Source organism: Bacillus sp. LJBS17 (genome assembly GCF_019334685.1).
GTDB lineage: Bacteria > Bacillota > Bacilli > Bacillales > Bacillaceae > Bacillus > Bacillus subtilis.
This window is the reverse complement of the sequence record NZ_CP079759.1, coordinates 516,885-632,227: the sequence shown is the minus strand read 5'-3', so window position 1 is coordinate 632,227 and position 115,343 is coordinate 516,885. Positions and strand designations below refer to the sequence as shown.

Annotated in this window: 109 protein-coding genes, 11 tRNA genes, 3 rRNA genes, 6 pseudogenes and 1 riboswitch (2 of these 130 cut by a window edge); of the genes and pseudogenes, 49 read left to right on the top strand and 80 right to left on the bottom strand. The window is 40.8% G+C overall.

The annotated features are described in order from the left end of the window. Together KXZ66_RS03285 and gutB are read right to left on the bottom strand one after the other, a co-directional pair. On the bottom strand, nt 1-1,337 hold the 5' portion of the coding sequence (locus tag KXZ66_RS03285; protein ID WP_029726587.1) for an MFS transporter. The gene continues 55 nt to the left of window position 1, outside the view; 1,337 of the gene's 1,392 nt are visible here — the first part of the coding sequence; it begins with the start codon at nt 1,335-1,337; its stop codon lies off the left edge, out of view. A gap of 73 nt (nt 1,338-1,410) precedes the next feature. Further along, nucleotides 1,411-2,472, bottom strand: a complete 1,062-nt coding sequence (gene gutB / locus KXZ66_RS03280) for a sorbitol dehydrogenase (RefSeq protein ID WP_032726758.1) — start codon at nt 2,470-2,472, stop codon at nt 1,411-1,413. 200 nt (nt 2,473-2,672) lie between these two features. Here gutB and gutR point away from each other — a divergent pair, with 200 nt between their 5' ends. Beyond that, nucleotides 2,673-5,162 (top strand): glucitol operon transcriptional regulator GutR, encoded by a 2,490-nt coding sequence (gene gutR / locus KXZ66_RS03275; protein ID WP_120363280.1) that lies wholly within the window; start codon nt 2,673-2,675, stop codon nt 5,160-5,162. Nucleotides 5,163-5,245: 83 nt separating this feature from the next. Here the strand turns inward: gutR and KXZ66_RS22795 are convergent, their stop codons facing one another. From KXZ66_RS22795 to groES, 3 genes are all read right to left on the bottom strand, one after another. Then, nucleotides 5,246-6,232, bottom strand: a complete 987-nt coding sequence (locus KXZ66_RS22795) for an alpha/beta hydrolase (protein ID WP_219144801.1) — start codon at nt 6,230-6,232, stop codon at nt 5,246-5,248. A gap of 659 nt (nt 6,233-6,891) precedes the next feature. Next, the gene (gene groL / locus KXZ66_RS03265) at nt 6,892-8,523 is read right to left on the bottom strand and encodes a chaperonin GroEL (RefSeq protein WP_003234067.1); all 1,632 of its coding nucleotides are present in this window, start codon (nt 8,521-8,523) and stop codon (nt 6,892-6,894) included. Nucleotides 8,524-8,569: 46 nt separating this feature from the next. Next, a complete protein-coding gene (gene groES, locus KXZ66_RS03260; RefSeq protein ID WP_003155970.1) occupies nt 8,570-8,854 on the bottom strand; it encodes a co-chaperone GroES in 285 nt (94 codons plus the stop codon). Between the two features lie 240 nt (nt 8,855-9,094). Between groES and KXZ66_RS03255 the strand changes: the two genes are divergently transcribed. Then, nucleotides 9,095-9,829, top strand: coding sequence for a CPBP family intramembrane glutamic endopeptidase (locus tag KXZ66_RS03255; RefSeq protein ID WP_003234069.1), 735 nt, complete (start codon nt 9,095-9,097; stop codon nt 9,827-9,829). Then, nucleotides 9,826-10,017: a YdiK family protein gene (locus KXZ66_RS03250; protein WP_003225680.1), complete on the top strand. Its 192-nt coding sequence runs from the start codon at nt 9,826-9,828 to the stop codon at nt 10,015-10,017. The genes KXZ66_RS03255 and KXZ66_RS03250 overlap by 4 nt, the downstream gene beginning before the upstream one ends. 231 nt (nt 10,018-10,248) lie before the next feature. Here the strand turns inward: KXZ66_RS03250 and tatC are convergent, their stop codons facing one another. The 4 genes from tatC to moaC are packed head-to-tail and all read right to left on the bottom strand — an operon-like array spanning nt 10,249 to nt 12,371. Beyond that, nucleotides 10,249-11,013, bottom strand: coding sequence for a twin-arginine translocase subunit TatC (tatC, locus tag KXZ66_RS03245; protein ID WP_015252680.1), 765 nt, complete (start codon nt 11,011-11,013; stop codon nt 10,249-10,251). Between the two features lie 6 nt (nt 11,014-11,019). Next, on the bottom strand, nt 11,020-11,193 hold the full coding sequence (tatAY, locus tag KXZ66_RS03240) for a sec-independent protein translocase protein TatAY (protein WP_003234072.1): 174 nt from the start codon (nt 11,191-11,193) through the stop codon (nt 11,020-11,022). Nucleotides 11,194-11,214: 21 nt separating this feature from the next. Next, nucleotides 11,215-11,862, bottom strand: a complete 648-nt coding sequence (locus KXZ66_RS03235; protein ID WP_003234073.1) for a redox-sensing transcriptional repressor Rex — start codon at nt 11,860-11,862, stop codon at nt 11,215-11,217. Next, nucleotides 11,859-12,371: a cyclic pyranopterin monophosphate synthase MoaC gene (moaC, locus tag KXZ66_RS03230; protein ID WP_003243499.1), complete on the bottom strand. Its 513-nt coding sequence runs from the start codon at nt 12,369-12,371 to the stop codon at nt 11,859-11,861. Before moaC ends, KXZ66_RS03235 begins: the two co-directional genes overlap by 4 nt. A 125-nt stretch (nt 12,372-12,496) precedes the next feature. On the opposite strand from moaC, the gene KXZ66_RS03225 reads away from it, so the two are divergent. Beyond that, nucleotides 12,497-14,425, top strand: coding sequence for an ABC-F family ATP-binding cassette domain-containing protein (locus KXZ66_RS03225; RefSeq protein ID WP_219144800.1), 1,929 nt, complete (start codon nt 12,497-12,499; stop codon nt 14,423-14,425). Nucleotides 14,426-14,655: 230 nt separating this feature from the next. Here KXZ66_RS03225 and tsaD read toward each other — a convergent pair whose 3' ends face one another. The 12 genes from tsaD to KXZ66_RS03165 form a co-directional block, all read right to left on the bottom strand. Continuing rightward, complete coding sequence (gene tsaD, locus KXZ66_RS03220; RefSeq protein WP_003234076.1) at nt 14,656-15,696, bottom strand: tRNA (adenosine(37)-N6)-threonylcarbamoyltransferase complex transferase subunit TsaD; 1,041 nt, start codon at nt 15,694-15,696, stop codon at nt 14,656-14,658. After that, complete coding sequence (gene rimI / locus KXZ66_RS03215; RefSeq protein WP_015252683.1) at nt 15,689-16,144, bottom strand: ribosomal protein S18-alanine N-acetyltransferase; 456 nt, start codon at nt 16,142-16,144, stop codon at nt 15,689-15,691. The genes tsaD and rimI overlap by 8 nt, the downstream gene beginning before the upstream one ends. Nucleotides 16,145-16,153: 9 nt before the next feature. Then, complete coding sequence (gene tsaB / locus KXZ66_RS03210) at nt 16,154-16,843, bottom strand: tRNA (adenosine(37)-N6)-threonylcarbamoyltransferase complex dimerization subunit type 1 TsaB (protein ID WP_014479023.1); 690 nt, start codon at nt 16,841-16,843, stop codon at nt 16,154-16,156. Beyond that, entirely contained in the window at nt 16,824-17,300 is a 477-nt protein-coding gene (gene tsaE / locus KXZ66_RS03205) for a tRNA (adenosine(37)-N6)-threonylcarbamoyltransferase complex ATPase subunit type 1 TsaE (protein ID WP_032726749.1), read from the bottom strand. Before tsaE ends, tsaB begins: the two co-directional genes overlap by 20 nt. Before the next feature lie 14 nt (nt 17,301-17,314). Further along, complete coding sequence (gene thiL, locus KXZ66_RS03200) at nt 17,315-18,292, bottom strand: thiamine-phosphate kinase (protein ID WP_038827695.1); 978 nt, start codon at nt 18,290-18,292, stop codon at nt 17,315-17,317. A 176-nt stretch (nt 18,293-18,468) separates the two neighbouring features. Continuing rightward, nucleotides 18,469-18,545: transfer RNA gene (locus KXZ66_RS03195), tRNA-Asp, on the bottom strand. A 60-nt stretch (nt 18,546-18,605) separates the two neighbouring features. Further along, nucleotides 18,606-18,682 (bottom strand) — tRNA-Met (locus KXZ66_RS03190). Between the two features lie 14 nt (nt 18,683-18,696). Further along, nucleotides 18,697-18,812: ribosomal RNA gene (gene rrf, locus KXZ66_RS03185) — 5S ribosomal RNA — on the bottom strand. Between the two features lie 53 nt (nt 18,813-18,865). Continuing rightward, a 23S ribosomal RNA gene (locus KXZ66_RS03180) occupies nt 18,866-21,790 on the bottom strand. A gap of 170 nt (nt 21,791-21,960) precedes the next feature. Further along, nucleotides 21,961-23,508 (bottom strand): 16S ribosomal RNA (locus KXZ66_RS03175). The 16S, 23S and 5S rRNA genes sit together here with 4 tRNA genes alongside, the layout of an rRNA operon. A gap of 162 nt (nt 23,509-23,670) precedes the next feature. Next, nucleotides 23,671-23,744 (bottom strand) — tRNA-Gly (locus tag KXZ66_RS03170). Nucleotides 23,745-23,758: 14 nt separating this feature from the next. Then, a tRNA-Arg gene (locus KXZ66_RS03165) sits at nt 23,759-23,835 on the bottom strand. Nucleotides 23,836-24,161: 326 nt separating this feature from the next. Here KXZ66_RS03165 and KXZ66_RS03160 point away from each other — a divergent pair. Next, the gene (locus KXZ66_RS03160; RefSeq protein WP_014475997.1) at nt 24,162-25,016 is read left to right on the top strand and encodes a manganese catalase family protein; all 855 of its coding nucleotides are present in this window, start codon (nt 24,162-24,164) and stop codon (nt 25,014-25,016) included. A gap of 58 nt (nt 25,017-25,074) precedes the next feature. Here KXZ66_RS03160 and gmuG read toward each other — a convergent pair whose 3' ends face one another. From gmuG to KXZ66_RS03120, 8 genes are all read right to left on the bottom strand, one after another. Then, nucleotides 25,075-26,163, bottom strand: coding sequence for a mannan endo-1,4-beta-mannosidase (gene gmuG, locus KXZ66_RS03155; protein ID WP_085186851.1), 1,089 nt, complete (start codon nt 26,161-26,163; stop codon nt 25,075-25,077). A gap of 18 nt (nt 26,164-26,181) precedes the next feature. After that, nucleotides 26,182-27,129 carry a mannose-6-phosphate isomerase, class I gene (manA, locus tag KXZ66_RS03150; protein ID WP_077671236.1) on the bottom strand — a complete coding sequence of 316 codons (948 nt, stop codon included), beginning with the start codon at nt 27,127-27,129 and terminating at the stop codon, nt 26,182-26,184. Beyond that, entirely contained in the window at nt 27,126-28,025 is a 900-nt protein-coding gene (gene gmuE, locus KXZ66_RS03145; protein ID WP_085186849.1) for an ROK family protein, read from the bottom strand. Before gmuE ends, manA begins: the two co-directional genes overlap by 4 nt. A 28-nt stretch (nt 28,026-28,053) precedes the next feature. Then, nucleotides 28,054-28,767 (bottom strand): transcriptional regulator GmuR, encoded by a 714-nt coding sequence (gmuR, locus tag KXZ66_RS03140; protein ID WP_015715336.1) that lies wholly within the window; start codon nt 28,765-28,767, stop codon nt 28,054-28,056. A 148-nt stretch (nt 28,768-28,915) separates the two neighbouring features. After that, entirely contained in the window at nt 28,916-30,313 is a 1,398-nt protein-coding gene (gene gmuD / locus KXZ66_RS03135) for a 6-phospho-beta-glucosidase GmuD (RefSeq protein WP_219144799.1), read from the bottom strand. A 17-nt stretch (nt 30,314-30,330) separates the two neighbouring features. After that, nucleotides 30,331-31,659 carry a PTS cellobiose transporter subunit IIC gene (gene celB, locus KXZ66_RS03130; protein ID WP_003244271.1) on the bottom strand — a complete coding sequence of 443 codons (1,329 nt, stop codon included), beginning with the start codon at nt 31,657-31,659 and terminating at the stop codon, nt 30,331-30,333. Nucleotides 31,660-31,677: 18 nt separating this feature from the next. Beyond that, the gene (locus tag KXZ66_RS03125) at nt 31,678-32,010 is read right to left on the bottom strand and encodes a PTS sugar transporter subunit IIA (RefSeq protein WP_021481624.1); all 333 of its coding nucleotides are present in this window, start codon (nt 32,008-32,010) and stop codon (nt 31,678-31,680) included. Next, complete coding sequence (locus tag KXZ66_RS03120) at nt 32,010-32,321, bottom strand: PTS sugar transporter subunit IIB (RefSeq protein WP_014112863.1); 312 nt, start codon at nt 32,319-32,321, stop codon at nt 32,010-32,012. The genes KXZ66_RS03125 and KXZ66_RS03120 overlap by 1 nt, the downstream gene beginning before the upstream one ends. A 176-nt stretch (nt 32,322-32,497) precedes the next feature. Next, nucleotides 32,498-32,597: riboswitch (purine riboswitch) on the top strand. A gap of 55 nt (nt 32,598-32,652) precedes the next feature. Between KXZ66_RS03120 and pbuE the strand changes: the two genes are divergently transcribed. Continuing rightward, the gene (gene pbuE, locus KXZ66_RS03115) at nt 32,653-33,819 is read left to right on the top strand and encodes a purine transporter PbuE (RefSeq protein ID WP_003234105.1); all 1,167 of its coding nucleotides are present in this window, start codon (nt 32,653-32,655) and stop codon (nt 33,817-33,819) included. A 15-nt stretch (nt 33,820-33,834) separates the two neighbouring features. On the opposite strand, the pseudogene KXZ66_RS03110 reads toward pbuE, so the two are convergent. Then, nucleotides 33,835-34,451 (bottom strand): annotated as a pseudogene (locus KXZ66_RS03110) (YdhK family protein). Between the two features lie 141 nt (nt 34,452-34,592). After that, nucleotides 34,593-35,570 carry an HD domain-containing protein gene (locus tag KXZ66_RS03105; RefSeq protein ID WP_049140473.1) on the bottom strand — a complete coding sequence of 326 codons (978 nt, stop codon included), beginning with the start codon at nt 35,568-35,570 and terminating at the stop codon, nt 34,593-34,595. Nucleotides 35,571-35,655: 85 nt separating this feature from the next. On the opposite strand from KXZ66_RS03105, the gene KXZ66_RS03100 reads away from it, so the two are divergent. Together KXZ66_RS03100 and KXZ66_RS03095 are read left to right on the top strand one after the other, a co-directional pair. Continuing rightward, entirely contained in the window at nt 35,656-36,135 is a 480-nt protein-coding gene (locus KXZ66_RS03100; RefSeq protein ID WP_032727120.1) for a GNAT family N-acetyltransferase, read from the top strand. A gap of 17 nt (nt 36,136-36,152) precedes the next feature. Continuing rightward, nucleotides 36,153-36,650 (top strand): YdhH/YoaO family protein, encoded by a 498-nt coding sequence (locus KXZ66_RS03095; protein ID WP_219144798.1) that lies wholly within the window; start codon nt 36,153-36,155, stop codon nt 36,648-36,650. 75 nt (nt 36,651-36,725) lie between these two features. On the opposite strand, the gene fra is transcribed toward KXZ66_RS03095, so the two are convergent. After that, entirely contained in the window at nt 36,726-37,097 is a 372-nt protein-coding gene (gene fra / locus KXZ66_RS03090; RefSeq protein WP_072173543.1) for an iron chaperone frataxin, read from the bottom strand. A 330-nt stretch (nt 37,098-37,427) separates the two neighbouring features. On the opposite strand from fra, the gene phoB reads away from it, so the two are divergent. Together phoB and KXZ66_RS03080 are read left to right on the top strand one after the other, a co-directional pair. After that, entirely contained in the window at nt 37,428-38,816 is a 1,389-nt protein-coding gene (gene phoB, locus KXZ66_RS03085; RefSeq protein WP_017695992.1) for an alkaline phosphatase family protein, read from the top strand. Between the two features lie 65 nt (nt 38,817-38,881). Continuing rightward, nucleotides 38,882-39,592 (top strand): membrane lipoprotein lipid attachment site-containing protein, encoded by a 711-nt coding sequence (locus tag KXZ66_RS03080; protein WP_219144797.1) that lies wholly within the window; start codon nt 38,882-38,884, stop codon nt 39,590-39,592. 39 nt (nt 39,593-39,631) lie between these two features. Here the strand turns inward: KXZ66_RS03080 and KXZ66_RS03075 are convergent. Further along, nucleotides 39,632-39,958, bottom strand: a pseudogene (locus KXZ66_RS03075) (nucleotide disphospho-sugar-binding domain-containing protein); the annotation flags it as partial. 144 nt (nt 39,959-40,102) lie between these two features. Between KXZ66_RS03075 and KXZ66_RS03070 the strand changes: the two are divergent. Continuing rightward, nucleotides 40,103-40,249, top strand: coding sequence for an IS3 family transposase (locus tag KXZ66_RS03070; protein WP_374045769.1), 147 nt, complete (start codon nt 40,103-40,105; stop codon nt 40,247-40,249). Nucleotides 40,250-40,441: 192 nt separating this feature from the next. On the opposite strand, the gene KXZ66_RS03065 is transcribed toward KXZ66_RS03070, so the two are convergent. The 9 genes from KXZ66_RS03065 to KXZ66_RS03025 all read right to left on the bottom strand — a co-directional run bounded on the left by KXZ66_RS03065 (nt 40,442) and on the right by KXZ66_RS03025 (nt 51,157). Then, complete coding sequence (locus KXZ66_RS03065; protein ID WP_219144796.1) at nt 40,442-41,671, bottom strand: MFS transporter; 1,230 nt, start codon at nt 41,669-41,671, stop codon at nt 40,442-40,444. Further along, a complete protein-coding gene (locus tag KXZ66_RS03060; protein WP_219144795.1) occupies nt 41,671-43,515 on the bottom strand; it encodes a hypothetical protein in 1,845 nt (614 codons plus the stop codon). Before KXZ66_RS03060 ends, KXZ66_RS03065 begins: the two co-directional genes overlap by 1 nt. Nucleotides 43,516-43,673: 158 nt before the next feature. Next, nucleotides 43,674-45,440 (bottom strand): WD40 repeat domain-containing protein, encoded by a 1,767-nt coding sequence (locus KXZ66_RS03055; RefSeq protein ID WP_219144794.1) that lies wholly within the window; start codon nt 45,438-45,440, stop codon nt 43,674-43,676. Then, entirely contained in the window at nt 45,422-46,195 is a 774-nt protein-coding gene (locus KXZ66_RS03050; protein WP_219144793.1) for a GTP cyclohydrolase II, read from the bottom strand. The genes KXZ66_RS03055 and KXZ66_RS03050 overlap by 19 nt, the downstream gene beginning before the upstream one ends. A gap of 259 nt (nt 46,196-46,454) precedes the next feature. Then, nucleotides 46,455-47,483, bottom strand: a complete 1,029-nt coding sequence (locus KXZ66_RS03045; RefSeq protein ID WP_219144792.1) for a formylglycine-generating enzyme family protein — start codon at nt 47,481-47,483, stop codon at nt 46,455-46,457. 830 nt (nt 47,484-48,313) lie between these two features. After that, the gene (locus tag KXZ66_RS22790; protein WP_219144791.1) at nt 48,314-48,571 is read right to left on the bottom strand and encodes an IS3 family transposase; all 258 of its coding nucleotides are present in this window, start codon (nt 48,569-48,571) and stop codon (nt 48,314-48,316) included. A gap of 264 nt (nt 48,572-48,835) precedes the next feature. Further along, the gene (locus KXZ66_RS03035; RefSeq protein ID WP_219144790.1) at nt 48,836-48,994 is read right to left on the bottom strand and encodes a hypothetical protein; all 159 of its coding nucleotides are present in this window, start codon (nt 48,992-48,994) and stop codon (nt 48,836-48,838) included. Nucleotides 48,995-49,093: 99 nt separating this feature from the next. Then, nucleotides 49,094-50,356, bottom strand: coding sequence for a glycoside hydrolase family 18 protein (locus KXZ66_RS03030; protein WP_120027834.1), 1,263 nt, complete (start codon nt 50,354-50,356; stop codon nt 49,094-49,096). 126 nt (nt 50,357-50,482) lie between these two features. Further along, complete coding sequence (locus tag KXZ66_RS03025) at nt 50,483-51,157, bottom strand: GntR family transcriptional regulator (protein ID WP_120027833.1); 675 nt, start codon at nt 51,155-51,157, stop codon at nt 50,483-50,485. 248 nt (nt 51,158-51,405) lie between these two features. Between KXZ66_RS03025 and KXZ66_RS03020 the strand changes: the two genes are divergently transcribed. Next, a complete protein-coding gene (locus tag KXZ66_RS03020) occupies nt 51,406-52,143 on the top strand; it encodes a sulfite exporter TauE/SafE family protein (protein WP_003234130.1) in 738 nt (245 codons plus the stop codon). A gap of 35 nt (nt 52,144-52,178) precedes the next feature. On the opposite strand, the gene KXZ66_RS03015 is transcribed toward KXZ66_RS03020, so the two are convergent. After that, a complete protein-coding gene (locus KXZ66_RS03015) occupies nt 52,179-53,387 on the bottom strand; it encodes a Bcr/CflA family efflux MFS transporter (RefSeq protein ID WP_167568894.1) in 1,209 nt (402 codons plus the stop codon). A 309-nt stretch (nt 53,388-53,696) separates the two neighbouring features. Between KXZ66_RS03015 and KXZ66_RS03010 the strand changes: the two genes are divergently transcribed. Next, on the top strand, nt 53,697-54,191 hold the full coding sequence (locus KXZ66_RS03010) for a MarR family transcriptional regulator (RefSeq protein ID WP_167568892.1): 495 nt from the start codon (nt 53,697-53,699) through the stop codon (nt 54,189-54,191). Between the two features lie 15 nt (nt 54,192-54,206). Beyond that, the gene (locus KXZ66_RS03005) at nt 54,207-54,836 is read left to right on the top strand and encodes a nitroreductase family protein (protein ID WP_003234135.1); all 630 of its coding nucleotides are present in this window, start codon (nt 54,207-54,209) and stop codon (nt 54,834-54,836) included. A 128-nt stretch (nt 54,837-54,964) separates the two neighbouring features. Here the strand turns inward: KXZ66_RS03005 and KXZ66_RS03000 are convergent, their stop codons facing one another. Both KXZ66_RS03000 and KXZ66_RS02995 read right to left on the bottom strand, forming a co-directional pair. Beyond that, the gene (locus KXZ66_RS03000; protein ID WP_219144789.1) at nt 54,965-57,637 is read right to left on the bottom strand and encodes an MMPL family transporter; all 2,673 of its coding nucleotides are present in this window, start codon (nt 57,635-57,637) and stop codon (nt 54,965-54,967) included. Beyond that, the gene (locus tag KXZ66_RS02995; RefSeq protein ID WP_219144788.1) at nt 57,634-58,092 is read right to left on the bottom strand and encodes a MarR family transcriptional regulator; all 459 of its coding nucleotides are present in this window, start codon (nt 58,090-58,092) and stop codon (nt 57,634-57,636) included. Before KXZ66_RS02995 ends, KXZ66_RS03000 begins: the two co-directional genes overlap by 4 nt. Nucleotides 58,093-58,261: 169 nt before the next feature. Here KXZ66_RS02995 and dinB point away from each other — a divergent pair, with 169 nt between their 5' ends. From dinB to vmlR, 3 genes are all read left to right on the top strand, one after another. Then, nucleotides 58,262-58,780: a damage-inducible protein DinB gene (dinB, locus tag KXZ66_RS02990; protein ID WP_219144787.1), complete on the top strand. Its 519-nt coding sequence runs from the start codon at nt 58,262-58,264 to the stop codon at nt 58,778-58,780. Nucleotides 58,781-58,951: 171 nt separating this feature from the next. Next, nucleotides 58,952-60,328 carry an amino acid permease gene (locus KXZ66_RS02985; protein ID WP_014475969.1) on the top strand — a complete coding sequence of 459 codons (1,377 nt, stop codon included), beginning with the start codon at nt 58,952-58,954 and terminating at the stop codon, nt 60,326-60,328. 319 nt (nt 60,329-60,647) lie between these two features. Then, nucleotides 60,648-62,294 (top strand): ABC-F type ribosomal protection protein VmlR, encoded by a 1,647-nt coding sequence (gene vmlR, locus KXZ66_RS02980; RefSeq protein WP_219144786.1) that lies wholly within the window; start codon nt 60,648-60,650, stop codon nt 62,292-62,294. A 162-nt stretch (nt 62,295-62,456) separates the two neighbouring features. Here the strand turns inward: vmlR and KXZ66_RS02975 are convergent, their stop codons facing one another. The 3 genes from KXZ66_RS02975 to KXZ66_RS02965 form a co-directional block, all read right to left on the bottom strand. Further along, the gene (locus tag KXZ66_RS02975; RefSeq protein ID WP_219144785.1) at nt 62,457-62,930 is read right to left on the bottom strand and encodes a GNAT family N-acetyltransferase; all 474 of its coding nucleotides are present in this window, start codon (nt 62,928-62,930) and stop codon (nt 62,457-62,459) included. A gap of 160 nt (nt 62,931-63,090) precedes the next feature. Then, the gene (locus tag KXZ66_RS02970; RefSeq protein WP_219144784.1) at nt 63,091-63,435 is read right to left on the bottom strand and encodes a DoxX family protein; all 345 of its coding nucleotides are present in this window, start codon (nt 63,433-63,435) and stop codon (nt 63,091-63,093) included. Beyond that, nucleotides 63,432-64,031 carry a TetR/AcrR family transcriptional regulator gene (locus KXZ66_RS02965; protein WP_219144783.1) on the bottom strand — a complete coding sequence of 200 codons (600 nt, stop codon included), beginning with the start codon at nt 64,029-64,031 and terminating at the stop codon, nt 63,432-63,434. Before KXZ66_RS02965 ends, KXZ66_RS02970 begins: the two co-directional genes overlap by 4 nt. 352 nt (nt 64,032-64,383) lie before the next feature. Here KXZ66_RS02965 and KXZ66_RS02960 point away from each other — a divergent pair, with 352 nt between their 5' ends. Genes KXZ66_RS02960 through cotP form a run of 3 tightly spaced genes read left to right on the top strand, consistent with a single transcriptional unit; the run spans nt 64,384 to nt 65,356 of the window. Beyond that, complete coding sequence (locus tag KXZ66_RS02960; RefSeq protein WP_021481644.1) at nt 64,384-64,656, top strand: spore germination protein; 273 nt, start codon at nt 64,384-64,386, stop codon at nt 64,654-64,656. A 13-nt stretch (nt 64,657-64,669) separates the two neighbouring features. Continuing rightward, nucleotides 64,670-64,912, top strand: coding sequence for a spore germination protein (locus tag KXZ66_RS02955; protein ID WP_014475957.1), 243 nt, complete (start codon nt 64,670-64,672; stop codon nt 64,910-64,912). 12 nt (nt 64,913-64,924) lie between these two features. Then, on the top strand, nt 64,925-65,356 hold the full coding sequence (gene cotP / locus KXZ66_RS02950; protein ID WP_046160102.1) for a spore coat protein CotP: 432 nt from the start codon (nt 64,925-64,927) through the stop codon (nt 65,354-65,356). A 13-nt stretch (nt 65,357-65,369) separates the two neighbouring features. Here the strand turns inward: cotP and KXZ66_RS02945 are convergent. Next, a pseudogene (locus tag KXZ66_RS02945) lies at nt 65,370-66,081 on the bottom strand (DUF421 domain-containing protein). Between the two features lie 208 nt (nt 66,082-66,289). Between KXZ66_RS02945 and KXZ66_RS02940 the strand changes: the two are divergent. From KXZ66_RS02940 to KXZ66_RS02925, 4 genes and pseudogenes are all read left to right on the top strand, one after another. After that, nucleotides 66,290-66,860 (top strand): annotated as a pseudogene (locus KXZ66_RS02940) (DUF421 domain-containing protein). A gap of 123 nt (nt 66,861-66,983) precedes the next feature. Further along, complete coding sequence (locus KXZ66_RS02935) at nt 66,984-67,214, top strand: spore germination protein (RefSeq protein WP_038827548.1); 231 nt, start codon at nt 66,984-66,986, stop codon at nt 67,212-67,214. 32 nt (nt 67,215-67,246) lie between these two features. Beyond that, the gene (locus tag KXZ66_RS02930) at nt 67,247-67,540 is read left to right on the top strand and encodes a hypothetical protein (protein WP_021481649.1); all 294 of its coding nucleotides are present in this window, start codon (nt 67,247-67,249) and stop codon (nt 67,538-67,540) included. A 204-nt stretch (nt 67,541-67,744) separates the two neighbouring features. Next, a complete protein-coding gene (locus KXZ66_RS02925) occupies nt 67,745-67,981 on the top strand; it encodes a spore germination protein (protein ID WP_003244342.1) in 237 nt (78 codons plus the stop codon). A gap of 51 nt (nt 67,982-68,032) precedes the next feature. Here KXZ66_RS02925 and KXZ66_RS02920 read toward each other — a convergent pair whose 3' ends face one another. The 4 genes from KXZ66_RS02920 to KXZ66_RS02905 all read right to left on the bottom strand — a co-directional run bounded on the left by KXZ66_RS02920 (nt 68,033) and on the right by KXZ66_RS02905 (nt 70,618). Further along, nucleotides 68,033-68,371: a thioredoxin family protein gene (locus tag KXZ66_RS02920; RefSeq protein ID WP_014475948.1), complete on the bottom strand. Its 339-nt coding sequence runs from the start codon at nt 68,369-68,371 to the stop codon at nt 68,033-68,035. A gap of 185 nt (nt 68,372-68,556) precedes the next feature. Next, nucleotides 68,557-68,946, bottom strand: coding sequence for a DoxX family protein (locus KXZ66_RS02915; RefSeq protein WP_014475946.1), 390 nt, complete (start codon nt 68,944-68,946; stop codon nt 68,557-68,559). Nucleotides 68,947-69,044: 98 nt separating this feature from the next. After that, a complete protein-coding gene (locus KXZ66_RS02910) occupies nt 69,045-69,983 on the bottom strand; it encodes a ring-cleaving dioxygenase (protein ID WP_014475945.1) in 939 nt (312 codons plus the stop codon). 14 nt (nt 69,984-69,997) lie between these two features. Continuing rightward, nucleotides 69,998-70,618 (bottom strand): nitroreductase family protein, encoded by a 621-nt coding sequence (locus KXZ66_RS02905; protein WP_070548619.1) that lies wholly within the window; start codon nt 70,616-70,618, stop codon nt 69,998-70,000. A gap of 475 nt (nt 70,619-71,093) precedes the next feature. On the opposite strand from KXZ66_RS02905, the gene mneP reads away from it, so the two are divergent. The 3 genes from mneP to KXZ66_RS02890 all read left to right on the top strand — a co-directional run bounded on the left by mneP (nt 71,094) and on the right by KXZ66_RS02890 (nt 73,690). Next, entirely contained in the window at nt 71,094-71,987 is an 894-nt protein-coding gene (gene mneP / locus KXZ66_RS02900; protein ID WP_070548618.1) for a manganese transporter MneP, read from the top strand. Between the two features lie 111 nt (nt 71,988-72,098). After that, nucleotides 72,099-72,911 carry a MerR family transcriptional regulator gene (locus tag KXZ66_RS02895; RefSeq protein WP_167568884.1) on the top strand — a complete coding sequence of 271 codons (813 nt, stop codon included), beginning with the start codon at nt 72,099-72,101 and terminating at the stop codon, nt 72,909-72,911. Nucleotides 72,912-73,000: 89 nt separating this feature from the next. Beyond that, complete coding sequence (locus KXZ66_RS02890) at nt 73,001-73,690, top strand: DUF554 domain-containing protein (RefSeq protein WP_167568882.1); 690 nt, start codon at nt 73,001-73,003, stop codon at nt 73,688-73,690. A 57-nt stretch (nt 73,691-73,747) separates the two neighbouring features. Here KXZ66_RS02890 and KXZ66_RS02885 read toward each other — a convergent pair whose 3' ends face one another. From KXZ66_RS02885 to ydfH, 3 genes are all read right to left on the bottom strand, one after another. Further along, nucleotides 73,748-75,919 (bottom strand): MMPL family transporter, encoded by a 2,172-nt coding sequence (locus tag KXZ66_RS02885; protein WP_219144782.1) that lies wholly within the window; start codon nt 75,917-75,919, stop codon nt 73,748-73,750. 115 nt (nt 75,920-76,034) lie between these two features. After that, the gene (ydfI, locus tag KXZ66_RS02880; protein WP_219144781.1) at nt 76,035-76,676 is read right to left on the bottom strand and encodes a two-component system response regulator YdfI; all 642 of its coding nucleotides are present in this window, start codon (nt 76,674-76,676) and stop codon (nt 76,035-76,037) included. Further along, complete coding sequence (gene ydfH / locus KXZ66_RS02875; protein ID WP_219144780.1) at nt 76,669-77,892, bottom strand: two-component system sensor histidine kinase YdfH; 1,224 nt, start codon at nt 77,890-77,892, stop codon at nt 76,669-76,671. The genes ydfI and ydfH overlap by 8 nt, the downstream gene beginning before the upstream one ends. A 267-nt stretch (nt 77,893-78,159) precedes the next feature. Between ydfH and KXZ66_RS02870 the strand changes: the two genes are divergently transcribed. From KXZ66_RS02870 to KXZ66_RS02860, 3 genes are all read left to right on the top strand, one after another. After that, complete coding sequence (locus KXZ66_RS02870) at nt 78,160-78,303, top strand: hypothetical protein (protein ID WP_014478971.1); 144 nt, start codon at nt 78,160-78,162, stop codon at nt 78,301-78,303. Then, nucleotides 78,300-78,479: a hypothetical protein gene (locus KXZ66_RS02865; RefSeq protein ID WP_010886421.1), complete on the top strand. Its 180-nt coding sequence runs from the start codon at nt 78,300-78,302 to the stop codon at nt 78,477-78,479. The genes KXZ66_RS02870 and KXZ66_RS02865 overlap by 4 nt, the downstream gene beginning before the upstream one ends. Nucleotides 78,480-78,564: 85 nt before the next feature. Continuing rightward, nucleotides 78,565-79,008, top strand: a complete 444-nt coding sequence (locus tag KXZ66_RS02860) for a carboxymuconolactone decarboxylase family protein (RefSeq protein ID WP_219144779.1) — start codon at nt 78,565-78,567, stop codon at nt 79,006-79,008. Nucleotides 79,009-79,088: 80 nt separating this feature from the next. Here KXZ66_RS02860 and KXZ66_RS02855 read toward each other — a convergent pair whose 3' ends face one another. Continuing rightward, entirely contained in the window at nt 79,089-79,769 is a 681-nt protein-coding gene (locus tag KXZ66_RS02855; protein ID WP_014478969.1) for an ArsR/SmtB family transcription factor, read from the bottom strand. 89 nt (nt 79,770-79,858) lie between these two features. Between KXZ66_RS02855 and KXZ66_RS02850 the strand changes: the two genes are divergently transcribed. Then, nucleotides 79,859-80,482: a flavin reductase family protein gene (locus tag KXZ66_RS02850; protein WP_029725823.1), complete on the top strand. Its 624-nt coding sequence runs from the start codon at nt 79,859-79,861 to the stop codon at nt 80,480-80,482. A gap of 117 nt (nt 80,483-80,599) precedes the next feature. On the opposite strand, the gene KXZ66_RS02845 is transcribed toward KXZ66_RS02850, so the two are convergent. Continuing rightward, nucleotides 80,600-82,048 (bottom strand): aminotransferase-like domain-containing protein, encoded by a 1,449-nt coding sequence (locus tag KXZ66_RS02845; RefSeq protein WP_014478966.1) that lies wholly within the window; start codon nt 82,046-82,048, stop codon nt 80,600-80,602. Between the two features lie 132 nt (nt 82,049-82,180). Here KXZ66_RS02845 and KXZ66_RS02840 point away from each other — a divergent pair, with 132 nt between their 5' ends. The 6 genes from KXZ66_RS02840 to KXZ66_RS02815 all read left to right on the top strand — a co-directional run bounded on the left by KXZ66_RS02840 (nt 82,181) and on the right by KXZ66_RS02815 (nt 88,728). After that, a complete protein-coding gene (locus KXZ66_RS02840) occupies nt 82,181-83,083 on the top strand; it encodes a DMT family transporter (protein WP_128746932.1) in 903 nt (300 codons plus the stop codon). A 243-nt stretch (nt 83,084-83,326) separates the two neighbouring features. Beyond that, on the top strand, nt 83,327-84,028 hold the full coding sequence (locus KXZ66_RS02835; RefSeq protein ID WP_219144967.1) for a response regulator transcription factor: 702 nt from the start codon (nt 83,327-83,329) through the stop codon (nt 84,026-84,028). A 3-nt stretch (nt 84,029-84,031) separates the two neighbouring features. Beyond that, nucleotides 84,032-85,480 carry a HAMP domain-containing sensor histidine kinase gene (locus tag KXZ66_RS02830; RefSeq protein WP_032727142.1) on the top strand — a complete coding sequence of 483 codons (1,449 nt, stop codon included), beginning with the start codon at nt 84,032-84,034 and terminating at the stop codon, nt 85,478-85,480. Further along, a complete protein-coding gene (locus KXZ66_RS02825) occupies nt 85,477-86,616 on the top strand; it encodes a hypothetical protein (RefSeq protein ID WP_021481660.1) in 1,140 nt (379 codons plus the stop codon). Before KXZ66_RS02830 ends, KXZ66_RS02825 begins: the two co-directional genes overlap by 4 nt. Before the next feature lie 242 nt (nt 86,617-86,858). Further along, nucleotides 86,859-87,686 (top strand): polysaccharide deacetylase family protein, encoded by an 828-nt coding sequence (locus KXZ66_RS02820; RefSeq protein WP_038827562.1) that lies wholly within the window; start codon nt 86,859-86,861, stop codon nt 87,684-87,686. 154 nt (nt 87,687-87,840) lie between these two features. Beyond that, a complete protein-coding gene (locus KXZ66_RS02815) occupies nt 87,841-88,728 on the top strand; it encodes an LCP family glycopolymer transferase (RefSeq protein WP_077671268.1) in 888 nt (295 codons plus the stop codon). Nucleotides 88,729-88,797: 69 nt separating this feature from the next. Here the strand turns inward: KXZ66_RS02815 and KXZ66_RS02810 are convergent, their stop codons facing one another. From KXZ66_RS02810 to KXZ66_RS02790, 5 genes and pseudogenes are all read right to left on the bottom strand, one after another. Next, nucleotides 88,798-89,589, bottom strand: a complete 792-nt coding sequence (locus tag KXZ66_RS02810) for a GNAT family N-acetyltransferase (protein WP_103803989.1) — start codon at nt 89,587-89,589, stop codon at nt 88,798-88,800. Between the two features lie 195 nt (nt 89,590-89,784). Then, a pseudogene (locus KXZ66_RS02805) lies at nt 89,785-90,030 on the bottom strand (hypothetical protein). 58 nt (nt 90,031-90,088) lie between these two features. Beyond that, complete coding sequence (locus KXZ66_RS02800) at nt 90,089-91,396, bottom strand: arsenical efflux pump membrane protein ArsB (RefSeq protein WP_014478962.1); 1,308 nt, start codon at nt 91,394-91,396, stop codon at nt 90,089-90,091. Nucleotides 91,397-91,408: 12 nt separating this feature from the next. Next, nucleotides 91,409-91,744 carry a metal-responsive transcriptional regulator AseR gene (aseR, locus tag KXZ66_RS02795; RefSeq protein WP_014478961.1) on the bottom strand — a complete coding sequence of 112 codons (336 nt, stop codon included), beginning with the start codon at nt 91,742-91,744 and terminating at the stop codon, nt 91,409-91,411. Between the two features lie 568 nt (nt 91,745-92,312). Further along, entirely contained in the window at nt 92,313-93,185 is an 873-nt protein-coding gene (locus KXZ66_RS02790; protein WP_029317361.1) for a YitT family protein, read from the bottom strand. 253 nt (nt 93,186-93,438) lie between these two features. Here KXZ66_RS02790 and KXZ66_RS02785 point away from each other — a divergent pair, with 253 nt between their 5' ends. Both KXZ66_RS02785 and KXZ66_RS02780 read left to right on the top strand, forming a co-directional pair. Then, the gene (locus KXZ66_RS02785) at nt 93,439-93,768 is read left to right on the top strand and encodes a winged helix-turn-helix transcriptional regulator (protein WP_219144778.1); all 330 of its coding nucleotides are present in this window, start codon (nt 93,439-93,441) and stop codon (nt 93,766-93,768) included. Between the two features lie 82 nt (nt 93,769-93,850). Next, nucleotides 93,851-94,423: an alpha/beta hydrolase gene (locus KXZ66_RS02780; protein ID WP_031315637.1), complete on the top strand. Its 573-nt coding sequence runs from the start codon at nt 93,851-93,853 to the stop codon at nt 94,421-94,423. A gap of 52 nt (nt 94,424-94,475) precedes the next feature. Here the strand turns inward: KXZ66_RS02780 and KXZ66_RS02775 are convergent, their stop codons facing one another. Together KXZ66_RS02775 and KXZ66_RS02770 are read right to left on the bottom strand one after the other, a co-directional pair. Then, on the bottom strand, nt 94,476-94,901 hold the full coding sequence (locus KXZ66_RS02775) for a MaoC family dehydratase (RefSeq protein ID WP_021481670.1): 426 nt from the start codon (nt 94,899-94,901) through the stop codon (nt 94,476-94,478). Between the two features lie 195 nt (nt 94,902-95,096). Then, a complete protein-coding gene (locus KXZ66_RS02770; protein ID WP_219144777.1) occupies nt 95,097-96,488 on the bottom strand; it encodes a MocR-like pyridoxine biosynthesis transcription factor PdxR in 1,392 nt (463 codons plus the stop codon). Nucleotides 96,489-96,642: 154 nt separating this feature from the next. Between KXZ66_RS02770 and KXZ66_RS02765 the strand changes: the two genes are divergently transcribed. Next, nucleotides 96,643-97,506 carry a DMT family transporter gene (locus tag KXZ66_RS02765; RefSeq protein WP_032727148.1) on the top strand — a complete coding sequence of 288 codons (864 nt, stop codon included), beginning with the start codon at nt 96,643-96,645 and terminating at the stop codon, nt 97,504-97,506. Nucleotides 97,507-97,927: 421 nt separating this feature from the next. Further along, nucleotides 97,928-98,587, top strand: a complete 660-nt coding sequence (locus KXZ66_RS02760) for a hypothetical protein (protein WP_120027820.1) — start codon at nt 97,928-97,930, stop codon at nt 98,585-98,587. 360 nt (nt 98,588-98,947) lie between these two features. On the opposite strand, the gene KXZ66_RS02755 is transcribed toward KXZ66_RS02760, so the two are convergent. The 4 genes from KXZ66_RS02755 to KXZ66_RS02740 form a co-directional block, all read right to left on the bottom strand. Further along, a complete protein-coding gene (locus tag KXZ66_RS02755; RefSeq protein WP_021481674.1) occupies nt 98,948-99,541 on the bottom strand; it encodes a YdeI/OmpD-associated family protein in 594 nt (197 codons plus the stop codon). 235 nt (nt 99,542-99,776) lie between these two features. Beyond that, the gene (locus tag KXZ66_RS02750) at nt 99,777-100,151 is read right to left on the bottom strand and encodes a hypothetical protein (protein WP_032727150.1); all 375 of its coding nucleotides are present in this window, start codon (nt 100,149-100,151) and stop codon (nt 99,777-99,779) included. A 230-nt stretch (nt 100,152-100,381) separates the two neighbouring features. Continuing rightward, nucleotides 100,382-101,674 carry an MFS transporter gene (locus KXZ66_RS02745; RefSeq protein WP_124048524.1) on the bottom strand — a complete coding sequence of 431 codons (1,293 nt, stop codon included), beginning with the start codon at nt 101,672-101,674 and terminating at the stop codon, nt 100,382-100,384. A 109-nt stretch (nt 101,675-101,783) separates the two neighbouring features. Then, nucleotides 101,784-103,172: an aminotransferase-like domain-containing protein gene (locus tag KXZ66_RS02740; RefSeq protein ID WP_124073373.1), complete on the bottom strand. Its 1,389-nt coding sequence runs from the start codon at nt 103,170-103,172 to the stop codon at nt 101,784-101,786. Between the two features lie 226 nt (nt 103,173-103,398). Between KXZ66_RS02740 and KXZ66_RS02735 the strand changes: the two genes are divergently transcribed. Then, the gene (locus tag KXZ66_RS02735; protein WP_103803471.1) at nt 103,399-104,271 is read left to right on the top strand and encodes an AraC family transcriptional regulator; all 873 of its coding nucleotides are present in this window, start codon (nt 103,399-103,401) and stop codon (nt 104,269-104,271) included. Nucleotides 104,272-104,423: 152 nt separating this feature from the next. On the opposite strand, the gene KXZ66_RS02730 is transcribed toward KXZ66_RS02735, so the two are convergent. Next, entirely contained in the window at nt 104,424-105,380 is a 957-nt protein-coding gene (locus tag KXZ66_RS02730) for a DMT family transporter (protein ID WP_103803472.1), read from the bottom strand. A 112-nt stretch (nt 105,381-105,492) separates the two neighbouring features. Between KXZ66_RS02730 and KXZ66_RS02725 the strand changes: the two genes are divergently transcribed. From KXZ66_RS02725 to KXZ66_RS02715, 3 genes and pseudogenes are all read left to right on the top strand, one after another. After that, nucleotides 105,493-106,368 carry an AraC family transcriptional regulator gene (locus KXZ66_RS02725; RefSeq protein ID WP_043858069.1) on the top strand — a complete coding sequence of 292 codons (876 nt, stop codon included), beginning with the start codon at nt 105,493-105,495 and terminating at the stop codon, nt 106,366-106,368. Nucleotides 106,369-106,432: 64 nt separating this feature from the next. After that, nucleotides 106,433-106,679 (top strand): annotated as a pseudogene (locus tag KXZ66_RS02720) (EamA family transporter); the annotation flags it as partial. A 660-nt stretch (nt 106,680-107,339) separates the two neighbouring features. After that, entirely contained in the window at nt 107,340-107,801 is a 462-nt protein-coding gene (locus KXZ66_RS02715; RefSeq protein WP_010886417.1) for a CarD family transcriptional regulator, read from the top strand. A 682-nt stretch (nt 107,802-108,483) separates the two neighbouring features. On the opposite strand, the gene cspC is transcribed toward KXZ66_RS02715, so the two are convergent. Then, nucleotides 108,484-108,684 carry a cold shock protein CspC gene (cspC, locus tag KXZ66_RS02710; RefSeq protein ID WP_003234247.1) on the bottom strand — a complete coding sequence of 67 codons (201 nt, stop codon included), beginning with the start codon at nt 108,682-108,684 and terminating at the stop codon, nt 108,484-108,486. Between the two features lie 733 nt (nt 108,685-109,417). On the opposite strand from cspC, the gene KXZ66_RS02705 reads away from it, so the two are divergent. Beyond that, complete coding sequence (locus tag KXZ66_RS02705) at nt 109,418-110,446, top strand: Delta(5) desaturase DesA (RefSeq protein WP_151870406.1); 1,029 nt, start codon at nt 109,418-109,420, stop codon at nt 110,444-110,446. A gap of 349 nt (nt 110,447-110,795) precedes the next feature. Here KXZ66_RS02705 and KXZ66_RS22500 read toward each other — a convergent pair whose 3' ends face one another. Continuing rightward, nucleotides 110,796-112,094, bottom strand: coding sequence for a DUF3427 domain-containing protein (locus KXZ66_RS22500; protein WP_249848376.1), 1,299 nt, complete (start codon nt 112,092-112,094; stop codon nt 110,796-110,798). 78 nt (nt 112,095-112,172) lie between these two features. On the opposite strand from KXZ66_RS22500, the gene KXZ66_RS02695 reads away from it, so the two are divergent. From KXZ66_RS02695 to KXZ66_RS02685, 3 genes are all read left to right on the top strand, one after another. Next, entirely contained in the window at nt 112,173-112,820 is a 648-nt protein-coding gene (locus KXZ66_RS02695) for a hypothetical protein (protein WP_257475327.1), read from the top strand. A gap of 10 nt (nt 112,821-112,830) precedes the next feature. Further along, nucleotides 112,831-113,349, top strand: coding sequence for a hypothetical protein (locus KXZ66_RS02690; protein ID WP_161986440.1), 519 nt, complete (start codon nt 112,831-112,833; stop codon nt 113,347-113,349). A gap of 196 nt (nt 113,350-113,545) precedes the next feature. Next, entirely contained in the window at nt 113,546-114,109 is a 564-nt protein-coding gene (locus KXZ66_RS02685; protein ID WP_122895049.1) for a GNAT family N-acetyltransferase, read from the top strand. A gap of 220 nt (nt 114,110-114,329) precedes the next feature. Here the strand turns inward: KXZ66_RS02685 and KXZ66_RS02680 are convergent. The 8 genes from KXZ66_RS02680 to KXZ66_RS02645 all read right to left on the bottom strand — a co-directional run. After that, nucleotides 114,330-114,413, bottom strand: a tRNA-Leu gene (locus KXZ66_RS02680). A gap of 81 nt (nt 114,414-114,494) precedes the next feature. Beyond that, nucleotides 114,495-114,576: transfer RNA gene (locus KXZ66_RS02675), tRNA-Leu, on the bottom strand. Nucleotides 114,577-114,587: 11 nt separating this feature from the next. Next, nucleotides 114,588-114,663 (bottom strand) — tRNA-Lys (locus tag KXZ66_RS02670). A 26-nt stretch (nt 114,664-114,689) separates the two neighbouring features. Then, nucleotides 114,690-114,764 (bottom strand) — tRNA-Gln (locus tag KXZ66_RS02665). Nucleotides 114,765-114,775: 11 nt separating this feature from the next. After that, nucleotides 114,776-114,847: transfer RNA gene (locus tag KXZ66_RS02660), tRNA-Glu, on the bottom strand. Nucleotides 114,848-114,876: 29 nt separating this feature from the next. Then, nucleotides 114,877-114,967, bottom strand: a tRNA-Ser gene (locus KXZ66_RS02655). A gap of 4 nt (nt 114,968-114,971) precedes the next feature. Further along, nucleotides 114,972-115,046 (bottom strand) — tRNA-Asn (locus tag KXZ66_RS02650). Between the two features lie 122 nt (nt 115,047-115,168). After that, nucleotides 115,169-115,343, bottom strand: partial view of a SprT family protein gene (locus KXZ66_RS02645; RefSeq protein ID WP_003234309.1) — the 3' end only. Its footprint extends 278 nt past the window's final position; only the last 175 of its 453 coding nucleotides appear in the window; its start codon lies off the right edge, out of view; its stop codon occupies nt 115,169-115,171.

The window sequence follows — 115,343 nt, the reverse complement described above, 5'->3', positions numbered from 1 at the left end:
GTTAAAGGATAGAAGGCGATAAGAATAATAGAAAGCAAAATGAAAAATCCCGGAATCAAAGCATTCATATTTTTAATCGCATTCAATGACGCAACTGTCTGGTCTGTATTCGCCACATACCCGGCGATTCCTAAATAGATGGCCGAAAATGACCCGGCCAACGCCACACCCAGCTTATTGATAAAGCTCATGCTCGAAATCACCACACCATCCGCGCGAATTCCGGTTTTCCATTCCGCATAATCGACACAATCCGCAACCATTCCCCAAGCAAGCGTATTTAAAGGCGTTGTGAAAAATCCCGAAGCGAAAAGCCAAATGAAAATGAGTGGAATTGAAGAATACGGCGTAAAATGCAGGCCGGCATAAGAAATAAGCGATAGAGCTGCCGTGATGATCATGACTTGTTTTCTGCCCCACTTCTCAGAAAAGAAAGGAATAAACAAATTACTGATCAGCGCTGCCCCGAAAAATAAAACGGTGCCCATAAACACGAACTCTTTATGGTTGACGTTATACGTAAAATAATACACCATCGTGCTGAGCTTAATATTAAACCCGATCGCAAAAGCCAAAAATGATGAAATTAACATAAGCAAGGGTTTATTTCGGAATAAAACGGATAACGTCTTTTTGATCCCTTGTTTTTTTCTCTTTTTAGGCTGAATTCGCTCCCGTACAGTAAAGAAACTAAATAGATTCAAAACGATGCTGACAGCCGCATAGATGAGCGCCGTCATCTGAAATCCAAACGCCTGATCCTCTCCTCCGATAGCAGTTGCAAGCGGTGTCGCACAGGAAATGGATAAAAGAATGCCGATATACACCAAAATCATCCGGGTTGTGGTCAGAACCGTTCGTTCCTCCACCGAATTCGTCATCCGCCCCGTTAAGCTGTTCACCGGGATCGTTTGCATACTAAAGGACATCCCAAGCAGAATATAAGTGACATACGCATATACCATATTTCCGGTCTCACCGAAATGAGGCGTCGTGAAACATAAGAATGTGAATAGCGCAAAAGGAAATGCCACCCACAGCAAATAGGGCCTTGCTTTTCCCCACCTTGTATTCGTTTTATCTAAAATCAATCCCATGATCGGGTCAAAAATAGCATCCAGCACACGCACAACAAGAAACAAAGTTGCGATCACCGCAGGCTGAATGCCGCCGACGTCTGTATAATAGAATAATAAGTATGCGTTTACAAACTGAAAGATAATATTATACGACATATCGCCGAATCCATAGCCGATTCGTTCAAACCAGGACAGTCCGGTACTGGATTTTGACTGATGCTTCACTTTCATTGCCGTTACTTTTTCTGTTTCAATCATCATTTCCCACCCCAAGAATCCGTTTTCATTTCCAGTAAACAAGAGGGAGAATACGAAGATCCTCCCTGTTCACTCAGCGATTTGGATACACCATCACTTTTAAACATTCATTCTTAAATTGAAGCGCCCGCTCCATCGCATCTTGCGTCTGCTCCAGCGAATATTGGTCCGTTACTAGATGCTTCGTGTCCACAATGCCTGAAGCAAGAAATTCGATTCCCTTTGGATACGTATTGGCATAACGGAAGATCCCGTAAATATCAATCTCATTATCCGCAATAAACGGTACGTTGAGCGGAATCTCGTTCTGTGAAGGCAAACCGACAATCGCCAATTTTCCGCCCCGGCGCACAGAAGCCAGTGCGGATTGCAATGCCGCTGGATTCCCTGCTGTTTCCCAAGCAACATCAACGCCTCTATCATTCGTGATCGTTTTAATCTCTTCAAGTGCATCCTGTTCACGTATATTAATAATGTGAGTCGCTCCCATTTTTTTCGCAGCTTCTAACCGCAGCGGCTCTAAGTCGGTGACAATGATTGTGCCTGCCCCAAATGCTTTAGCTGCGGCAACAGCCATTAACCCAACAGGGCCCATCCCCATAATCGCAATCGTTGATCCGGGCTGTAGCTTCGTTCTGGCCGCCGCATGGATGCCGACAGAAAACGGCTCGATCAAAGCAGCATCTTCATAAGAAAGTGAGTCTGGGATTAAAAAAACAAAGTCCTGACGCATTTTAATATATTGGACAAACGCGCCGTCTACCGGCGGTGTAGCCAAAAACTGTACATCCGGGCAAAGATTATAGCGCCCTTCTTTGCACGCTTCACAGCGTCCGCACGTAACACCAGGTTCAACAGCGACGCGGTCACCGACTTTGAATTGATCGACAGCTGATCCGACAGCGGCAATTTCACCCGCGCATTCATGGCCAAGAATAAATGGTTTTTCCACAACGTAGTTGCCGATTCGGCCATTCGTATAGTAATGCAGATCAGATCCGCAAATTCCGACAGCCATCACCTTAATCAACACTTCATCATGATTGATATCAGGCACAGGCAATGTTTCAATTTTGATCTCTCTTGTGTTGTGCATAACAGCCGCTTTCATGTTTTGAGGTACTGTGTGAGTCATTTGGCAAGTTCCTTTCTTTAGAAAATAAAATGTAAGTGCATACATTTTGTTTTCTCTGTTACTGCCCCCATTTTATCTGCTTTTCAACACGTTCAACAGCCTTTCCTGCTGTATAAAAGGACAGCGGCACTGTACTTTTATTTTTTCATATACAAAAAACGCTGGATTGATAAAATAGTACTAATAGGAGGTGCAGGCTTATGGCTGAACTTGAAAACCGAAAACAATTTGCACAACTGCTGGCACCTGGCGTCAAAACGCTAAAACTTCATCCTGATTATAAAGTCAGAAGGAAAAAGAATGAAGAATCAGGACAGTCTTACATAGATAAAATCGCACTCCAGCTGGGAGTCTCCCCAAACACGATCAAAAGCTGGATCGGACAGATGGGGGCAAACTACATTCCCGGAAGAATTGACGACGGAAAACTGTTCGGAATGATCTGGATCATTCTCGAAAAGACCGACTTGGATATCGAGTGGTTGACCGACTTGCTGGAAGCCACCACTATCCCAGTCATCAAACCCGCATTGCCTGTATGGGCAGCATCTTGTTTGAAAAAAGCGAAAATACTGCGAAAAGACGGATTATTCGGGGCTCCGAGTGAAGACGAAATTGAAAATGTAGTAAAACGGCTGTTTCATGACAGACCCGGCCATGAAACGAATGCGCTTACAGAACAGCCTATCACTCATAATTTACCCTCACGCTGGTCCGGACGCTTTATCGGGCGCAGCTTTGATATGGAAGCAATACGGCAATGGATGCTTTCTCCGTCACCAGTCTGTTTAATCACCGGCTGGGCTGGTATGGGTAAAACCACAATCGCTCTTGAAGCCGCCTATTCCTGTGTCGGCGATACTTCAGATTGGCCCGCATTCAACAGCATCATCTGGGTCAGCGCTGATTGGAAAGGATTGAGCTTTAGCGATTTTTTAAATACGATCGCCTATCAGCTCGGGCGCACAGAACAAATCGATAAATCAATCAATGAAAAACGGTTCGTCGTCCGCAATGCGTTAGCTAATTACACTAGAGAAAAACCGATCCTGCTGATCGTTGACAGCATTGATACTGCAGAACGTGACATTCATGAATTTATCACCAGCCTTCCGCAAGGCGTGAAAGTTCTCCTCACAGCGCGGGAAAACGTAAAGCAAACCTATCGGGAAAGCTTCGGAGAAATGACAGCTATTCAGCTGAGCGGCCTTGACCAAACAGATGCCTTGGATTTTTTTCAGCAAGAAGTGCACCGATGCTTACAAACATGCAACATTCAAAATAAACGGGAAAAGCTGGAGCAGCTGTTACATCTATCATCTGACCTGAAAAACGAATTCATTTCAGCGACTGCCGGAAACCCGAAAGCCATGGCACTCAGCATTGCCTATATGTCAGACGATGACATCCCCGCTCAGCAGCTGATTCATGAGCTTGGAAAAGCAGGCTACTCACTGCTGGAATTGTTTGAATTCCTCTTTGGCCGCACCTGGGATAGATGCAATGAAGATACGCGAAAGCTATGGCAGACGCTTTGCTTTTTCAGCAAGCCGCCTGATGAAAAAAGCCTGGCGGCAGCAGCCGGATTAGACGCCCGCCGTTTTCATTACGCTATGGAACAAATGCGGTCATATGCGCTGATTCAGCCGGAACGAAGCGAAGGAAGGACACAATACTTAGCGCACCAAACCGTTGTCGCTTACGGAGAACGGCACTTGTCCGAACAACACGAATATGAAAAAGAAGCCCGCAATCGCTGGGCTTACTATTATATTGATTATGCTGAAACCCATTTAAAGCGGGAACAGCCAAACTCTATCTATTGGAGCTACCTGCTGGGACGGAATTTAGATCAAATGAAACAAGATTGGCCAAACATCTTAAAGGTCATCCAATGGGCAAGCGACACCGATCAAAAAGAAATCCTAATCGAACTCATCACCCGAATTAGCCATTTTCTAAGCAGAATCAACCTTCCCCTGCGTATCGAATACGGATGCAAAGCCGCCGACGCCGCCCATCAATTAGGCAAACACACACGAGAAGCGTACTTCCGAATCGACACAGCAGGCTGGGCTCTGATGGAAGTCAATGATTTAGACAGGGCCTTACAGCAAATTGAAGCCGGGCTGAGGATTCTGGAACAATCAGACGCTCACGATGCCTATGATCTAAAGGTTTGGGGACACGCACTCAAAGCAAGGCTTTTTTTAAAAGACGGGCAACAGGAAAATGCAGAGACCATTTTAAACGAAATCGAAAATCAACCGATTTCCCCTACCATTCAACACAGAGTTCTATTGGTTCGCGGTGACTTAAGCTTTGCGAAAGGTTATCATGTAGAAGCCATTCAATTATACGAAGCGGCAAATGAAATCAGCTCCACGTACGGCGGCGAAAAAACGATAGAAGCCTATTTCAATCTGGGTGTCGCTTACGTGAAATGTGGTCAATTTGAGAAAGCGGAAGAAGCTTTTGAGCAAATGCTCTATGACAAACATAACGCCAATCAGGTTGAACTGATCTACTATCACTACGGAATGGCGCAGCTGTTGTACCGTAAAGGAGAGAAAACGAAAGCGATGGAAGCTAATCAGAAGGCGCTTCGTTTGATTGATTCGTGGGAGCCTGCGATTGGGATTCGGGGAGAGGTGGAACTTTTGGCAAGGGTGACTAAAGAAAACGAGTAGTACGTAGTTCTGTCAGCACTCTCACTCAATAAATAGGAAAGGCCAACTGAAGTTGCAGTTGGCCTTTCGTTTCTTATTAAGGTCTACAAATGTACTGAACCAGGTTTTCCCGTATTTATCCTTTCTCTTATAAAGGAAAGCGTATCATTTGCCAGCTTTTTGCGACAAAGAACAATACCGGAATGACCACAATTGTAGACATATCTTGTGGGTTTCCCCCAGCTTTCCCATAAATAATCTGCATCTTTTAAGTCAATATACTGATCATGTTTAGCAGAAATCAGCAGATTATTAACTTTCGGCAAGGCTTGACTAGGATCTGTGATATTCCAATATTTTGTTAAATCTTCATAGGTCACACCATTTTGTTCTAATTCTTCTCTTATGAATTTACCTGGGATCGTGTTCCATATTGAATAAGAAAGGCGATTGGCATAAAAGATTGATACCACTACATCAATTTGGGATTCTAGGGTTGCAATTAGATTAGTAACCCATCCCCCTAAGCTTACCCCCACTATGATAACAGGGCCTTTTTTATTTGCTTTTATCCAGTGAATTAATGCCCGTAAATCGACAATGGCCTGTCTTGTCGACTCAATTGTACGATCAATATTTGCACTAATCATCAACTCGCCACTATACAGTGAATTTTCCGGTTCTCTTTCAAAATGGTATGGAAGAGAATAATAATACATATTCCAGCCTAAATCGTTCATTATACGTTTATGAAATATTTTTTTGATTCTATCGAACGAATCCATGCGCCAGCCGTGTACAAAGATGACATTGGGTTGATCTATATCATTTTTATTTAAAAAAACCTCCCCTTTTAAAGTATCATTAACAGGATTCCCAGTTTGAATTAAGGATTCATAACAAAATGTTCCAACCCTATAATTTTTTTTAGATTCATTCAAGTCAATTGAAACATCAGCTATATTTGCACTGTAAAATTCCTCTCTATCATCGATATCGGCTGCAATAGCAGCAGAAAAATGTTTATCTTTGCTTCTTTTTCTGTGTAAATCATATAAAGCCAAGCGATCTATCATTTCTGAAAAATGCACTATTAAGTCCTCCTTGGTAATCATAAAAAACTAATATTAGATTTAATAATTGGAATGTCGGTCTCCATAGAGTAGGGATCAATATTATCAAGATGTTGGTGGAAGAACCTAACTACATCGCCAGTGAATTTACATACATCGTCTTAGTAGCTAAAAAGCAGCACAAATAGACATTTTAATAGGATTTCTTTTGACAATGTTTTCCTTGGGGAAACGTCTAAGAGTGTTGGTGACACTATTTATTTAGATAACTGGGGCTTTTTTATCTTATGAGAGGATACCATCTCCTGTCTGCAATAGGGAGAGAAGTAACAGAGGATTTGCACGAATAATTTTTAAACCCTTTTTATAATCATAACAGAAATGCAGTTTACTGAAGTTACAGTAAGCCGTTTGTTAAAGGTAAACAGGAATCTGAGCGGGTAGATTTTTTGTATTTTGGTCAATTGATTAGTTCATATCGGGATTATCAAAACTATTGAAAATCGATATAGAACAGTGCTGAAAAAATCAAACTACGAAAGACAAAAAAAAAGAAGCTTCTCACAAGTTCAATGAACTCATGAGAAGCCTCGAAATTTACAAATGGCATCAATAGGGCATCAAAAATGACGTCCGTTGCCGACAAACCTTTGTAAATCAAGGTTTTTTTGTCGGTTTTACATCATGCCGCCCATACCGCCCATGCCGCCCATGTCAGGCATTCCGCCGCCAGCGTTTTCTTCTGGCTTGTCAGCGACAACGGCTTCAGTTGTTAAGAACATTGCAGCTACAGACGCAGCGTTTTGAAGAGCTGAGCGTGTAACTTTTGTTGGGTCAACGATACCTTTTTCGATCATGTTTACCCATTCGCCAGTTGCAGCGTTGAAGCCTACGCCGATTTCTTCGTTTTTGAGGCGCTCAACGATGACAGATCCTTCAAGACCAGCATTGTGTGCGATTTGACGGATTGGCTCTTCAAGCGCGCGAAGCACGATGTTGATACCAGTTTGAGCATCGCCTTCAGCTTCAACTGCAGCGACTTTGTTATATACGTTTACAAGCGCTGTACCACCACCGGATACGATGCCTTCTTCAACAGCTGCGCGAGTTGAGTTCAGGGCGTCTTCGATGCGAAGTTTACGCTCTTTCAGTTCAGTTTCAGTCGCAGCGCCGACTTTGATGACAGCTACGCCGCCAGCAAGTTTAGCAAGACGCTCTTGTAATTTTTCTCTGTCGAATTCAGAAGTTGTTTCTTCCACTTGAGCGCGGATTTGAGTCACGCGGGCAGAAATTTTGTCTGTTTCGCCAGCGCCTTCAACGATTGTTGTGTTTTCTTTAGTAACGACAACTTTAGAAGCGCGTCCCAATTGAGCGATTTGAGTAGATTTCAGGTCAAGACCAAGATCTTCTGTGATGACTTCTCCGCCAGTAAGGACAGCGATGTCTTCAAGCATTGCTTTACGGCGGTCACCGAAGCCAGGAGCTTTAACAGCCACTGCGTTGAATGTGCCGCGAAGTTTGTTCACAACAAGTGTAGCAAGTGCTTCGCCTTCAACATCCTCAGCGATCAGAAGCAATGGTTTGCCTTGCTGAACAACCTGCTCAAGCACAGGAAGGATTTCTTGAATGTTTGTGATTTTTTTGTCTGTGATTAAGATGTAAGGATTGTCAAGAACCGCTTCCATCTTATCAGAGTCAGTTACCATGTAAGGAGACGCATATCCGCGGTCGAATTGCATACCTTCAACAACTTCAAGCTCAGTTGTGAAGCCTTTAGACTCTTCGATTGTGATAACGCCGTCGTTTCCTACGCGCTCCATTGCTTCAGCGATAAGGCTTCCGACTTCCTCATCAGCAGCAGAGATCGCAGCAACCTGAGCGATAGACTCTTTGCCTTCGATTGGCTTAGAAATTTCTTTTAAGTTTTCGATCGCAACCGCTACAGCTTGTTCCATCCCTTTACGCACGCCTACAGGGTTAGCGCCTGCTGTTACGTTTTTAAGGCCTTCACGAATCATTGCTTGCGCAAGAACTGTTGCAGTTGTTGTACCGTCACCGGCAACATCGTTTGTTTTGCTGGCTACTTCAGCAACAAGCTTAGCACCCATGTTTTCAAACGCGTCTTCCAGCTCGATTTCTTTAGCGATTGTTACACCGTCATTTGTGATTAACGGAGAACCGAATTTTTTCTCTAGAACCACGTTGCGTCCTTTTGGTCCTAAAGTTACTTTAACAGCATCAGCAAGTGCATCGACACCGCGAAGCATTGCGCGGCGAGCTTCTTCACTAAACTTAATTTCTTTTGCCATGTTTACAAGACCTCCTCAAATGTTTTAAGTATTGTTTATTTAAGAATTAGCCGATAACAGCTAAAATGTCGCTTTCACGTAAGATTAAGTATTCAGTACCTTCATATTTCACTTCAGTACCTGCGTATTTTGAGAAGATAATGCGGTCGCCCTCTTTTACTTCTAAAGCAACGCGCTCTCCGCTTTCTAACACGCGACCTGAACCAGCTGCCACGATTTTGCCTTCTTGCGGTTTTTCTTTTGCAGAATCCGGCAACACAATTCCGCTGGCAGTTTTTTCTTCAGATTCTACGAGTTCAATGACAACGCGATCACCTAATGGCTTTAACAATGTAATAACCTCCTCAATAGTATGAATATGTAATTTTAGCACTCAGCACTAAAGAGTGCTAACACAATTCTTATAATAAAGAATCTCCCTTCCAATTTCAAGTGATAAGATAAAAAATTTTTCACGCTTACATCATTCTTTTCCGCTCCCTTTTCCGTTAGCTTTTTCACCCCCGTACCGATTATGTTACAATAGCTGTAGAGATGAACGAAACCCACTTAACAAAGGAGTACATACCATTTGAGAAAACAGTATTGGTTTATTATTTTGACATATATCATCATGCAGTTTTCCGCATTAATCGCGATTCCCTTGTTATTTAAATTCGGTTATGCCGGAGGACAGCCTACAGATGAAAATATGCTGCATGCACAAGGTTTATGGTCCGTTATCAGCTTTATCGCCTGTCTCGTTGTTGTTCTGCTCATTCTGAGAACCGTTCCGAAAGAAACGCTGCGAAACGGACAGAAGGACTCAATCGGACTTTCTATCCTTTGGGCGATAGCCGGTTTTTTCATTGCCCTTTTCTCTCAAGGAATAGCAGGCTCTATTGAATATTATGTTTTTGGCATCGGAAGAGAATCAGAAAATACACAAGCGATTCTGGATGTCATTCAGGCAGTCCCGCTCATGATTATCGTTTCTTCCATCGTCGGGCCTATATTAGAAGAAATCATCTTCAGAAAAATCATTTTCGGCGCGCTGTACGAAAAAACGAATTTCTTTTTCGCAGGACTGATCAGCTCGGTTATCTTCGGTATTGTTCACGCTGATTTGAAGCATCTTCTTCTATATACAGCAATGGGCTTTACCTTTGCCTTTTTATATGCGAGAACAAAACGGATATGGGTGCCGATTTTCGCCCATTTAATGATGAATACATTCGTCGTCATCATGCAGCTTGAGCCTGTTCGGAATTACCTTGAACAGCAGAGCACACAAATGCAATTGATTATTGGAGGATTATTTTTATGAGAAACCCGGTAGTTTGGGGAATGATCTACTTTGCCGTAGGGTGCATCTTTACTTATCTTGCCGCAAGCTCGCCAGGCAGCATGTGGTCATTTTACTCCATCCTGCTGATGGTGTTCGCCGCTTACAACATCAGCATTTCTTTTAAGATGTTCGCCTTTTCATTTAAAATCAAAAAGAACCAGAAATAAAGAAAATCCATTTCTGAACGAGAAATGGATTCAAATTAAATCCTAAAACGGCTTTCGTTTTAGGATTTTGTCATTTTCAGCGTGATTGAAATCCCTTGAAGTCTAGGAAAGGCGAGCATTGGAGCGGAGCGAATGTTTTCATTCGTGAGCACCAACGCACAGACTTGACAACGAATGCGGGGGTTTGTCAACACGCTGAATCCATTTCTCTCATGAGAAATGGATTTTTTATTATTGCCCGGAAGACACGTCCTGATCGGCTGCACTGCTTTTCTGTGCTTTCCGATAAGCGGCCTTCGATATAAGGATACTGATTTCATATAAAATCAAAAGCGGGACTGTGACCATCATATGGGACAGAAGCTCAGGCGGTGTAATCAGGGCTGCGATCACCAGCAGCGTAAAATACGCATACTTTCTGATTTTCGCCAAGAACATCGGTGTCACAATTCCGAGCCTGGTCAAAAACATGAGGATGACCGGCATTTGGAACAGCAGTCCAAACGGAATCGTCAGCTGCAGAAGAAAATGAAAATATTCATTAATTCCGATCACCTGATTGACATTCAAGTCCTGAGAAATCCGCTTCATAAAATCAACAACAAAAGGAAATAAAATATAATATGAAAAAGATAAGCCCGCTAAAAACAGCAAAATAGAGATCGGAATGTAGCTGAGCGTTACTTTGCGCTCTTTCTCATAGAGGCCCGGGCTCACAAAAGCCCAAAGCTGATAAAGAATAACCGGCGAGGTCAAGACTATGCCGATGATAAATGCAAATTGCATAAACACATAAAGCGGGTCTGTCAGGTTAAACGCGTTAAGCGTAAGCTGCTTCGCTTCATCTGTTTCTTGCAGGTACACAATAATCGGCTTTGCTAAAAAAAATCCAGCAATAAAGAAAACGACAAACGCCAGCGCTACAATCAGCAACCGTTTTCGAAGCTCAGCAATATGCTCCAGCAGCGACATTTGATTCACTTTCATTCGTGTCATCCTAACTTACTGATCTTCTTTCTTTTTTTCCTCTTCATCACTCGTTAATCCTTTAGTAGCGTTTTTGAATTCACGAAGTGTGTCTCCCGCTGCTTTCCCCAATTCAGGCAGCTTTTTGGGACCGAAGATAATCAGAGCAACGATTGCGATAACAGCAAGGCTTCCAGGACCGATCGGCATATTTGGGCTCCTCCTTTCCCTCTATTCGATTTCCTCTAAAACTGAATAATGCTTCAAAAAATAAACCAGTGACTGAAGCTCAACTGCTAAATCTATATGATGAATTCGAATGTGTTCCGGCACATTCAAACGGGCCGGCGTAAAATTAAGGATTCCCTTGATTCCTAATGCGACCAATCTGTCTGTAATGGATTGAGCGGCAACTGCAGGCACTGTAAGAATGGCAACTGATTCATCTTTTACGTGTTGTTCAAGGTCATCAAGGTTATAGACGGGCACGCCGCCTACCTCAGTTCCTATTTTACTCTCATTTATATCAAAAGCCATAGAAATTTTTGTGTTATTGTTTTTTGTGAAATTATAGTGAAGAAATGCCGTTCCCAAGTTCCCGACACCAATCAAGATGACGTCTGTCATCTCATCCTGATCAAGCGTTTTCCGGAAAAAAGACAGCAAATAATCCACATTATATCCGTATCCTTTTTTGCCAAGAGCTCCAAAATAGGAAAAATCCCTCCGAATCGTGGCAGAATCAACCTTTACGGCATCACTGAGTTCAGCGGATGATACACGCTGTTTTCCTGACGCATGCAGATTCTTTAAAAAGCGATAGTAAAGCGGCAGCCGTTTCGCCGTCGCCTGCGGAATTTTTGATTGATCCTTATTCATTTTTGGTCCTCCAAATTATACTCGGATAGTTCTCTTTTAAAGTCACCGTTTTTCCCGCCTGTCTTCTCCAGCAAGAAAGTAGGGCCGATGACCATCCCCTTATCAAGGGCCTTGCACATATCGTAAACGGTAAGAGCGCACACCGATGCAGAAGTGAGCGCTTCCATTTCCACACCTGTACTCCCTTTCGTTTTGACCTGTGCTTTTATATGAAGTATAACTTCTGCTTCTTTTATTTTCCAGTCAAACGATATATCTACCCCGCTCAATGAAAGCGGATGGCACATCGGAATGATATTCGACGTTTGCTTTGCGGCCATAATGCCTGCCACCTGTGCGACAGCCAGTACATCTCCTTTGCCGATATCGTGACTCTGTATTTTCTCGTACACCTCATTCTTCATGTGTACGCTTGAAACAGCCGCCGCAGTACGGACAGTCGAAGATTTTTCGCTAATATCCACCATCTGGGCTCTGCCCTGTTCATTAAAATGAGAAAATCCATTCATATTAAAACGCTCCTTAAACAGATCATACACTATTTTCTTCTCTATGTCTTATATGGCCAATGTATTGTTTGCTGACTTCTGGTTCATAAGCTACACTTAACTTATTATAGCAGAGGTGAAATAATATGATGATCTTACAAATTAATCAGCTGTCCAAATCATTTGGTGCTGATACTATTTTAAACAATATAAAACTGGAAGTCAGAAATCGTGATCGCATCGCCATTGTAGGAAGAAATGGCGCCGGAAAATCCACGCTCCTTAAAATTATCGCAGGCCAGCTTTCGTATGAGAAGGGCGAAATTATTAAACCGAAAGATATTACAATGGGATATCTCGCCCAGCATACTGGCTTGGATTCTAAGCTTACCATAAAAGAAGAGCTGCTGACTGTTTTTGACCACTTAAAAGCAATGGAAAAGGAAATGCGGGCTATGGAAGAAAAAATGGCGGCAGCTGACCCGGGTGAATTAGAAAGCATCATGAAAACCTACGACCGCCTTCAGCAGGAATTCAAAGATAAAGGCGGCTATCAATATGAAGCGGATGTAAGATCTGTGCTGCATGGTCTCGGCTTCAGCCATTTTGACGATTCTACACAGGTTCAAAGCCTCAGCGGAGGCCAAAAAACAAGACTGGCTTTAGGTAAGCTTCTGTTAACACAGCCTGATTTGCTCATTCTCGATGAGCCGACAAACCATCTGGATATTGATACGCTTACCTGGCTTGAGCATTATTTGCAAGGCTATTCAGGAGCCATCCTCATCGTTTCGCATGACCGCTACTTTTTGGACAAAGTAGTAAACCAGGTATACGAGGTATCAAGAGCAGAAAGCAAAAAGTATCACGGCAACTACAGCGCTTATCTCGACCAAAAAGCCGCGCATTATGAAAAAGATCTGAAAATGTATGAAAAGCAGCAGGATGAAATCGCAAAGCTTCAGGACTTCGTGGATCGAAATTTGGCGAGAGCCTCTACCACAAAAAGAGCGCAAAGCCGCCGAAAGCAGCTTGAACGAATGGAAGTCATGTCAAAACCGCTCGGCGATGAAAAATCCGCAAACTTTCATTTTGATATTACCAAACAGAGCGGAAATGAAGTCCTCCGTGTTCAGGATCTCACAATCAGCTATGAAAACCAGCCGCCGCTTTTAACAGAGGTATCGTTCATGCTCACAAGAGGAGAAAGCGCCGCGCTTGTCGGCCCTAACGGAATTGGTAAATCAACATTGCTGAAAACATTAATAGACACCCTAAAACCAGATCAGGGAACGATCTCATACGGCTCAAATGTCAGTGTCGGCTATTATGACCAGGAACAGGCTGAGCTGACTTCCTCTAAACGTGTCCTTGATGAGCTGTGGGACGAGTACCCCGGGCTCCCAGAAAAAGAAATCAGAACGTGTCTCGGAAATTTCTTATTCTCCGGAGATGATGTGCTGAAACCAGTTCATTCACTGAGCGGAGGCGAAAAAGCAAGATTGGCTCTAGCTAAGCTGATGCTTCAAAAAGCCAACTTTCTCATCCTTGATGAACCGACGAACCATCTGGATTTAGACAGCAAAGAAGTTCTCGAAAACGCGCTGATTGATTATCCAGGCACACTGTTATTTGTCTCACATGACAGATATTTTATTAACAGAATCGCCACAAGAGTATTGGAGCTTTCTTCAAGCCATATAGAGGAGTATCTGGGAGATTACGATTATTATACAGAGAAAAAAACAGAGCAGTTTGAATTGGAGAAAATGAATCAGCAAGAGGAAACTGATAAAACGCCAGCTACAGTGAAGTCTGACTCCAAACGTTCCTACGAGGAAGAAAAAGAATGGAAAAAGAAAGAGCGCCAACGACTCCGTCGGATTGAAGAAATTGAAACCACCGTTCAAACCATTGAAGAAAACATCAGCCGCAATGATGAATTGCTATGTGACCCTGAAGTCTATCAGGATCATGAAAAAGTACAAGCTATCCATGCAGACAATGAGAAGCTCAATCAGGAGCTGGAATCTCTTTTGTCCGAATGGGAAGAACTATCCACAGAAGAAGATTAAAAAAGTCAAGCACCTCTTTTTAGAGGTGCTTTTTATCCACAGAACATACCCTAATAAGCAAAACAAAGTAAGCGCTTTATACACAATATCCACAAAATATTCTGAATTTATCCACTTTATTAACAGCGACTTCAGCCCTTTATCCATCTATATCTCTATAATTACTCACAGACATGTGGATAAATTGTGAATTATCTGTTAATAACAAACAGATAAAAAGTCTCACGCTATTATCTCGTGAGACTTTGATAAGAAGTCAATTCAAGGCCGGGCTGGCCATTCATATCATACGCACCGCGAATTCCTTTTTCAAAAGCAATTGTACCAGCAGCAGCAATCATCGCAGCATTATCCGTGCATAAAGCTAATGGAGGAATGACAAGCGTAATCCCTTCATGCTGGGCAAATTCCTTTTCTAATGCAGCTCTGAGGCCTCTGTTTGCAGCTACTCCTCCGGCTAAAAGGACCTGTTTGACATCATATTCCTTTGCCGCGCGCGCCGTTTTGGTGACCAAGACATCGATCACACTATTTTGGAAGCTGGCAGACAAATCTTCCGGAGCAATCTCTTGCCCTTTTTGGGATGCATTATGAAGCGTATTGATCACCGCAGACTTCAATCCGCTAAAGCTGAAGTTGTAAGAGCCTTCTTCAAGCCATGCGCGAGGAAGCGGAATATTGTCATTCCCTTTTTCAGCTAGCTTGTCAATTTGCGGTCCACCCGGATATGGCAATCCCATCGTCCGCGCCACTTTGTCGTAGGCTTCTCCTGCCGCATCATCAAGGGTTTCCCCAATGACTTCAAATGATCCATGTTCCTTCATATAAACCAGTTCTGTATGGCCTCCTGAAACGACCAATGCCAGTGCCGGGAACACGATGTCTTCTACAAGACGGTTCGCGTATATATGACCGGCTATATGATGAACGCCTACTAACGGAATGTTATGTGCAAAGCTCAATGCTTTAGCGGCATTCACTCCAATAAGAAGCGCCCCCACCAGTCCCGGACCTTCTGTTACTGCAATCGCATCAATATCACTATACGTCATGCCAGCTTTGCGAAACGCCTCTTCTATAACCAAAGTGATTTGTTCAACATGATGTCTTGAAGCAATTTCCGGCACAACGCCTCCGAAGCGCTTATGGCTTTCAATTTGAGAGGCTACTACGTTTGAAATGATCTCTTTCCCGTTTTTCACAATAGCTGCAGCAGTCTCATCACAGCTTGTTTCAATTCCTAATACGTACATGTCTTTTTGCTCACTCATTTATCGTCACCCACATAATTAACGCATCTTCCCCGTTATCAGTATAATAGTTCTTTCTTATTCCGCCGGGCTGCATCCCGAATTTCTTATATAAGCCTTGAGCAGGATGATTCGAAACCCTCACTTCAAGCGAAAGCCGCCTTGCGTCTTTTTCTTTGCACAGTTCAACAGCTGAGCGAAAAAGCGTTTCTCCTAAAGACTGACCGCGATACTCTGGTTTTATCGCTATATTTGTAATCTGGGCATCATCCATCACAATCCAAATCCCGCAATACCCAACAACATGGCCGTCCTTTTCAATCACGAGATAATGAGCATATGGATTTTCCAGCAGCTCATGATAAAACGAATCCTTCGTCCAAGGAGACGTAAAGGAGGATGCTTCGATTTCGTATACGTGATCTATATCTTCAAGCCGCATATTTCTGACCGCTGCTTTTGTTTTCATCCTATCACCCTACTTTTGACTTTCAATCCATTTCGCTTCAGCTTCTGCCAGCCGCAAGTAATCCGGGACAAGCCCATGAACATCAGCTGCTTCCTTTTCCTTCCCGAGAAAAGCCAATTCTGAAGGACGCGGGTTATGCTGGGCAGCAGTTCCAATGAATCCTTTTGTTCTAAGAACATCCTTTATCATTTGCTTGTGAATAGAAGTGTCGTGACCTAAAAACAAAACAGGACGACCCTTTTCTTTTAGCATCTCCAGCCAATCTGCCAGCATCACATTTTGATCTGGAACAACTTGCTCTAAAAGTCCATTTTTATATTGATACAGACCTGTGTACACCTGTCCCCGTCTAGCATCAAAGATTGGGCTGATCAGACCGTCAAAATGCCGGCCATTTGCCGCAAGCGTCTCAAGACTTGATACAGCACTTATTGGAATGTCTAAAGACCAGGCAAGTGTTTTGGCCAACGTCACACCTATTCTTACTCCTGTGTATGAACCAGGGCCTTTTGCAACGACAATTTTAGAAAGGTCCTGCGGTGCCATATCACAATCATTCAGCAATGAATGAACAGCAGGCATCGCTCTTACAGAGTGGTTCTTTTTCAAATATGTAATGTATTCTGCTATAACAGTGTCTTCTCGAAGCAGCGCAATGCCCAATGTATAATTTGATGTATCAATTGCTAATATTGTCATGTCTACTTAACTCCTCACAAAGCATTTCATACCGATTCCCGACAGCAGTAAAGGTAATTTCCCGCTCATCATCACCAGCTCTTTTGATGACAATTTGCAGTCGCTCCTGTGGCAGCTGTTCTTCAATTAAATGAGCCCATTCAACGAGACAGACACCTTGTCCGTGAAAATATTCATCAAGTCCCAAATCTTCACTTTCATCTTCCATTCTATACACATCCATATGATAAAGAGGAAGTAAGCCATCGTTATATTCTTTTATAATTGTAAAAGTCGGACTGTTTACAACACGTGTAATTCCCAGCCCTTCTGCAAAACCTTTCGTAAAAGTCGTTTTTCCTGCACCTAAATCGCCCTCTAATGTCAGGACGTCTCCCGGTTTAGCAAACGCTGCCGCAAGCTTGGCAATTGCTTTTGTTTCTTCTGGATTTACAGTTCTCCATTTTAATTGCTTCACACGAGTCACCCGTCTTATTTAAAATGATTATATCCCTTTTTCTCTAAGATCATTGATGTTTGATCTGTTTTTAGGATCACTTTAGATTTTGTTTTTTCCCTGACATGGCCAATCTTTGTAATGGGAAGTTGACGTGCTGCGCACTGCTGCTTCAACACTTCCCACTCCTCTTTTGAAACCGTCCCTGTCAGCTCAAAATCCTCACCGCCAAACAAAGCCCATTCTTTCCAGTTAGGATGAAGCTTAGGTAAATCAGAATGAATTGGAAGCATGCTTTCAACAATTTCAATTGAAACACAGCTGGCTTCTGCAATCTCGTTCAGTTCACTAGCCAATCCGTCACTAACATCATTTAAAGCTGCCCGTTTAAGACTCGAGCATAATCTGCCGACACTTACTCTTGGCTCAGGCCGTTTATGCCTGTGGATAAAGTAATCCGTGTCAATAGAAGAATTTTGAGGATGAGTCTCCTCTAATAATAAAGAAAGTCCTGCTGCAGAAGAACCGATTTCACCGGTTACAAACACAATATCATTCGGTTTTGCTAAGCTGCGCAAACAGGCCTGTCCCTTTTCAATTTCACCGATCACAGTGACTGTAACGACTAATTTGTCAGCGGTAGAAACTGTATCGCCGCCAATCAGATCCATATGATATAGTTTCGCCAGTTCATTCATTCCTTCATACATCGCCTTGATTTCAGATTCAGTCCATTTTGAAGGTACCGCAAGTGATACCAAATAAAATTTCGGAATGCCTCCCATCGCGGCAATATCACTTATATTAACGGCTAACGCCTTATACCCGATATCTTCAGGTGAGGAATAGTGTAATTTGAAGTGCACGTCTTCTACCATAGTATCAACACAAACAATTTCCTGAACGCCGTGTTTCGCAGTGTAGAGCGCTGCATCATCACCTATTCCTACATCAACGGAAGAATGGTGAATGGTCCGCGGAGTAATGCTATGTATCAAATCAAATTCATCCATGAACCAAAATCTCCTTTCACCCCTGTGCCTATATGTGCTCTTCCTAGTTTATCGAATTTTGCTGGAATATCCAAGATGTTCCCGATATAAAGAAAGCTTGGCTATGACACCAAGCAGAAGATACAGTAAAAGAAAACACAAAAAAAACGAAAACATGATCGTTTCGTTTACATTAATGGCGGTCCGGACGGGACTCGAACCCGCGACCTCCTGCGTGACAGGCAGGCATTCTAACCAACTGAACTACCGGACCATATTTGTATAAGATTATTTTAGTTGTACCCTTAGGGCACTCCTTATTTAATCATATATTTGGTTGCGGGGGCAGGATTTGAACCTGCGACCTTCGGGTTATGAGCCCGACGAGCTACCGAACTGCTCCACCCCGCGATGATAAAAGTAATGCTTGGCGGCGTCCTACTCTCACAGGGGGAAACCCCCGACTACCATCGGCGCTGAAGAGCTTAACTTCCGTGTTCGGTATGGGAACGGGTGTGACCTCTTCGCTATCGCCACCAAACAAATTGAGAGTGTTCTCTCAAAACTAGATAACAGGTGTGACATCATTCAAATGTGGTTAAGTCCTCGATCGATTAGTATCTGTCAGCTCCATGCGTCGCCACACTTCCACCTCAGACCTATCAACCTGATCATCTTTCAGGGATCTTACTTCCTTGCGGAATGGGAAATCTCATCTTGAGGGGGGCTTCATGCTTAGATGCTTTCAGCACTTATCCCGTCCGCACATAGCTACCCAGCGATGCCCTTGGCAGAACAACTGGTACACCAGCGGTGCGTCCATCCCGGTCCTCTCGTACTAAGGACAGCTCCTCTCAAATTTCCTGCGCCCGCGACGGATAGGGACCGAACTGTCTCACGACGTTCTGAACCCAGCTCGCGTACCGCTTTAATGGGCGAACAGCCCAACCCTTGGGACCGACTACAGCCCCAGGATGCGATGAGCCGACATCGAGGTGCCAAACCTCCCCGTCGATGTGGACTCTTGGGGGAGATAAGCCTGTTATCCCCGGGGTAGCTTTTATCCGTTGAGCGATGGTACCTTCCATGCGGAACCACCGGATCACTAAGCCCGACTTTCGTCCCTGCTCGACTTGTAGGTCTCGCAGTCAAGCTCCCTTGTGCCTTTACACTCTGCGAATGATTTCCAACCATTCTGAGGGAACCTTTGGGCGCCTCCGTTACCTTTTAGGAGGCGACCGCCCCAGTCAAACTGCCCACCTGACACTGTCTCCCCGCCCGATAAGGGCGGCGGGTTAGAAGGTCAATACAGCCAGGGTAGTATCCCACCGATGCCTCCACCGAAGCTGGCGCTCCGGTTTCCAAGGCTCCTACCTATCCTGTACAAGCTGTACCAACATTCAATATCAGGCTGCAGTAAAGCTCCACGGGGTCTTTCCGTCCTGTCGCGGGTAACCTGCATCTTCACAGGTACTATAATTTCACCGAGTCTCTCGTTGAGACAGTGCCCAGATCGTTGCGCCTTTCGTGCGGGTCGGAACTTACCCGACAAGGAATTTCGCTACCTTAGGACCGTTATAGTTACGTACGCCGTTTACTGGGGCTTCAATTCGCACCTTCGCTTACGCTAAGCGCTCCTCTTAACCTTCCAGCACCGGGCAGGCGTCAGCCCCTATACTTCGCCTTACGGCTTCGCAGAGACCTGTGTTTTTGCTAAACAGTCGCCTGGACTATTCACTGCGGCTCTCTCGGGCTTGCACCCTAACAGAGCACCCCTTCTCCCGAAGTTACGGGGTCATTTTGCCGAGTTCCTTAACGAGAGTTCTCTCGATCACCTTAGGATTCTCTCCTCGCCTACCTGTGTCGGTTTGCGGTACGGGCACCTCTCACCTCGCTAGAGGCTTTTCTTGGCAGTGTGGAATCAGGAACTTCGCTACTATATTTCGCTCGCCATCACAGCTCAGCCTTATGGGAAACGGATTTGCCTATTTCCCAGCCTAACTGCTTGGACGCGGATATCCAATACCGCGCTTACCCTATCCTCCTGCGTCCCCCATTGCTCAAATGGTGAGGAGGTGGTACAGGAATATCAACCTGTTGTCCATCGCCTACGCCTTTCGTACTCGGCTTAGGTCCCGACTAACCCTGAGCGGACGAGCCTTCCTCAGGAAACCTTAGGCATTCGGTGGAGGGGATTCTCACCCCTCTTTCGCTACTCATACCGGCATTCTCACTTCTAAGCGCTCCACCAGTCCTTCCGGTCTGGCTTCACAGCCCTTAGAACGCTCTCCTACCACTGTTCGAAGAACAGTCCGCAGCTTCGGTGATACGTTTAGCCCCGGTACATTTTCGGCGCAGAGTCACTCGACCAGTGAGCTATTACGCACTCTTTAAATGGTGGCTGCTTCTAAGCCAACATCCTGGTTGTCTAAGCAACTCCACATCCTTTTCCACTTAACGTATACTTTGGGACCTTAGCTGGCGGTCTGGGCTGTTTCCCTTTCGACTACGGATCTTATCACTCGCAGTCTGACTCCCAAGGATAAGTCATTGGCATTCGGAGTTTGACTGAATTCGGTAACCCGGTAGGGTCCCTAGTCCAATCAGTGCTCTACCTCCAAGACTCTTACCTTGAGGCTAGCCCTAAAGCTATTTCGGAGAGAACCAGCTATCTCCAGGTTCGATTGGCATTTCACCCCTACCCACACCTCATCCCCGCACTTTTCAACGTGCGTGGGTTCGGCCTCCATTCAGTGTTACCTGAACTTCACCCTGGACATGGGTAGATCACCTGGTTTCGGGTCTACGACCACGTACTCATGCGCCCTATTCAGACTCGCTTTCGCTGCGGCTCCGCATCTTCTGCTTAACCTTGCACGGGATCGTAACTCGCCGGTTCATTCTACAAAAGGCACGCCATCACCCGTTAACGGGCTCTGACTACTTGTAGGCACACGGTTTCAGGATCTCTTTCACTCCCCTTCCGGGGTGCTTTTCACCTTTCCCTCACGGTACTGGTTCACTATCGGTCACTAGGGAGTATTTAGCCTTGGGAGATGGTCCTCCCGGATTCCGACGGAATTTCACGTGTTCCGCCGTACTCAGGATCCACTCAGGAGAGAACGAAGTTTTGACTACAGGGCTGTTACCTCCTATGGCGGGCCTTTCCAGACCTCTTCATCTACCTCGTTCCTTTGTAACTCCGTACAGAGTGTCCTACAACCCCAAGAGGCAAGCCTCTTGGTTTGGACTAATCCCGTTTCGCTCGCCGCTACTCAGGGAATCGCATTTGCTTTCTCTTCCTCCGGGTACTTAGATGTTTCAGTTCCCCGGGTCTGCCTTCTCATATCCTATGAATTCAGATATGGATACCACTCCATTACGAGTGGTGGGTTTCCCCATTCGGAAATCTCCGGATCAAAGCTTGCTTACAGCTCCCCGAAGCATATCGGTGTTCGTCCCGTCCTTCATCGGCTCCTAGTGCCAAGGCATCCACCGTGCGCCCTTTCTAACTTAACCGTTAAAAAGAATCACTATGTGATATCTTGTATTACTAATTGAATGTGATGTCTACTGTTATCTAGTTTTCAAAGAACACGTTTCGAAGGAATGATCCTTCAAAACTAAACAAGACAGGGAACGTTCTGTTTATAAGACCCAAGGTCTTATATTCCGTAAAATATCCTTAGAAAGGAGGTGATCCAGCCGCACCTTCCGATACGGCTACCTTGTTACGACTTCACCCCAATCATCTGTCCCACCTTCGGCGGCTGGCTCCTAAAAGGTTACCTCACCGACTTCGGGTGTTACAAACTCTCGTGGTGTGACGGGCGGTGTGTACAAGCTCGGGAACGTATTCACCGCGGCATGCTGATCCGCGATTACTAGCGATTCCAGCTTCACGCAGTCGAGTTGCAGACTGCGATCCGAACTGAGAACAGATTTGTGGGATTGGCTTAACCTCGCGGTTTCGCTGCCCTTTGTTCTGTCCATTGTAGCACGTGTGTAGCCCAGGTCATAAGGGGCATGATGATTTGACGTCATCCCCACCTTCCTCCGGTTTGTCACCGGCAGTCACCTTAGAGTGCCCAACTGAATGCTGGCAACTAAGATCAAGGGTTGCGCTCGTTGCGGGACTTAACCCAACATCTCACGACACGAGCTGACGACAACCATGCACCACCTGTCACTCTGCCCCCGAAGGGGACGTCCTATCTCTAGGATTGTCAGAGGATGTCAAGACCTGGTAAGGTTCTTCGCGTTGCTTCGAATTAAACCACATGCTCCACCGCTTGTGCGGGCCCCCGTCAATTCCTTTGAGTTTCAGTCTTGCGACCGTACTCCCCAGGCGGAGTGCTTAATGCGTTAGCTGCAGCACTAAGGGGCGGAAACCCCCTAACACTTAGCACTCATCGTTTACGGCGTGGACTACCAGGGTATCTAATCCTGTTCGCTCCCCACGCTTTCGCTCCTCAGCGTCAGTTACAGACCAGAGAGTCGCCTTCGCCACTGGTGTTCCTCCACATCTCTACGCATTTCACCGCTACACGTGGAATTCCACTCTCCTCTTCTGCACTCAAGTTCCCCAGTTTCCAATGACCCTCCCCGGTTGAGCCGGGGGCTTTCACATCAGACTTAAGAAACCGCCTGCGAGCCCTTTACGCCCAATAATTCCGGACAACGCTTGCCACCTACGTATTACCGCGGCTGCTGGCACGTAGTTAGCCGTGGCTTTCTGGTTAGGTACCGTCAAGGTACCGCCCTATTCGAACGGTACTTGTTCTTCCCTAACAACAGAGCTTTACGATCCGAAAACCTTCATCACTCACGCGGCGTTGCTCCGTCAGACTTTCGTCCATTGCGGAAGATTCCCTACTGCTGCCTCCCGTAGGAGTCTGGACGTGTCTCAGTCCCAGTGTGTACGATCACCCTCTCAGGTCGGCTACGCATCGTTGCCTTGGTGAGCCGTTACCTCACCAACTAGCTAATGCGCCGCGGGTCCATCTGTAAGTGGTAGCCGAAGCCACCTTTTATGTTTGAACCATGCGGTTCAAACAACCATCCGGTATTAGCCCCGGTTTCCCGGAGTTATCCCAGTCTTACAGGCAGGTTACCCACGTGTTACTCACCCGTCCGCCGCTAACATCAGGGAGCAAGCTCCCATCTGTCCGCTCGACTTGCATGTATTAGGCACGCCGCCAGCGTTCGTCCTGAGCCAGGATCAAACTCTCCGATAAATGGATCACAGGTTAAGTCCACCGCTTCCTGCGGCGACACCTGTGTGACCTGCGTCGTGCAGGCCCTAGTTTGACTGACTACGCACATCGCTGTGCGATTTTTTAAAAACTGAATTAACAGGTACGTTTTGTCTTGTTTAGTTTTCAAAGATCATTCAATAATGGAGCGGGTGATGAGAATCGAACTCACGACATCAGCTTGGAAGGCTGAGGTTTTACCACTAAACTACACCCGCGTAGTATCTTATATTGGCGCGCCCGAGAGGAGTCGAACCCCTAACCTTTTGATCCGTAGTCAAACGCTCTATCCAATTGAGCTACGGGCGCTTATCAAGCGACTTAACTATCATACTATCATTTGATGGTGAAGTCAAGAAGTTTTTTAAAATGTTTTTTCGAATCTTTTTCAATTCGACTTTTCTTATTATACACATTTTTAAAATCTTGTAAACACCTTAGAAAAACTTTTTTTGTTTTTCGTTTTGTTTCACGCTGTTCATCAGCGACGTTTAATAATATACCATGCCTGTTTTATTTGGTCAACACTTTTTCTGTATTTTTTTATTCTCTTCTTTCCCCCCTTCTCATGTATATATTTTATCTCATCTTACAAATAATATAAGAAAATCTCTTAAGAAGAAATGAGGCGTGTTATGTATTACTACAAAGAGGAACTGATTAATATCATTAAACCGGACAAACCAGACCCGGCAGCTGCTAAGGTCCTGCAGGAGATATTAGGCGGTCATTACGGAGAAATGCGTACAATGATGCAGTTTTTTTTCCAAAGCTCTAATTTCAGAGGAAAGCAGAAACAGTATCGCGATCTGCTTCGCGGCATTTTTTTAGAGGAAATTGCCCACGTTGAACTGGTTCAAAACACAATCAATGCTTTATTAGATGAATCAGGCGGTGAAGGTGTCGGCAGTCAAGGTGCAGATCAAGCACCACTTAATGAAGCTGTTAAACATGCTAATCCTCATCATTATATTATTGGTGCGCAAAGTTCCCTTCCTGTTGATGCAGGAGGCAATCCGTGGAACGGGTCGTGGGTGTATAACCACGGAAACTTAATTACTGACCTGCTGGATAACCTGCTTCTTGAGTCGACAGGTGTGCTGCAAAAAACAAGAATTTATGAGATGAGCTCTAATCAGACGTTCCGCGAAACACTTGCTTTTCTGATTGTACGCGACAATGCTCACCAGAATGCATTCGCAAAAGCGCTCGAGACATTGGGCGTTGAGTGGGCGAAGCTCCTCCCTGTACCGAATTATGACATTAATAAATATCCTGAGTGCAGAAAGTATGTCGAATTAGGCTACCATAATGCACAGTTTAACTTTAGGTTGGATGAAACGAGAATCAGTGAAATCTATCAAGGGAAATCTCCAAGCCGAAATGGCGGAGAGTTGCAAGTAATAGATCCTCCGGCAGGGTTTCCCGTACCAGTGCTTCCTGAAATACCGAATGAACACAGTCCTGGGTTAGGCGATATGAATGCTTAATCCAGTGGGAAGGTGCTCAAGAAACTTCTTGAGCACCTTCTTATTGTACATTACTGATTCATTCAACGATTGGCGTTAAAGAATCACCATTCCATATTTCTCCCTTGTTGAGTGTCCAGCTGTCATGATATAAAGCTGAAGCACCCTTGTTTACTGCTGGGCTCCATTCATCATTCCATGCCAGAAAGTAAATGGTTTTAGGATATTTTTGTTTTATTGCATTGATGAACAGGCTGTAATCGAAGCTGCCGTTTGCTGTTTGCGGGCCGACTTCTGTAAAAGCAAATGGTTTATTAAGCGCTGTTAGCTGATCGTATCCATTGATCGAGTAGGCATCTTGAAAATACGCATCTAATCCGACAATATCCACGTAAGACGCTCCCGGGTAAAAATCAGTTTTAAAATCTCGGTTGGCGTCGGGTGAGTAAACCCAAATCAAATGATCAAGTCCTCTTGTGTCGGTCATATAATGATAGATTTTCATGTAGAGCTGTTTATATAGAGAGATTCTTTCATTATCCTTTTGGTTATATGATGTAAGTCCCCACCAAAACCATTCACCGTTCATTTCATGCAGCGGCCTGAACAGAACAGGCACACCTTGGTTCTCCAGCTCTTGAAGTCCGTCAGCAATTTTGCTGAGCATGGCATTTAGCCGCTTTCCTTCTGCTGTTGAAGAATCTAGTATTTTTTTATACTGATCGTTTGTAATCGGTGTTTTAAAATGCCCTGACTGAAAAGCAGGGTTCGCCAGGTGCAAACTAATTTGCGGAATTCCGCCATTTTTCCAATACGAAATTAAATCACCGTTGCAGCTTACATCTATTGAATCTTCAATTTTAGCTGTTTCAAGCCACCCTCTGGCATAATCGCAGCCGTAAATAGCAGGCGATTGCCCGGTGGCGCTTCGGATTCTATCAGCCTCAGCCATAGAAAATGTGTCATGACTGTAACCTCCGAACGCTCCGGAAAGGACTCTGTTTTCCGTTCGGTTCGGCAGGTGCGCAAGCCAGTTCATCACTGCTTTTGTTGTCTGCTGGGCATTAGGATTCACAGGCGACACAGTATGCGCTTCAATTGGTTTTGCTAAAACAGCAGACGCAAGTAAAAATAAAATGAGCAAAGAGATCGTATGTTTCTTAAACAAATGCAACTCCCCCATTCATTAAGGATGAGATATCATGAATTCACATGTTCCTTCTATTGAAAACTCGCCAAAATGCGCAGGCAAGACAAAGTGTGAGCCTGCATTGCATTCATACTGAATACCATTATTTATGATTCGTCCTGATCCGCTCAGAACACTCCCCAGCAAATAGGTTTGATGTGAAGGAAAAGCAGCTCGGCCGCTAATCTTCCATTTGTACACTGAGAAATAATCTGATTGCACATAAACAATGATCTCAGCGTTACCAACTTCTTTTACTTCCGGTGTATGCACTTTATCGATATGCGGTATCGTTATGACTTCCATGGCTTTTTCTATATGAAGAGTTCTTTTTTGGCCCTGGTCATTACAGCGGTCATAATCGTATACGCGATACGTTGTATCAGAGTTTTGCTGGATTTCAAGGACAAAGGTTCCCTCACATAAAGCATGGAGTGTACCGCTTGGCACATAAAAGAAATCTCCGGGCTTGATTTTGATTCGCCTCAGCAGCCCGTTCCAATCACCGCTTTCTATTCGTTGTTTGAATTCCTCCTTTGTGCTTGCGTGATGTCCCAAAATCAGTTCGGCGTCATCTTTGCAATCAATGATATACCAGCACTCCGTTTTACCAAGGTCGCCATTTTCATGCAGTTTTGCATAATCATCATCAGGATGGACTTGCACGGAGAGATCCATATTGGCGTCCAGCAGCTTTACCAGCAGCGGAAACACCTTCCTATCTGGAAAACCGAAAATCTCTGGATGATCTTGCCATACTTGATCTAGTGTCTTTCCTGCCAGCGGGCCGTTCTTTACAGCCGACGGGCCATGGGCATGGGCAGAAACGGCCCAGCACTCACCTGTTTTTTGTGAGGGTATTGCGTAGCCAAAAGCGTCACGAAGCTTCGTCCCTCCCCATAGTCTTTCTTTAAAGACAGGCTCTAAAAATAAAGGATGCGTCATGATCGCACCTCCCCGGATGCTGCCTCTGCTTGTAAGGCCTGGTGCGCCAAAACTAGCGTGCCGATGATTCCGGCGTTAGAGCCTAAAAGTGGAGGTACAATATAATCACTTATATCATCTGACAATTCAGAAAAATCTAAGTAGTTGTTCATGATTTTCGGTACATATTGATAGATATAAGAAAACACTTGTTTCTGTTGCATGACGCCGCCGCCAAGAATGATTTTTTTAGGTGCAAGGATCAAAATATACTGAGCCAGTGCTTGGGCAATATAGTACCCTTCCAGTTCCCAGACTTGTGCTATATCTGATAAATCCGCGGCTTTTTTTCCCCAGCGCGCTTCAATGGCGGGACCGGAAGCCAAGCCTTCAAAGCAATCTCCATGATAAGGACACTTCCCTTGGTATGCGTCATCCGGGTGCCTCCGGATATAAATATGGCCCATCTCTGGGTGCGACAGCCCCTGAAGGAGCCTGCCCCCTACAATTGCGCCCGCACCGATGCCAGTACCAATCGTTATATACAGGCAGCTGTCGAGACCCCTCGCTTCACCGAAAAGGAATTCACCCAGCGCCGCAGCGTTGACATCTGTACTAAATCCGACTGGGATTTTCATTTCGTTCTTAACGGTTTGCAAAAAGGGGTAGTGTCTCCAGCCTGCTTTCGGCGTGGCCATAATGGTACCGTATGTTTGACTGGTTTTATCGTTATCAACGGGGCCAAAGGAGCCGATGCCGATTGCCTGTAATGAAAATTGGCGAAAATATTGAATCACTTTCTCTATCGTTTCATCCGGCATCTTTGTAGGGAATTCTATTCGGTCAATGATCGTTCCATCTTCTCTACCGACAGCACAAACAATCTTTGTGCCGCCTGCTTCAATACCGCCAAGCATGCAGATGGCCTCCTTGTTGTCTCCGCAATCAGCGCCGTATGTTTACAGAAGTCACAACAAACTTGTCATGCCGATGACGTGAAAAGGAATATTCAAATGGAATCCCGGTATCTAAGAAGCCCACATGTTCCACTTCAAGAATTGGATCATCCTGTTTACAGCCCAGATGCTGCTGGTCAATATGATCAGATTTGCAGGCTCTGATTTTCCGATGCGTTCCGGCGATTTTGAGCTGCAGCACATTTGTAATATGATTGTAGATCGAATCATGAAGGACATCGTCATTAATGCCCGGTATTAAATGAGTCGGCATATATGTTTTTTCTAATACATAGGGTTCACCTTCTACAATTCGCAGCCGAACGACATAATAAACCGGTGTTTTCTGATCAATAGACAAATGGGCGGCCACTTCCTCAGTGGGAAATTGCACTTCAAACTGAATGACCTTGCTTTGGATTTTTTTATCTTTCAGCAAGTTGGTCAATCCGAGAATCTCATTGCTGACTACATGTACATGGTCATCCTGTATTGCAGATTGAATAATAAACGTGCCATGGCCTCGTTTTCTAAACAGCAGACCCTCGGCAACTAAATTATCCAAGGCTCTCTTCATCGTCATGCGGCTTGAGTTAAATTCTTTTGCAAGAGATACTTCATCAGGAATGGGCTGATCGATCGGATATACGTTATTTTTAATTCTATTTCTCATTTCATTTGCAATGATTTCGTATTTATTCATTGGTATCCTCCGGCAGCTGTTAGAGTTTGATATCACATAAGCTTTTACGGATATCATAAGTCCTTTTCCCTATTTCATCAATGTTGCGGATTTTCGTCATCTCTATTCGTTATGATGATTGCCGGAAGATCTTGACCTTTAGGAAAATCTAGAAACCGCTTTGCTCAGCAACCTTTTTGAACCATTTTCCGCTCTTTTTGACGGTTCTTTCTCCGTCTTTCTCAAGATTGACTGATACAAATCCGTATCGGTTTTTATAGGCATTTGTCCAAGACCAGTTGTCCATGAACGTCCATAAGTGATAGCCTTTTACGTTCGAGCCTTCCTGTATGGCGCGGTGAATCCATTTGAGGTGCTCTTTTATAAATTCAATCCGGTAATCATCTTGAATGATGCCTTGTTCATCCCTGAATCGCTCTTCACCTTCAACCCCCATACCGTTTTCAGAGATAAAACACTCGATGTTGCCGTAGTTTTCTTTTAAATTAATCAAAATATCATAAACGCCTTTTTCATAGATCTCCCAGCCACGATGCGGATTCATTTTGCGGCCCGGCATGACGTAGGAATCAAAATACCTGTCAGGCAAAAAAGGAGCGTCGGGATTCGGAAGATGTTCTTTCGCTTTCACACGTCTCGGCTGGTAATAATTCACTCCCAACAGGTCAACCGTGTTCTTTTTGATGATGTCAAGATCTTCAGCGTTGTAATCTGGCATAAAGCCTTCATGCTTCAAAATGTCAACCAGCTCTTTGGGAAATTCGCCTTTGACAGATGGGTCTAAAAAAGATCTGTTAAAAAACGCGTCTGCGATTTCCCCGGCTTTCACATCCGCCGGATGGCTGCTTCTCGGGTATGAAGGGGTCAAATTTAAGATGATGCCGATTTTTCCGTCCTGCTCCATCTCCCTGTAAGCCTGAATGGCGCGGGCACTTGATAACATCGTATGAAATCCAACTTGGACGGCCTCTTTAAAGTCGACCTTGTTTGGATAATGAAAATCATATAAGTAGCCGCCTTCTACGGGAACAATTGGTTCATTATGCGTGAACCATTTTTTCACTCTGCCGCCAAACAAACGGAAGCACGTTCTCGCATAGTTTTCATAAGCGTCAACCGTCTCTCTGTTGACCCAGCCGCCGATTTTTTGAAGCGCCATCGGCATATCGAAATGAAACAAATTGACAAAAGGTTCAATTCCGTTAGCGATCAACTCATCAATGACATTGTTATAGAAATTTGCGGCTTTATCGTTGATCTCGCCCGTTCCGTTTGGTATTAAACGTGACCAGGAAATCGACATCCGGAACGAGTTGTGGCCAAGCTCCTTCATCAGCCTGATATCTTCTTTATAGTTGTCGTAAAATTGGGATGTGTCTGCGGGTCCGACATGATCAAAAAAACGATGCGGTTCTTTTTCAAACCAATAATCCCATATATTCTGGCCTTTTCCGTCTCTGTCGGCGGCACCCTCCGTTTGTGTTGCTGAAGCGGATGATCCCCACCAAAAATCCTTTGGAAAACGATATTGTTCTGTTTGTGCCAAGTCTCTCTCCCCTTATGTCACATTTTTATGCTGTTATCATTTTGCTGAGCAGCTGTCTCCTGCACAGCCTGTTCTTTTTCTTTTGCCAGATTTAATTTATCCATTGCTTTTAGGAACGGAAACCAGATCACGAAGACAATCAGCAGATTGATAAGCTGCATCACGCCCCCCATGATTGAGTTCGTCGCCATGATACCATTAATGAATAATGGAACCGTCCACGGCACTGTCACACCAGTCGGAGGCGGAACGAGCCCTGCTGACATAGCCAGATAGGTGACGAGCGTAACAACCATCGGTGCCAGCACCCAAGGCACAATAATGATCGGATTCATGACAATCGGAAGCCCGAAGATAATCGGTTCGTTTACGTTAAAAATACCGGGAGCGAGGCCAAGTTTTGATACTTGCTTCATCTGCCTGCTTTTCATGAATATGAGAATGGTAAACACAATCGCAAGCGTCATCCCGGTTCCGCCCATCCCTACTGTATAAATCTCCATAAACGGTTTTGAAATAATATGAGGGATTTCTTTTCCCGCCGTGTAAGCAGAAAGGTTTTCTACCTGCAGTGTATTCCAAATCGGGTCCATCACGGAGTTGATAATGATCTGTCCATGCAGTCCGAAAAACCAAAGAATTTGAATGAAAAACACGGCAATAAGCGTTGGAATGATACCGCTTCCAAGTCCGACAAGCGGAGCCTGAATTGCGTGATAAATGACGTCGTGCATATTTGTTTTAAAAAACAGAGTCACCATTACGTTAATCAGCAAAAATACGGTCAATGTGATAAAAGCCGGAATAAGTGCGGCGAATGATTTTGCTACAGCAGGCGGAACGCCGGCTGGCATTTTGATTGTCAGGTTTTTTTGAACGATTCTTCTGTAGATTTCTCCAGAAAGAAATGCCGTAATCATCCCAAGAAACATCCCTTTTGCACCGAGACGATCGACCGGGATAACCCCTGTAATGGCATCTCCTGTTTCTGGCTGAATGATAAATGGCGTTAAGAGCAAAAAGGAAACCAAAGCGATCGCTCCGCCAAATACAGCTTCGACCTGATAGCTTTTTGACAGGTAATAGCCTATCCCGAACACAACAAAGACAGACATAATGCCCATTGTCGCCGTGGAGGCAATGCCGAAATGAGACTGAAACGACGTAAGCATTGAGGCGTTCATGATTTTGTTTAGAAACGGCAAATTCGTTAACACGACAAAAATGGACCCGAATATCGTCAGCGGGAAAGCCAGCATAAATGCATCACGCAGTACTTGCAAATAGCGGTTATTGTTTAACCTCCCTGCAATTGGAACAAGGAATTGGCTGATTTTCTCGAACACCCTATCCACCCCGATTATTTATAGATTCTTGGTTTTAAAGAGATCAAGCATCTCTTTCACTAATTCTTTCATGGATAATGTTGACATCAGATGATCCTCTGCATGCATAAGCAGCAATGAGAAAGCTTGTGCTTCTCCGCCGGATTCCTTCTGTATCATTTGAAAGTGAATGTCATGGGCCGCGGATAAATCCTGCTCAGCCTTGGCAATGAGGGCATCCGCCTCATCCTTGTTCCCTTCTTTGTAGGCGCGCAGTGATTGTATGATGCAGCTGCGGGCATTGCCGCTGTGCAGGATAAGCTGAAAACTGATTTGTTCGTCTGTTAAGTTCGTGATTTTCACCTGTTCCATTATTGATTCTCCATTAAGGACAATGCCTGCTCATACGCTTTTTTCCCATCTGCCATTCCGTAGGCCATCATGTCAATGACTTCAACCCGAATGTTGTATTGATCCGCTTCTTTTTGGAGTTCGCTTTTCAGAAAGCTCATTTGCGGACCGATCAAAACGGCATCCGCTTTTCTCATGTCTTCTTTTGCTTTATCCTGGCCAACAGCCCAAATCTCTGCTTCCTCACCGATAGACTGTGCGTATTCCTTCATTTTTGTCACCAATAAACTGGTAGACATTCCTGAGCTGCACGCGAGTAATATTTTTTTCAACTGCTATCCCCCCTTGAGATTAAAACGCTTACATGGATTATTATAGTCATTTATTTTTAAATGTCTATACTTTTATAAAATAAATATAATCATACACTTGTCCGGTTCATCACTTTGTAAATTTTTCTATGGAAGATTCATTAATAATGTGGTACACTCATCAACGGAAACGAATCAATTAAATAGCTATTATCACTTGTATAACCTCAATAATATGGTTTGAGGGTGTCTACCAGGAACCGTAAAATCCTGATTACAAAATTTGTTTATGACATTTTTTGTAATCAGGATTTTTTTTATTTATCAAAACATTTAAGTAAAGGAGTTTGTTATGAATTTCAAAGTTTTCCTGCTTGCAGCTTCTACGATTGCAGTCGGATTGGTTGAGTTAATTGTGGGGGGGATTCTTCCTCAGATCGCAAATGATTTAGACATTTCCATTGTTTCAGCCGGACAGCTGATCAGTGTGTTTGCGCTGGGATATGCAGTATCTGGGCCGCTGCTTTTGGCATTGACTGCGAAGATTGAGCGGAAGCGCTTATATCTAATTGCTTTATTTGTTTTCTTCCTTAGCAATCTTGTCGCCTATTTCAGCCCTAATTTCGCCACATTGATGGTATCTAGGGTATTGGCAGCAATGAGTACAGGGCTGATTGTTGTGCTTTCTTTAACAATTGCCCCGAAAATTGTAGCGCCTGAATACAGAGCCCGCGCAATCGGAATTATTTTTATGGGTTTCAGCTCTGCTATCGCATTAGGCGTGCCGCTCGGAATCTTAATCAGCGATTCCTTCGGGTGGCGGATTTTGTTCCTTGGCATCGGCCTGTTGGCGCTGATCTCCATGCTGATTATTTCAATTTTCTTTGAAAGAATACCGGCGGAGAAAATGATTCCTTTCCGGGAACAGCTCAAGACGATCGGTAATCTGAAAATCGCGAGTTCACACCTCGTCACGATGTTTACATTAGCTGGCCACTACACGCTTTACGCTTACTTTGCACCGTTTTTAGAAGAGACTCTTCACCTGAGCTCTTTCTGGGTCAGCATTTGTTATTTCCTTTTCGGGATATCTGCTGTATGCGGAGGCCCTTTCGGAGGAGCGCTATCTGACCGGCTTGGTTCCTTTAAGAGCATTTTGCTGGTGACGGGTTCCTTTGCCATCATTATGTTCTTACTGCCGCTGTCTACATCGTCTATGATTTTCTTTTTGCCTGTCATGGTGATTTGGGGTCTTCTGAGCTGGAGCCTCGCCCCGGCTCAGCAAAGCTATTTAATTGAAATTGCACCTGATTCGTCTGACATTCAGCAAAGCTTTAACACGTCGGCCCTCCAAGTCGGAATTGCCCTTGGCTCAGCCATTGGCGGTGTTGTTTTGGATCAGACGGGTACTGTAGTGTCAACAGCATGGTGCGGCGGGTCAATTGTGATCATCGCTGTCCTGTTTGCTTTCATTTCTTTAACAAGACCTGTTCAAACAGCAAAAAAATCCTCCTTGTAAAAGGAGGATTTTTTATTATTTAGCTGAAAGCTCATCTTCTGTGACCCATTTGTGGTTTTTCACTTTTTCGCCGCTCGTTGTCGATGTATAGTCAACCATGTATACAGTTGTTTTTTCTGCCGAGTCGATCTCGGCTGTTGCTCCTTTCATGCCTTTCATATGAGAAGCCTCTAAAATCACCTGATCTCCGGGCTGTAACGTTTTATCTCCAGCATCTTTGATTTCTTCTTGGATCACCCATTTGTGATGATCCACACGCTGTCCCCCATTAGTCGGAGTATAAGAAACAACATACGCCGTTGTATCATAGGCGCCTGTTACCGTAGCTTCGGCACCTTTCATGCCTTTCATATGGGAAGTATTGATGGTTACCTGGCTGCCTACTTTGTATTTCGGATTTTTAGATTCCTGTAATCCCTCTGGAACGTCAGCTGATCCGGAATGGTCCATCTCTTCATGTGTTGAGGAGTCTGAATGATTGTCATGTGTGCTTTGTTTCGTACTGTTGTTATTGCCGCATGCTGATAAAACTAAAACAAGAGATAACATCAGAATTCCCAGTGCATTTTTAGAGATTTTCATGTTCATTCTCCTTTGCTTCATTTTTCCCTGTAACTTTTGCCCGCAGACAATGAAAACATGCCCTATCGATAATACTATACCCCCGAACGGTATGTAAATACGCTGATATTCTCATAAAGCATTCCCGCAGTTTGTCCTATTCCCCTTTGTTTGCAAAGCCAAACATGAAAAAAGCCGCTGTCAGGCGGCAATTACTGTTTTAAGATTTTTATATACACACCTTTTTTTGCTTTTTGATAAGCAGCCTCACCCATTTTCCTCACCTTTTCAGAAGCATCTGAGGATTTGATCCATTCGTCATCAAGAAAAATGGATGGATCGATTAGGCGCATTTTCTTCTTTTGATGGAAATCGTACTGGATGTCATCCTCTATTACTTGTATGCCGGGATGAATGGTTGTAAGCAAGCTCAGGACTTCTTCATTTTTTGATGCACGCAGGATGTTCAGTACCTCTTGGTCCGTTTTCAGCAGATCCTCTGCGGATATGACATCATGCCGCAGCGCTGCCTTCAATGCTCGCGCTAAATATTCATATCCATATACATTCACAGGATTCAAAAAGAAATCAATTACTTCCTTGTAGTACACACTGACAAACCATTCGGCGGCTTCAATACTATCAGGAAACATCCTTCCGTTTCTCACAATAAGATGATCCAAAAAGGTTTGCGCTTCGTGCAGGTTAATGTGTCCATATCGGTACATATCACGCAGCGTATAGTCTGTCCGATCAGCACACAGCTCCGGTGCGGGCTGTTCGAGCAATGTCCACCTTGAATCGTCAGATAAAAGTTCTTCAGTATGATAGCCGTGTTTTTGTAAAATGTCCGGGATTTCAGAGTGAACAATGACTTGTTGAAAGATGTTTTCATGATAGTCTTCTGCTTGATTTTCAAAGACAACGTCGACCACATGAGAAAAAGCTGTGTGTGATACGTCGTGGAGCAGACCCGCAATCTGTTCTTCTATCGTTCCTCCGAGCTTTTTGATGAGGAGCATTACGCCGATGGAGTGCTCATACCGGGTCACATTCCACCTTCGATTGACTAAAAAGCTTGCTCCGCCTTGATAGATCCCTTTTAATCTTTGCACAGGAGCGCTTTTGATAAGCTCTTCCAGCACTCCGTCTATATGGTGGTGCCCGTAAATGACATCGCTGATTTCCATGCCGTCACCTCAACATCTATTTTTTTTGTTATATATTGTTTATATTGATAGTACACATGCAATCTTTCAATAGAGGAGTGTTACGATGATCATCATCCCAAACAATGAGATAGCGAAACATATGTTGACCGCTTTTTTTGCCAAGCATTGGGGTACACCCGAGATGGCGATTTCCAGCGGCATTTTTCGATGTGATGAATTAGATGGATTTGCCGCAGTAAATGAAAGCGGCGAAATCATTGGCTGTATTACATACACAATAGATGGGAAAGATTGTGAAATTATTTCATTAGATAGTATGATTGAAAATAAAGGAATCGGCACAGCTTTACTTCAGCAGGTTGAAGAGACGGCTAAACATGCACATTGTCAACGAATAAAGCTTATCACAACGAATGATAATGTACATGCGATGGCGTTTTATCAAAAGAGAGGCTATCAATTCGCCGAAGTGTTTCCGAACGCAGTTGAAAAAGCGCGCCGACTCAAGCCAGAGATTCCAGAGGTGGCTGAAAACGGCATTTTGATTCGGGATGAAATTCTATTTTCGAAGGTAATTGATTAAACGAATAGGAGTCTTTTATGTCCAGTCATTATAAATACCCTCTCATTTTCACGGCATTCCTATTAATCGCTTTCTGCTTGATCTTTTTTTCCTATCACCTGATTCATCATGTTCGTTTGGAGTATCCGAATTGGCAGGGAGAAAGCAAAGATCAGAATTGGGAAGCTGTTTTCAAAAAAAATGAAGATGCACCGAATGAATACAGCGGCGAACTTTATTGGATCGGTGGACCACATGAAACAGACAACACTTATTTGGAATCACTGATTGTAAAAAAGGATGATGAAGTTCTGCTGAGTTCTGACACGGAAATCCCGATGCATGATTATGCTGGAGGCACTTTTTCTGATGGAAGCGCAAAAGAAAAGTCCGTTTCTTTTTTAGAGCGGTTAGATGAACATGAGCTTGAAGGCCATGATATTACGATTGAAGTGAAATGGAAACAAGGTAATCATTATTCTGCGAGCCAGCTTACGCTCAATGAAAAGACCTTGTTTGAAGAAAAGCAGCAATAGATGATCAAAACGAAAAATAGACAAATGAAAAGGTGTAACATATTTTATACAGCTCATATGTTATGCCTTTTTCCTTCATTTTCGCCAAAAAGTGGAGCAGTCTGCCTTATCCCGAATATTAAACTCAATCATTTTCTCAAGTAGCGTGTAATCAACTGGATCGTTCCAAGGGATACGTATCAGCTGCTCGGTGTAGTCATATCCTGCCTTCACAATATCATCCTCTACGTGCGCTATCGTTACTTTTTCAGGAGCGACAGCTAAATGCTTTTTAGAAACACTAAAGCCAATAATAAATGTACCGTGATCCGTAAACATCGGTTGGTTCCATTTTATTTCTGTATGTAAATTTGGATATTTATTTTTTATCCAAGTTAACACCTCTTCCGTTCTTTCTCGGTGGAACGGGTCATCAATCCCGGCTAAATACTCAGAAAAAACGTCCATGTTGTTCCCTCCTAAAATAAAATGATGCCACTCCATATGAACTGCTCAGACATGTACTTACACAATACCTCTTCCAACATAATACTTAAAATTGTTCAAGATGTAAGCGGGTTGCTTCTATGCGACTATAGCAGATTTCAGTCCGCCTATCCACGGCCAGTATCTATTCCTCCAATTTATTTCTATAGTACTATCACTCTTTCCTTTCTCTTGATAGCAGTTCATTATTCTTGTAAATCCAATCTTTAAAATCGATTAATACTAGCTTAACAGTTTAAAAATATAATTGGGTTGTCATTGAGATTCATCTATATTTAGGAGGTTATCCAGTTGAAAAAATTCCCGAAGAAATTACTGCCTATCGCGGTTTTATCATCAATTGCGTTCAGCAGCTTAGCCAGCGGCAGTGTGCCTGAAGCCAGCGCCCAGGAAAAGAAAAAGGGGAACCACGACGAAATTAAGAATGTTATTGTTCTGATTGGTGATGGTATGGGTGTGTCTTATACGTCTGCTTATCGATACTTAAAGGATAATAAAAAGACAAAAGTTGTGGAGCCTACGGCTTTTGATCAGTATCTTGTCGGCCAGCAAACAACTTACCCCGATGATCCTGAACAAAATGTAACGGATTCTGCAGCGGCGGCAACGGCTATGTCTGCGGGAATTAAAACATACAATAATGCCATAGCGGTGGATAACGACGGATCAGAAGCCAAAACGGTGCTTGAAGCTGCGAAAGAAAAAGGAAAAGCAACAGGACTTGTGGCCACTTCAGAAATTACACACGCCACTCCGGCCTCTTTCGGTTCCCACGACCACAGCCGAAAAAATATGAACTCAATTGCGGATGATTATTTTGATGAGATGGTCAACGGCAAGCACAAAATTGATGTCCTTCTAGGCGGAGGAAAGAGCAATTTTGACCGTAAGGACCGTAATTTGATCAAGGAATTCAAAAAAGCGGGATACAGCTATGTGGATAACCGCAAGGACATGCTGAAAAACAAAGACAGCCAAGTTCTCGGCCTATTCGCTGACGGCGGCCTGCCTAAAAAGATTGACCGGACGAAGGATGTTCCATCACTTAAAGACATGACAAACACAGCCATAAAAAAATTAAACAAGGATAAAGACGGATTCTTCCTCATGGTGGAAGGCAGCCAAATTGACTGGGCGGGCCATGACAATGATATCGTCGGCGCCATGAGCGAGATGGAAGACTTCGAACAAGCTTATAAGGCGGCTATTGATTTCGCTAAAAAAGACAAGCACACATTGGTTGTCGCAACGGCTGACCACTCAACCGGCGGATATTCCATCGGTGCGGACGGCATCTACAATTGGTTCAGTGAACCCATTAAAGCCGCAAAGCGCACACCAGACTTTATGGCAGAAAAGATCGCTGACGGCGCGGATGTTGAAAAAACGTTGAAAACATATATCGATCAAAAAAAATTGGCTTTAACAAAAGCCGAAATTCAATCTGTTGAAGAAGCGGCAAAATCGAAGGAAGTACTGGATATCGATAACGCAATCGAGAACATCTTTAACAAACGCTCTCACACTGGATGGACCACAGGCGGACATACCGGTGAAGATGTGCCCGTCTATGCATACGGTCCGTCTAGTGAGACATTTGCCGGCCAAATCGACAATACAGAAATCGCCAAAAATGTCTTCAAAGCTTTACAATACAACATTAAGATTAACGATAAGTAAAAGAATACAAGGTGTCCCGTTGCTTGTATGAAGTAACGGGATCTCTTTTTAATGGAGGAATCATCATGAGAAGAATTCTTTCAATTTTCGTTTTTGCTATCATGCTTGCGGGCTGCTCATCAAACGCCAGTACTGAAAAACAGCATGCAGGCGGGGAGAAAACAGTAAAAGCTGAGCCGCAAAGCACTTCATCCCAGAAGGACAGCTCAGATGATTATCAGCCTAATTCCCAGGTAACTGATGACCGGTCATTGCTTAAGGTCGGCCAAACGTTTTCAGATGATAAAGGAAAAGCTGTCTTAAAAGATATCAAACAAGTGAACAAAACCTATAAGATTGGCGACGTGGAGTTAACAGTAAAAGAAATGAAGCTGATCCACTTGCGCCCGGACTACAGCATGATTGATTACTTTCATGAGTTAACACACGATGAAGAGTTTGATTTTGTTAAGGTTTTCGTTGATATCAAGAACACCTCTTCAAAAAAAGTAAATGTTGCGCCGATTGCATTGATGAAAACAAATACGGGCGAAACCTTTGATTGGAACAAAGATATTTATCTTGAAGAGTTAAACGGCAAATTGGAAGGCGGCGCCGAAAAGTCCGGAAATCTCGGTTTTATTGTGAACGCATCAAGCGGCCATGCTCATGATAAGGCCGCGGATGCGGAGAAGAAAACAAAAGAGATTAAGTGGATCGAAATCACGACAAGTGACGTCTTTGACCATAACCATAAGAAAATCAGTGATGCTCAAAAAATCAAAATCAAGTTTTAAATGAAGAACTCCCCGTACAAGGTACGGGAGTTCTTTTTCTTATTTGTTTTTTTGGCGAATCAACTCATCAATCCGCTCCATCACTTCTTCCATGTCCATACATTCTTTGAAGCTTTGATTGATTTTTTTAATGCCTGCCGTATACTGATCGTTGCGCAAAACCTCATCTACGGCCTGTTTTAATATTTGGGCATTGACTTCATCTTTAGAGATGACATAGCCTGCATGGAGTTCAGAGAGACGCTGCGCCACCATCGGCTGATCCTTGTCATGAGGCATGACAACCAGTGGCACGCTGAAATGAATCCCTTCGTTTACGCTGTTCATTCCGCCGTGTGTAATGAAAACATCCGATTGCTCCAGCACTTAAAAAATCTGATTTTCAGCGAATCATGGATTTTTTTGACTAGCGGATGTAGCGGTCATCGATAAGCAGGTTCGAAATCACCTCAGTCAGAATTTCAAATTCTACTGCGGACCATATATCCAGGAGATTTGTGGAAAATTAAAATGCGAGAAAACAGACGGAATACGTACGAGGCATTTGAAAAGCTTCAACATGATATTGACGAATATATCCACTTTTACAACCATGATCGTCTACAAGAAAAACTAAACAGCCTTAGCCCGACTGAATACAGGGCTAAAGCCGTCTAGTGAGTTTTAGTTATTTCCACTGTTTATTTGACAGAGGGCAGTTCAATTTTCATCAAAAAAACTCGGCGTAAAACAGACGTATACCGACATGATCCTTGCCTGAATATAAATTGAACAGTTCCTCAATAATTTATTTTCCTTAAAAAAATTAGAAAGTCTCCTCTAGAGAAAAATAATGCCAAGGACTTATCCTTAGATAGACACATGTTTTTTCTCATTCTTATGTTGCGATTTTTTCAAAAATAAATATGTTGTTACGAAAAGAGAGACAATTACAATGATGAATAAAATAAAATATCCATAATTTGATTGCCCCATCGGTACAACAGTTAGTGTTAAAGTTCCAATTAAAGCAACCTGACCTAATAACTTAAACGCATTAAACAATGAGTTCACTCGTCCCATATATGCATTATCGACATGATGAAACATATAACTTTTTCTAAATACTCTTATTGCAGCATTTGAGTTTCCCCAAAAAAAGCTTGCTGCAATAAACGTTAAAGAGTGAGGGACAAGGAAGATGGTTATGATTGAGATTGCAAATACAACCATAAATAAAATTACTCCTTGAATTTCCGGAAGTTTTTTTGACATTTGATACGCTATGAAACCAGCGCTTATTGCTCCGACTGCGTAAAAAATATTAGCAGTGCCAATTACCGAAGGACCTTCATTCAAAAAATCATAAATAAAAATCGGATCCAAGTAATTTGCAACAATAATGACGATACTCGGTACGAAAGTAGTTAATAAAATAATAAATAAAATTTTTCGTTGAGATAGATATTGAAGTGAAGCTCTAAAGTTTTCCCAATATGATTCTTTCTTTATTGCTTTGGATTGCTCTTCTACTTCACTACTACGTCGGTAGGGAAGTTTATATATGAGTATTGAAGCGCTGATAAATGTAATTACATTCATAACCAGTATTAAAGTAGTGGATATCTGACCAATCATAAAAGCCGCTAAACCTGAACTTATCATCAATGCTGCTTGTCCCTGAACCTCTAGGCTGCTATTCACCTTACTATATTCTTCCTCATTAAACATTTCTTGGGTTAAAGCTGATAAAGCAGGGTATTTTATAGAATCGTAAGCAGTATTGTAAAAGATCAACAAAACGACAAGTATGATATTTAAAACAGTTGAGATATCAAAAAAAATTAGAAAAGCAACGAGCATAAATACTCCTGTTATTTCTAGATTAAGAAATACATTTTTCCTGGAATGCCTGTCTACCAAACTTCCCAAATAGGGAGAAGCAAAGAATACTAAAATCATCGTGACCATAGTTAAAATCCCATATAATACTGACTGATTCAATTGGTCTATTAGCAACCAAATAATTAAATAAGAAGTTACTCCGGTACCCACTGTTGAAATAAGGTTAGCCGCTAATAATAATCTTAGCTTGTGCATTAAAAATTATATTCCTTTAATAAAAGTAGAGACCCATCTTCATTTACTTGATAGCATTGTAAGAAACCATTGTTTCCCCCAATTATTAAATAATTTCCTCCATTTCTCGCTTTATAATGTTTAATAGATTTTACATAATCAGGTAGTCTTTCAACTAAATAAACAATCTGATTAGTTTCATAGTCATATACGCCAAGTTGATGACCATATGAAGAAATGAAAACGTAATTCTCAATTCTTACAGCTACTTCTCTTGTGTTGTATAATAAATCACCTACAATTTGTTTGCTAATTTTATAGGTGTCTTTTTCTATTTCGAGGTAGCCAAATCCTCCACCGGTTAAAACGAGATGATGTCCTTCAAGGCGAATCCTTTTTGGATATCCGTCTAAAAAGAGTGTTTCATGACTCTCCTCAAATGTTTCATAATTAACAACGTGTAGAGAATCATTTGAAGTACCTACTACAACATCTTCACCATTAAATATTGAAGTAGTAACAGAAGCACCGAAATTCTTTCTTCTTAATAACCTACCATTGTTTAAGTCTACTTCTTGCATAACTCCGTTATCTAAGCCAACTAGCACAACTTGTTTTTTATCATCACAAGATATACTTTTAGGGAGATATTCTAAATTCGTACTCCATAAAACATAACCATTTTCATCAAAGCTGAAAACCAAATTTCTTCTAGACAAAGCAACAAATCTTGAATTGTTGATACGTACTAATTTAAATATTAAGCCAAATCCGTATTCGAATTTTTCAGATTCTTTTATGATGATATCTGAATCTCTAATTTCCTCAACAGTAAATTTAGTAATTCCTTTACCGTTTGGAGCATAGAATTCATTTGAACTTTCACCATCTACAAAATCCCAATAGCAAACATAATCAAAATCTAATCTTTCTAATTCATTCCCAAATTTATCAACAATCAGCATTTCGCCAGACTGTAGAAGCACTAATATTCTATCTTCGTTCATCATTAATCCATATGATATTTGATGATTAAATGGACCTAAGGTTCGAATAAGTTTAAGCTTAGGAGTAGTATTATCAAAGACATAAATTTTCCCGTCAAATCCTCCAGTATAAATTTCAGTTAAATCTTTATCAAAGAAAATAAATTCTACATCATCTGTTGTGAAGGGATGGCTTGTAAATTCTAGTGAGTCCGTATCGATAACCGCAAGACCTGATTCAATACCATATGAATTTTCCAAACCGTAATCTTGTGTGGCGATGTAACGTTCATTTCTGGAGTCATATCTGACTACATGAACACTTCCCTCGTCAACTTTAATTCTTCTGTGAAATTCCAAATTAGCTAAATCACCGAAAAATAAGTTCCCTTCTTTATCTGAAATAATTTGTTCATTACTATTTTCAACATTAAAATAGTCGATAAATGTCTTTTCATTGCTCGGATGCTCAATTATTTCCTCAACAACCAATGTATTTTTATTTAGCTTTAAAATTTGACCATATCCATTAGTTGTATATAAATATTCACCGAAGACTTGTATACCTCTTGCGTTTGAAGGAGATGGCTCCTCATCTTGTAAAAGTTTTTCTGACAATGCATAATGTTCAGTATGTAGTGTCGCTAGTTTCTTTAAAGTTTCAATACAGTATTTATTTATTACACCAACGTAATCTCTAGTATAAACGTGGTCATCTGTTGCTGTAAGACAATAAACTTTTGTATTAATCAACGGAGCAGCAGAGCTTTTAATTATATCTAATTTATCATTTAAGCGGTGGATTACACCTTGCGTATCAACAGTGACTATATAATTTTTACTAGGAACATAATCAACTCTGAGAGGTCTTATTAGCATTTTTTCCTCCTTATTAATCCGAATCAAGTAGGGATACTTTTCTATATCCCTACTTGATTCTTTTTTAGTTACTTACGAGTGGATACTGAGCTACGAATTGGCTGGACTTTAATCTTACGGCCCATTTCTCTCACCTCCTTTAAAGTTGAGAAAATAGTTTATTTCTCATTAAATATATTAATTTTTTCTGTTTGGTCAAATAATCTGAGCGATTCGGAATTTTCCCCATTCTGATTTATCGAATATATCCCCCCATCATATGATCCAGCGAGAATTTCATCACCCAATTTTTCCATAAAACTAATACCGTTACTTGCTACTTTTAAAATTTTCTTAGAATCAGAATCCAAATCCCATATACTTGCATATCCCCAGTAATCTCCTGCAAATAGTACTCCTGAAGAATTAAAACATACCGTTTTTACCGAGTAGTTATGCAAACTATGAAGGTCTTTTAAAATTCCGTTTGTAGCATCATAAATCCTAACGATTCTATCTCGGCTAACGGTTGCAAGTAAATTTGTCTTTTCATTGTACGAAAGATCATTTATTACAAATGAGGACCCAACTAAGCTAATATGTTCTGATATGTTTTTTCGATTGAAAATATGTACTTCGCCTCCAGAAGATCCAGTAGCAATAAAATCCCTTTCGACCACCATACCCTTAATTGCACCATTATGCGCACGAAATTTATCAACAATTTTTAATTCCCATAGGTTTAGTTCGAATACATCACCACTATATGATCCTATAAAAAATGAATGATTTTCTCTGTCATAGACTATTGAATTTAGAGGCCCTGATGAAAAATCGAATGATTTTATAATTGTCTCCTGCTCAGCATTTACTAAATGTAAACACCCTTTATGATCTCCCCAAGCTATTATAGAGCCATCATTAGTAATCCCTACGGCGTTATTCAAAACTTTGTTTACTGACAATATTTCTCTTCCATTTAACCTAAATACTCCATCATCTGAGGCAGTAGCAATATCTCCATTTTCACTTACAGCTATATCATTAATAGATGGGGTTGCACATTTTATTTTATTATCAATTAGCTGATTATTTTCTAACTCCCACTCGCAAAACTTGTATCCAAATGTGCATCCATATACATTTTTTTCATCCGGACTAAAAGCAAAGCCTACTTCCCACTGGTATTGATATTGAGGTAATGATGCAACTTTATTGAAATCTCGATCCCATATAAATATTTGATGATCATATGCAGCTGTTAATAGATAATTTCCGGATGGGGATACCTCGATAGTCTTAACACCAATTTTATGACCTCTTAATGTCTTGATTTTAGTATGTTCGTTAGCATCATAAATATCTATATCACCATTATCTAAACCTATTAATAAAATACTTCTATTTAAATCCCCATTAATCGTATCTATATCACAATCATAAGGTCCTATATTATCAATCATTTCACCTGTATTAAAATCCCACACCAAAACATTCCCGTTATTGTCGCAAGAAAAAACCTTATTGTTAATAGTCCAAACAGACTTTACACTGCTTTTATGTTCATTAAATTTCCGAATAATACTGCCAGTTTCAACATTCCAAACTAAAACTCTCCCATCATGTTGTAATGATGTAGAAATAATATATTGATCGTTTTCTGTGAATATTGCATATTCAATGTCATCGGTGTGACCTAAAAAAGTTCTTATAACTAATTCACTCTTTGTATCAATTAATTTCATAGTATAGTCAGAAGATCCAGTTAGTAAATATCTTCCGTTGTTGCTGATTGATAACCCTCCAACTAAATGATCATGTTGAGTAAGAAGATAAGAGGAACCGGTTTTTAAATCCCATTTGTATACTCTTTTATCGTAACCACCGGTGTATGCATATTTCCCAGTCTGATCAATTACTATAGCCCTTATTGGTCCTGTATGCATTCTTCATCCTCCTTCACTAATTTAAAAGAATGATTCATATCATTTATCTTTGTCTCTAAATATTTAATGTTATATTTATTAACGTCACCAATTACATTTTCAAATCCTTCTATTATAATTCCCCTTTTTCTTAGATTAATTATTTTATTGGGGTTATTAGTAAGCAAGATTATTGGCTTTTTTCTTAGTTTTTGTAACAAAAAAGATACTTCTTCATAATCTCGACAATCTTCTTTATAACCTAATAATAAATTAGCTTCTACAGTACTATAACCTTCTTGCTGCAAAACATAGGTCATTGATTTGCTAAATAGACCTATTCCTCTTCCTTCATGATTTGACAAATAAAATAATGCACCTGATCCTGATTCATAAATTTTTTGTAGAGATAAGTGCAATTGAGTACCACAGTCACATTTTTCACTTCCAAAAATGTCTCCGGTGTGACAGATACTATGTAATCTTACTTTAGCTCTTTCAGAATTCTCAAAGTCCCCATATATTAGTACTGAACTTTGTTGAAATTCATGCTGAGAAAGGTTGGGTAATTCCCCAAGAACTTTTGTTAAAGACCACATCTCACCATGTATAAACCAGGTGTACCACCTAAAAAAGATACTTTCTCCATTTAAACTGACAGGTAATTCAACAGGTCCAAATAAGTATATGTATCTTTTTTTATAGGGAATAACTTTTAATTTTTTAGCTAATAACTTAATATCTTTAAGTTTAAGTTGTAATAATGAACTATCCACCAGTATCAATTCTCCTCGTTAACATATAGTTAATTCCATTTTTAGGATATGTTTTTCAAATTTTAAATTCAATTTTACACTTTTTATTAGGAATTATTTAAAAACCGGTGTATTAAAATTTATATATACCTTGTTTAAATAATAAGATCAAAAATAACCCTTCGATTATCCAGAGTCTTTCAATAATTAATACATTGGGTATAGTTAGTTTTTCATTAATATGATTTAGATTAAATTTAAAATATTCAGAAAAATTTTTCTATACGTTGCTTAATACGACATCTATTTCAGATATTGAGGGTCTTCTTACTTTTAATTGACCACCTACATTTTCTTCTATTTGAACCAGTATTTCTGATCCTGGATTGGTAAAGCCTCTAAATAATTGAATTTCATCAGAAGGCCATTTTTGAATATCGAGAATAGCATTCATATTAAAATCAACATTAACTAACAGCTCTTTATTGTTAAACTCCGAAGTCTTTGCTAATATAAAATCGCCTTCATTAATTTCAAAGTCATTGGAATATAGTTTATTTTGTAAAAAGTCCGTTGCATCCTTTCTTTTTACAACTCTAAACCCCCTAAAAATACTAGGAATATTCCCATGCCTTCTTGAACATCTAGCTAAATCTAATCCATGTTCACATGTTCCTCCTCTCAGAATGGGATAATTTAATAATCTTGAATATTTGATTGGTGATCCTAAATAAGGCCTGTTATAACTTCTAGTCCATTCCTCTACATTTCCTGAAAGGTCATAAATCCCATAAGGAGATATATTATTTTTTATACACTTGACTGGGATAGGAAAAGAATTGAACCTACCTTTAATATTCACATTCTCAAGTATTTTATCATCTCCCCATGGAAACTCTCGATCATCTAAACTCCCTCTAGCAGCTTTTTCCCATTCTGGTTCAGTTGGAAGATCAACGAATTCTCCAGTGGTTTCTGAAACCCAATAACAAAACATCAAAGCATCTTTAAAATCAATATTATATGCTGGTAAATCTAAATCACTATTTATTATATGTTCTTTTATCACTAAGGGAATTGGAATATCGGGATTATTCAGATAAAATTCTTTCATCATTCCAATAGTAACTGGCGCATCAGAGATCCAATAATCATTTAAATATACTTTTTTTTGTGGAACTTCTTTCACTAACCATTCAAGTGGGATTTTATAGTGCTCTACCATTTTAATGAATTCTTCTTTGTTCCACTCCGTTCCAAACTCAAATTCACCTGCTTCTATAAATATGAAATTTAAATTTTCAATCATAATAAAGACTTTCACCTCAATACATATCTCTAGGGTATTAGATTCATTTAAGTTATAAAAATATTCCTAACTAAAAGTCTCCTCCATGAAATGTTCCTCTTCATGAGTCATTCTAAGTCATTTATTGAACCAATTTAATAATTGTTTAGAGAATTCTAAAGTGATTTGTATCGCTAAAATAAGGGGATGGTTGAAGTGCTGGTTAGTTTCGAGAAAAATATGTGCTACTTATGAGATAAAACAAAGACATTCATGCTTAATATTTATAATATTTTGTCAAATACAATTTACCATATTATATATATTAAGTAAACCATTCCTAGGGTTTTTTTGGATTTTTTTATTGTTCTTAAGTTTAGAAGTTATTCAGTGGTTTACTCGCCAGATTATAGAATTGGATTTAATCTTTAATGCTTTGTGAGCTCTTTTTCAGTTTAGTATGAAGAAAAGTATGTGATCTTTATTTTGAGATACGTGAGAAAAATGATTTGATACAGCTGATATCCAGACAGTTTCCCTTTCGTGAATGACTGCCTCTTAAGCCAACAGTTTCGAGGCGCTTTTGATATAATTTTATTGTGTTTTGAAAGCCTTGAATTGAAAACCTTGATCTGAGTGAAGAATGCCTCCTTGAACATCCCATTGAGCTGTTAAACTTTCCACTGTCTTCATCACCAGTTCAAGATCATTTCGCTTTGACAGTTTCTATGGGAATTCTCATTGTTGTAAAGATCTGTATTGCAGAAAGATAATAGAATAGCTATCCACAAGCAATATAGGTAATATCGGTTACATATAACTGATTAGGCCGGTTGGTTTGAAAATCTCGGTTAAGCTGGTTTGGCAGAACAACCGATGCTTTTCTTCCAAAGTAACGCCGTTTTTTTTCGAATGATCGATTGGATGTTCATATCTTTCATTAATCTGTAAACACGCTTATGGTTGATACAGAAGCCTTCTTTCTTTAAAGCGACAGTGATCCGAGGGTATCCATAGAATGGGCGTGAATGATGAATGCCATGATGTGCTCTTTTATGATCTGATCTCTCTGTTCCCTTGCCATTCGAATCCTTTGAGTGTTGCACCATTTCTAGTATCCCGACCGTGACACTTTGGCGATACATACCAGCTACGTAATTGGATAACGGTCCTTCAATTCGTGAACTGCTTCAAATCGGGCTACCTTCAAAATCCGTCCTTCCCATGCAGATTTGGATAACGCTTTTTTAGGTGATTCGACCTGTGCATTTTAAATAATCTCGTACTTCCTCAACACTTTTAAACGTTGCCTTAAGGAGTCCAGTAAAAGGATTGCCTGACTTTGTATCTTTTCCCCTTTGATCACCAGAAGACTAGCCTTCCCGATCCAAATTTTTGAGCTGAGTTGAACTCCGAAGCCCTAATTCTTCTGATAACATATTATAGCTTTTATTTCCTTCCTCATACATTTTGGCAGCTTTCATCTTAAATTCTTTCATGCAGTGCTGAAAGTGTTGCCCTTTTTTCGCCATAAAAAACCCCCTCCACGTATAGTGTACAGCCACTTTAGAAAAGTGGGCTTTTTACACTGTCTACATTAGAGGGGATAATATCAGCTGTGGTGTCTTTTTTTACACTTTTCTGATCGTAAAAAATTTCCGCAGAAGCCATGGGCCCGGCGTAAAGCCCAGCGTTAACTGCCAAGCGCCAATAGCCTGCAATCTGTATTCACGGACGATCTGCATCTTCCGGCTCATGCTTCTGACATCCTCAAACCATACCTCATGCGTCCGTCCCTGCTGATCACTGTACCGGAAAAACGGTGATTGATATTCGGCTGAATATTGTATCGGAGCTTGGTACCTCATCGCTCTTTCGATTGCGTTTTGATTTGAAATCGCTGAAGCAACTGTGCCCGGCTGGTACGGTATGATCCAGTCGTACCCGTAGAGCGGGACTCCGATAATGATTTTTCTGCTCGGCACCTGCGCAATCGTAAACTCAATGGTTCTCCTTATTTCAGTAATCGGCGCTACAGGACCCGGCTCACTTCCGGCATGATGCCAATCATAAGCCATGATAAACATATAATTGACAACCGCTCCTATCCCCCCGTAATCGTAGCCCCTCAGCCATGGGATATTATCACTTGTTTTTGCAGGAACAGCTATCGTCAGCACATACCCTCCCGCCTGAAGTCGATCTCTCAGCTGGCGTAAAAATCCAGTGAAAAGATCGCGATCCGCGGCGCTCACCTGCTCAAAATCGATTGTGACACCGCCATATCCCCTTGTGGAAACTAAGTCATAAATGTTGTTGACCAGATTGGTTCTCGCTGTCGGATTGTTTAGCACTTGGTGAACAATCTCCGTACTGAAGCCTCCTGATGTAAGGTTCGTAATTGTTGCCAGCGGCGTGACTCGTCTTTGCCAAGTTGTCTCAATAGCGGCCGCATCATTCAATTGGTTTGCAATGTCGCCGTTCGGTGCAATATGGTATTCGAAAATCGAAATCGAAGACGAGTATGGCGCATAATCATTGATTAATTCCCGATCGAGGTCTGGGTTTCGGAGCACATAAAAACTCAATGTCCCCGCAATGTAATTTGAGATCGAAGGAATCGTTATTTTTGCTCCCGCTTGTAAAGCATTTGGGCTGATGCCCGGATTGGCGGCTCGCAGTCGCTCTAATGGCACAAACGCTTTGGCTGCAATGGCGGTAAACGTATCTCCCGGCTGGACTGTATATACATAAAGAGGGATAAGCAGAGCCTGCCCCGGCACGATATTCGTTTCATCTAAACCATTCACACCCCGTATTTGATCAACAGAAGCACCGTATCTTCTGCCTATTGAAAACAAAGAATCACCAGGCCCGACGATATGGATAAACATGTTTAACCCCCATTATTCGTTAGTCAAACCATCATAAAATCTTATTAACGGGGCCTCTCAGATATGTGGTGAATACATAAAAAAATACCAAGGGTTCTGCTCCCCCTTGGTACCGGATCATAAAAATCAATTCTCTTTGCCTTCTTCAAGCACATGCTTCAAATGCTCACAGTCATGATTGAAATGAGCCAGCACATGCTGTTTGGCTGCTTCTTTGTTTTTCTTTTTCACTTCTTCAAATATCCTGCGGTGCTCACGCAGTATCGTTTCTGCACGGTGGTCGCCGGTATAATTAAGGATTCTGCAAAAATGAATCAGGTCATTTACATGCTCAAGCAAATTTTTCAAATGTCTGTTATGGCTGAAATCAACCAGCAGCTCATGAAATTTTTGATTTAAACGAATGATTTCCGTATCTTCCGTGCCGTTGTGAATCGCCTTCTCTGTTTCTTCAAGCTGTTTTTGGAGTATGGTCAGCTCTTCTTCGTCCGCTTCATCTATGACTAATTCGACTGCCAGCTGCTCCAGCGGAATTCTGATTTTATAAATCTCATCTACATCTTTTGCCGTTAATGACGTGATCGAAAACCCATTTCGGTCATCTGCTTTTAACAAACCATCTTTCTCAAGCAATCGCATGGCTTCCCTTATCGGAGAGCGGCTGACGCCAAAGCTTTTCGCCAGCTGTGTTTCGTTTATCCGTTCCCCAGGCTTAAAAGTCCCGTTAAAGATCATTTTTTTTAGCTGGTTATAAAATTGCAGGTAGTAGGGAGTCGGCTTATCTAATTTAAAATCGTCCATATATAATACCTCTTTTGAATATATTCAAGGGCTTTTCTTCATCAAAATCATATAACAGATGGTAATGGGAAGCAACAAACTGCCTTGTCAGATCCCTGAATTTGAGGTACGATATGTTTGCTGAACGACGGTCGACGGACTACTGGCAACTGAAAAAACGTCGTGTTTTTCTTCGTCAATAGGACACCATACCTCCGCCAGAATAGCGCACGTTTACATTTTTACATCTTTTCAATGGAGGAAAAAATATGCTCATTATTCTTGTTATGTTTCTTCTAGGAATTATTTTAGGCTTTATTGGCGCCGGTGGAGCCGGCTTTGTCATTGCCCTTTTAACGCTTCTTTTCCATATCCCGATTCATACGGCTTTAGGCACTTCACTTGCCGGCATGGCTTTTACAAGCTTATCAGGGGCATACAGCCACTATCGCGAGGGCAACATTCAAATGAAAATCGGCTTAATAGTCGGAGGCTTTGCTGCAGTTGGCTCATTTTTCGGCGCCAAGCTGACATCTTTTATTCCGGCTGATTTGCTTCATTATTTGACGGCTGGAATGTTATTTTTATCAGCAATTCTCATTTTAATCAGATTATTTATTTTAAAAGAGAAGGCTCAAGTGAATCAAAGCACTCTTTCAACGTATACGAGAGCGGTCATCTTAGGAATTGCAGCCGGCGTTCTTTCCGGCACATTCGGCATTGGGTCGGCACCTTTTATTCAAATTGGTTTAATGATTATGCTGAATCTGTCCATTCGCCATTCTGTCGGAACGACGATGCTTGTGATCATCCCTCTGGCTGTAGGTGGAGGGATCGGATATATCACAGAAGGTTTTGTTGATTACGTTTTGCTTGTCAAAGTTCTGGTCGGGACAATGTGCGGTGCCTATGTAGGCGCGAAATTCACCAACCTCATGCCAAAGGTGGTGTTGAAATCAGCCATCTTTTTGACTCCGGCGATTGCAGGCCTGCTGTTGTTATTCTAAATAAAACAAAAAACCTGACGTCATGTCAGGTTTTTTTATGAATTCTGCCCTACTCGTTCTTTGGTTAATCCAAAAAACGCCAGTGAGCCGATGACAGCTGTCACAAACATGATCGCCCCCATCGGAACAGCTGTTGTCTCATTAATGCCTACAAGCGGTGACACGATTGAACCGAGGAGCAGCGGAAGCATTCCAAGCAGCGCACTTGCACTTCCGGCGCGGTGCCCCTGCTTTTCCATGGCCAGGGTAAACGTGCTGGTCAGAACCATGCCGATCGTAATCATGTAAATGAAAATGGATATGACTAATGTAGCAAGAGGACCGTGAATCATGGTCATGGTTAATAGCACAGCCGTCGCAATCACAGCCGTAATGACCGCTATACGAAGCAGGCTTTTTTCATGAATGATTCCGCCAAAGCGCCCGATGATAAAGCTGCCCGATATAATCGCCAGCCCGTTAATGCCAAAAAGAATACTAAATACCTGCGGAGACACCCCGTAGATATCCTGGTATACAAAAGGCGTACCAGACACATATGCAAAGCTTCCCCCGTGAATAAATCCGACAGTTAACGCGTACCCCATAAAGGATCGATCCTTCAGCAGGCTGCACATCGTTTTGACGGATGTTCCGATTGAGCTTGGAATCCGTTTTTCCGGCGGAAGCGTTTCTTTTAACCTCAATGCAATCAGAAGAACTAGTAAAAATCCGATGATCATGAGAACGTGAAAAATTGTATGCCACGTTGCGAACGGCAAAAGCAAAATGGCACCGCCTGTCATTGGCGCAACCATTGGCGCCACCGCGGTAATAACCATTAACAGCGAGAAAAATTTAGAAAGCTCTCTTCCGGTAAACACATCGCGGACGATTGCGCGAGACAGCACAAGCCCTGCAGAAGCAGTGAAGCCCTGTAAAAAACGCGCAGCCACTAAAGTTGTTATATTGGGCGACAGTGCACAAAACAGAGAAGATAACGCAAATAAAAAGATACAGATTAATAGCGGTTTTCGTCTTCCCTGCGCATCGCTGACCGGCCCGACAATCAGCTGGCCGATCGTAAGCCCGACCAGACAGGCTGTTAAACTTAACTGAACAAGTGAAGCACTTGCTGATAAATCTTCCGCGATTTCAGGAAAACTTGGCAAATACATATCTATATTAAGCGGGCCCAATATAGCAAGCATGCCGAGCAGAAACGCTAGTGCCAAGCGTTCTTTTCCAGTTGGATTGTGCAGCATGTTATCAAACCTTCCCTTCAACCTAGTCCCTTATATAATGGATGTCAGCTCCAACAATGGATTGAAGCTGTGAAACATTTGTATATTGTATCATAACTTTCAGCCTGTGAAAGCCGCTTGAGCACGTGCTCGGCAAAGTGATATTCCGAACACCTATAAATGGAATGATGCAGGGAATCATCGTGACCAGCATCATCTGAAGAAGCGGCCAGCTTTTTATCTAAGTTCTAGCCTAGCGAATTTTATACGCTGGGAGGTTTTTCTAGAGTGCAAATGGCTTGCAAGATGAAATCAATCGTTGTATATTAATTGATATGTCAATCATTGATATATCAATTAATAGTTTTGACAGGAAAGAAGGGATGGGTTTTGGCGTCATTTTGTTCAGAGGAAGCCGAGATTTTATATCAGCTGCAAGGCGTGAACAAGGTGATTGGCGTGAAGTTCGAGGCATGCACGGGCATCAGCCAATCTCGTTTGGAATTGCTGACATTGCTTTATCATGCAGATGAGATCAGTCAAAGCGACCTTCAAAAAAAAGTAAATATTGATAGCGCAGCCGTTACCAGACATCTGAAACAGCTGGAAGCCAAAGGCATGGTATCAAGGCGGCGCAAGCCTGAGGACAACCGCATCACCCTTGTTCGGTTAACAGACCAAGGAAGAGAGCGAATTGAGTCTTCTAAGAAGGAAAAGGAGCGTTTCATGAAGGAAATGCTCGCAAATGTAAGCGCAGAAGAACGCCGCCTGCTCATTGATGTGCTGGCGCGCATGCGAAACAATATAAATAATATCGAAGCTTAAGAGGAGTGTATCAACATGATCAAAACAAACGATTTTATGGAAATTATGAAAGGCCGCCGTTCTATCCGCAACTATGATCCGGCAGTAAAAATCAGCAAAGAAGAAATGACAGAGATCTTAGAGGAAGCAACAACTGCCCCATCTTCTGTTAACGCGCAGCCATGGCGTTTTCTTGTCATTGACAGCCCGGAAGGAAAAGAAAAGCTCGCACCGCTTGCAAGCTTTAACCAAACACAGGTCACAACATCATCTGCTGTCATCGCTGTATTTGCAGACATGAACAATGCAGACTACTTAGAAGAAATCTATTCAAAAGCCGTGGAACTTGGTTACATGCCGCAGGAGGTCAAAGACAGACAAATCGCTGCGCTGACCGCACATTTTGAAAAGCTTCCGGCACAGGTCAACCGTGAAACGATCCTGATTGACGGAGGTCTCGTTTCCATGCAGCTGATGCTGACTGCACGCGCGCATGGCTACGATACAAACCCGATCGGCGGATACGATAAAGAAAACATCGCGGAAACCTTCGGATTAGATAAAGAACGTTATGTACCGGTTATGCTACTTTCTATCGGAAAAGCAGCAGACGAAGGCTATGCTTCCTACCGTCTGCCGATTGATACAATTGCAGAATGGAAATAAAACAAAGAGCCCGGGAATGTTTTCCGGGCTCTTTGTTTTTAAGTACAGCCGCCGTTTGCGTCTGACCTTTTTGGGTAACACGTCTAAAGTTAGTCGTTTAGTCATGAAAAAAGAGTGATGACCATTCATCACTCTTCTCTCGAATATTCTTTTCCTTTCTTCCTGCCGAACGGCCACCAGTTTCCTTCTCCAAAGGTTGCAATGATTGCCGGGATGAAGAGCGGAAGTATGACAAGGCCGTAAAGCAAGAGCCCGATGATGATAACACTTGCCACCTGCATCAGTGTATTGACACCTGAAGGCATCATCGCCGCGAACGTACCGGCCAATATAATGGCAGCTGTAATAATGACAGATCCCATTTTGCTCATTGACCTGACGACACCTTGCTCAATGCCAAGGTGCACCTCTTCCTTAAATCGATCCAGCAAGAAGATCGAATAATCTACCCCTAACGCGATCAAGATGACAAAGCTGAAGAATGGCACTGCCCAGCTGACACCCGCGTTTCCTAAGCCGTTTACAAAAATTAATTCTGTTATGGATATCGACGTATAGTACGTCAGCAGCAATGACGCGATCATATAAATCGGCATGATCATTGAGCGGAACAAAATGGTTAACACGATAAACAGGCCTATAATCATAATCACCATTGTTCTGGAGAAGTCCGTTGTGGACAGCTCCTTTAAGTCCGCATTCATACTCGTGACCCCGCCGTATACGATCTGTGCATCCTCCAAAGGAGTGCCGTCAACTTCGTTTGCGACAGCTTTTTTGATTTGGTTTATTGTCGCAATAGCTTGTTCTGAGTACGGATTTGAATCCAGAACGACACTTAATTGAACACCTTTGCCGTCTGCAAAGGAATACTGGTCAATTGACTTCTTAAAGTCTTTGTCCTTCATTACTTGATCAGGAATGAATATGCCTGTATCTCTTACAGTTGGACTTTTGCTCATGTCCTCTAACATATCACTGGAAGCTGTAATACCGTCAGAGACTTTCGTCAGGCCCTGATTTGCGCTCCTCACGCCTTCGGACAGCTTCTTTAGGCTTTCTGTCAGCGTTCCGGCTTGTGCCTGCTGGCCTGAGAGCTGCTGGTTCGCTTGTTCAAGACCGGTTTGAATCTGGCCAAGCTGTCCGCTGATTGCCGTAAGCTGCTGCACGGTCTGTGCGGTATTGCCGGTTTGGGAAATCTGTTTGCTCACGAGCTGCAGCTGCTGATTGATTTTGCCCAAGCCATCTGCCGCATCGCCCAGTGAACCGCCAGACCCTCCATTTGAGGCCGAGCCGGTTTGTCCTGCCATTTGATTCAGTCCGTTTTCTATATCCGTTAATCCGCTTTGGACATCGGCAATCCCTTTTACCGTCTTATCCAGCCCGTCTGAAACCGATCCTAGCTGGTTATCAATATATAAATCTTTGATTTTTTTACCAGTCGGCTGCGTGATGGTCATGACAGAGTCAACATGATCGACTTTCTCGATCGCTTTGCTGATGTTTCCGAGATAAGGGATTGTATCAGCTGTTGTAAGATCTTTCTCTCCTTTTACGACAACATTGATCGGGAACGCTTTTCCTTCCCCGAATCCATCCTTAATGGCCTCGAGAGCTTTTATAGATTTATAATCGCTGCTGATTTCCGCAGTTGAGTCGAATGAAATCTGGTCATCATAGGTCAAGATGAACGGAAGCGTGATAATGACCGTGATGACTATAAACAGAAACGGACGGGCGACGGAATGCCTGCCGAGAAACGCCCATAATTTGTTATCACTGTGCGACAGCACTTTCTTAGAAGGCCAGAATAATTTTTCACCCAGCGTCACCATAAATAATGGCAGCAGTGTGTAGAGGATGATCATTAAAATTCCCACACCGACTGCTACCCCTACTGCGGATTGGAAAATCGCAAACTTCGCAAATCCTAAGGCGGAAAATCCGATTAATACCGCGAATCCGCTGATAAATAAGGTTTTTCCCCCTGTGCGGTAAGCGATAAGCGCCGCTTCTTTTTTATCATGCCCGTTTGCCAATTCTTCACGGAATCGTGTAAGAAGCAGTATGCAGTAATCTGTTCCAATGCCGAACAGGATCGCGACTAAGAAGGTTTGCGTAAACGTCGAGATTGGAAAATCAACATTGTATACAAGGATGCCCAGTATGGATTGACTGATCAGATAAGAAAAACCGACAACCACAATCGGGATAAAAGGCGTCACAACAGATCGGAACACGATCAACAGTAAACCGATGATCAGGCAGACTGTGATCACTTCCGTTTTCTTAAGCCCTTCCTCTGAGCTGTGAGCGAAATCCTGGTTGATAAGGGAAGCTCCCGTAATATATGCGGTCAAATCATCAGGAACGATTTGATAAATCTCGTCCGCAATTTTTTCCGCCTTTTTATCAGAACCTGTAATCGTGACAGGCATGAGAACGGTTTTCTTGTCTTTCGACATCAACTGGTCTTTGACTTCTTTTTCCGCTGACAGAGGAGATGTTACCTCTTCTACACCGTCGATCTTTTTGATTTTATCGATCATTATCCGGAGCTGATTCTCTGTTTCTTTCTTTAAAGCGTTGTCTAATGTAAAGACAACACTGATCGAATTATTGTCTTCTCCCGCTTGTTTTAAAATGGCGTTTGCCCTTTCTGAAACAGCATCAGCGGGAAGCTGGGCCTGCCCCTTTTGATTGGCCAGCTCCGTTAAGTTCGGAGAAAACAAACTCAAAACGACGGTAAGTGCTAATACTATGGCTGCAATTGCCCACTTGAATTTGATGATTGCTCTCATTCGGCAGAATCTCCTCCTTTAAATTTGCTTTTTAAAATGGTGAATATCTCGATGATGGAATGTAAGTGTTCCTCATCTATATCATCGATCAGCGGTTTGAGCGCGTTAAAGATGGCAGAATCTAACTCTTCTAGTATGTGTTCACCACTGGGTGTAATGTTAATAAGCTTAGAGCGCCTATCACTTTTTTCCGGACAGTCGCCCCATTGAACCAATCCCTTTTCGAGCAGCTTTTTCAGTCTGTTAGAGATCGCGCTCTTATGTACATTTTGGTACATGGCCAGGCTGCCGGGAGATGTTGGGCCCTTGACTTTTAAAATTTTCAACAGGTCTGCCTGTTCCCTTGAGATATGCTTGAAGACATCCTGTTTGATTTCACGATGCACAAATTCTGTCCCTTCAAGCAGGACTTCCACAAACAGGTTTATCGCCTGACATAGCTTTTGTTCATTCAATATCTTCCCCTCCTCATTATAGTTTACCCCGCTAAACTTTATGTTCAATGTCAATTAGTTTATTCCTCTAAACTATATATGTCAACAAATTTTATTCACGGGCAACTCTACATAGGAACTCATGTTCGTGTATAATGAAAGCTATACACACGAAAGGGGGAATTTTAACATGTCAGATTTGGCGTTCAAATTGTATGAATATAACGTCTGGGCCAATCAACAAATATTCAACCGATTAAAAGAGCTTCCAAAAGAGGTATACCATCAGGAAATTCAAAGCGTGTTTCCGTCAATATCCCATGTATTGTCTCATGTTTATCTTTCTGATCTCGGCTGGATTGAAGTGTTTTCCGGCAAAAACTTGAGCGATGCTTTGGCTTTAGCTGAACAGCTTAAAGAACAGACAGAGGCTAAAGAAATAGAGGAAATGGAAGACCTTTTTCTGAGGTTATCCGAGCGCTATATACTATTTTTACAGCAAAAAGAACAGCTCAATAAGCCACTCCAGATTCAAAATCCCTCAAGCGGAATCATGAAAACAACTGTTTCCGAACTGATTCCCCACGTTGTCAATCACGGGACATACCACCGCGGCAATATCACAGCAATGCTGCGGCAGGCAGGCTACGCATCCGCACCGACAGATTACGGGCTCTACCTGTATATGAAAAAAACTGAAAAAGCATAAGAAAGCGGCTCCCTAAATGGAGCCGCTTTTTTCGGGAAATAGTCCAAATCACATTAAAATTCTTTTCATCAATCCTTTTTTAGTAAAAAAGATAGAAATTTTAGTGTTATAATAATCATTAAAAATAGATTGCTGACTCAATAAACAATTTTCAATGGAGGAACACATAAAGTGACAGACGACATGACGAAAGACAATATAAATCAGCAAACGTTGCAGAGAGGCTTGAAAAACAGGCATATCCAGCTCATTGCCATCGGCGGAGCCATTGGGACAGGCTTATTTCTCGGCTCGGGCAAATCGATTCATTTTGCCGGACCTTCGATTTTATTTGCTTATATGATCACAGGGATCATTTGCTTTTTAATTATGAGATCGCTGGGTGAACTGCTGTTATCAAACTTGAACTATCACTCTTTTGTGGATTTTGTACAAGACTACCTAGGCGATATGGCAGCATTTATCACCGGCTGGACATATTGGTTCTGCTGGATTTCCATTGCGATGGCTGATCTGACAGCAGTCGGGCTCTACACTCAATATTGGCTCCCGGGTGTGCCGCAATGGGTGCCTGGCTTAATCGCTCTTATTATTTTACTGATTATGAACCTGGCGACAGTCAAGCTTTTTGGAGAATTAGAATTTTGGTTTGCTTTGATTAAAGTCATTGCCATTTTGGCGTTAATCGTCATTGGCCTTGTGATGATTTTCAAAGGCTTTTCCACAAGCTCAGGAGTGTCCAGCTTCACAAATCTCTGGAGCCACGGAGGCCTGTTCCCGAATGGCATGCACGGGTTTATCCTCTCGTTCCAGATGGTTGTGTTTGCTTTTGTCGGGATTGAGCTTGTCGGGCTTACAGCCGGTGAAACAGAAAACCCTGAAAAAGTAATCCCTAAGGCGATCAACAATATTCCTGTCCGTGTGCTGCTTTTTTATATCGGGGCTCTTCTCGTGATTATGAGCATCTATCCTTGGGATGTCATCAATCCCAGCGAAAGCCCATTCGTACAAGTATTTGTCGCTGTTGGCATCGTCGGGGCTGCAAGTATTATCAACTTTGTTGTGTTGACATCCGCTGCTTCAGCATGCAACAGCGCTGTATTCAGTACAAGCCGTATGGTCTATTCCCTGGCGAAAGATCACAATGCGCCTGAGTCAATGGCGAAACTGACTCAGCGTAAAGTGCCTAGAAATGCTTTATTCTTTTCAGCTATCGTGATTTTAATCGGTGTTACGTTAAACTACATCATGCCAGAAGGCGTATTCACCCTGATCACAAGTATTTCAACCGTATGCTTTATCTACATTTGGGGAATTACGGTCATCTGCCATATGAAATACCGCAAAACAAGACCTGAATTAGCGAAAACAAACAAGTTTAAGCTTCCGCTTTATCCGTTTACAAATTACCTGATTCTTGCGTTCCTGGCGTTTGTTCTGGTTGTGCTGGCACTGGCACAGGATACTCGTGTTTCCTTATTTGTCACACCGGTTTGGTTTATTTTGCTGATTGTGATTTATAAAGTGAGAAAAGCGAAGCATCAATAACACTCGAAACTCCTGCCTCAAAAATGAGAGCAGGAGTTTTTTTGATGAAAATGACCTTTGCTTTTGAATTTGAAGGTATGCTATAGTGTTTGTAATCAAAACAAGAAGGGATGATGGGTGGACAATGATTAACTAATCTTATTTTTACCGTTTGAAATCAATATTTCAAATCAAAAAATAGGATTAGTCTGCCCATTTTCTATATATACGACACTGCTATTTATAAAAAATAGCTTATTTGATCATGCACAGGCACGGCTAATCCTTCCAACACATTTGGGAGGATTTTTTTATTCTCCCTTTAAAGCGAGGGATATGGATGAAAGAGATCGTAACATTAACAAACGTTAGCTATGAAGTAAAGGATCTGACTGTTTTTAAAAAGGTAAATGCCAGTGTTCAGCAAGGAGATATCATTGGGATTATCGGAAAAAACGGCGCTGGGAAATCTACGCTGCTGCACCTCATTCACAATGACTTAGCCCCTGCACAGGGTCAAATCCTTTGGAAGGATATAAAACTGGCTTTGGTTGAACAAGAAACCGCGGCGTATTCCTTTGCGGATCAGACACCTGCCGAAAAGAAGTTACTGGAGAAATGGCATGTGCCTCTTCGTGATTTTCATCAGTTAAGCGGCGGTGAAAAACTGAAAGCGCGGCTGGCGAAAGGACTATCAGAGGATGCAGATCTGCTGCTGTTAGATGAACCAACAAACCACCTTGATGAAAAAAGCTTGCAATTTCTCATCCAACAGCTGAAACATTATAACGGCACTGTGATTCTCGTTTCTCACGATCGATATTTTTTAGACGAAGCCGCAACAAAAATATGGTCGCTTGAGGATCAGACGCTGATTGAATTCAAAGGGAATTACTCCGGGTATATGAAGTTCCGGGAGAAGAAAAGACTCACCCAGCAGCGTGAATATGAAAAGCAGCAAAAAATGGTTGAACGGATTGAAGCACAAATGAATGAGCTCGCTTCTTGGTCGGAAAAAGCCCACGCCCAATCGACGAAAAAGGAAGGGTTTAAAGAATATCACCGGGTAAAAGCGAAGCGTACGGATGCCCAGATTAAATCCAAGCAGAAGCGGCTTGAAAAAGAGCTGGAAAAAGCAAAGGCGGAACCCGTTACCCCAGAATATACAGTCCGCTTTTCAATCGATACAACCCACAAAACAGGAAAACGTTTTTTAGAAGTTCAGAATGTAACAAAAGCGTTTGGAGAAAGGATCCTCTTTAAGAACGCAAACTTTACGATTCAGCACGGCGAAAAGGTTGCGATCATAGGCCCCAATGGCAGCGGAAAAACGACTTTACTGAACATCATTCTGGGACAGGAAACAGCAGAAGGAAGCGTATGGGTGTCGCCGTCAGCAAACATCGGCTATTTAACGCAGGAGGTGTTTGATTTGCCTTTAGAACAAACACCGGAAGAGTTATTTGAGAATGAAACATTCAAAGCAAGGGGGCACGTTCAAAATCTGATGAGGCACTTAGGTTTTACAGCCGCCCAATGGACTGAACCGATCAAGCATATGAGTATGGGTGAGCGTGTAAAGATCAAGCTGATGGCATATATTCTGGAGGAAAAAGACGTGCTGATTTTAGATGAGCCGACAAACCATCTCGACCTGCCGTCACGCGAACAGCTGGAAGAAACACTGTCACAATACAGCGGCACATTGCTGGCGGTTTCACATGACCGATACTTTCTCGAAAAAACAACAAACAGTAAACTCGTCATCTCAAACAACGGCATCGAAAAGCAGTTAAATGACGCCGCTCCTTCTGAAAGAAATGAGCGGGAAGAGCTTCGATTAAAGCTTGAGACAGAAAGACAAGAAGTGCTGGGAAAACTCAGTTTTATGACGCCAAATGATAAAGGGTATAAGGAGCTTGATCAGGCTTTCAATGAGCTTACGAAACGAATAAAAGAGCTGGATCATCAAGACAAAAAAGACTGAGGGTGAAAGTTCAAGCGGCATTGAAAAGGACAACAGCTGTTGTCCTTTTTTCTTTATATTTCAAGCCTTCCCATGACCTTAATGTTTCTAATGATGACTTATAGTACCCTGCCACTGTTTCCAGATAGGCATCTTGTGTTTGGGTAACGTAAGCGAATTTTTTCAGTATAGCTGTTTCCGCATACGTATATTGGTCATGGCATAGCCCATCTTCTGATAAAGATAGACAGCTGTCTCGTTGTGTGCAAACACATGAAGGGCCAACCTTTCCGCACCAAGCTCTCCTGCTCTTTCATCAAGCGTTTGAAGCGCCAATTGAGCAAGTCCTTTTCCGCGAAAGGCTTCATACAATCCAAAGGAATAGATAAACGCTTCCTTTTGCGGATGAAACGGATCAGCATACAGCCAGAGCCAGCCCATTCTTTCTCCTTTGTCATTTGTGATGTTCCAAAAATAATGATTGCTGCTGTCTCGCCCATTCGGAATCATGTTCTCATATGCCTGCTCCGATTTCTCAAATGCCTCTTTTTCCGTCCAAGTTCCTGACGTTGTGTTTTGTTTCGCATAATTTTGCACGGACATCCCGCGAAAGGCTTCGAACTCTTCCTCAGTCATGTCTTCCAAAGTGAATGCCATCCTGTATTCCTCCTTTATAAAAAAAGCCCAGCTGATGCCGGACGAATAACACAGAAATGGAGCTCTATTTTACTGATTCAGTTAATTCCTGGACTTTCAATTATTCGATAAGAAAAGGAGATTTCCTGCAAATGGGCTTGTTCTTAAACATTAGAAAAGCTTACGTGTAACTCCCCATGATGATCATGATAGAAACAATCAAACAAATCATCGCTGGTATCGCCATGATGACCGATTGTCTTGCTCGAAACATATGCGCATGAATGGCTCCCGCCATGAGAACGACAAACAGAACACCTGCTCCAATCGTTGCATACCAATTCCAAATTCCCGCTGTCATAGCAAGTGCCCCGGCTATTTCAAGAATGCCAGTAACAGTCAGAAACCATAATGGATATTGATAATGCCGCCAATGCTCAACTTGAAAGGGAACGCGGCTTACCTTTATGATGCCTCCCGCAAGCATAAAAACTGCCAAACTGACTTTCGTAATAATAGATATCATCTTACGTCATTCCCTTTCGGAAGCATCCCGTATATTAAAAGATTCACAACCTCTGCTGCGAGGCTTGCCGGATCTTTGATTCCGGTTAACAAAAATGAATCGGTTAAATGTTCAATCATGCCGACCAAACACTCAGCGACAGTTTCCATATCCAGTTCAGAGTGAAAATAGCCAAGCCGCTGTTCTGCTTCTAAGTTCTCTTTCAAAACCATCGCCAAGTCTTTTTTCATTTGTTTTGCTTCCGGGTTGAGAAAAAAGCCGATCTTGGTTAAATCCTTGTCCTCAGCCAAAAATTGAAAAACAGTCTCTACAACTAGCAGTACCCGTTTTGATACATCCTCCGTGTTTAATCCGTTTTCCAGAAGAAGTGACTCTGTCAGCTTTCTGACTCGAGCGTGAAAATCGGTTATTAACTCGGCAAAGATGGCTTCTTTGCTTTGAAAGTACAGGTAAAATGAAGGCTGCGTGAACCCAGCTTTTTTCACAATTTCACTTACCTTCGCGTCATGGAATCCCCGAATCGAAAATTCATTAGCGGCAGCTTTGAGTAACCGTTTCCGGCTTTCTTCTCCTTTACGTCCTTTTTTACTTTTCAACGAGGACCACCCCCAAAAATAATACTCGCAAGTAATGTTACTAACGAGTATTATTTCATGTCATTTGCTTCATTGTCAATGATTTCAATCTGACCCTGTTTGCCAGCTTCCTTTATTAAAGGGTCTCAGTATTTCGAATAACTGAATCAATTCATTAATTACTGTATCAATGGCTTTTTATTCACTGATAAGTATTTGCCAAATAGATTGACATTCAGGCTGTGACAAACTTTATTCTTTTTTTAACGAGCACCACTCCGGGGCCAGATAGAGTTTTGCCCGCAAATGCAAGGAACAATTGGGTGCAGCGACGCATAATGTACTGTACAGAATGATGGAAGGGTGTGATGGGATGCCGTCTACAATAATCAACCTATATTATTTAAAGATCAACAGTATTTCGGGCAATGGTTCAATTACAATAGGTGAAGCCGCGCATAACAGCCATACCGCAAATAATAAATCCCAAGGGATCAACTCCTCTTTCGGTGATACATCACCTGCAGAATCAATCATGGAAAACTTCTTAAATGATCCTGATGTCAACGATCAGACAGAACTCGGAAACTCTGATACTACCAATATGAATGCTCCTCCGCTTCCAGTACCGCCAATTTTAGATTAAAAGGAGTTTCGCTATGCCATACCAAATTAACATCGCAAATATTAAGGTGAACGGCGTCACACAAAACGGAAATATTGATGTCGGTCCAACCGTACACAACAGCCATACAGCGAACAGCAAATACTTTGGGGCAAACTTTTCTCTAGGGGATTTTTCGCCTTCTTCTTCTCTTTTAAATACTGGGAACCTCGATACTGATATCAGTGATCAAGACCAAATTGGAAACCCTTCTGCACCGATTTCAAACCAAATTTAAGGAGGATCCTAGATGGATCTCGAAAAAATGAGAAAGTGGCTTGAGATTACAAATGAATATAAGCAAAATGACTTTTGGACAAATGTGCTCAAGTATAAAGCCCCGGAACAATTTTTTAATACCAACACCTATACGCTCGTTTACGACTTTTATCAAGATGAAGAAGATAATTTTATCATTGTGGAAATGCCCGGTGTGTATGAGGAAGAATTAACGATCCGTTTACTATCTAAAACCCAGCTGCTGATCAAAGGAACGATCACGCCTGTTTTTCCAGCCGAAATGGAAGTGCTGCGTGAACGGTATTACGGAGAAATTGAGCGAATCATTCAGCTTCCCGAAGCCACTGAATCTCATTTGTTACAGATTCAGCTGTTAAACGGGCTTCTGCACATTTCGTACCCAAGACAAGTTGGAACCATTGCGTTCAATAAGGGGCTTTAAGATTGATTTTCCTTCATTCCTTATCCATAGGGACTGATATATGGTCTTTATATTGATCCACATAAATATCCCCATTACCCAGCAGCACTGCGTACACGGTCTCTTTCACCTTTATGTCTCTTTTTCGCAATTCCTCCAAAAGCCAGGATTCCGTCAAACGATTCTGCTTTAAATTATTCTCAATGATTTCTCCGTCCATAATAAGCTCTATCGGAAGCCTGTGTTCTTGGTTTACCGCAATCATTAAATCCTGTTTGGTCACATGCCGGAATTGCGGTTTTCTTAACACAGTCAGCTGACCATTCGTTTCAAGAATGGCAAAAAGAACTTCTTCGATATTAAATATTTCTTTTTCCCGTAATTGCTGATTTAAATAATCAAGTGTGTAACGCATTTTCCTCATATTTGATTCAAGTATCTATCTTCCCGTTTTGAATCAGCACTGTTGGATCTCCGGCAAAAAATTTCCTCAGCTTCCTGTTCTTTATCGACAGAAACGAAATTAGAAAAATGGTTAGCACAAAAATACTAAACGAAATGGCCATATTGTGCGGTTTTATTGAAGTATTGTAAGCTAATCCGGCAGCAATCGCCCCTAGTGTGATCGCCGCAATAAAATCAAAAATCGTCATTTGAGAGATTGTCTGTTTGCCTAAAATTCGTTCTGCGATTAACAGCAAGCCAAAGCTGGCAACCGTTCTAATGACAACTTCAAGTTCAATCATGTTATGGCGCTCCCCGCTTCCCAGATTGTTTCGGCCAAAAGACTCCTGCTGCTTTCATTGTTTGGCTTAATATATCCATCTATACCAAAAATATTGTTCGGTTCAGGACAGAATGAACCAACTGCCTTTCGGATATATTAAATTGCGATTGGCCGGAAGGAAAGCCAGTCCCATGACAAATCTAATTCATCATTGGTCAGGTGGTAGCATGAATTTCACTTGGGAATCTCTTGTTCTCATTGTAGCCGGAGTCATCTTGCTGAGAATTTCAGGAATGAAATCAATCGCACAAATGCCTTCAACTCAAACGGTTGTCATGATTTCAATCGGAACTATTATCGTGCAGCCAATCATCAAGTACAGCCTCTTCAAAACATTAATTGCGGCGGCAATTTTCACAATAACTTATAGAATGGATCCAAATGAGATCGAACTTCATTGAAATTGACCGGAAAAGCAAAAGTTGTTATTGAAAACGGACAGCTTCATATCGAAAACTTAAAGAAGATGAGACTTACAGTTGATCAACTTGAAATGCATCTACGGCTTCACGGCGTTTCGGCTATACAAGATGTCAAAATTGCGACATTAGAGGCAAACGGGCAATTAGGAATAGAATTAACTGATGACGCCAAACCCTTAACAGTCAGGGATCTGAAAAAACTCATTCACCCGGATTTCATAAATAAGGACGGACAAGCCCATTTGTCTAGCAATCAGAATATTTTTGATGAAATTGGCAAAAAGAATAAAAAAACATCCCTAAAAAACTGCATTAACAAAAGGCACTTGGAGAATTTTGCAGGTTTTTGTCTCTCACTGAATGTTTTTGCCGTTTTGTTTAAGCAATTGCTGCTCACACACCATATTGTATAAACAGTCATAACGGAGAGGAGAGATGAATGATGAAATTCCCAGTTTATATTCATTCGATATCCGGAAACAGCGTTTTTAATAACGGTTTTGCATTCTCCATCAGCCCTTTCTCTGTTTCTAAAGAGACAGATGGTTCCGGAGGGAATAATACAGGTTTGGTTTTTGAATCCAATGCTTTAAGCCAAACAAGCTCCGCCAATCAAGCCCTACATGTTACAAATGCGGTCCAAGAACTGCTTTCCAAGCTTTTAGCGTAAACATAAGAAATGAACACTTCATGAGGTGCCGTATGGATTTTCCAATTATTCACACAAACTTTTGGGATGCTGTGATAGCTATTCCAATCATCATACTGATAACCCAAATCCTCAAAATATTATTGAAAATCCCCAAAACTTTTGTACCATCAGTTGCCTTAATAACAGGCCTTGTCATTTCTGTTTTCATAAGCCATCGACACAGCCTCTTTTCTGGCGTATTTATGGGCTGGTTTTATGGCTACGCTGCTATAGGCTCCTACTCATCATTAAAAACGACCATCTTATCCTTTAGGCAAACGAAAAACGATACATCAAATTCATAGATGACATATAACGATCTGCCGCCTCTTTATCAGGCGGCTTTATTTCTGCTGATAGGTTGATCATCTTCAAAAGAGACTCATTCACTCGCTATTATTTTTACCATTATGTTGATGCAATGATATAAAAACGCAATATCATAGAAGTAAATAGACTGCCAGCGTCCTCTATGACGGCTACTTCTGAGTGAAAGGAGTTTTTGAAGCATGCGATCTCAAATCAATATCTCAAATCTCACGATAAATGGAATGACACAAAACGCCAATACAGATATCGGACAAAACTTGCAAAACAGCCATACTGCGAACAGCAAAAATTACGGTGTCAATTTCACATTAGGAGATTACTCTCCTTCTCATTCAATTATTATTTCAGCAAGTTGTGATAATGATACAAGTGATCAAGGGCAGGTTGATAACCCTTCTTCGCCTAGTGAAGAATAAATTGATGCAAAAAAAAGAACTCATTTGAGTTCTTTTTTTTGCCTTATTTCTTTATTCGCCTTCATATAATCGATAAACCCTTTTCAGCTTTTGTTCAAGCTGTTCAAAATGAACAAAACGGGCTTCTCTTAGAAACTCAGTCCCATCAATGAACAAAAGAAGCACAGGAACGGTGAAAACTGAAAATCTGCCGGCGACCTCTGCTACATCGTCAGCATTGATATGCGCCAATTTGATGTTTGGAAACTGATCCAATACTATTCTGAGCTGGGGCAGAACTGCGTGACATACTGTACAGCCAGGCCTTGATATATAAATAAAACTGAATTTGTGCTGTTTGATAAAATTTTCTATAGAATCTAATGAATGTAATTCTGTCATCTCTTTCATCCATTTACTCCTTCAAATAGGTCTGTTTTCATGACCAAGCTCATCAATACGTATCATTCACTATACAGATTTTTATTTATGATATCCGCTTTTTTGCTTTGCAGAGTACCTGTAAGCTTGCCGGAAAATGTAAAAACAAAAGAACAGTTACTGACAAGCAGCAACTGTTCTTACATACTTTCGTATTAAAAATGCAAAGCGTAAGCTCCTGAACCGATGAGTGCAACCCCTACGGAAACTGCAATGAGCACCAGGTTATATTCAAAACCTCCCGCGCCATTCGCAAAACCTTTCGCTCCATGGACTTTTACGATGGCACCTAACATAATGATCGTTATGATAGCAGCTCCAAGCGGGAGGAATACGCCTAAAATAAATAGAATACCGCTTACTAACTCCCCAAGACCTGATAGAGCGGCCGCAACGTTTCCTGGTTTCACCCCAATTGACTCGAACCATTGTCCGGTTCCTTTAATCCCGTATCCGCCAAACCAGCCGAATAATTTTTGTGTGCCATAAAACAAAAACACCACACCAATCATTATACGAATAAGCAACAGTCCTGCATCTTCCATTTGTATCTCTCCTCATCTTTGATTTTATCTAATTCTTTGCTGACAGTATCCAGCAATCATCAATTGAATATATGTTTCTTTATTTTTTATGTGTCAAATCAATCTAACTCTCTTACTTCAAACGGCAGCAGCCCTTGTTCAATTTGTGTGCGATGCGGTTCATATTGTACAGGCAGCATCAGTTTTTCGCCCATTGTATCCTGTGTTTCATCATGTGCAAAGCCTGGAGGATCAGTTGCGATTTCAAACAGGATTTCCCCATGTTCCCTGAAGTAAATGGCATTAAAGTAGTTTCTATCCCGAACAGGAGTTACACCATATCCGTGGGAAGCAATATATCTTTGCCAATCTAACTGATCTTCATCATCGTTAGCCCGCCAAGCGATGTGATGCACCGTTCCGGCCCCCATTTGCCCGCGGCCAATAGGCGTTAACTTAAGGTCAATCACATTTCCGATATCACCGGCGGAACGATAACGAACGAAGTCTCCTTCTTTGCCGACTCGCTCCAGCCCCATGATGTTTTCTAAAAGGTCAGCGGTTTTGTCAGGCTGCGCTGATAATAGGGTTGCACCCCCAAAACCTTTAATGGCAACATCGGGCGTTACTTCTCCGAAAGTCCACGTATTAGCCTCTCCTTCTTCTCTTTCCACGATTTCTAAGTGCAGTCCATGAGGATCATCAAATTCTACATATTGTTCCCCAAAGCGCTCGATTTTGGTGTATGGAACGTTGAACTTTTCTAGTCTCTTTTCCCAAAATGCCATAGCCCCTTTCGGCACGACATACGAAGTCACACCAACTTGACCGTCTCCAATGACGCCTTGGCGGGCTCCGGCCCACGGAAAGAAGGTAATGATTGTTCCCGGCTTCCCGCCTTCATTCCCAAAATAAAGATGATACGTACCTGGGTCATCAAAATTGACAGTTTGCTTGACCAAACGAAGCCCAAGCACTCCTGCGTAGAAATCTGTGTTCTCTTGAGGGTGACCGACAATCGCTGTAATATGATGAATTCCCATCGTTTTTTTAGCCATTTTTATCCGCTCCTTTACATATACTCAACAAACTCATTCACAGGCTTCCGGTAGCCGCGAGGTCTTCTGCTCTCTGTTTTTTCTTTTCCAATCGTAATCATCATGACAACCTCAAATTGGGCGTCTATGTTCAAAATCCGTTTTACGGCTTCCGCATCAAAGCCGATCATCGGGCAGGTATCCCAGCCTTTTTCCTTAGCACTCAGCATAAACATCATCGCAGAAAGTGAAGCATTCCTTATCGCCTCATCTCTCTTAAATTGTTCTCCCCTGTTTTCATAAAACGAAACAGTGTCGTGCACCATGTGGTCATACTCTTGCTTATTTAATATCCCCAATACCTTTAAACCTTCATAGATATCGGACGCTTGTTGATATGCCTGCTTATCCCCTAATACCAAGAGAACCGCAGATGAGCTAACCACTTTATATTGTCCGTTTGCGGCCTGCTTCAGCTTTTCTTTGATATCCGGATCTAGAACCGCCACATATTTTGTATGCTGCAAATTAAAAGCCGATGGCGCCAATGCAACCAATTCAAACATTTCATTGAGGTCTTCTTTTGTGATTGGATGACCTGAAAGAAAATTGCTTGCAGATCGTCTTTCATTGACTAACTGTATAAATTCAGCCATTACGATACACTCCCTTTTATCTCGAATTCGAGATATTATATTATAAAAAATCCATATTGAATATTGTGTAAAAGAAATGACAACGGATTGAACACTTCGAGTTGCGCTTGATCGCTGATCTTTTCGACCAAATATCTCAAATTAAAATATCTTGAATATGAGATAATAGTAAAATACAGATCTTCTCATGTCAATAGGTTTTTGAAAATTAGTGGGAATTTTTCACTGACGGCAGCATTTTAATAGCGAATCATCACTGTTGTTACATAAGAACTCATTTGTTTGCTTTATAACCTTTTAGCATAGCTCCAACTTTTTTTCTGTCACCTTATTTATTAGTAAACAGGAAACAACGTTGCTATAGACCCACTCGAAATTGAATTGGTATGATAAACAAAGTGATTACACAGGAAAGGATACGGAGAGCGTATATAGAGCACTCCTATTTTTTTGTGCAGTTTTATAGGAGGAAAAAATGGCAAGTGAAAGAGAACAAATAAGCAGAAAAGTTGCTTTGATTGCATTGATCGCCAATCTGATCTTAATGGCAGGAAAGGTCTTTTTTGGGCTGGTAGGCGATAGTGAAGCCGTGTTTGCAGACGGAATACATTCCGCGGCAGATGTCGTTGCTTCGATTGCAGTCTTGGCAGTGATCGGCATTTCCAATAAACCGCCCGATCAAGACCATCCTTTTGGTCACGGAAAAGCTGAAGTCATTAGTGAGGCGATTGTAGGAATTATCTTAGTGATCGTATCCGTTTATATCCTCATAGAAGCGATTCTGTCCTTTGTTAAAGGGCCAAGCGTTCCCCAATACAGCGCATTGTTTGCGGCTCTGATTTCGTACGTGGCTAAGGAAATCTTATATCGTTATTCTATAAAGCAAGGGGAAAAATGGAACAGCAAAGCAATTATAGCGATTGCGTACGATCATAAAGGCGATATCGTTGCCTCTCTTGCCGCTTTTATCGGCGTCCTGTTGGCTATCATCGGAAACATCCGCGGATGGCCCTATCTGTTGTACGCCGATGCCATTGCCAGTGCAATCGTTGCTTACCTCATTTTTAAGATTTCAATGGAATTAATCAGGCCGTCTGTTGATGTGCTCATGGAAAAGAGTGTTGATCCCGAGCTGATAGAGGAATATAAAGCTGTTATTTTTCAATGTGATCAAGTAAAACGAATTGATAGAATCCGCGCACGAGAACATGGCCACTATAAATTGCTTGATGTCCGTTTATCTTTGGATCATGATTTGACAATTAAGCAGGGACACGATATTGCCCGCGAAATTCGAAATGAAATCAAAAGACAGTTTTCAGATGTAGAAGAAGTGCTCATCCATGTGAATCCTTATTTCGAAGAATGAAAAGCTCCTTTTTAGAAGGAGTTTTTTCTTTATGCTGCAAACTTTACCTTTAGAACTCGCCGTACTATATAATGTGTGTATATCAATCATAGGGACAGAAAGGTTGTTAGAATGAAGGAATTTTTTTCGATTGGAGAAGTGTCAAAGTTATTCAATGTGAAAATCTCTGCTCTTCGGTATTATGATGACATCGGCCTTTTGAAACCGGAATATAAAGATGAGCAAACGAACTATAGATATTATTCTACCCAACAGTTTGAGCGGCTTGATACCATCAAGTATTTGAGGGCCCTAGGCCTGCCAATCAATAAGCTTCTTGATTTTTATAACTCTCAAAATACAAACACTCTTCTTCATTTACTAAAAAGCCAGCAGGCTGAAATTGATCGCAAGAAGAAAGAATTGGAACGCATTGAACGAAAGATCTCCCGGCGCATCACACATATAGAAGATGCCGTTAACATGCCGTTACATCAAATTTCAAAAATCAAACTTCCCGCAATGCGTGTGGCTTACTTGCAGCATGAATATGTTCTCGGCCATGATATCGAACATTCGTTAGCTGAATTGAGAACCCACCTGAATGTGAACGAAGGTATATTCATAGGCAAGATCGGTTTATCCATATCAGCAGCAAATGTGAAAGCAAAACAGTTTGACAAATATTCCAGTATATTTATGATTCTTGAAGATGAAAATGAAAAAACTTCTTCAGAAATCATCTTTCCTTCAAGAGTATATCTGCAAATTAGGTTTAAAGGGTCACATCCAGAAGCCGAACCATACTACAAAAAATTACTGGCATATATGAAAGAACATCATTATGAGGTAGCAGGGGACTCAATTGAAATCACACTCATTGATTATGGCATTACGAATAACCTAGATAATTATGTGACTGAAATCCTGCTGCCCATCAAATAATCTCATGAATATGTTTTTATCTCCCTTGACTCTCTACTAACTAGAGGGTTTATTTTTTATGCAGGAATGATTTTTGGAGGAGAAAGCTTATGTTTGGAACGATTTTTAACACAGTGATGATTATTGCAGGAAGCATAATCGGGGGGATATTCAAAAAAGGCATTAAAGATGAATACCAGGATATTTTGATGCAGGCAATGGGATTCGCTGCGGTCGCGCTGGGGATCAACGCCATTACACAGCACTTGCCTGATAGTAAATACCCCATTCTATTCATTGTGAGTTTAGCCATTGGAGGTTTGCTAGGCCAGATCATCAATTTAGAATTACGATTCAACAATCTGGTGAACAAATTTTCTAAAAGCAATTTAGCAGAGGGCTTATCAACTGCGGTCTTATTATTTTGTATAGGTTCGCTGTCAATATTAGGCCCTGTTGAAGCCGCTTTGCATGGAGATTATACATACCTTCTGACAAACGGGATGTTAGATGGGATCACCTCCATTGTGCTCGCTTCAACTTTTGGTTTTGGAATAGCGGCTGCTGCCATTGTATTATTTGCCTGGCAAGGCTCCATTTATTTATTTGCACAAGTAATGGAGAGCGCAATCAATACAGACCTTATTAATGAAATCACCATTGTGGGAGGCATACTCATCCTCAGTTCAGGTCTAAGCATTCTTGGAATCAAGAAGTTCAAAACACTGAATCTGCTGCCTTCCCTCCTGATCCCTCCTGTTGTGATTTTTGTGATTCATGCATTTGGATTGCGGTTTTAATGCTATTACTTTAACTATTTAACAAAAAAGCAGATCATAAAAGATCTGCTTTTTCTATTACATGATTTGCTTCTTTTGTTCATGATCTATTTCTGGCTGTATTTCCTTTGTCAGTTGATGCCCTTCTATATCCACGTTCGGAATCATCTTGTCCAGCCATTTCGGCAAATACCAGGCTGCATTCCCCATCAGCTTCATGACACTTGGAATCAGTGTCATTCTTACAATAAAGGCATCAAAGAGCACACCAAAGGAAAGAGCTAATCCGTTGGCTTTAATAGAAGCTTCGCCTGCAAAGATAAATCCTGCAAAAACGAAGATCATGATCAAGCCGGCTGCTGTAACAACAGGACCACTGTGTTTTAATCCAGCCTGAATGGCTTGTACTGGATTCTTTGTTTTTACATATTCTTCACGCATTCTGCTGACAAGGAATACTTGATAATCCATGGCTAACCCGAACAGAATCCCAATCGATAAAATCGGCAGGAACGCGAGTATCGGCCCTCTTTCCGGTATTTTGAAAAAGTCGATGAGATTCCCGTCTTGCAAGACAAATACACAGATTCCAAGAGTGGCTGTCATCGTCAACATGAAACCTGCAACAGCAACAAGCGGCACAAGCAGCGAACGGAAAACGATGGTCAGCAATACAAACGCAAAGCCAACAATAAGTACAGCAAACACCGGTATCGCATCATTCAATCGATCTGAAATGTCAATATTCACTGCAGTCGATCCAGTAACAAGCAAATCTACTCCGTTTTTATCTGACAAACTGCGTACATCGTGTACCAAATCTTTCGTTGTGACATCATTTGGACCTGTTTCCGGAACGACAGTAATGATGGCAAAGTTCCCTTCTTTATTAGACATTGCAGGGGTGACACTTGCTACATGGTCTAAATCCTTTATTTCTTTCGCTGCATCTGTGAAAGCCTCCGCCTTATTTTCTGTAGCATTTGTGGCATCCGCTACGATTGTTAATTGGCCATTAAATCCTTCTCCAAAGCCTTCGGCAAGCAAGTCATATGCCCGGCGATCCGGATTATCCTTAGCTTTCATCCCAGCATCAGGCAAGCCCAGTTCCAAATGCATAGATGGGATACTAATGACGATCAAAATCAGAATGCTGCATACACTTAGCATGATAGGATTTTTGGTGACAAAGCGTCCCCAGACATTTGTTTCAGTGCTTTGTTTTTCTATTTTCTTGTTTGATTTCGGAATCATCCGCTTCCCTGCAATCGATAAGACCGCAGGCACAAGTGTAATGGAAGCCAAAACAGCCATCAGTACACTAAGCCCTGCTGTCAGCCCCATCGCAGACATAAAAGGAATGTTAACAACAGTCAATCCGCAAAGTGCAACGATAACAGTAAGTCCGGCAAAAACGACTGCGCTTCCCGCTGTTCCCACGGCTCTCGCAATTGATTCATTCTTTTGTATGCCCTCGCCTAAAAACTGGCGGTGTTTCATAAAAATAAATAAAGCATAATCAATACCAACAGCAAGGCCAATCATTCCGGCTAATGAAAGACTGACGGAAGCAATATCAAATACTTGTGTCCCAATCAAAACCAGTCCAATACTTACACCTAAACCAATCAGTGCAGTTAAAATCGGCAAACCTGCTATTAATAAAGAACCGAATGTAATGGCTAAAACGACAAAAGCCAAGATAATGCCGACAATTTCAGAGACACCGCCTATCTCCATCTCGGCTCCCGGTACATCTCCGCTTAGCTCAGTTTGCAATCCTTCATCATCAGCCATTTTCAAACTGTCTTTTAAGTGTTTGATAGAGTAATCCTTTATATCATCTGCTGATGATTTATACTTGATATCAGCATAGGCAACTGTGCCATCTTTCGCGATTGTCCCTGTCACAAAAGGACTTGCAATCGAGTCAACAGAATCATCTTTACTGATTTCTTTGAGCGTATCTTCTATTGCTTTTTTTGCTGGCTTCCCAGTAAGTTTCTCCCCATCACCAGCACCGAAAATAACCCGTATGCTCCCTTTATCAGGACCGTGAGGAAATTCTTTTTGAATCACATCCATCGCTTTTTCCGAAGGTGTGTCAGGTATGGACATATCCTCAGAAAAACTTGGTTTCAAGGTGACTGCAAGGCCTATCGAAGCAACTAACACAACGATCCACGCACAAATTGCTTTTATGCGATTGCGAGCAACCCATCCTCCTAATGTATATAACATTTTTGACATGATAATCTCCTTTCAACACATTGCTTGATCACATTCTTTCTCATTGTAGTTGACAATGAAATGAAAAAAACGTACATTCGGGCATGTACGTTTGGGCAATTTTCAAATATGCAGTTTAGTTGTCTATTGTCAGAATACCTTTTTGCATGGCAATCGTTACTGCCTCAGTTCTTGAATTCGCGCCTAATTTATTGTAAATGGACGTTAATCTGGACTTTACTGTTCGCTCAGAGACGCCCAAATCAAAGGCAATCGCTTTGCTTTTAAGACCTTTAGCAATTGCTTTTAGAACAATGACTTCCTTTTCTGTCAGCTGCGTCTCATTGCGCTGCTTTTTCATCCGCTCAAATTGGATTTCTTGCAGACGTTTGAGGATATCAGGCTGCAACAGCACATTTCCTCTGATCGCTGCATCCATTGTTTGAAAAAGGGTTTCTGAACTCGTATCCTTTAACAGATATCCTTTCGCTCCTAATTCAATCCCTTCGATCATTAAGTGATCTTCATTATATGTAGTCAAAATAATGATGGGGGTATCGTGTTTTTCTTTTATTTGTTTAATGGCCTCTAACCCGCTCATCTCCGGCATATACAAATCCATCAGAATGATATCCGGTTCTAATTCATCTGCAAGACGGACTGCGACTTTTCCATTTTCCGCCTCTCCTATAATGGTGTATTGATCATTCGTTTCAATTAAAAGCTTCAGACCTTCCCTCACGACAAGATGGTCATCAACGATTAAAACCTTATTCATCTTGCATCTCTCCCTGAATTGGTACAGTGATCTCAATTTGTGTTCCTTTCAATTTTGTACTCTTGATATTGAATTGGCCATTTATTGCCCTGACACGTTCTTGTATGCCAAGAAGCCCATAATGTCCTCTCTTTTTCTTTCCTTTTTCAACATCAAATCCCTTGCCGTTATCCTTAACTGTTAAATGGAGCCTTCCCTTTTCATCATCCCAAATGGATATCCAGATTGTTTTCGCCTCAGCATGCTTTGCCGCATTCGTCATGCATTCTCCAATGATGTAATAACAGTTTTCAGCTGTACGCACATCCAGCACCTGGTGCAATCTGTAATCTAATAAACAAGCCATGCCTGTCGACTCTATAAAATGATCCATTAGCGAGGTAATTCTTTCTTTTAAAACACCGATTTCTTCTGATTTGCTGCGGAGATCGTCAATAGCTGAACGTGCATCAGCTAATGTGCTTTTTACTCTTTTCATCGATTGTTGTATGATTTCCTTCGCTCTCTCTGTGTTGCCTTTGGCGAGATAAACATGAATCGCATCCAGCTGCATATTTAAACTGACAAGACCTTGAGCAAGCGTATCGTGTAAGTCTCGGGCCATCCGCTGTCTTTCGTTCTGCAGCGTCAGCTGTTCTACCTGCTGATGAGCCAGCTCCAGCCTTTCAAGAGTCAATTGAGCTTTTATTTTTTCATCGACTTGGGCAAAAAATGTTGCGGCATAAGTGATGATGACAATCATGATCGGCGCAGCAATAACAATAAAATGCAAAACTTCACCTTTATGAAGGTGATACGCCGAATTTATGACCAGCAGCAGCAATAGATAAAGAATGGGAATCGTCCTTCTTCTGTCTGCCATTCCTATAATCTGTCCAATCAAAAATGCATAAAGGCCAATGATGACCAGCATAAGGTAGCCAGTCATGAGATTAGCAAGTGTAAAGGTGATCAAACCTTGTATCACAAAATACAGAACCACCCTTTTCTTAACCCAGCGATATGAGTGCCAATGAAGCAAAGCAAAAATGGCGATTAATATGGTAAACGCATAAAGCAATAAAATGGACCAGCCCCCAGAAACAAATTGCAGCACGATAGAGGCTATATAGATCATGAGAATAAAAGCCAGGCCCGGCACTCTGAGTGCAAGCATGTTTAATGCCCGCCTATCATGTGAGTAATATTTATCTTTGAAAGGATTCCTTATAAGCAAACCTTATCCACTTCCTTTACCTGTTTCACCGAATAGAGATTCATGACAATCGAACCCATATTTCAACGTGCAAACATACATGTATCCAATCATTTTATAGGAAGAGAAGGAACACAACAATATCAGGTGCAGGGAAACATTAGAGTTTCCAATAAGTGATCATTGCCCAAACGTACATGAACGTTCTGCCTCTATGTACGTTTTATCTTTTCAAATTTACCTTTAAAATCATAAGGAACTTACTATTCATTGAAGGAATGATCATCATTGAAATCGATTGATCTCACAATTTTATCATTAAAGAGAAAAGGAATCCGGACTGAGAAGGTATTAAAAAATCAGAACCCTGATCGATTAAGCCATATGACAGACAAAAATGCGCAACCAAAAAGCAAGGAAAAAGAGGATTGAACATGTATTGGTTTCTAGGTGCTTTATTATATTTTCTGATCGGTACTTATATATTCATTAGAGTCACTAGAGACAGCCAATCAGGCTCATGGATACTGCTTGCATTAGCAGCTCCACTCATCATTGCTGGCTACCCTTATTTTTATTCAAAGAAACTTCTTTCCAAAAGACGGTGAAACAGCTGTCATTCAAACCGCACATTGGTAAAATGATCAATACCGGGATACAATCTAGGTATTCTATGGAAAGGAGTCTTGCCTTATGAGTCAAAGAGTGTCCTACTATGAGATTGCACCTGAAGGTATGAAAATCATGATGGATATGGAGAAATACACGAAACAATCCTCAATTAACCGAACGACGAGAGAACTAATCAAAATCAGAGTCTCTCAAATGAACGGCTGTGCCTTCTGCATAGATATGCATACGTCCGATGCCTGCAAAATGGGAGAAACTGGACAGCGAATTTACTGTTTACATGCTTGGAATGAATGTGATTTTTACTCACCTGAAGAGAAAGCGGCTCTCGAACTATCTGAACACATCACGCTCATTCCATCTAAAAGGGTTCCTGATGAGCTATATCATCGGGTGCGGGAACATTATGATGAAAAACAATATGTTGACCTTGTTCTGATCATTAATCAAATAAACAGTTGGAACCGCATCTCGATTGCAATGGGGAATCGAGATGCTTCAAAATAAGAAGAAGGAGTAAGATTAGAACAAATCTTACTCCTCCCTAGATTTCGTACCGCATCATCTGATGTTTCCGTTTCAACATCCTAAATCTTCACGTTTAGGTGCTTTTCAAACGCGATTTTCCCGCTTTGTGTAATCCTAATCGCTCTCGTTTTAGGCATACGAACGATCCACTCTTCTTCTAACATGCGCACCAATAGGGCGTTTCCTAATGCTCCTGCAATATGATGCTGCCGTTCACTCCAATCCAAACAGCAGCGGGCAAAGGCTCTCCTCTTGTTCCGTTGTTGCTCTTCATTGATGCCTAACTTTGAAAAGAATAAAGCACCCTCTGAAGTCACCTCAAAGTTTAAATCAACTTTTTTTAACATCCCCTGCTCAACTAATGAATGTGCCATTTGCACGCCCACATAACCTGCCAAATGATCATAACAGGTACGGGCGAAATGCAAGTCCTTTTTCTCTTTTGACTCTTTTAAAGATTTGACTTTTGCTTTAGGCGCAATATGAAGCAATTGTTCGATCACATTTGCAGCATCTGAGTCAGACAATCTGTAATACCGATGTCTCCCATGCTTCTCTACGCTAATCAGCTTTGCTTCAAGCAATTTATTCAGGTGAAAACTGGCGGTTTGAGGTTTAATGTTAGCGAGATATGCAAGCTCTCCCGCAGGGTGTATCCTGCCATCCATCAGACTGAGAAGAATGGAAGAACGCGAGGGATCTGATAGCAACGAAGAGATTTTTGCAATATTAGGATTCATGATTTTCCTCCTTACATTCATATTTCGATGATAGTTGAAATGTTAATCCTTTACAATATAAATGGAAGCGTGACAAGGAGGAAAAAACGTTGGACATCAAAAAACAAGACACTCGTCGATTTAAGGAAATCAAACCCAAGATCATGTATTATGGTACCTCGACATTTCTTCTAACCACATTGAATGAGGATGGAACCACTAATATTAGTCCTATGTCATCTTCTTGGGCTCTTGGACATTATATAATCCTTGGAGTAGGACTGGGAGGAAAAGCCATCGACAATTTGGAAAGACACAAAGAATGTGTCATAAACTTGCCTGGCCCGGAATTATGGGAAAACATTGAAAGAATTTCATCTTATAGCGGAAAAAAGAGTATACCGCCTTTAAAGAAGCAGCTCGGATTTACATATAAAAAAGAAAAATACGAGGCAGCAGGGTTAACGCCTTTACAATCAAAAACAGTATCACCAACACGAATTAAAGAATGCCCAATCCAAATCGAAGCCGAAGTTAAACACATTCGGCTTCCAGAATATGAATCGTCATTCGCAATTGTAGAGACGCAGGCACTACATTTTCATGCCGAGGAAAGTATCATTCTGGACGAAAACCATATCAACCCTTCCAAATGGAGCCCGCTTATCTATAATTTCAGACATTATTTTGGTTTAGGAAGAGAAGTCGGAAAGACTTTTCGTTCAGAGACATGATCATTTTAAGACCGAACCATGATTTGGTCTATTCTAGTAACCCTTGTTATTATCAGATCAAGCGATCATTAGGCTTGATCTCTTTTTTAGTGAAACATCCATTTAAGGATATAAAAGTTACCTGCTTGCTAATTCTTTTATCATTAAACCCAACTCATAAATCCCCTTTTGAAGGTCTTCAAGAGATGCATAAGCATATGATAAGCGAATATAATTCCCTTTTTCCTGAGCATAGATACTGCCGAGATTGAGCAGAATCCCTTTTGATAAGGCTTTAGTATAAAGTAATTTCATTGATATGGAAGGCAATATTTTTATCCAGACAAAAAACCCTCCTTTTGGGATATTCCATGTCGCCACATCTTTCAAATGAGTTTCTATAGCACTCAAGGCCAATTCTCTTCTCACCTTTAATTGCTGCCTAACCTTTTCTACATGCTGCTGGTAGTGGCCGGAAGTAAACCACTCTGCCGCTACTCTCTGGGATAGCGAACTGGATCCGTAATCTGTTTGCATTTTAATGTCAGATAAACGTTCAATCACCGGTTCCGGTCCGACGATCCATCCAATCCTCAAACCTGGGCTTAATGTTTTCGATAAACTTCCTATGTACAGTACGTGTCCATTTTTATCAATTGTTTTAATAGGATATGGCGGAATTTCATCGATCCATAACTCACGATAAATGTCATCTTCAATAATAGGAAGCTGTGTATTCTCACTTACTGCCAGGATCTCTTCACGCCGCTTTTTAGACATAAGAATACCAGTCGGATTGTGAAAACATGGATTTGTATATAAGATAGCCCTTCCTCGCTCTCCTCTTGTTAAATGAACATTTTCAGGCAAAAGTCCTTCATTATCCATAGGAAGTCCAGTCAGCTTCATACCAGCTGATTGAAATACGTGTAATGAATAAAGGTAGGAGGGCTGATCAAGATAAACGGTTGATCCTCTTTGTAACAGCCCCATTGATATCAGCTGCAAGGCTTGCAACGCTCCTGAGACAATCAGAATGGAAGAAGATGAGACGTTGATTCCAATGGTTTTTAAATAGTTGCTTAATGCCTCCCTCAAAGGTAAGTAACCTTTTGGTTCTTCATAACCGAATGCCTCCATGTGATGAGATACCTTCCCCATCATCTCTTTCATAACAGCCAAAGGAAAAATCTCAGGTGAAAGCTCACCTTTGCTGAGCTGTATCAGATCCGGATTGGATTCCGATTGATTGATCTCTTGAACGATTTTTCGGCTTGGCATCTGAATGCCAGAGGTGACATATTGATCCCAATCGGGAGCAGAATTCTTAGCCATCAGTGTCCATGTGTTGTTGATAACAACTGTGCCTTTCCCCATTGTGCCTTCTATTAGCCCATCGGCCATCAATTCCTCTAACGCTGTAATCACTGTGCTCCGATTTACCTGAAAATCTTTTGCAAGCGTGCGCTGGCTTGGAATCTTGCTTCCAATCGGCCACTCTCCATTTCCTATTTTCTCTTTAATAAAATGAACGATTTGTCTGTACTTAGGGAGCTTTTTCATCTTTTTTTCTTCTGGAAAGCTCATAGAATCGGTCTCCTTAAAATAAATTGGTTGGGTCAAAATCCGTTTAACTGGTTGAAGCCATATCACCAAATCTTTATTAATATAAAAACACATTAAATAACTGGTTGGTTTTTGTAAAGAGGAGTGAGAGGAATGCGAAAGAAAACAGTTCAAATAATTATATCTCATAGTCTCATGATTGGTTTATGGGCATCTGCTTTTCCGGGAATTCGCGCAGGACTAGAAGGGTACACACCAGAACACCTTGCTTTATTTCGTTTGTTAATCGGCTCTATGGCATTATTGCTTTTTGCTGTTTTGACTCAGATGCGCCTACCCGACTTGAAAGACATTCCTGCCATTTTTCTTTTAGGGTTTTTAGGATTTGCACTCTATCACATTTTGCTGAACATCGGTGAAAAAACAGTTAGTGCCGGAGTTGCAAGCTTACTCGTTACTACGGCACCGATCTTCTCAGCCATGCTATCCCGCCTGTTTTATAAAGAGCATTTTGGATTTGCGAAATGGCTTGGCTCTATGATCAGTTTATTGGGTGTATTATTGATTGCATTTGGGGCGGGAGACTTTACATATTCAATGAGCGGTATCTTGGTCATCCTGCTGGCAGCATTTTCGGAGAGTATTTATTTCGTTTTTCAAGCCCGCTATATAAAAAAATATGGTTTTATTCCATTCGTTACATTCACCATTTGGGGCGGAACAATACCTATGCTTGTGTTTCTGCCAGGCTTAGGCGAAGAGATGATGAACGCTTCAATAAGCGCAACTTTGTCTATCGTTTACTTAGGATTATTGCCGACGGTTATTCCTTACTTCGCACTAGCATATGTCACTTCACTCGTCGGTGCTTCAGAAGCAACCCTTTCACTTTATGTTACACCGGCTTTAGCCTTGATCATATCTTGGCTCTGGATCGGCGAGATACCCACATTGATCTCTCTGCTAGGCGGAGTGGTTACAGTTGGCGGGGTATGTTTTACCTATTTAACACCCAATAAAATCAAACGATATGGAAACGCTCTTATACATAAATAAAGAAGATACCCGCATCTCTTTTTAATAAGCTCATTTATCAATTAAAATTGTTTACCATAGTCCTCTAATCCAACGATAGCTCAATTCCCCCGATTTTGTTGACGATGGTGAAAATATATCCCATTATAGTTTGATCTGAAGTTCTGAATAACCGCTATTAAAAAGGATGCTATAATGAGTGATATTGCAGACTCTAAGATAGATATATTCAATTTAATCATGAAACAGGGAATGAATGAAATAATGGATAAAACGAAAATACTTATTATTGAAGATGATGAAGCAATAGCAGATCTGCTTTCATACGGGCTTACGCAGGAAGGTTTTCAAACATGTACTGAATCTAACGGAACTTTAGGGATGAAACAGCTAGACCAATTTAAACCCGATCTTCTGCTGCTTGATTGGATGCTGCCAGATTGCAGCGGATTGGATATCTGTAAAAAAGTGACCCAACGCTATAATATCCCTATACTTATGATCACCGCAAAGTCAGATATCACTGATAAAGTCCTTGGGTTGGAATTTGGGGCTGACGATTATATTACAAAGCCATTTGACTTGCGTGAAGTTATCGCCAGAATTCGTACAATACTCAGGCGTCTTGAACAAGCTAACCACGTGAATGATCGAGGATCGTCTAATGAGGATCACATTCAATTAAAAAATATTGTGATGATCCCAGACGAAAGAATAGTAAAAAAAGATGGGATCATTGTTGATTTGACTCCTAAAGAATTTGATCTGCTTAAGACATTGATTGACCATCGTGGAAAAATCTTTACACGTTCAGAGCTGTTGGAATTTGTTTGGGGCTACGATTTTGCCGGGGATACACGTACGGTAGATACTCATATCCAAAGACTCCGTAAAAAACTGGATGCAAGCGACCTCATTAAAACAGTGTTTGGCATTGGATATAAATTCGAGAAGCAGGAGGAGTAGAGAGTGTTACGGACGATCAAGGGTAAATTTATTATTGGTTTTTTTCTGATTTTTTCTCTCTCTTTCCTAGTGCTCAATCAAACGGTCAAAAGCGTCATTTGGTCAAGCAATGAAAAAATTGTGACCTCAGATTTAATAGACTTAAAAAAAAACAGCATCATGTATATCAATCAAGCATTTTTAATCAATCATTATAAAAACAATGAATTATACTTCGGCGATATGGCCGATGAAATAGTGGATAGTTTAACTCATTCAACAGGAAGCAATGTAGGCGTTTATACCGTAGATGGCACTTTGTTGTCTTCTTCTAATAAAACAGTGTTTTCGCAAGGCATTGACGAGGACCTAGCAAAAGCAATTAACGGAAAAAATGCTTATCATATCACCTATGATCGAAATCAAGCACAGGTGTTTTTTTCTTATCCAGTTGTCATTGATGGTGCAAAAGTTGGCATATTGCGTTTTTCTAAAGATTTTAATTTGCTTTACAAACAAAGCGGAGAGATTTTAAATATTATTTTTTATATCGCTCTTGCGATATTTGTGGCGGCGTTTCTTTTCTCTTATATACTCTCCAGACACATCACGATTCCAATCGTCAAGCTGACAGAGGCCACCTCAGAAGTCAAAAAGGGAAAGCTGGATGTGGATATCCATTTTTCTAGAAAAGATGAAATTGGCCAGCTTACGGTTAATTTCAATGATATGATCACCAGAATTAGGGATCAAATTTCAACTATCGAAAAAGATCGGGACAGGTTAAAGGAACTTAATGAACAGGAAAAACGTTTTTTTGACAATATGACCCATGAACTGAAAACACCTCTGACTTCTATTCAAGGCTATGCTGAAATCATAAAACAAAAAGGGGAATCAGATCAGGCGTTTTTTGATAAAGGAATGAATCATATTGTTGAAGAAAGCCGGCGTCTGCACAATTTGGTTATAAAACTTCTTGAGGTATCTAGAGAAACCTCTAAAGAACAATTCGATAGGATTGATGCAGGAACGATTTTGAAAGATGTATGCGAATCTATGAAATTTCGTGCAGAACGATATAAAAAGAAGATCACCTATGAGATAGAAGACAGTCTCTATGTGTATGGTCAAAAGAATAGAGTGCGCCAACTCTTTATTAATCTTTTGGACAATGCGATCAAATACAGTTTATCTCATTCTGAAATCATGATTCAGGCTAAAGTTACGGGAGATCAGGTTCTTTTTATGTTCAAAAATCCAAGTGATCCATATGACGACAACCAATACACAAAAGTGTTTCAGCCTTTTTATTCAATAAACCAAAAGGTGACGGAAGAAGGAAGTTTAGGGTTGGGGTTAAGCATAGTTAAAACAATTGTCGAAAAACATGGAGGAACAATCAAGATGTTCTACGAAGAAAACCATACAATCATCACTATTGAACTAGCTTACATGAAGGTTGAGAAATGATCATGAAGAACAAACGGTTTATTATATTGTCAGGGATATTATTGATTTCCTTGATTTTTGTATCCAGCTATAATATGGGCAAGCGATCTGAAACCATTATCATTCCAAACAAGGAAGAGAGCCAGATTGATGACGATCAGAAGTCGGACTCCTTTCAGGTGAAGAAGATATATCGCCTCCCTCAAGCTGACCAGTTGCTTGGCTGGTCTTCATCAAACTCTGTAGTTGGTTTTTTCAAAGGAAATGACACAACGGAAGGTAAAGCGCAGCATCTTCAGAATGTCTCCTATCCTTTTGAAAAACCTGAAACTCTGCAGAGCATTGACCGCAATACTTCCAACCTTAAGTTGTCTCCCGACGGGAAAAGTATCGCCGGATTAACGATGTCATCAAATAAGATAACACTAAATCTAATATCACTGACGAACAGAAACAAAAAGGAAGTAGCCAGCTTTTCTTCTAGCAAGGATGCCTTTGTACAGGATATTTCATGGTCAAATAATAGCAAATACATTTGTTATCTTGTCATTGACACGGCAAAAAGTGACCAGACTGCGGTCAATGTATTCAACATAGATTCCGGAACCCTCAAAACGTATCCATTGAAGAATGTTGATGAAAAGGATTCGCTTACGGCAGTTTCCATTTCAGATGATGGACGTAGTTTGCTGCTAACCATGTTACAAGGGCAACAATATCGCATTATGACGGGGACCATCAGCGGTGACAGCATCACTATTCAAAATAAGCGGCAGATTAGCCCCTATGGTGAACCTGTTTGGTTAAACAATGACCAATTTGTATTTTTAGGTATCGGAGAAACCTTATACGAATACGACCTCAGAAACAGTGAGCTCTCTGTTCTGCTCGAAAATGTAGCTGTTTTTACCATATCTAATGATCGAAAGAAGATCGCTTACTCTTTATATGACAAGGACAATACTTATGCAGGAAAGCTGCAAGGGAAAAATGTCCTCTACGCAGAACCTATATACCACGGCACCAGCCCATCAGAAATATATTGGAGTCCAGATGGCAGCAACCTGCTCGTTTATGAACAAAACCGGTATATTTCTATGGAAAACTCATCAGCCCGATTTTTTGACGATCGCTCTTATATCATATCCTTCAAGTAAACCTTATTTCTATTGAAATAAGGTTTTTTCTTATACCTGCAAGATATTACATAACAATGATTCCTTCATTTGTTGACATTTTGTTTACAAGTTGATCAAACTTCTGCGATAACTCTCATCTATATTAAAAGAGCATCATTTTTACCGGGCTTTGTCTCCAAAGTTTCATTGGTCCTTCTAATTTATGTGACTCGTTCGCGAGAAAACTAGTTTTGATATCTACAATTGAGGAGTTGGAAAAAGTGTCAAATTCACCAAGAAGGGATCGTAAGTTGAATCAAATAGGAAAAATAGGTTTTGGGATATTGATTATTCTAGGTGTAACGTTACTATGCATTTCCTGGAAGGCACTTGCCGGCCCAAAGCAGGAACCAATAAAAGAAAGTAAAAACGCTTCTGAGCAGGCGCATATAGAAACACACAAAAATTCAGCACAGAAAAAAGAACAAAAAAAACCTGCTGAAATCGGGAAGGTCGTTTATTTAACATTTGATGACGGACCAAACCCTGCTGCTTCAGAGAAAATTATGGATTTGCTTCATAAATACAATGCAAAGGGAACGTTTTTTATGTTAAAACCAAATATCGAGCGAAATCCTAATATTGTGAGAAAAATGGCGGAAAACGGTCATTCTGTTGGGTCTCACGGCGTGACGCACCAGGTTTCCGAAATCTATAAATCCCCTGAAAGCTTTGCTGCAGAAATGAACGATACATTGGACTACATTAAAGAAACAACCAAAGTCAACACGCATTTAATAAGAGCACCTTACGGGTCAAAGCCTTACATTACTGGCCCTTTTAGAGATGTTGTGGAGCGTGATCATTTTAACCTGTGGGATTGGACAGTTGACTCAGAGGACTGGAAGTACACTCATGGAGAGTTTGTTAAGAGTGTCATTCAGCAAGTCAAAACCCTTGAAGGAAAAGAGCCGCTTATTGTATTAATGCATGAAAAGCCGACTACCGCGGCGTATTTGGAACAATTATTAAAATATTTCCGGGAAAGCGGATACGAAATGAAAGCAATTCATGATTCAATCAAACCGGTACAATTCAGATTCAATTGAAGTATATATTTAAAGTATCTTTTATGAACTACAAAATATCACGAAGATAAAAGAATTATTTATTATAGAACCGTTAAGAACCAGTACAACATATAAATATTCAACTTGATCAGGAAGGAATTTGATAGTGAAAATTGGGAGAAGGAAACTGAAAATGCAGAGTATTTTATTGTTTGTTCTAGCCCTCTTGTTAACCATTGGAGGCCTGACCTGCTATAGCATTTACCGAAACGTAGCAAAATCGGTCAACCATATGTATGAACCTCTGCAAAGAGATTCTAAGCAACAAGATGCTAGTCTTGGGCATGATCCTATATCGATTCTTTTGCTGGGAGTAGATGAACGCCCCGGTGATAAAGGACGACCTGATTCGATGATCGTACTGACTTTAAATCCAGAGACGAAAACATCGACGATGGTAAGTATACCGCGTGATACCAGAGTATTTATGCGATCAAAGAATACCAATATTAAAATGAATGCAGCATATACTTACGAGGGTATTGAAGGTGCCGTTCAAACCGTTGAACAATTTTTAAACATCCCAATCAATTATTATATCAAAGTCAATATGGAAGGGTTTAAAGATATTGTAGATGAGATTGGCGGAATCACAGTGAATAATGATTTCCCTTTTACCCTTGAAGGGGTGCATATACCAAAAGGGGAACAGCACCTGGATGGAAAGGTTGCCCTTAAATACGCACGGATGAGAAAAGAAGATCCTCGCGGTGATTTTGGGCGGCAGAAGCGGCAGCGAGAAATCATTAACCAAATTATTCACGAAGGAGCACAATTAAAATCATTAAAAAACTATCAAGGAATTTTGGCTGCCTTAGAAAAAAATATACAAACAAACTTAACACTTGATAAAATGATTGATATTCAACGCTCTTATAAAGAAGCCGTTCAACATGTCAAACAGATCGAAATAAAAGGTGAGGATAAAAAGATAGATCACTTATGGTATCATGTTGTAACTGATGAAACGAGAAAGGACTTATCGAAGAAACTTCGCCAGCAATTAAATCTAGATTCTTAATAAAATAAAAACCGGTATTCACCAACCGCTTACTCATGTAAAGAGAAGAGTTCTTGCCTCTTCTCTTTTTTATGATTTCCCGGAATAAAAAAGAGAGTATTCGATTATTTTCTTAAACCCTAGTTTAGCTGCTAATGCAATGGACGAATTGTTGCAGATATCACAATCCCAGCTAGGAACAATCCCATTTTCCATACAAAACGCTATAAACTTATTTGCTACGCAATAAGCTAACCCCAGTCCTCTATATTCCTCAAGTGTATAGATATCCATTTCCGCTCGATTATGCCCTAAAAATATAGAGGTACACTCACTTACTACATGATTGCCATGTAATACGGCAAATCCAAAACCTTTTGAAGCAAACTGTGAGACAGAATCCCAATACTCCTCATAATACGCGCTGTTAAACGCTGTGCTGTGTGAAATGATGTCTTCGTCTATTCTTTTCAATACAAGACCCTTTGGCAGTTGCAAAGTCTTTTTGGAAGATTTTGGTTGATAAGAAAATGCAGCTCTTCTCATTTGGTTTAAGTCATCTTTCAGTATGGGTTTCAGTACGCTATCCCATGTATCACTGGAAGAAAACAAGGTAAATCGTTTTGATGATTTCACTTGTTCTTCATAATATCCTGCAATGAAATCATGAAAATCCCGATTCCCTTGGTCTCCCGCAATAAAATAAATGCCTGATTCAGTTCCTATAAAAAACGATTTAGGAAAGGTTTGATCATCTGCATAAACAGCTCCCGGAATGGTTTGGTCTAATATTGAATAGACAAATGTGGGACAATATTTGTCATCAAACATTGTTTTTAAGCTACTATACTTTTCTTTTGTTAATTCCTGCAAAACAGACAACTCCTTTAAAACACCGTCTTCTTCTTGATTCTGTTCACAAAATCAATTTTCCTCTGTCACCAGCTAAATAACTTCCCTGTTACGAATCTCAGACAAATAAAAAACAAAAACAGGTGTCTGCACTCAGCCCGCAGACACCTGTTGAACAACACATTGCATTATATAACCCAAGAAAACGCTGAGTATATCGATTCTTTATTTCCCAGTTACAGCAAACTGTTTTAAACGGTCACCAATTTCAGCACGGACCCTTTGGAAACACTTCTTCTGTTCCGTGTGCTTTTGCCGGATCATCAAATTTATCCGATGTTTGATTTGAAATATCAATCCCTGCTTCTTTCATTGCTTTGACAGCACTCGATGTCATCCATGAGCTTCGATTCCTGCGCTGTACATATTCCACTTGTCCCCAAGGTATTTTCTCCCCCACCCTTCAGCCATTTGGCTGCGGCAAGAGTTACCTGTGCATTGTTTTCCTTGATATAGTGACCTTGTCCTTTTAGAAACAAGAATGGATTATCAGCAGCCAAATATACAGGCCGACAAGTGTGATCAATAAAGTGGGTATCGTGAGGATAATTCCTGTTTTAAAATACGTGCCCCAGGAAATCTTCATACCTTTGTGCGAAAGAACATGAAGCCATAATAATGTCGCCAAGGAACCAATCGGTGTTATTTTAGGCCCTAAATCTGAACCGATCACATTTGCATAAATAAGCGCTTCTCTCATCATCCCATGTGTGTCTGTACCGGCAATAGCCAATGCGTCAATCATAACAGTCGGCAAGTTATTCATAATGGAAGAAAGAATCGCCGCAATAAAGCCCATTCCAATTGTCCCAGCAAACAATCCTTGATCAGCTGCGGCTTGAATCACATCTGAAAGGACATCCGTTAATCCGGCATTTCGGACACCATACACAACAACGTACATGCCAATTGAAAAGAATACGATAGCCCATGGCGCCTCTTTCACCACTTTCTTTGTATGGACGGCCGGACTCTTTTGCGCAGCGATTAAGAAAATGATCGCAATGCTACCCGCTACCACTGATACAGGGATAGAAAAAAATTCACTTGCAAAATATCCAATTAACAGCAGCCCTAAGATATACCATGACAGTCTGAACATGTTTTGATCTTTAATTGCTTCAACAGGTTTTTTAACCTCAGTCAGATCATAGCGTTTTGGTATGCTTTTTCTAAAGAAAAGGTAAAGTACAATGATGCTCGCCAGCAGCGAAAACAAGTACGGGACAACCATTCTGGATGCATAATCAATAAACGTAATATGAAAATAGTCCGCTGAAACAATGTTGACCAAATTGCTCACTACTAAAGGAAGCGAAGTGGTATCCGCAATAAATCCGCTGGCAATGATAAAAGGAAAAACTAATTTTTCATTAAAATGTAATGCTCTGACCATCGCTAATACGATTGGTGTCAATATAAGAGCTGCACCGTCATTTGCAAATAACGCGGCGACAATAGCTCCTAAAAGAGATACATAAACGAACATCCGCACACCGTTTCCTTTTGCAGCCTTAGCCATATGAAGCGCTGCCCATTCAAAGAAACCGATATTATCAAGAATTAACGATATCAGTATGATGGCCACAAAAGCCAAGGTCGCATTCCAAACAATCCCTGTCACAGTTAACACATCATGAAAATTGACAACACCTGCTATTAGAGCTAAAACTGCGCCTCCACAGGCTGACCACCCTATAGATAAATTTTTCGGCTGCCATATGACCAATACTAGAGTTAATAAAAAGATGAATACTGCCAAAATCATTGATGTCAATCTAATGCCTCCTTACTGGCAACACGCTTGAGTTTTCTTTTGTTTGATATGGTTTAACAATTCATCCTCCTGATCGATTTGATGTAAGATCAATTGCAATGTATCAAACTCAGGACAGGAACCATTTATTGAATAATAACGCCATTGGCCTCTTCTGTCCTCATTCACAAAACCTGCGTTTCTTAATTTCCGCAAATGCTGGCTTATGGCGGGCTGGCTCATTTCGAACATATCAACCAATTGACAGACACAATATTCTTTTTCAAGAAATAATCTCATCATTATAAGCCTAGTTTGATCACTAAGTGTTTTCAAACAACGAGTCATCGCCGCAACATCAATCGTCATATGAGCTCCTCCTTCCCAAATCAATATATAAGCAAATCATTATATACACGCCAAATGATTCTACATTCCCCTTTACGTTTCCATATTTAGCGCTCCGTATATCTTAAGGATCAAAACTTCGAAACGAAAACCTGAGTAGCTCCCCGCGTTACCTTAGCGCCACCGTCATTATATAAACTTTTATTTATATAAACAATCCCTTATATTTGGAACATCAAATATGTTTGATTCAATTAATATCAATCTCTTTATTTTCCTTTACCCATTGTACATTGAACCGAGTACGGCAATATAGCTTGTGTTTGCTTTTGGTTTTTGGCAGGAAGGATGGCCAGGACAACACTTATGGCGGACAAAGCATTTCATTCCCAAATCAGTAACTGAAATGGATATCGGACAGGAAAGCATAATAGCAATCAGCAAAATACAAAAAATACCAAGGGTTTTGATACCCTTGGTATTTATGATTGAGACCTTCACCGGTTATTCACCCACAAGCCTCAAAAAAGTGTTTTTGATTAAATTACCCGCGGCATGTCAGTTACGGTTAAAAAGGTCATTCTATTTTTTAGTGATGATTAAGATTTCTAAAATTGCTGCCCTTCACTTCAGCTACGTCATATACGGTGACAAAGGCGGATTTATCAATATCATTAATAATTTCCTTTAGTTTGGTTTCTTCTAAACGGTTGATGACACATGTGATTTCTTTAAATTTCTCGTGGGAAAAACCCCCGTAAGCTTCTTTATATGTGGCGCTTCGGCCTAATTGATCACGTATTGTCTCTACCATTAATTCAGGTTGGGTTGTAATAATTTGAAAGGTTTTAGAGCCGCTTAAGCCTTCCTCCACAACATGAATCACTTTGGATGCAATGTAGTAAGCAATGACTGAAAGCAATGCCCCTTGTAAGCCAAATACTGTGGAAACAAAAATAAACACAAATAGGTTTAAGAATAGAATGAGATCGCTCGTTCCGAAGGGCAGTTTTCGGGATAGCAGCACAGCAAGCATGTCAATACCATCTAATGCGCCGCCATTACGCAGCGCCAGCCCCATTCCAAATCCAAGGATAATCCCGCCGACAACGGTAATTAACAGGGTATCTCCTTCTATGATTGCGGGTGTGTGGTGGAAAAAGCTTGTCCCCGCGGCAAGCGATACGATTCCGATAATTGATAATAATGCAAAGCTTTTCCCTATTTGCTTATATCCTAACCAGACAAATGGAATGTTGATCACAGCAATCAAAATCCCCAGCGGCAAGTTGAATAGCTGTGAACCAACGATGCTAAGACCCGTCACCCCTCCATCAGATACACTGTTTGGAATGAGCACTGTTTCTAGTCCATATGCCGCAATGATTCCTCCAATGATAACCATGATGATTTGGAGAATCATTTTCGCTTTAAATTTCTTATGTTTTTTGGTTGTATTCATACCATTCCTCATTTCTCAAATATTTCGTTATATTTAAATATACCATAATAGATATTTTCAGCTAAAAACATGCGTTTTTTTAAATAAAGTAATTAACAGTAAGGTAACCCTCTTTGACTTAGAACATTCATGTACCGTGCCGCCTGTTGAGCAAGCGGCCCCTTTCACTTCAGATCGTGAATCGCCCTCAAACTTCAACACCGAAAATCCTGAATTATTCTGATATGATACCTTAAAAAGGAGGTTCGATTACATGGATAGCCTGTGCCGCAGTAAACAAGCCCCATTTGAATACACCTTGTCTCTTATAGGGGGCAAATGGAAAATGAGAATTCTCTATGAGTTAGGGTGTGAAAAAACGATGAGATACGGCGAGCTGAAAAGGGCTATGCCCTTCATCACCCATAAAATGTTAAGCGCACAGCTTAAGGAATTGCAAACTGACGGCCTTATTCATCGGACTGAGGTTTCTCAAACCCCACTGAAAGTAGAGTATTCGTTATCTGACAGAGGGCGATCCTTGTATCCCCTCATAGATGAAATGTGTAAGTGGGGAATGGCACAAGGAATGCCTCATATGTAAAACTACTTACAAAAAAGTGCGTACTTGTTTCCCAATGAGAGGAATTTTATACTGAATGAAAATGCTTCGTGTGGAGGAAAAAATGACAAAACAAGTCTATATCATTCATGGCTACGGAGCCTCCTCAACAAATCATTGGTTCCCTTGGCTGAAAAAACGCCTGCTCGCAGATGGGGTCAAAGCAGACATTTTAAACATGCCTAATCCGCTCCAGCCAAGACTTGAGGATTGGCTGGATACACTCTCTTTATATCAGCACACTTTACATGAAAATACGTATTTGGTTGCGCACAGCTTAGGTTGCCCCGCCATTTTGAGATTTTTGGAACATCTTCAATTACGAAAACAGCTTGGCGGAATCATACTTGTTTCCGGCTTTGCCAAATCATTGCCCACTTTAAAGATGTTAGATGAATTTACACAGGGATCGTTTGATCATCAAACAATCATTGAGTCCGCGAAGCACCGTGCTGTCATTGCTTCTAAGGACGACCAAATTGTGCCTTTTTCATTCAGCAAGGATCTGGCACAACAAATTGATGCTGCGTTATATGAAGTTCAGCACGGAGGTCATTTTCTAGAAGATGAGGGATTTACTTCTTTGCCTATTGTTTATGATGTTTTAACCTCTTATTTTTCAAAGGAAACTCGCTAACATCTTTCACCCATCTGCTTCAATCGAGCCCGCGAAAAGCGGGCTTTCTGAGTTATCGTTTGATCAATACAGATAACTCACCTTCAAACACTTTTACTTCTTTTTGATTATAAGTAGATAGCAATACTGTGAGTATTCCCAATTCATTTCTCTTTGGCTGCTTATCAAGAACCTTAACAATTGTAAACAATTCATCATCCGGATATACAGGTTTTATGAATGTCATATGATTCATCTCTGTTCCGGCTATAATATCGTCTCCATAGAAACCTTCTTCAATCCAAAGTTTAAAAGATATGGCCAGTGTTTGTATGCCGGAAGCGATAATTCCATTAAATCTGCCTTTATTCGCTTTTTCTTCATCTACATGCATATACTGAGGGTCAAATTCACCCGCAAACCGCATAATATCATCTTTTGATACTTTTAATGATTTCGTTTTGAAGACCTGGCCAATTGTAAACTCATCTAACTTCATTCTTACACCTCTATTTTTTCAATTGTCTATTTTGTTTATTTTAGCACTGTGATGAGCAAATAAAAAATTCTGTTTTTCGCTAAACAGACATATCGTGGGCTGGACTGCTGGCACTCACATCATATACTTAAAAAATATTGAACAGCTCTCAACACTTAGTCGTCACTTGGCCGTCTTGCTAAACTGAAAGCTCCCTCATATCTTCCAGGCAGCCTTCAGTTTTTTTATGCCTTCTCTTATGTCGGATTCAGAAACCCCTGCAAACCCGAGCGAGACCGTTTTTGTGGGAGGATGATTTTGATAAGAAAGAGAAACAGGATAAATTTTTACTCCATGTTTTTTCGCCTTCTCAATTAACTCTTTTTCACCAAATGGCAAATAAACGTCAAGTAAGATACGAAGCCCAGAGTTTTCTCCGCGAATTCTGACATGCTCTCCTAATTCCCTTTGCACTGCCTCTAATACAATGGCTCTTTTTTTGCGGTAAAGCTTTCTCATTCTGTTGATGTGTTTTTGCCACTCTCCATTTTTTATAAATTCAGCTAGGGTTAGCTGACTGTGGCAGGACACTGTTTGCTTATATAAGGACGTGATTTCATGCCCCTTTTTTAAAAGAGGCGAAGGAAGAATCATATAGCTGATGCGCAGCGAGGGCAGAAGTGACTTAGAAAAAGTGCCCATATAAATGACACGGTTATGCTGATCAAGCCCTTGCAGAGAAGGAACCGGCTGTCCTGTGTACCTAAATTCCCCGTCATAATCATCCTCTATGATAAAGGATTGATTTTCGGCCGCCCATTTGAGCAGCTGAATTCTTCTGTTTATTGTCATTATGGTTCCCAGCGTAAATTGATGGGAAGGTGTGACATATACAAGGTTTGGCTGCTGTTCTTTGATCTTCTGTATACAGATTCCTTCCTCATCGACTGGTATCGGAACAATATTCATGCGATTGGCTTCAAAAATTTTGCGTGCTCTTGGATAACCAGGATCCTCATACCCTATAGAAATATTCGGCTCAAAAACTTGGCACAAGATTTGCAGCAGAATAGGGTTCCCGGCACCTATAATCACTTGTTCAGGGCCGCAATGAACACCCCGAGATTGATACAGGTACTCTGCAATGAGTGTTCTCAGCTCAAACTCTCCTAAAACATGTCCCGGCCGATAAAGCTCGTGTCCATATTGGTCTAAGCTATTGACCATGCTTTTTCGCCATGCGGAAAAAGGGAAGTAAGAAGAATCTACATTCCCATAATGAAAATCAATCGATTGTTTATTTTCTTCTGCTTCTTGTTGAATGGGTGTTGTGCTTGGCATTCTATCATAAGCAAAATCAGAATCATGATAATCAGCAAACCACCCGCTTCTTGGCTTGCTCACAATATAGCCCTCAGCAGCGAGCTGTTCATAGGCACGTTCAACAGTCGTTTGGCTGATGGAAAGCTGATTCGCCAGGAGTCTTTTTGAAGGAAGCTTCATTCCTTTTTGAATACGGCCCCGATGCATATTTTCTTTAAAATATCGATAAAGCTGCTGATAAAGCGGAATATCCAGATTTCTATCCAAAAAAGGCGTGATATCCATTTGCGCGTTGTTCTCCTAACTGGTATGCATTTTTTTATGAAAACTGGCTGTTTATAAAAGGCCAATTCCAGTTTATAGTCATTGTAATCCTTAGCTACTGGTTTTGTTAAGAAAATACAGACAATGAACAAGAAAGATATGTGGAGTGATTGTAATGAACAAACGAACAAATGGCTGGATAAATGGTTTTATAGGCGTACTCATTTTCAGCGGCTCGCTGCCTGCGACCCGTTTGGCTGTGTCGGACTTCGATCCGCTGTTCCTCACCGTATGCCGCGCTGCGATAGCTGGTGTACTGGCGGGAGGTCTCCTTCTCATCTTCCGGCAGCAGCATCCTTCCAAAAGAGACCTCATTTCATTATTAGTGGTAGCGTTTGGCGTAGTGATTGGTTTCCCGTTGCTGACAGCTTTAGCGCTTCAGCATGTCACTTCCGCACACGCCATTGTCTTCATTGGACTTCTTCCGCTTGCAACGGCGGTCTTCGGCGTACTGCGCGGGGGTGAACGCCCCCGCCCCGTTTTCTGGATTTTCTCAGCCGTTGGCAGCTTGTTAGTAGCAGGTTTCGCCCTCATTCAGGGGGGAGGTTCATCCCCGCTTGGCGACGCGTACATGCTGGCTTCTATTGTCGTATGCGGTCTCGGTTATGCAGAAGGGGCAAGGCTTTCACGGCGTCTGGGGAATTGGCAGGTGATCTCATGGGCACTCGTTCTGTCGCTTCCTCTTATGCTGCCATTGTCGTTCTTTTTTACGCCGGACTCATGGTCGGCGATCGGCGTTCCCGCGCTGCTCAGTCTTGCATATGTATCCTTATTCAGCATGCTGATTGGCTTTGTGTTCTGGTATCGAGGTCTTGCCCAAGGCGGAATTGCGGCGGTTGGGCAGCTCCAGCTTCTCCAGCCTTTTTTTGGACTGCTGCTTGCCTCAGTGATTCTGCACGAGAAAGTGGGCTGGGCACTCGTAGCAGTAAATATCGCCGTTATCATGTGCGTTGCAGCTGCACGGCGATTTGCAAAGTAAGGCAGACCTTTATCGTAAACTTCAAAAATGCATGAGGGTATAAAAATACCAAGGGCCAGCAACCCTTGGTATTTTGCACGCGATCGAGCAAACTTGAGTCTCCCGCTTAGACATATAAGTCAACACCCATTTACCTGCCGCCATTATCAAATCCTCTCTAATAAATCTCCCACTTTTTCTGCCATGACACGAGGCGGATAAGGCATTTCGTTTTTGTTTGCATTTATATCCCACTTTACATTCAATACCTGAAGAAAAAGGGGCAAAACTTCTTAAGAATTCTTAAGTTTTCGCGATGCTATTCAAGATCGTTTCCTCTTCTTAAACAGTTTTCAATATCATCCTATCTATTCCATGGTAATATTTAGATACATAAACTTATATATGAAGCTGACCTGAATTAATAGAGAGGAATGAAAAAATGAAGAAACGCAGAAAGATATGTTATTGCAATACTGCCCTGCTGCTTATGATTTTGCTTGCTGGATGTACGGACAGTAAGGATGGAGAAGCACAACAACCTTCAAATCAAGCTTCTGCTGTACAATCTGACGAAAAACACACTGAGCCTGAAGAGAGCACCAAAATACGCAAGGATGAAGCGGAGCCAATAACAGAATCAGAAGAATCCGCAACAAAAGCTGCAAATGATACCTCTTCAGCAGAAGAGAAAAGCAAAGAAGACAATGTATTGGCAGCATACTCTTCGGAAAAAATCGAATATGCCAGAGTTTGGCTTCAACTCGGACCTAATCAAGAGATAGATGAATTAAATGTTCGACATATTTCGGCTGGCGAGCCAATTAATCCTAATGATGATACAAGTGCCAGCTATCCAGAAGATGTAACCCAGTTAGCAGGTTCTCGTTTAGTGGATGGATCAGTCACTTATCATGGCAATGGGGATGGCACGATTCATGTATATAATGTGCCTTTACGCTGGGATTCTGCTGATGATGTAGAAAAAGGTGTCATGCGGGAAGTGACTGAGAGTATCATAAAAAACAGAAAAACAGTGTACGTTGATACAGGCGACGATGAAAAAATCAAGCGGCTCATTGATATCATGATGATTCATTAATCAGTATTCGTTTGTCTGCACCTGACTAAATACAATGGTTAATAAGGAAATAAGATATATTAATATAAAAACAAAGTTTGAAGTGCAGTAACTTGCTGAAAAATCTTCCGGTTCTATTAGTTCTCCTATCAGTTGGAGGCATTCTAAATGTGATGAGCCGTACCGATGAGCTATTTCTAGGTGTTGCATTAATATTTTATAGCGCTGCTAGTGGCATACAATGTTAATCTAAAGAAGCATTTCAGCAGTAAGTGAATGTTGTCCTAAGAAAAACAAGCATCTTACTATGCTTGTTTTTCTTCTATAGAAAGGATCTTATTACGCTATGATGCTATTCCTTTAGCCTGAACCTTGGCGTGCCTAATCCTTTAATCCCTTTCCATCGAGAATTTTTTGCACATATTTTTCGACTCTCGATTCTCGGGTTTTGGATTGTTTGGCTTGAGAAAAATAAAGAGTGTACGCTCTTTGCCGTCCCGGGGTCAATGCTTCAAAAGCAGTTTTCAAGGCAGGGATTTCATCGAATTTATTTTGAAGTTCTTCAGGAATGTTCAATTCAATATTTTTGTTAACTTCCACTTTCAAACCGGCTTTTTCAACTTCAATGGCTTCGTGAATATAGGCTTTCAAAATGTTTTCTAGCTCATTTATTTCCTGAACATTTGTAAACCGAATCTGGCGCGCCGCCTGTACATTCTCCGTTTGTTGAATGAGAATTCCATGGGCATCCTGTAATAGGGCACCTTTGTGAAACAGAAGCGCACAATATTCTTTAAACCCATGTATTAAAACGACATTTTTATTATTGTATGTGTAACAAGGATGCATCCACTTAAAATCTTCAGTCAGCTCACAGTCAAGAATGATGGTTCTCAACTTCTCAAATTCTTCCTTCCACTTTTTCGCTTTACTTAAAAATTCATCAACCTTCGGATTCGTTCTGCTATTTGTCATGAAGGAATTCCTCTCTTTCCAAGCTTTTTACATTTACGTGAATTGACAATAATGAAGTCCAGTTTTATTTTTGACATCTCGGTATTTATTTTATTCTTCTCTAGGTTCCTTCTCTTATTATTCAATAGATTAAGCTTAAAGTAGGGATGATGCAACAAAAAAAAAGAAGGCCCACAAGCCTTCTCTTTTTGTATAATTATTTCACTGACAATCTGAAAAAATAACAATTCGATGATTATATATCTTTTTTATTCTTGCCAATGCATAAGGTTACGGCAACACTAGCTATACTGACTAAAGTTCCTGCAATAGAAACTAAAATTGTCAAAAAGCCATTGGGAATAAGAAAACCAATTGGAATGAGCCCCAGAAAAGTGAAAACGATAAAACATTGGTATACACCAGATATTATTCTTACAACCAAATTGCCAAAAAAGGACATGACTAATGGAGGGATAAATAAAAATACAACGATTCCAATTGAGATCATCAAGATAATAGGTTCATCAAATGAGATGACATGATCTCCAGGCGACTCTTTAGCAGCCGCTAAAACAACAACGATAGACATCATTAGTGTAACAAAAACAAGAGAAAACCTTTTTAACAACGTTATGACTCCTTTACCTAAAGCGAGTAATCCTGCCTTTTTCAAATCCGATAACCATTTTATGTGATTCAATTAAAGAATATGCAGTGAGTGACATAGCTATAAGGAATCCTGGTCAAATCTTTATAATAGATTTAATGGAGCAACTATAGTTCGTTAGAATATTAGATGCTGCAATATACTTTATCTAACAATATAACAAATTAATGTAAATTAAACAATCCTACCCTTTAGCGGCCCCTAGACCATACCACCACCGGAATGAGTAATAAGGACAAAATCCCTCCAATAAGTGATAATGCGAGGTAACTTGAACCTGCCACAATCATTCCAGATAATGCTCCGCCAGCAGCTCCTGACAACGCAATCAGAACATCCACTGTCCCCTGCGTTTTAGCTCGTGTGGCAGTATCAGTTGAATCTACAATAAGGGCAGTCCCGCTGATCAAACCAAAATTCCACCCTAATCCCAGTAAAGAAAGAGCAATGACGAGAAGAACCATAGAATCTCCCGGAGCAAATGCTGCTATTACACCTGCCAAAAGCAACGTTGTTCCAGAGGAAATAGCCATTGCGGTACGTCCCAACCTATCTACAAGAACACCTGTAACCAGTGAAGGGAGATACATAGCACCTATATGAAAACCAATAACAAGACCGACTGCACCCAAGTCATGCCCATGATGTCTCATATGAACCGGTGTCATTGTCATAATAGCTACCATTACTATTTGGGTAAGAACCATAACCGTTGCCCCAACGATTATCCCTTTTTTGTTTTCTGTATGCTCAGTTGCCGCCAAATGTCCTTTATCACCAGGCTCTTCATTTGCCGCTTCTATTGTTCTTGCTATAACTAATGGATCTGGACGAAGCATAATGAAAAGGACCACACCTGCTAACATATATGCTGCTGCGGCTAAAATGAAAGGGCCAGCAAGTGATGGAACACCAATAGAAAGAGCGAAATCCCCCATCACATTCACTAAGCTTGGACCTGCCACTGCGCCAAATGTAGTAAAAACCATGGTTATACTAACAGCAGTCGCTCGCTGCTTATGATTTGCTAAGTCTGTACCTGCATAACGGGCCTGTAAATTAGTGGCTGTACCTGCACCGTAAATAAGCAACGAAATAAATAACAAGAAAATACTATTTATGATTGCTGCCATAATAACGCCTATTGCTCCAAGTCCGCCAATCATAAAGCCAGCTGAAAGACCTGTTCGACGGCCATAACGTTGAGAAAGTCTTCCAACAATTAATGCAGATCCTGCTGACCCTAAAGTAAACAAAGCAGAAGGAAGACCAGCAAACGCATCAGTGCCAAGCATTTGCTGTGCAATAAGCGCACCGACAGTCACTCCTGCCGCCAGCCCCGCACCGCCAAAAATTTGTGAGATACTCACAACGAATAGTGTACGCTTGTATAACGATTTTTGTTTTTCTGGTGAACTGATGTAGCTTTGTAATGAAGCAGTTTGAACATCTATTGCTTTTACGCTGTCCTTGTCTAACATCATCTGACCTTCCTTTCTAAAAGCCAATTTTGTATAAACCTCCCTCTAGATGTGGATCATCATAACACGCACAAAAAAGCCATACAATGTCATAATTGTATGGCAAACAATATTAGGTAAGATCGTCTAGCAAACGTCTCAGGATCATTAATCCTTGTTCAAGCTCTTCAAGTGTTTTTGGTGCACAGACAGAAACCCTTACAGCCCTTTCAGGACAACTATTGCCTACTACAAAGCGTTCAGCCGCATACACTTGCACGCCATGTCGAGCAGCCAACTCTTCAAATTGAGCGCCAGTTATTTTACCGGGTAACATCAACCAACGAAAAATGCCTGTTTCAACACCTAAACATGTATATCCCGCAACATATCGGTTTACGATTTGATTTCTGCGAATGGTTTGTTCACGATGACTCTCAATTAAGACTTCAAATTGATTTGATACAATCGTGCGAGCAGTAAGTTCAGCTAATAGCGGGGAAACGGTTATATTTAAATTATAAAGCGCCTTTGATATTGGCTCCTTATATTGTCTCGGCACTGCTACATAAGCCAAACGCAGGCCTGGCGCTAACGATTTTGATAAACTTGCAATATGAATAACCTGTTGCGGTGCGAATGAGGCGAGTGCCGGAAGCGGCTTTTTGCTAAGAAGATGGTACGATGCATCCTCAATAACAAACAGATTATATTTCTTTGCAATGTCTGCAACCATTCTTCGATTCTCAACAGACATAAAGGAAGTCGTCGGATTATGATAATCCGGGATTAAATACAAACCTTTAATATTTTCGTTTTTACACGCATATTCAAGTGACTCCGGACTCATTTCATCGTTCTCTGATTTTATCGGTACGATTTGCACACTAAGCAATGATGCAACAGTTTTTAATCCAGGGTACGTATGATGGTCAACTCCGATGCGATCTCCAGGCTTACAAAGACTCGCCAAAGTCGCAGCAATCGCATTTTGCCCTCCATTTGCAAATAAAATGTGATCAACGGATGTTTCAAATCCGCCTCTTTGGATGAGCTTTACAGCTGCATCTTTTTGCCAAAGGCTTTCACCTGCCCGGCCATAGCTAAACCATTTTTCATAATCCTCCTCATGAACCATGTTTTTTAGTTGGTATAACAAGGGCTCATATGAAGCGTGATCTGGAAGTATTGCTCCCATTTCAATTAAATGTGTCGGCTTAGTATCCTCAAGTAAATACGCATTCGACAACGCATCATACGATACAAATGTGCCGCTCCCTACAGTCGCACTCAGCAGCCCTTTTAACTCACACACTTTAAATGCTTTTGAAATCGTACTCACATTTAAATCTAGATAATCGGCCAATTCTCGCTGTGGAGGAAGTTTTGTTCCAGGTAATAAAACTCCGTTTAAAATATCCTGTTCCAATTGCCCTGCAAGTGCTTTATAAATAGGCTTTTCAGCTTTATCAATCGATGGCTTCCAGCTCATCGGATAGTTTTCAAAAGAATTGATAGGCATGATACGCATCCTTTTTCACTCAATTATATGAATGTGCTGCTTATAAGACAATTATAATTATCTTTTATTGATGCCTTTTTATGAACAGCATGCTTCAATAAAACCTGTACAAATACAAGTGAATCACTTACTTTATTTCATATAAGTCATCCTGCAAAACTGTGCACAGAATGTCGGATAAATACATTTCACTCCTGTTATTCTTTGGTTAAAGGAGGCCAAATAAATGGATTTGCTTAAAAGTATGAATAGGGCGTTAAAGTATATTGAAGAAAACCTCACTAACGATATTGATTTTCAAGAGGCAGCAAAGCTTGCTTTCTGCTCTGAATATCATTTTAAAAGGATGTTTTCCTTCCTTTCAGGTATTTCATTATCGGAATATATTCGTCGCAGACGTCTTACTCTTGCAGCTTTTGAACTGAAAGACAGCAATGTAAAAGTGATTGATATTGCAATAAAGTACGGTTATAACTCACCAGATTCTTTTGCACGGGCATTCCAAAATTTACATGGCATAAACCCATCACAAGCCAGACTTAATGGCCATTCCCTTAAAGCTTATCCACGAATGACCTTCCAGCTAACAATTAAAGGAGGAAATGAAATGAACTACCGTATTGAAGAAAAAGAGGCATTTCGCATCGTTGGCATTAAAAAAAGAGTTCCTATTATTTTCAAAGGAATTAATCCGGAAATTGCATCTATGTGGGAAAGTTTAGATGAAAAAGCAATAAATAAACTAAAAGAGCTATCTAATGTAGCACCATCAGGCCTCATTAGTGCATCCACGAATTTTTCTGAAGGTCGGACAGAGGAAAACGGAGAGCTCGATCACTATATTGGCGCAGCCACAACGAAACGGTGTCCAGATAACTTCTCACGGCTTGAAGTTCCTGCCTCAACATGGGCTGTATTCGAATCAATCGGGCCATTTCCGGATACACTGCAAGAAGTATGGGGACGCATTTATTCCGAATGGTTTCCATCGTCAAATTACGAACAAATAGAAGGTCCAGAAATATTGTGGAACGAGCATAAGGATGTAACATCACCATCTTTTAAAAGTGAAATTTGGATACCAATTACAAAAAAGTAATACGTTTTTCGATCAAAGAAGAAAAATTGAAGGTTCTTGAAGAAAAAATACCAAGGGCGTCAAAACCCTTGGTATTTTTGATACTGCCGAGAGGGCTCAAACTCCACCAGTGTTTTTCATTGCCGGACCGGTCATGTAAGCAAAAAAAGCCCCTATATATCCCGATTTGCATGATTCCTAATCTTTAATATCGATTTTTCACTCATAGAAGGCTCTTTATGTAAAGCCAATATTAAAGTTATCCCTATAATACAAATAGCACCAATCCATTGAAAAGAACCAAATGGCGCTTTTAACCAAACGACAGTTGTTACAACAGCTGATAGAGGCTCTAGACTGCCTAGTAGGCTTGTTTCTTTTGGAAAGAGGCTTTCCAAGCTTTTTATGAAGAACCAGAACGCAATCATTGTTCCAAATAATATCACGAATAAGATATATGCATACGCCTCAGCAGTTAATCGTTGAAAATCCAGTTGCCATGGCGGATGGATAAAACCCAATGCAAAACCGCCAATAATCATAGCCCAACCTACAACGACAAGAGAATCAAATTTATTTAATAAACCAACGGCATACAAAGTATAAAAAGCTGCCGCGAATCCTGATAAAACTCCCCATACTACTGCAGCTGCCGGCACTGAAAGTTGAGACATTGAACCATTTGTTAACAAAAAAAAGCAACCCACTAAAGCAAGTACAACAGTTATGATATCTTGTTTGGTAAGAACCGTTTGTTTTCGCAACAGCGTGTAGATAATGACGATTACTGGGGATAAATATTGCAATAACGTAGCAACGGCAGCATTCCCATGTTGAATGGATGCCATATATGTGTACTGCACAGCTAGCATTCCCAATAGGCCAAAAATAAGAAGCTGGCCAGCCGACGCTTTGTGTTTCCACACCTCAATAACCTGAGACCGATCCTTTCTGAACAATTGCAGCATTAAAAGTAACATTCCAGCCGTAAGCAAGCGTGTCGTTACAAGCCAATTGACATCAATTTGATATTCTTGAAAAAGCTTTTTGGCTACTGTGCCTCCAATCCCCCAACATGTCGCCCCTGTTATAACATAGAACAATCCCATTCTTCTATTGGAAGTATTCATACATGACTCCTCACTAATAAATATAATAATAGTGTTATAATAAATGCAAAACATGATAAAAAATACTCAAATTGAATGAAAAAATATAAATATATTGAGGTGAGAAGTCAGAATGAAGAATTTTGTGATCGATCAAAATTTAAAAGAATTAACAGAGCACCGAACGGTAGAATTACCAGTTGCCTGTTACAAGACAACGATCAATCAAAATATAAATGGCTATATTCCGCTTCATTGGCATGATGAAATCCAATTTGTTTTGATACTAAAAGGGATAGCTCTCTTTCAAATAAATGAAGAAAAAATAGAGGTTCACGAAGGGGATGGATTATTTATCAATAGCGGCTGCCTGCACATGGCCGAAGAAAAGGAAGGCTCGGATTGTACGTATATTTGCTTGAATGTGTCACCCCATTTCGTTTTATCTCAGGAACTGTATTCAAGCTATGTTCAGCCCTATATGTTTTCAACCAATTTGTCCTATTTATTTTTGGATGGAAATCAACAGTGGGCAAAAAATATTCTAGATGCTGTTAAAAAAATAAATCAATTGATTCAACAAAAGACATCGCTCTATGAGATTGACATTACGATGCAATTAACGTTAATGTGGAAAAACCTGGTCGTTAATGGTTTTCAATTAGAGTACGATCAATCTGAAATGATAAAAAGTCATCGAATGAAACAAATGTTAAACTGGATCCATCTCCATTATGCTGAAAAAATCACATTAGAGGACATTGCAAAAGCTGGCCAACTGAGCCGTTCTGAATGCTGCCGTTATTTTAAACGAATGCTGAATAAGACGCCATTACGTTATGTAATGGATTATCGAATTCAAAAAAGCTTATTATTACTGCAACACCCTGAATCCAATGTGACAGAAGTGTCTTATCAAGTTGGATTTAACAGTACCAGTTATTTTATAAGTAAATTTCAACAAGCGATGAATATGACGCCATTATCATACAAAAAAATGAATTCATAAAGTTTATTCTATTAATAAATGGAGTCCCTGTTAATGGTACTCCCCTAGCACGATTTTTACGCCACAACTGCATGACCCTAAAATTCTAGGTTGCCTTTTGTATTTGGGAATTGTTTCAACCGCTTGTGCTTTTTTATTGTGGAACCGTGGCTTACAATTATAATGCTTCAAGTGGAGGCCTCTTTTTCTTTTTTCAGCCTCTAGTTGGAACCTTACTCGGATGGATTCTGCTTGGAGAACAAATAGGCGGGACATTTTGGATAGGTTCGTTTTTAATTCTTAGCGGTGTTTTATTAGTCATTAAAGAGTAAGAAAAAGAAGTGAATTCATAACAAAAAAAAGCAAACTATTTTATATAGTTTGCTTTTCAATTAACCTTGTTCTTTCCCCTTCACTTCTTTATGTTCTGGTCTTCATTTATAATCTCTCCTTTCTTTATTTTTCTTTTCACCTCAATACCCTTTTGAAGGTTGTCAATTTCCCTGATAATAATGCCAATTTGGTGGCTAAATGTTTATCAACAAACCTTTATCTGTTCGCAAGATAAGTGAAAATGCATCATTAAGTAAGTGGGCCGTTATCCATATCAAATCGGTAAAGAAATTAGAACTTAATCATGTGCTTTTAATATTTTTAGCTGACATTTCACAAATATCGTTCCTTCTTATTTCTACTCAAATCATTTCTGTAATGTCATGGAGCCAAGTCATGAATTCCTAAAGGAAATGGAATAACCCATTTTCAATGAAAAACTGATCTATGTTAATTAGTCGAAGTTTTAGGATATACACGGATCAATTGACCTTTTCCTTGATTGGAAATCCGACACGTTCCCTATTGTTTTTGCTTGATCTGTTTTTTTAAAAAAGTTATTGACATCAAAAATTCGATCATGTTATTATTAAAATTTTGATATTACACCTCCATATATGGTAATCTTAAGAAGGATACCATATATGGAGGTGGATGATATGTTTCAAATTGGCGATAACATTGTTTATCCAATGCACGGAGCAGGTATAATTGAAGCCATAGAAGAAAAAGAATTCTTAGAGGAAAAACAACAGTATTATGTCATAAGAATGTCAATCAGTAATATGACAGTTATGATTCCAACGAGTAAAATATTGAGTTCGAATATACGACCAGTTACCGATATACTTGCATTAAAACACATTATGCACATTTTTCAGCATGGAGAATCAGATAGATTACTGCCATGGAAGCAAAGGTATAAAATAAACACGGACAAAATAAAAACAGGTGAAATACAAGAAGGCGCTGAAGTTGTACGTGATTTAATGCGTATGAAGAAAGAAAAAGCACTTAATGCAAGCGAAAAAAAAATGCTGGATAATGCATATGAATTTTTGATTAGTGAACTGGAAGTAATTAAAGGAATCACTGAAAAACAAATAAAAAGTTTTGGTTAGATACATCCCAAAAGATATTTCGGAATATTATGATGAAAAGCAAATCTTCTCCAACTTATGTTTAGAACATTAACGACCTCTTTTGTTATTCCTACATTCTAATCCATTTTTATTATTTACATTTCTTCTGCGAAGATTGAAGTTTTACCAAAAAACTCAATAAAATAGTCACTTTTTTTAGTATCCTGATTCACACTGGCACGGACAAGGAGCCGTAAGGATGGAAGAGAGGTAGGGCTTTCATTGTTTTAGGTATCTCTAAGTGATTATTTCCAGGAGAAAAAAAACAATCGATCTCCTCATTATTTTTAAGAATTTCTTATATCCACTGCCACATTGAATAATAATTGTTTATCTTCTTCTCATAAAAAGATATGCGAGTTGATAACATTTAGATGAAACCATTTTTATAATTCATCTAATCTTACTTAAATGAACGAACAGGTTAGTGAAAAAAAGAGTTATCTATATTTCAACAAAAAATTAAATATTTTATATACATTCCGCATATTGTCAATCCAGTATGTTATACTGTAAACAAACCTTTGAAGTTTTAAATCTTTTTCTATTACCTTGTAGCATCTCCCTACTCGAACGTTGAGTAGGGTTTTTTATTGAGTATGATATAGACATAAAAAAACAGGCCCTATATAAAGAGCCTGTTTGTATAAACGATTGAAGATTAAGCTTTTTGAACGTTAGCAGCTTGAGCTCCACGAGCACCTTGCTCAACGTCAAACGATACTTTTTGACCTTCGTCTAAAGATTTGAATCCGTCACTTTGGATTGCAGAAAAGTGTACGAATACATCGTCTCCATTTTCGCGTTCGATAAAACCAAAACCTTTTTCTGCATTAAACCATTTAACTGTACCTTGTTCCATTTTTGTTGCCTCCTAGTGTGTAACCACACAGTATATACTATCCTTGCCCAAAGTATCATCAAGACGAAAAGTCAATCTTCATACTATCCTTTACACCGAACAAAAATAATTCTTCTTTATTATATCAGGAATCGGAAATAACTGCAAATTATATTTCCGATTTATTCATGGCATTATTTGTTAAACATGTGTATACCAGCGCAGAATAAGAGGCCTATTAAAAACTTTGGTTTGAAAACAACGTGAAAAATGAACCACGAGTGTCTTTCTTTGCTTAATAGTACTTCATTAATGAATAGCTCAGCTGTTTCTTGTTCAAGTGCAAGATAATCTTTTAAAACACAGGGCTGTTCACTTGTAAAACTTTGTTTCTGCAGATGTTTCCAAACAGTCACTCATGATATCCCCATTACTTCATTATCACTGTCCAAAACCTTTTTTTCCTCAAACAATCAATGTTCAAGGTCTAAATAAATCGATTTCCATAGGGGAGCAGTGAGAGAGTTTGACCCGATAATGTGCTGGGTATAATCTTCATACACCTTTTGTATCCCGGCTGACTCTGCTAATAAAGATGTAATTGAACTGGAAATCAGTTTATCATTTCCAATAATTTCACAGATGAATGGGAAGGATACTTATCATATATGGGGTGTATCACGTTGGGCCCTTCAAAGGCTATAAAACGTTTTCTACACTTAGAAGATCACCAGGGAAGGGGAAACTTTTTAATATGAAAGAACAAAACCTAAGGACTTTGAGAAAACTGGTTACACCTTATGAAAAGTCCGATTTACACAAAAGCATTTGTCAAATCATTAACACATTGGTACCATTTTTCCTATTATGGTGTTTGGCATATAAGAGCTTGTCGATTTCTTATTTCCTTACGTTAGCGATTTCTGTTGTTGCGGCAGGTTTTTTAGTGAGAACCTTCATCATCTTTCATGATTGCTGCCACTATTCCTTTTTTAAGAACAGAAAGGCGAATCGAATCCTTGGAACATTAACAGGAATTCTGACTCTGCATCCTTTTGATCATTGGGCACACGACCATTCTGTCCATCATGCGACAAGCAGCAATCTGGACAAACGCGGTACAGGCGATATTTGGATACTGACGGTTGAGGAATATAAGAAAGGCTCAACTAAGACAAAAATAATGTACCGATTGTACAGAAATCCGTTTGTTATGTTTATTATTGGGCCGATTTACGTTTTCGGGATTGCCAATCGTTTTAATCGAAAAGGGGCAAAACGCAAAGAACGGATGAATACGTATGTAACGAACCTGGGGATCGTCGCTTTGGCAGCACTTTTATGTTGGGCTATTGGCTGGCAAAACTTCCTGCTGGTTCAGGTACCGATTTTTATGATATCAGGCTCTCTCGGAATTTGGATGTTTTATATTCAGCATACGTTTGAGGATTCTTATTTTGAAGAAGATGAGCATTGGGAATATGTAAAAGCAGCAGTTGAAGGAAGCTCTTTTTATAAGCTTCCAAAAGTCATGCAGTGGCTAACAGGCAATATCGGTTTTCATCATGTTCATCATTTAAGCCCGAGAGTCCCAAACTATAAGCTTGAAAAAGTGCATAACAACACTGAACCATTGCAAAACGTTCCGACCATTACACTGGCAACAAGCCTTAAGTCGTTAAAGTTCCGCCTATGGGATGAAGAAGGCAAAAAATTTGTTGGTTTTAGCCACTTAAAAAAAGCTTCTAAAAGCCAAGTATCGGCGCGGCTAACAACGGATTAAAATAAACTCCCCATAATCGCAGAATAAAAGTGCAGACTCGCGCAACGATGTTGTGCAGAGGTCAGCACTTTTTTAGTGGACTCCACAATGCGGTACATTTGTTGCCGTATTTTCCGCAAAAGAATAACGCCAAAGATGGTTAAACCCTTGGTATTATTGGGGTGCGGCCGAGCGAACTTGAACTTTACGGGTTATTCACCCCACTGGGCCCTCAATAAAGTGAATCAGTGTTTTCTGTTACAAGACCTTTATATATCAGTGTTTGTTTATTTTGATTATTACGCACTTACACTGGTTAATTCACATTCGGGAGTAAAAATGGAGTAGCCACATTAAGTAATGGTTGCTTTTATCTATTATCGTTTATAATGTCTTTTAACTCCTCGATTGTGAAAGAAGGTTTCTTCTTATGCAACATAGCATGACAATTTGGACAAACTGGTCGTAAATCGTTGATCGGGTCAATTTCGTACTCCTTGCCTATCTGATTTAACTCAATTATATGATGTACGTGTATAAAGCCTTTACCCAATTCTCCGAATACCTTTTCAAAATCAAATCCACAAATGACACAACTAAAACCATAATGCTCTAAACACTTTTTCCTTGCCATGGGATTTCTCTCATAGATGTTGACTGAGACCTTTTTTGTGGCTCCTTCTATATACCTTGTTGGGTTATCAATCTCTTCAGCCATTTGATTATGTCGGATTTCTTTTTCATCATTAAATTCCCAAATAATTTTGACTGGCTTAGTGTCATAAAATTCTTTTACTCTGGCATTTCCTTGGTAAGTAAACAGGGGATTATTACTATCTTCCCGCGTGAAAATATAAATATTACCTTTGGGTTTTAACATAGATTGAATAGAAGCATTTTGTAATGAATGACTATTCTTACCAAACCATTGAAGGTCATCTCCGATAAATTTATTATCGTAATCATGCCCCGTTCTTCCGGCTGAACTTATATTAACAAAGACAAATACGTCATTATTAAATGAAGTATACCCCGTGTTCCAATTCCCGCCCTGTTTACCTTCTGGTACGTTAAAAATCTTGTATATATCTTTTCTTGAGTATTGTTCTCCAATTTTCAAAGGATGTGCATCAGTGTTATGAATCAATGAAGTTATTTTTGTAAATGTTTTTGGATTTAACGGCATTGATGAGGCTTGAAATCCTTTTATTAAGTATTTATCATATTCATCATTTTCAAAGTCTAGATCCTCAAGTAAGATTGGTGAATGCAGCAAATTCTTTATGTATCTAACTGGTACTCGGTAATTGAAATGATCACTTTCTTCATAATAATAATTTTCATCCTTATCAGATGAGTAGACGGGTTTTCCCGTTATTTCTACTACTGCATAAATTCCTCGATTTAATTTTGGTTTACCATTTAACATTTCTTTATTCCGGTTATCATGTCCAACTCTAATAATCCCTTGTTGACCTTCCTTAAACCACTCTTTTTGCCAACTTGTAATGGAAAATGTATCTTCTATTTGGTTTGAACTCAAAAAATCATCAATAGCCCAAACCTTTGGGTTACAGAAAAATGTCCAGAACCCTGTCGGTTTAATGGCTTGTTTTTCTTTTATGTTTAGTGCAACTGTTTTCCCTAAACTCACTTTTAGTTCCCCCATATTCTGTATCTCTTTTTATTATACAGTCTTCCTAACACTATCATCGGAATTTAATGGAGATAGCTACAGCAGAGCAAAATGGTTTCCTATGTAAGCAGTACTGTTGTTCTTGCAATAGTTGGTCCGAAAGGTATTGATAAAGTATCCAAAGTTGCAAAAGCCGGTTCAAAAGTTGCTGCAATTAAGGCACTTGAAGTTTCAAAAACAGGAATAAAAAAAGGTATTGAATACGTTAAAATACCAAATGTTTTTGAACAACATTATGCAATGGCTGGTGGTTCAGGGACTTTTCCTTTCAATGTGATTGATGGAGAGAATTATAAAAGCTCTGCACTTGAAATATTCAAGACCTCATCTACTGTACAAGGATTAAAGAAAGCTAAGCCGCATGAAGTTGTAAACGAATTAAAAACTTTCCAAAGCAGAAAATACACTTTTGGAGGACAATCATTCCTCATTGATAAGCGAGGAATGAAGCATATTTTAGAGCGCCATCATCCTAATTTATGGGATGGTTCAATTAAGTCTCAACAACCTTTTCTCAATAAAGAGATGACTGTTAACGATGTTGCAGATGCGATAGAATCAATTATGAAACAAAACCGTGAAGAGTTAACAAAAAAAGGAACTAAATTTAGTTATCAAATTCGAGGAACATATGAGGGTCAAAAATATGTTGTTGGCTTTCAAAAAGGAAGAGTAGGACAATTCTATCCAGAAAAATAGGAGAGGTAAAATGTTTTATATTGAATCATTAATTCTTAGGCCAAATAAGAAGATAAACGATCTTTCAATCTTAAAAAATAATATTGACGATTACTTTGTTCCACTTAGCAATATAGAGGGACTAAAGAACATAAAACCACAGTTAGACTCTTACTATTTATCTGGGGCGATTATTTTAAAATATGGTGAACAAGATTTGATTGATGTCACTATGTGGGACTTGGTTGATCAATTGTGGGCTTATTTTTTAAATCTAATTGAAGAAGCTATTGAAACAGGAAAAAGCGAAACTTATTTTCCAGATCAACCCCTTCTATTGAAAATGAAATCAATATCGAATGATATGTTGTTATTTGAAATTGACCAAAAACAAAAAGTATTACTACCGAAACTTGTTTTTTTTAAATCACTCTTAAAGAATGCAAAAAGTTTCTTTGAAACTATGAACTTTGTTTTAGAAGAAAACTGTGATTATGAGTATGAACTTAATAAAATTGATGAATTGCAAACCAAAATTAAATGTATGTGAGGTAAAATGTGAATTACTCTAGAGTGAAAAAATTCTTTGATGAGAATAAAGAATATTCAATTCTGGAGGCGTCTTAGATAAACAAATAGATACCAAGAAGTTATAACTCACGTCCTCAAGAATTATTTCTTAAAGATAAGAGTTTTCATTACTTTTTTCATTTTTTTAACATTTAACTTGCGAGAGGAGTTATCAAATGAATCCTTTATTGTTAGATGTGCCTTTACAATTGGAAACAGAAAGACTAATCCTTCGAGCACCACACCAAACAGGAGACGGGAAAATTGTAAACCAAGCAATTAGGGATTCCTTTAGTGAATTAAAAGCGTGGTTGCCATTTGCTCAAAAACTTCCCACTGTTGAAGAAACAGAGATAAATTTAAGACTTGCCTATATAAATTTTCTAAAAAGAGAAAGTTTTCGTTTTCTTATTTTTAATAAAGATACCAAGGGCTTTATTGGAATAACTAGCCTTCAGGGGATTGACTGGGACATACCTAAATGTGAAATTGGATACTGGGGAAATACCACATTTAGCGGGAATGGATATATGATAGAAGCAGTAAAGAAATTAGCTGACTTTGGGTTAAACAATATCAAATTTAGAAGAATTGAAATAAGGTGTGAATCAACAAACCTTAAAAGTCGTGCTATTCCTGAAAAACTTGGGTTTGTATTCGAAGGCACTTTAAGAAATGATGATTTATCCGCAGATGGAAGCAAGCTGACCGACACTTGTTTTTATTCCATAATAAAGTAACATTGTACGCTTAAAATAACGGATGCGTTATTAAAACAAAAAAGGCATAACATATTTTGTACGCTAATATACTATGCCCTTTTTATCTTATTTAACTATATACTTTCGCGGACAAATCAGACCACTTACTTTAAGTAGATGGACAGTTTTAGTCACAAAATATGTTCTGTTCAAAAGACACAAAAAATACCAAGGTACTCTAAACCCTTGGTATCCTTGATGCGGCCGAGAGGACTTGAACCTCCACGGGTTATTCACCCACTAGGCCCTCAACCTAGCGCGTCTGCCATTCCGCCACGACCGCGTGATCATTAAATTGTGTTTGTGCTGGTTTAGTAGGCTCTTAACCTAGTAAAACCGATTTGCGTGCACTTTGTAAATAAAGTGCGGGTGAAGGGACTCGAACCCCCACGTCGTAAGACACTAGATCCTAAGTCTAGCGCGTCTGCCAATTCCGCCACACCCGCAAAAAGACAAATGGTGAGCCATGAAGGACTCGAACCTTCGACCCTCTGATTAAAAGTCAGATGCTCTACCAACTGAGCTAATGGCTCTTACTATTAGATTTCAAAAATAAAAATGGCTGGGCTAGCTGGATTCGAACCAACGCATGACGGAGTCAAAGTCCGTTGCCTTACCGCTTGGCTATAGCCCAACGAAATGGAATGACCCGTACGGGATTCGAACCCGTGTTACCGCCGTGAAAGGGCGGTGTCTTAACCGCTTGACCAACGGGCCGATGGTTGAGAACTTATATCGAAATCTTATGGCGGAGAAGGAGGGATTTGAACCCTCGCGCCGCTTACGCGACCTACACCCTTAGCAGGGGCGCCTCTTCAGCCACTTGAGTACTTCTCCAATATGGCTCCACAGGCAGGATTCGAACCTGCGACCGATCGGTTAACAGCCGATAGCTCTACCACTGAGCTACTGTGGAATAATGAGACAAGACTTATTATATCAGCCTTGATTTTCAGTGTCAAGAGGTAAATATTTTTATTTATCTCTCGTGACGACTTTTATAATGTAACATAGGCTTGCCATATTCGTCAACCTTTTTCACGAAAAAATTCTTTTTATTTTTCCGCGGCATTTTCCGCATCTGTATCTGTCAGGGTTCATGGCGCGCTTCTTTATATACTGTTGGCCGCAGGCCGTACAGATATACATATAAGTTTTTTTGTTTTCCGCTTTTTTCTTAAGGGGTGTACAGAACCTCGGCGCGTTGACCTGC

What these genes read in the sequence shown, in the direction of transcription:
- gutB (WP_032726758.1), bottom strand. Translation starts at nt 2,472, where the DNA reads ATGACTCACACAGTACCTCAAAACATGAAAGCGGCTGTTATGCACAAC.
- gutR (WP_120363280.1), top strand. Translation starts at nt 2,673, where the DNA reads ATGGCTGAACTTGAAAACCGAAAACAATTTGCACAACTGCTGGCACCT.
- groL (WP_003234067.1), bottom strand. Translation starts at nt 8,523, where the DNA reads ATGGCAAAAGAAATTAAGTTTAGTGAAGAAGCTCGCCGCGCAATGCTT.
- KXZ66_RS03250 (WP_003225680.1), top strand. Translation starts at nt 9,826, where the DNA reads ATGAGAAACCCGGTAGTTTGGGGAATGATCTACTTTGCCGTAGGGTGC.
- tatC (WP_015252680.1), bottom strand. Translation starts at nt 11,013, where the DNA reads ATGACACGAATGAAAGTGAATCAAATGTCGCTGCTGGAGCATATTGCT.
- tatAY (WP_003234072.1), bottom strand. Translation starts at nt 11,193, where the DNA reads ATGCCGATCGGTCCTGGAAGCCTTGCTGTTATCGCAATCGTTGCTCTG.
- KXZ66_RS03235 (WP_003234073.1), bottom strand. Translation starts at nt 11,862, where the DNA reads ATGAATAAGGATCAATCAAAAATTCCGCAGGCGACGGCGAAACGGCTG.
- moaC (WP_003243499.1), bottom strand. Translation starts at nt 12,371, where the DNA reads ATGAATGGATTTTCTCATTTTAATGAACAGGGCAGAGCCCAGATGGTG.
- KXZ66_RS03225 (WP_219144800.1), top strand. Translation starts at nt 12,497, where the DNA reads ATGATGATCTTACAAATTAATCAGCTGTCCAAATCATTTGGTGCTGAT.
- tsaD (WP_003234076.1), bottom strand. Translation starts at nt 15,696, where the DNA reads ATGAGTGAGCAAAAAGACATGTACGTATTAGGAATTGAAACAAGCTGT.
- rimI (WP_015252683.1), bottom strand. Translation starts at nt 16,144, where the DNA reads ATGAAAACAAAAGCAGCGGTCAGAAATATGCGGCTTGAAGATATAGAT.
- tsaB (WP_014479023.1), bottom strand. Translation starts at nt 16,843, where the DNA reads ATGACAATATTAGCAATTGATACATCAAATTATACATTGGGCATTGCG.
- thiL (WP_038827695.1), bottom strand. Translation starts at nt 18,292, where the DNA reads ATGGATGAATTTGATTTGATACATAGCATTACTCCGCGGACCATTCAC.
- KXZ66_RS03160 (WP_014475997.1), top strand. Translation starts at nt 24,162, where the DNA reads ATGTATTACTACAAAGAGGAACTGATTAATATCATTAAACCGGACAAA.
- manA (WP_077671236.1), bottom strand. Translation starts at nt 27,129, where the DNA reads ATGACGCATCCTTTATTTTTAGAGCCTGTCTTTAAAGAAAGACTATGG.
- gmuE (WP_085186849.1), bottom strand. Translation starts at nt 28,025, where the DNA reads ATGCTTGGCGGTATTGAAGCAGGCGGCACAAAGATTGTTTGTGCTGTC.
- gmuR (WP_015715336.1), bottom strand. Translation starts at nt 28,767, where the DNA reads ATGAATAAATACGAAATCATTGCAAATGAAATGAGAAATAGAATTAAA.
- KXZ66_RS03125 (WP_021481624.1), bottom strand. Translation starts at nt 32,010, where the DNA reads ATGGAACAGGTGAAAATCACGAACTTAACAGACGAACAAATCAGTTTT.
- pbuE (WP_003234105.1), top strand. Translation starts at nt 32,653, where the DNA reads ATGAATTTCAAAGTTTTCCTGCTTGCAGCTTCTACGATTGCAGTCGGA.
- KXZ66_RS03105 (WP_049140473.1), bottom strand. Translation starts at nt 35,570, where the DNA reads ATGGAAATCAGCGATGTCATTTACGGGCACCACCATATAGACGGAGTG.
- KXZ66_RS03100 (WP_032727120.1), top strand. Translation starts at nt 35,656, where the DNA reads ATGATCATCATCCCAAACAATGAGATAGCGAAACATATGTTGACCGCT.
- KXZ66_RS03095 (WP_219144798.1), top strand. Translation starts at nt 36,153, where the DNA reads ATGTCCAGTCATTATAAATACCCTCTCATTTTCACGGCATTCCTATTA.
- fra (WP_072173543.1), bottom strand. Translation starts at nt 37,097, where the DNA reads ATGGACGTTTTTTCTGAGTATTTAGCCGGGATTGATGACCCGTTCCAC.
- KXZ66_RS03080 (WP_219144797.1), top strand. Translation starts at nt 38,882, where the DNA reads ATGAGAAGAATTCTTTCAATTTTCGTTTTTGCTATCATGCTTGCGGGC.
- KXZ66_RS03070 (WP_374045769.1), top strand. Translation starts at nt 40,103, where the DNA reads ATGCGAGAAAACAGACGGAATACGTACGAGGCATTTGAAAAGCTTCAA.
- KXZ66_RS03065 (WP_219144796.1), bottom strand. Translation starts at nt 41,671, where the DNA reads ATGCACAAGCTAAGATTATTATTAGCGGCTAACCTTATTTCAACAGTG.
- KXZ66_RS03060 (WP_219144795.1), bottom strand. Translation starts at nt 43,515, where the DNA reads ATGCTAATAAGACCTCTCAGAGTTGATTATGTTCCTAGTAAAAATTAT.
- KXZ66_RS03055 (WP_219144794.1), bottom strand. Translation starts at nt 45,440, where the DNA reads ATGCATACAGGACCAATAAGGGCTATAGTAATTGATCAGACTGGGAAA.
- KXZ66_RS03045 (WP_219144792.1), bottom strand. Translation starts at nt 47,483, where the DNA reads ATGATTGAAAATTTAAATTTCATATTTATAGAAGCAGGTGAATTTGAG.
- KXZ66_RS22790 (WP_219144791.1), bottom strand. Translation starts at nt 48,571, where the DNA reads ATGGTGCAACACTCAAAGGATTCGAATGGCAAGGGAACAGAGAGATCA.
- KXZ66_RS03035 (WP_219144790.1), bottom strand. Translation starts at nt 48,994, where the DNA reads ATGGCGAAAAAAGGGCAACACTTTCAGCACTGCATGAAAGAATTTAAG.
- KXZ66_RS03030 (WP_120027834.1), bottom strand. Translation starts at nt 50,356, where the DNA reads ATGTTTATCCATATCGTCGGGCCTGGTGATTCTTTGTTTTCAATAGGC.
- KXZ66_RS03025 (WP_120027833.1), bottom strand. Translation starts at nt 51,157, where the DNA reads ATGGACGATTTTAAATTAGATAAGCCGACTCCCTACTACCTGCAATTT.
- KXZ66_RS03020 (WP_003234130.1), top strand. Translation starts at nt 51,406, where the DNA reads ATGCTCATTATTCTTGTTATGTTTCTTCTAGGAATTATTTTAGGCTTT.
- KXZ66_RS03015 (WP_167568894.1), bottom strand. Translation starts at nt 53,387, where the DNA reads ATGCTGCACAATCCAACTGGAAAAGAACGCTTGGCACTAGCGTTTCTG.
- KXZ66_RS03005 (WP_003234135.1), top strand. Translation starts at nt 54,207, where the DNA reads ATGATCAAAACAAACGATTTTATGGAAATTATGAAAGGCCGCCGTTCT.
- KXZ66_RS03000 (WP_219144789.1), bottom strand. Translation starts at nt 57,637, where the DNA reads ATGAGAGCAATCATCAAATTCAAGTGGGCAATTGCAGCCATAGTATTA.
- dinB (WP_219144787.1), top strand. Translation starts at nt 58,262, where the DNA reads ATGTCAGATTTGGCGTTCAAATTGTATGAATATAACGTCTGGGCCAAT.
- vmlR (WP_219144786.1), top strand. Translation starts at nt 60,648, where the DNA reads ATGAAAGAGATCGTAACATTAACAAACGTTAGCTATGAAGTAAAGGAT.
- KXZ66_RS02975 (WP_219144785.1), bottom strand. Translation starts at nt 62,930, where the DNA reads ATGGCATTCACTTTGGAAGACATGACTGAGGAAGAGTTCGAAGCCTTT.
- KXZ66_RS02970 (WP_219144784.1), bottom strand. Translation starts at nt 63,435, where the DNA reads ATGATATCTATTATTACGAAAGTCAGTTTGGCAGTTTTTATGCTTGCG.
- KXZ66_RS02960 (WP_021481644.1), top strand. Translation starts at nt 64,384, where the DNA reads ATGCCGTCTACAATAATCAACCTATATTATTTAAAGATCAACAGTATT.
- KXZ66_RS02955 (WP_014475957.1), top strand. Translation starts at nt 64,670, where the DNA reads ATGCCATACCAAATTAACATCGCAAATATTAAGGTGAACGGCGTCACA.
- cotP (WP_046160102.1), top strand. Translation starts at nt 64,925, where the DNA reads ATGGATCTCGAAAAAATGAGAAAGTGGCTTGAGATTACAAATGAATAT.
- KXZ66_RS02935 (WP_038827548.1), top strand. Translation starts at nt 66,984, where the DNA reads ATGATGAAATTCCCAGTTTATATTCATTCGATATCCGGAAACAGCGTT.
- KXZ66_RS02930 (WP_021481649.1), top strand. Translation starts at nt 67,247, where the DNA reads ATGGATTTTCCAATTATTCACACAAACTTTTGGGATGCTGTGATAGCT.
- KXZ66_RS02925 (WP_003244342.1), top strand. Translation starts at nt 67,745, where the DNA reads ATGCGATCTCAAATCAATATCTCAAATCTCACGATAAATGGAATGACA.
- KXZ66_RS02920 (WP_014475948.1), bottom strand. Translation starts at nt 68,371, where the DNA reads ATGAAAGAGATGACAGAATTACATTCATTAGATTCTATAGAAAATTTT.
- KXZ66_RS02915 (WP_014475946.1), bottom strand. Translation starts at nt 68,946, where the DNA reads ATGGAAGATGCAGGACTGTTGCTTATTCGTATAATGATTGGTGTGGTG.
- KXZ66_RS02910 (WP_014475945.1), bottom strand. Translation starts at nt 69,983, where the DNA reads ATGGCTAAAAAAACGATGGGAATTCATCATATTACAGCGATTGTCGGT.
- KXZ66_RS02905 (WP_070548619.1), bottom strand. Translation starts at nt 70,618, where the DNA reads ATGGCTGAATTTATACAGTTAGTCAATGAAAGACGATCTGCAAGCAAT.
- mneP (WP_070548618.1), top strand. Translation starts at nt 71,094, where the DNA reads ATGGCAAGTGAAAGAGAACAAATAAGCAGAAAAGTTGCTTTGATTGCA.
- KXZ66_RS02895 (WP_167568884.1), top strand. Translation starts at nt 72,099, where the DNA reads ATGAAGGAATTTTTTTCGATTGGAGAAGTGTCAAAGTTATTCAATGTG.
- KXZ66_RS02890 (WP_167568882.1), top strand. Translation starts at nt 73,001, where the DNA reads ATGTTTGGAACGATTTTTAACACAGTGATGATTATTGCAGGAAGCATA.
- KXZ66_RS02885 (WP_219144782.1), bottom strand. Translation starts at nt 75,919, where the DNA reads ATGTCAAAAATGTTATATACATTAGGAGGATGGGTTGCTCGCAATCGC.
- ydfI (WP_219144781.1), bottom strand. Translation starts at nt 76,676, where the DNA reads ATGAATAAGGTTTTAATCGTTGATGACCATCTTGTCGTGAGGGAAGGT.
- KXZ66_RS02860 (WP_219144779.1), top strand. Translation starts at nt 78,565, where the DNA reads ATGAGTCAAAGAGTGTCCTACTATGAGATTGCACCTGAAGGTATGAAA.
- KXZ66_RS02855 (WP_014478969.1), bottom strand. Translation starts at nt 79,769, where the DNA reads ATGAATCCTAATATTGCAAAAATCTCTTCGTTGCTATCAGATCCCTCG.
- KXZ66_RS02845 (WP_014478966.1), bottom strand. Translation starts at nt 82,048, where the DNA reads ATGAGCTTTCCAGAAGAAAAAAAGATGAAAAAGCTCCCTAAGTACAGA.
- KXZ66_RS02840 (WP_128746932.1), top strand. Translation starts at nt 82,181, where the DNA reads ATGCGAAAGAAAACAGTTCAAATAATTATATCTCATAGTCTCATGATT.
- KXZ66_RS02835 (WP_219144967.1), top strand. Translation starts at nt 83,327, where the DNA reads ATGGATAAAACGAAAATACTTATTATTGAAGATGATGAAGCAATAGCA.
- KXZ66_RS02825 (WP_021481660.1), top strand. Translation starts at nt 85,477, where the DNA reads ATGATCATGAAGAACAAACGGTTTATTATATTGTCAGGGATATTATTG.
- KXZ66_RS02815 (WP_077671268.1), top strand. Translation starts at nt 87,841, where the DNA reads ATGCAGAGTATTTTATTGTTTGTTCTAGCCCTCTTGTTAACCATTGGA.
- aseR (WP_014478961.1), bottom strand. Translation starts at nt 91,744, where the DNA reads ATGACGATTGATGTTGCGGCGATGACTCGTTGTTTGAAAACACTTAGT.
- KXZ66_RS02790 (WP_029317361.1), bottom strand. Translation starts at nt 93,185, where the DNA reads ATGAATACAACCAAAAAACATAAGAAATTTAAAGCGAAAATGATTCTC.
- KXZ66_RS02785 (WP_219144778.1), top strand. Translation starts at nt 93,439, where the DNA reads ATGGATAGCCTGTGCCGCAGTAAACAAGCCCCATTTGAATACACCTTG.
- KXZ66_RS02780 (WP_031315637.1), top strand. Translation starts at nt 93,851, where the DNA reads ATGACAAAACAAGTCTATATCATTCATGGCTACGGAGCCTCCTCAACA.
- KXZ66_RS02775 (WP_021481670.1), bottom strand. Translation starts at nt 94,901, where the DNA reads ATGAAGTTAGATGAGTTTACAATTGGCCAGGTCTTCAAAACGAAATCA.
- KXZ66_RS02770 (WP_219144777.1), bottom strand. Translation starts at nt 96,488, where the DNA reads ATGGATATCACGCCTTTTTTGGATAGAAATCTGGATATTCCGCTTTAT.
- KXZ66_RS02765 (WP_032727148.1), top strand. Translation starts at nt 96,643, where the DNA reads ATGAACAAACGAACAAATGGCTGGATAAATGGTTTTATAGGCGTACTC.
- KXZ66_RS02760 (WP_120027820.1), top strand. Translation starts at nt 97,928, where the DNA reads ATGAAGAAACGCAGAAAGATATGTTATTGCAATACTGCCCTGCTGCTT.
- KXZ66_RS02755 (WP_021481674.1), bottom strand. Translation starts at nt 99,541, where the DNA reads ATGACAAATAGCAGAACGAATCCGAAGGTTGATGAATTTTTAAGTAAA.
- KXZ66_RS02745 (WP_124048524.1), bottom strand. Translation starts at nt 101,674, where the DNA reads ATGATGTTAGACAAGGACAGCGTAAAAGCAATAGATGTTCAAACTGCT.
- KXZ66_RS02740 (WP_124073373.1), bottom strand. Translation starts at nt 103,172, where the DNA reads ATGCCTATCAATTCTTTTGAAAACTATCCGATGAGCTGGAAGCCATCG.
- KXZ66_RS02735 (WP_103803471.1), top strand. Translation starts at nt 103,399, where the DNA reads ATGGATTTGCTTAAAAGTATGAATAGGGCGTTAAAGTATATTGAAGAA.
- KXZ66_RS02730 (WP_103803472.1), bottom strand. Translation starts at nt 105,380, where the DNA reads ATGAATACTTCCAATAGAAGAATGGGATTGTTCTATGTTATAACAGGG.
- KXZ66_RS02725 (WP_043858069.1), top strand. Translation starts at nt 105,493, where the DNA reads ATGAAGAATTTTGTGATCGATCAAAATTTAAAAGAATTAACAGAGCAC.
- KXZ66_RS02715 (WP_010886417.1), top strand. Translation starts at nt 107,340, where the DNA reads ATGTTTCAAATTGGCGATAACATTGTTTATCCAATGCACGGAGCAGGT.
- cspC (WP_003234247.1), bottom strand. Translation starts at nt 108,684, where the DNA reads ATGGAACAAGGTACAGTTAAATGGTTTAATGCAGAAAAAGGTTTTGGT.
- KXZ66_RS02705 (WP_151870406.1), top strand. Translation starts at nt 109,418, where the DNA reads ATGAAAGAACAAAACCTAAGGACTTTGAGAAAACTGGTTACACCTTAT.
- KXZ66_RS22500 (WP_249848376.1), bottom strand. Translation starts at nt 112,094, where the DNA reads ATGGGGGAACTAAAAGTGAGTTTAGGGAAAACAGTTGCACTAAACATA.
- KXZ66_RS02695 (WP_257475327.1), top strand. Translation starts at nt 112,173, where the DNA reads ATGGTTTCCTATGTAAGCAGTACTGTTGTTCTTGCAATAGTTGGTCCG.
- KXZ66_RS02690 (WP_161986440.1), top strand. Translation starts at nt 112,831, where the DNA reads ATGTTTTATATTGAATCATTAATTCTTAGGCCAAATAAGAAGATAAAC.
- KXZ66_RS02685 (WP_122895049.1), top strand. Translation starts at nt 113,546, where the DNA reads ATGAATCCTTTATTGTTAGATGTGCCTTTACAATTGGAAACAGAAAGA.